98 protein-coding genes and 1 riboswitch (1 of these 99 running past the window's edge) are annotated in these 115,343 nt (G+C 44.7%); of the genes, 13 read left to right on the forward strand and 85 right to left on the reverse strand.

Translation table 11 applies throughout. From position 1 onward, the window contains the following. The first annotated feature begins 307 nt into the window (after positions 1 to 307). Complete coding sequence (locus tag AOQ32_RS02940; RefSeq protein WP_059393520.1) at positions 308 to 2,032, forward strand: glycosyltransferase family protein; 1,725 nt, start codon at positions 308 to 310, stop codon at positions 2,030 to 2,032. 89 nt (positions 2,033 to 2,121) lie between these two features. Continuing rightward, entirely contained in the window at positions 2,122 to 3,456 is a 1,335-nt protein-coding gene (locus AOQ32_RS02945; RefSeq protein WP_059393521.1) for a DUF6056 family protein, read from the forward strand. A gap of 37 nt (positions 3,457 to 3,493) precedes the next feature. Here the strand turns inward: AOQ32_RS02945 and AOQ32_RS02950 are convergent, their stop codons facing one another. From AOQ32_RS02950 to recX, 26 genes are all read right to left on the reverse strand, one after another. Further along, entirely contained in the window at positions 3,494 to 3,934 is a 441-nt protein-coding gene (locus AOQ32_RS02950) for a GtrA family protein (protein WP_242976711.1), read from the reverse strand. 83 nt (positions 3,935 to 4,017) lie between these two features. Then, positions 4,018 to 4,911, reverse strand: a complete 894-nt coding sequence (locus tag AOQ32_RS02955) for a glycosyltransferase family 2 protein (protein ID WP_059393522.1) — start codon at positions 4,909 to 4,911, stop codon at positions 4,018 to 4,020. Between the two features lie 148 nt (positions 4,912 to 5,059). Further along, on the reverse strand, positions 5,060 to 6,607 hold the full coding sequence (locus tag AOQ32_RS02960) for a glycosyltransferase family protein (protein ID WP_059393523.1): 1,548 nt from the start codon (positions 6,605 to 6,607) through the stop codon (positions 5,060 to 5,062). Between the two features lie 63 nt (positions 6,608 to 6,670). Then, entirely contained in the window at positions 6,671 to 8,779 is a 2,109-nt protein-coding gene (locus tag AOQ32_RS02965) for a hypothetical protein (protein WP_148666516.1), read from the reverse strand. Positions 8,780 to 8,793: 14 nt separating this feature from the next. Beyond that, a complete protein-coding gene (locus tag AOQ32_RS02970; protein WP_059393525.1) occupies positions 8,794 to 9,735 on the reverse strand; it encodes a glycosyltransferase family 2 protein in 942 nt (313 codons plus the stop codon). A gap of 58 nt (positions 9,736 to 9,793) precedes the next feature. Beyond that, positions 9,794 to 10,984, reverse strand: coding sequence for a UDP-galactopyranose mutase (glf, locus tag AOQ32_RS02975; protein WP_059393526.1), 1,191 nt, complete (start codon positions 10,982 to 10,984; stop codon positions 9,794 to 9,796). Then, positions 10,984 to 11,754: a DUF4422 domain-containing protein gene (locus AOQ32_RS02980; protein WP_059393527.1), complete on the reverse strand. Its 771-nt coding sequence runs from the start codon at positions 11,752 to 11,754 to the stop codon at positions 10,984 to 10,986. The genes glf and AOQ32_RS02980 overlap by 1 nt, the downstream gene beginning before the upstream one ends. After that, on the reverse strand, positions 11,751 to 13,070 hold the full coding sequence (locus tag AOQ32_RS02985) for an O-antigen ligase family protein (protein WP_242976712.1): 1,320 nt from the start codon (positions 13,068 to 13,070) through the stop codon (positions 11,751 to 11,753). The genes AOQ32_RS02980 and AOQ32_RS02985 overlap by 4 nt, the downstream gene beginning before the upstream one ends. Before the next feature lie 83 nt (positions 13,071 to 13,153). Then, positions 13,154 to 13,777 carry a YveK family protein gene (locus AOQ32_RS02990; protein ID WP_059393529.1) on the reverse strand — a complete coding sequence of 208 codons (624 nt, stop codon included), beginning with the start codon at positions 13,775 to 13,777 and terminating at the stop codon, positions 13,154 to 13,156. 34 nt (positions 13,778 to 13,811) lie between these two features. Then, positions 13,812 to 14,444: a sugar transferase gene (locus AOQ32_RS02995; RefSeq protein WP_059393530.1), complete on the reverse strand. Its 633-nt coding sequence runs from the start codon at positions 14,442 to 14,444 to the stop codon at positions 13,812 to 13,814. A 64-nt stretch (positions 14,445 to 14,508) separates the two neighbouring features. Beyond that, positions 14,509 to 15,951 (reverse strand): flippase, encoded by a 1,443-nt coding sequence (locus AOQ32_RS03000; protein ID WP_059393531.1) that lies wholly within the window; start codon positions 15,949 to 15,951, stop codon positions 14,509 to 14,511. Between the two features lie 33 nt (positions 15,952 to 15,984). Continuing rightward, positions 15,985 to 17,025 carry an acyltransferase gene (locus tag AOQ32_RS03005; RefSeq protein WP_059393532.1) on the reverse strand — a complete coding sequence of 347 codons (1,041 nt, stop codon included), beginning with the start codon at positions 17,023 to 17,025 and terminating at the stop codon, positions 15,985 to 15,987. Positions 17,026 to 17,200: 175 nt separating this feature from the next. Then, entirely contained in the window at positions 17,201 to 20,176 is a 2,976-nt protein-coding gene (locus AOQ32_RS03010; protein ID WP_059393533.1) for a GDSL-type esterase/lipase family protein, read from the reverse strand. Positions 20,177 to 20,270: 94 nt separating this feature from the next. Next, on the reverse strand, positions 20,271 to 21,905 hold the full coding sequence (locus tag AOQ32_RS03015) for a GH25 family lysozyme (protein ID WP_059393534.1): 1,635 nt from the start codon (positions 21,903 to 21,905) through the stop codon (positions 20,271 to 20,273). Between the two features lie 338 nt (positions 21,906 to 22,243). After that, positions 22,244 to 23,716 (reverse strand): GH25 family lysozyme, encoded by a 1,473-nt coding sequence (locus AOQ32_RS03020; RefSeq protein ID WP_059393535.1) that lies wholly within the window; start codon positions 23,714 to 23,716, stop codon positions 22,244 to 22,246. A 15-nt stretch (positions 23,717 to 23,731) separates the two neighbouring features. Beyond that, entirely contained in the window at positions 23,732 to 24,193 is a 462-nt protein-coding gene (locus tag AOQ32_RS03025; RefSeq protein ID WP_059393536.1) for a hypothetical protein, read from the reverse strand. A 188-nt stretch (positions 24,194 to 24,381) separates the two neighbouring features. Continuing rightward, positions 24,382 to 25,749, reverse strand: coding sequence for a magnesium transporter (mgtE, locus tag AOQ32_RS03030; RefSeq protein WP_059393537.1), 1,368 nt, complete (start codon positions 25,747 to 25,749; stop codon positions 24,382 to 24,384). Between the two features lie 82 nt (positions 25,750 to 25,831). Next, a complete protein-coding gene (locus AOQ32_RS03035) occupies positions 25,832 to 26,737 on the reverse strand; it encodes an RluA family pseudouridine synthase (protein WP_059393538.1) in 906 nt (301 codons plus the stop codon). Positions 26,738 to 26,826: 89 nt separating this feature from the next. Beyond that, complete coding sequence (locus AOQ32_RS03040) at positions 26,827 to 27,636, reverse strand: NAD kinase (protein ID WP_059393539.1); 810 nt, start codon at positions 27,634 to 27,636, stop codon at positions 26,827 to 26,829. A 62-nt stretch (positions 27,637 to 27,698) separates the two neighbouring features. Beyond that, complete coding sequence (locus tag AOQ32_RS03045; protein WP_059393540.1) at positions 27,699 to 28,274, reverse strand: GTP pyrophosphokinase; 576 nt, start codon at positions 28,272 to 28,274, stop codon at positions 27,699 to 27,701. A 140-nt stretch (positions 28,275 to 28,414) separates the two neighbouring features. Then, complete coding sequence (locus AOQ32_RS03050; RefSeq protein WP_047975120.1) at positions 28,415 to 29,395, reverse strand: ROK family glucokinase; 981 nt, start codon at positions 29,393 to 29,395, stop codon at positions 28,415 to 28,417. Between the two features lie 191 nt (positions 29,396 to 29,586). Then, on the reverse strand, positions 29,587 to 29,832 hold the full coding sequence (locus AOQ32_RS03055; RefSeq protein ID WP_047975119.1) for a YqgQ family protein: 246 nt from the start codon (positions 29,830 to 29,832) through the stop codon (positions 29,587 to 29,589). A 97-nt stretch (positions 29,833 to 29,929) separates the two neighbouring features. Further along, the gene (gene addA / locus AOQ32_RS03060) at positions 29,930 to 33,967 is read right to left on the reverse strand and encodes a helicase-exonuclease AddAB subunit AddA (RefSeq protein WP_158531860.1); all 4,038 of its coding nucleotides are present in this window, start codon (positions 33,965 to 33,967) and stop codon (positions 29,930 to 29,932) included. Continuing rightward, positions 33,960 to 37,547: a PD-(D/E)XK nuclease family protein gene (locus AOQ32_RS03065; RefSeq protein ID WP_059393542.1), complete on the reverse strand. Its 3,588-nt coding sequence runs from the start codon at positions 37,545 to 37,547 to the stop codon at positions 33,960 to 33,962. Before AOQ32_RS03065 ends, addA begins: the two co-directional genes overlap by 8 nt. A gap of 73 nt (positions 37,548 to 37,620) precedes the next feature. Further along, positions 37,621 to 38,190, reverse strand: a complete 570-nt coding sequence (ntdP, locus tag AOQ32_RS03070) for a nucleoside tri-diphosphate phosphatase (protein WP_047975116.1) — start codon at positions 38,188 to 38,190, stop codon at positions 37,621 to 37,623. 241 nt (positions 38,191 to 38,431) lie between these two features. Further along, entirely contained in the window at positions 38,432 to 39,232 is an 801-nt protein-coding gene (gene recX, locus AOQ32_RS03075; RefSeq protein ID WP_059393543.1) for a recombination regulator RecX, read from the reverse strand. 217 nt (positions 39,233 to 39,449) lie between these two features. On the opposite strand from recX, the gene AOQ32_RS03080 reads away from it, so the two are divergent. Continuing rightward, complete coding sequence (locus AOQ32_RS03080; RefSeq protein WP_059393544.1) at positions 39,450 to 40,409, forward strand: Dyp-type peroxidase; 960 nt, start codon at positions 39,450 to 39,452, stop codon at positions 40,407 to 40,409. Positions 40,410 to 40,462: 53 nt separating this feature from the next. On the opposite strand, the gene holA is transcribed toward AOQ32_RS03080, so the two are convergent. From holA to AOQ32_RS03125, 9 genes are all read right to left on the reverse strand, one after another. Then, positions 40,463 to 41,461: a DNA polymerase III subunit delta gene (gene holA / locus AOQ32_RS03085; protein ID WP_059393545.1), complete on the reverse strand. Its 999-nt coding sequence runs from the start codon at positions 41,459 to 41,461 to the stop codon at positions 40,463 to 40,465. Further along, a complete protein-coding gene (locus tag AOQ32_RS03090) occupies positions 41,430 to 43,766 on the reverse strand; it encodes a DNA internalization-related competence protein ComEC/Rec2 (RefSeq protein ID WP_059393546.1) in 2,337 nt (778 codons plus the stop codon). Before AOQ32_RS03090 ends, holA begins: the two co-directional genes overlap by 32 nt. Continuing rightward, on the reverse strand, positions 43,766 to 44,482 hold the full coding sequence (locus tag AOQ32_RS03095; protein ID WP_059393547.1) for a helix-hairpin-helix domain-containing protein: 717 nt from the start codon (positions 44,480 to 44,482) through the stop codon (positions 43,766 to 43,768). The genes AOQ32_RS03090 and AOQ32_RS03095 overlap by 1 nt, the downstream gene beginning before the upstream one ends. Positions 44,483 to 44,592: 110 nt before the next feature. Next, positions 44,593 to 45,069: a pantetheine-phosphate adenylyltransferase gene (coaD, locus tag AOQ32_RS03100; RefSeq protein ID WP_059393548.1), complete on the reverse strand. Its 477-nt coding sequence runs from the start codon at positions 45,067 to 45,069 to the stop codon at positions 44,593 to 44,595. 8 nt (positions 45,070 to 45,077) lie between these two features. Continuing rightward, positions 45,078 to 45,644, reverse strand: a complete 567-nt coding sequence (gene rsmD / locus AOQ32_RS03105; RefSeq protein ID WP_059393549.1) for a 16S rRNA (guanine(966)-N(2))-methyltransferase RsmD — start codon at positions 45,642 to 45,644, stop codon at positions 45,078 to 45,080. Continuing rightward, positions 45,644 to 46,150: a YlbG family protein gene (locus AOQ32_RS03110; protein ID WP_242976713.1), complete on the reverse strand. Its 507-nt coding sequence runs from the start codon at positions 46,148 to 46,150 to the stop codon at positions 45,644 to 45,646. Before AOQ32_RS03110 ends, rsmD begins: the two co-directional genes overlap by 1 nt. Before the next feature lie 10 nt (positions 46,151 to 46,160). Next, the gene (locus tag AOQ32_RS03115) at positions 46,161 to 47,345 is read right to left on the reverse strand and encodes an FtsW/RodA/SpoVE family cell cycle protein (RefSeq protein WP_059393550.1); all 1,185 of its coding nucleotides are present in this window, start codon (positions 47,343 to 47,345) and stop codon (positions 46,161 to 46,163) included. Next, positions 47,345 to 48,418 (reverse strand): glutamyl aminopeptidase, encoded by a 1,074-nt coding sequence (gene pepA, locus AOQ32_RS03120; protein ID WP_059393551.1) that lies wholly within the window; start codon positions 48,416 to 48,418, stop codon positions 47,345 to 47,347. Before pepA ends, AOQ32_RS03115 begins: the two co-directional genes overlap by 1 nt. Positions 48,419 to 48,595: 177 nt before the next feature. Further along, positions 48,596 to 49,987, reverse strand: a complete 1,392-nt coding sequence (locus tag AOQ32_RS03125) for a collagen binding domain-containing protein (RefSeq protein ID WP_059393552.1) — start codon at positions 49,985 to 49,987, stop codon at positions 48,596 to 48,598. Between the two features lie 275 nt (positions 49,988 to 50,262). On the opposite strand from AOQ32_RS03125, the gene AOQ32_RS03130 reads away from it, so the two are divergent. Together AOQ32_RS03130 and AOQ32_RS03135 are read left to right on the forward strand one after the other, a co-directional pair. Then, positions 50,263 to 50,784, forward strand: a complete 522-nt coding sequence (locus tag AOQ32_RS03130; RefSeq protein WP_059393553.1) for an HdeD family acid-resistance protein — start codon at positions 50,263 to 50,265, stop codon at positions 50,782 to 50,784. A 262-nt stretch (positions 50,785 to 51,046) separates the two neighbouring features. Then, the gene (locus tag AOQ32_RS03135) at positions 51,047 to 52,354 is read left to right on the forward strand and encodes an NCS2 family permease (RefSeq protein WP_059393554.1); all 1,308 of its coding nucleotides are present in this window, start codon (positions 51,047 to 51,049) and stop codon (positions 52,352 to 52,354) included. A 70-nt stretch (positions 52,355 to 52,424) separates the two neighbouring features. Here AOQ32_RS03135 and recN read toward each other — a convergent pair whose 3' ends face one another. Genes recN through xseA form a run of 5 tightly spaced genes read right to left on the reverse strand, consistent with a single transcriptional unit; the run spans position 52,425 to position 57,332 of the window. After that, entirely contained in the window at positions 52,425 to 54,107 is a 1,683-nt protein-coding gene (recN, locus tag AOQ32_RS03140; protein ID WP_059393555.1) for a DNA repair protein RecN, read from the reverse strand. Positions 54,108 to 54,132: 25 nt separating this feature from the next. Continuing rightward, positions 54,133 to 54,963 (reverse strand): TlyA family RNA methyltransferase, encoded by an 831-nt coding sequence (locus AOQ32_RS03145; RefSeq protein ID WP_059393556.1) that lies wholly within the window; start codon positions 54,961 to 54,963, stop codon positions 54,133 to 54,135. Continuing rightward, a complete protein-coding gene (locus AOQ32_RS03150; RefSeq protein ID WP_059393557.1) occupies positions 54,964 to 55,842 on the reverse strand; it encodes a polyprenyl synthetase family protein in 879 nt (292 codons plus the stop codon). After that, positions 55,835 to 56,062, reverse strand: a complete 228-nt coding sequence (locus tag AOQ32_RS03155; protein ID WP_047975268.1) for an exodeoxyribonuclease VII small subunit — start codon at positions 56,060 to 56,062, stop codon at positions 55,835 to 55,837. The genes AOQ32_RS03150 and AOQ32_RS03155 overlap by 8 nt, the downstream gene beginning before the upstream one ends. Position 56,063: 1 nt before the next feature. After that, positions 56,064 to 57,332, reverse strand: coding sequence for an exodeoxyribonuclease VII large subunit (gene xseA / locus AOQ32_RS03160; protein ID WP_059393558.1), 1,269 nt, complete (start codon positions 57,330 to 57,332; stop codon positions 56,064 to 56,066). 375 nt (positions 57,333 to 57,707) lie between these two features. On the opposite strand from xseA, the gene AOQ32_RS03165 reads away from it, so the two are divergent. Continuing rightward, complete coding sequence (locus AOQ32_RS03165; RefSeq protein WP_059393559.1) at positions 57,708 to 57,959, forward strand: hypothetical protein; 252 nt, start codon at positions 57,708 to 57,710, stop codon at positions 57,957 to 57,959. Between the two features lie 26 nt (positions 57,960 to 57,985). On the opposite strand, the gene AOQ32_RS03170 is transcribed toward AOQ32_RS03165, so the two are convergent. The 16 genes from AOQ32_RS03170 to AOQ32_RS03245 all read right to left on the reverse strand — a co-directional run bounded on the left by AOQ32_RS03170 (position 57,986) and on the right by AOQ32_RS03245 (position 70,135). Then, positions 57,986 to 58,174 carry a hypothetical protein gene (locus AOQ32_RS03170; protein ID WP_059393560.1) on the reverse strand — a complete coding sequence of 63 codons (189 nt, stop codon included), beginning with the start codon at positions 58,172 to 58,174 and terminating at the stop codon, positions 57,986 to 57,988. Further along, the gene (locus AOQ32_RS03175) at positions 58,171 to 58,689 is read right to left on the reverse strand and encodes a hypothetical protein (protein WP_059393561.1); all 519 of its coding nucleotides are present in this window, start codon (positions 58,687 to 58,689) and stop codon (positions 58,171 to 58,173) included. The genes AOQ32_RS03170 and AOQ32_RS03175 overlap by 4 nt, the downstream gene beginning before the upstream one ends. Positions 58,690 to 58,765: 76 nt before the next feature. Continuing rightward, entirely contained in the window at positions 58,766 to 60,109 is a 1,344-nt protein-coding gene (locus AOQ32_RS03180) for a dihydrolipoyl dehydrogenase family protein (RefSeq protein WP_059393562.1), read from the reverse strand. 27 nt (positions 60,110 to 60,136) lie between these two features. Next, positions 60,137 to 60,742: a YdhK family protein gene (locus tag AOQ32_RS03185; protein WP_242976714.1), complete on the reverse strand. Its 606-nt coding sequence runs from the start codon at positions 60,740 to 60,742 to the stop codon at positions 60,137 to 60,139. A 123-nt stretch (positions 60,743 to 60,865) separates the two neighbouring features. Further along, entirely contained in the window at positions 60,866 to 62,242 is a 1,377-nt protein-coding gene (gene glmU / locus AOQ32_RS03190; RefSeq protein WP_083994379.1) for a bifunctional UDP-N-acetylglucosamine diphosphorylase/glucosamine-1-phosphate N-acetyltransferase GlmU, read from the reverse strand. Between the two features lie 6 nt (positions 62,243 to 62,248). Continuing rightward, a complete protein-coding gene (purR, locus tag AOQ32_RS03195; protein ID WP_047975274.1) occupies positions 62,249 to 63,082 on the reverse strand; it encodes a pur operon repressor in 834 nt (277 codons plus the stop codon). Positions 63,083 to 63,237: 155 nt separating this feature from the next. After that, positions 63,238 to 64,023 carry a metal ABC transporter permease gene (locus AOQ32_RS03200; protein ID WP_059393563.1) on the reverse strand — a complete coding sequence of 262 codons (786 nt, stop codon included), beginning with the start codon at positions 64,021 to 64,023 and terminating at the stop codon, positions 63,238 to 63,240. Next, positions 64,016 to 64,738: a metal ABC transporter ATP-binding protein gene (locus AOQ32_RS03205; protein ID WP_059393564.1), complete on the reverse strand. Its 723-nt coding sequence runs from the start codon at positions 64,736 to 64,738 to the stop codon at positions 64,016 to 64,018. Before AOQ32_RS03205 ends, AOQ32_RS03200 begins: the two co-directional genes overlap by 8 nt. Positions 64,739 to 64,807: 69 nt before the next feature. Then, positions 64,808 to 65,038, reverse strand: a complete 231-nt coding sequence (locus AOQ32_RS03210; protein WP_047975277.1) for a Veg family protein — start codon at positions 65,036 to 65,038, stop codon at positions 64,808 to 64,810. 94 nt (positions 65,039 to 65,132) lie between these two features. Further along, positions 65,133 to 66,023, reverse strand: a complete 891-nt coding sequence (gene rsmA / locus AOQ32_RS03215) for a 16S rRNA (adenine(1518)-N(6)/adenine(1519)-N(6))-dimethyltransferase RsmA (protein WP_059393565.1) — start codon at positions 66,021 to 66,023, stop codon at positions 65,133 to 65,135. Next, positions 66,007 to 66,591: a ribonuclease M5 gene (rnmV, locus tag AOQ32_RS03220; RefSeq protein WP_059393566.1), complete on the reverse strand. Its 585-nt coding sequence runs from the start codon at positions 66,589 to 66,591 to the stop codon at positions 66,007 to 66,009. Before rnmV ends, rsmA begins: the two co-directional genes overlap by 17 nt. Further along, a complete protein-coding gene (locus tag AOQ32_RS03225; RefSeq protein WP_059393567.1) occupies positions 66,584 to 67,378 on the reverse strand; it encodes a TatD family hydrolase in 795 nt (264 codons plus the stop codon). The genes rnmV and AOQ32_RS03225 overlap by 8 nt, the downstream gene beginning before the upstream one ends. Before the next feature lie 194 nt (positions 67,379 to 67,572). After that, positions 67,573 to 67,986, reverse strand: coding sequence for a transcription antitermination factor NusB (nusB, locus tag AOQ32_RS03230; protein WP_047975281.1), 414 nt, complete (start codon positions 67,984 to 67,986; stop codon positions 67,573 to 67,575). Beyond that, positions 67,986 to 68,435 carry an Asp23/Gls24 family envelope stress response protein gene (locus AOQ32_RS03235; RefSeq protein ID WP_059393568.1) on the reverse strand — a complete coding sequence of 150 codons (450 nt, stop codon included), beginning with the start codon at positions 68,433 to 68,435 and terminating at the stop codon, positions 67,986 to 67,988. Before AOQ32_RS03235 ends, nusB begins: the two co-directional genes overlap by 1 nt. A 79-nt stretch (positions 68,436 to 68,514) precedes the next feature. Next, positions 68,515 to 69,075, reverse strand: a complete 561-nt coding sequence (gene efp / locus AOQ32_RS03240; RefSeq protein ID WP_047975283.1) for an elongation factor P — start codon at positions 69,073 to 69,075, stop codon at positions 68,515 to 68,517. A 175-nt stretch (positions 69,076 to 69,250) separates the two neighbouring features. Further along, positions 69,251 to 70,135, reverse strand: a complete 885-nt coding sequence (locus AOQ32_RS03245; protein ID WP_059393569.1) for a 3-hydroxyacyl-CoA dehydrogenase — start codon at positions 70,133 to 70,135, stop codon at positions 69,251 to 69,253. Positions 70,136 to 70,479: 344 nt separating this feature from the next. Here AOQ32_RS03245 and AOQ32_RS03250 point away from each other — a divergent pair, with 344 nt between their 5' ends. The 4 genes from AOQ32_RS03250 to AOQ32_RS03265 all read left to right on the forward strand — a co-directional run bounded on the left by AOQ32_RS03250 (position 70,480) and on the right by AOQ32_RS03265 (position 75,182). Further along, the gene (locus AOQ32_RS03250) at positions 70,480 to 70,695 is read left to right on the forward strand and encodes an RNA polymerase epsilon subunit (RefSeq protein ID WP_047975284.1); all 216 of its coding nucleotides are present in this window, start codon (positions 70,480 to 70,482) and stop codon (positions 70,693 to 70,695) included. Then, the gene (rnjA, locus tag AOQ32_RS03255; protein ID WP_047975285.1) at positions 70,695 to 72,377 is read left to right on the forward strand and encodes a ribonuclease J1; all 1,683 of its coding nucleotides are present in this window, start codon (positions 70,695 to 70,697) and stop codon (positions 72,375 to 72,377) included. The genes AOQ32_RS03250 and rnjA overlap by 1 nt, the downstream gene beginning before the upstream one ends. A 154-nt stretch (positions 72,378 to 72,531) precedes the next feature. Further along, a complete protein-coding gene (ppcA, locus tag AOQ32_RS03260) occupies positions 72,532 to 74,049 on the forward strand; it encodes a phosphoenolpyruvate carboxylase (RefSeq protein ID WP_059393570.1) in 1,518 nt (505 codons plus the stop codon). A gap of 239 nt (positions 74,050 to 74,288) precedes the next feature. Continuing rightward, positions 74,289 to 75,182, forward strand: a complete 894-nt coding sequence (locus tag AOQ32_RS03265; protein ID WP_059393571.1) for a hypothetical protein — start codon at positions 74,289 to 74,291, stop codon at positions 75,180 to 75,182. A gap of 98 nt (positions 75,183 to 75,280) precedes the next feature. Here the strand turns inward: AOQ32_RS03265 and metK are convergent, their stop codons facing one another. Next, on the reverse strand, positions 75,281 to 76,438 hold the full coding sequence (gene metK / locus AOQ32_RS03270) for a methionine adenosyltransferase (RefSeq protein WP_059393572.1): 1,158 nt from the start codon (positions 76,436 to 76,438) through the stop codon (positions 75,281 to 75,283). A gap of 80 nt (positions 76,439 to 76,518) precedes the next feature. Further along, positions 76,519 to 76,603, reverse strand: a riboswitch (SAM riboswitch). 64 nt (positions 76,604 to 76,667) lie between these two features. Between metK and AOQ32_RS03275 the strand changes: the two genes are divergently transcribed. Continuing rightward, positions 76,668 to 77,546: a hypothetical protein gene (locus AOQ32_RS03275; protein ID WP_114679974.1), complete on the forward strand. Its 879-nt coding sequence runs from the start codon at positions 76,668 to 76,670 to the stop codon at positions 77,544 to 77,546. A gap of 54 nt (positions 77,547 to 77,600) precedes the next feature. On the opposite strand, the gene AOQ32_RS03280 is transcribed toward AOQ32_RS03275, so the two are convergent. The 3 genes from AOQ32_RS03280 to pcrA form a co-directional block, all read right to left on the reverse strand. Next, entirely contained in the window at positions 77,601 to 78,746 is a 1,146-nt protein-coding gene (locus tag AOQ32_RS03280) for a CamS family sex pheromone protein (RefSeq protein WP_059393574.1), read from the reverse strand. A 78-nt stretch (positions 78,747 to 78,824) separates the two neighbouring features. Further along, a complete protein-coding gene (gene ligA / locus AOQ32_RS03285; protein WP_059393575.1) occupies positions 78,825 to 80,864 on the reverse strand; it encodes an NAD-dependent DNA ligase LigA in 2,040 nt (679 codons plus the stop codon). Between the two features lie 88 nt (positions 80,865 to 80,952). Next, the gene (gene pcrA, locus AOQ32_RS03290; protein WP_059393576.1) at positions 80,953 to 83,202 is read right to left on the reverse strand and encodes a DNA helicase PcrA; all 2,250 of its coding nucleotides are present in this window, start codon (positions 83,200 to 83,202) and stop codon (positions 80,953 to 80,955) included. Positions 83,203 to 83,402: 200 nt separating this feature from the next. On the opposite strand from pcrA, the gene AOQ32_RS03295 reads away from it, so the two are divergent. Then, positions 83,403 to 84,581: an ATP-binding protein gene (locus AOQ32_RS03295; protein ID WP_059393577.1), complete on the forward strand. Its 1,179-nt coding sequence runs from the start codon at positions 83,403 to 83,405 to the stop codon at positions 84,579 to 84,581. A gap of 99 nt (positions 84,582 to 84,680) precedes the next feature. Here the strand turns inward: AOQ32_RS03295 and AOQ32_RS03300 are convergent, their stop codons facing one another. The 16 genes from AOQ32_RS03300 to gnd form a co-directional block, all read right to left on the reverse strand. Next, on the reverse strand, positions 84,681 to 85,337 hold the full coding sequence (locus AOQ32_RS03300) for a glycoside hydrolase family 73 protein (protein ID WP_059393578.1): 657 nt from the start codon (positions 85,335 to 85,337) through the stop codon (positions 84,681 to 84,683). A gap of 161 nt (positions 85,338 to 85,498) precedes the next feature. Beyond that, positions 85,499 to 86,434, reverse strand: a complete 936-nt coding sequence (locus AOQ32_RS03305; protein ID WP_059393579.1) for a dihydroorotate oxidase — start codon at positions 86,432 to 86,434, stop codon at positions 85,499 to 85,501. A 3-nt stretch (positions 86,435 to 86,437) separates the two neighbouring features. After that, the gene (gene carB, locus AOQ32_RS03310; protein WP_059393580.1) at positions 86,438 to 89,608 is read right to left on the reverse strand and encodes a carbamoyl-phosphate synthase large subunit; all 3,171 of its coding nucleotides are present in this window, start codon (positions 89,606 to 89,608) and stop codon (positions 86,438 to 86,440) included. Position 89,609: 1 nt separating this feature from the next. Continuing rightward, positions 89,610 to 90,695, reverse strand: a complete 1,086-nt coding sequence (locus tag AOQ32_RS03315; protein WP_059393581.1) for a carbamoyl phosphate synthase small subunit — start codon at positions 90,693 to 90,695, stop codon at positions 89,610 to 89,612. Positions 90,696 to 90,699: 4 nt separating this feature from the next. Beyond that, the gene (locus AOQ32_RS03320) at positions 90,700 to 91,968 is read right to left on the reverse strand and encodes a dihydroorotase (RefSeq protein ID WP_059393582.1); all 1,269 of its coding nucleotides are present in this window, start codon (positions 91,966 to 91,968) and stop codon (positions 90,700 to 90,702) included. Continuing rightward, the gene (locus AOQ32_RS03325) at positions 91,965 to 92,897 is read right to left on the reverse strand and encodes an aspartate carbamoyltransferase catalytic subunit (RefSeq protein ID WP_059393583.1); all 933 of its coding nucleotides are present in this window, start codon (positions 92,895 to 92,897) and stop codon (positions 91,965 to 91,967) included. Before AOQ32_RS03325 ends, AOQ32_RS03320 begins: the two co-directional genes overlap by 4 nt. A gap of 440 nt (positions 92,898 to 93,337) precedes the next feature. Next, on the reverse strand, positions 93,338 to 93,637 hold the full coding sequence (locus AOQ32_RS03335) for a DUF1292 domain-containing protein (RefSeq protein ID WP_059393585.1): 300 nt from the start codon (positions 93,635 to 93,637) through the stop codon (positions 93,338 to 93,340). Between the two features lie 49 nt (positions 93,638 to 93,686). Then, positions 93,687 to 94,118 carry a Holliday junction resolvase RuvX gene (gene ruvX, locus AOQ32_RS03340; RefSeq protein ID WP_059393586.1) on the reverse strand — a complete coding sequence of 144 codons (432 nt, stop codon included), beginning with the start codon at positions 94,116 to 94,118 and terminating at the stop codon, positions 93,687 to 93,689. Further along, a complete protein-coding gene (locus AOQ32_RS03345; protein WP_059393587.1) occupies positions 94,118 to 94,369 on the reverse strand; it encodes an IreB family regulatory phosphoprotein in 252 nt (83 codons plus the stop codon). Before AOQ32_RS03345 ends, ruvX begins: the two co-directional genes overlap by 1 nt. 135 nt (positions 94,370 to 94,504) lie before the next feature. Next, positions 94,505 to 97,186, reverse strand: coding sequence for an alanine--tRNA ligase (alaS, locus tag AOQ32_RS03350; protein WP_059393588.1), 2,682 nt, complete (start codon positions 97,184 to 97,186; stop codon positions 94,505 to 94,507). A 276-nt stretch (positions 97,187 to 97,462) separates the two neighbouring features. Then, positions 97,463 to 98,797 carry an aspartate aminotransferase family protein gene (locus tag AOQ32_RS03355; protein ID WP_059393589.1) on the reverse strand — a complete coding sequence of 445 codons (1,335 nt, stop codon included), beginning with the start codon at positions 98,795 to 98,797 and terminating at the stop codon, positions 97,463 to 97,465. 99 nt (positions 98,798 to 98,896) lie between these two features. After that, on the reverse strand, positions 98,897 to 100,324 hold the full coding sequence (locus AOQ32_RS03360; RefSeq protein WP_059393590.1) for an APC family permease: 1,428 nt from the start codon (positions 100,322 to 100,324) through the stop codon (positions 98,897 to 98,899). A gap of 191 nt (positions 100,325 to 100,515) precedes the next feature. After that, the gene (locus AOQ32_RS03365) at positions 100,516 to 102,126 is read right to left on the reverse strand and encodes an APC family permease (RefSeq protein WP_059393591.1); all 1,611 of its coding nucleotides are present in this window, start codon (positions 102,124 to 102,126) and stop codon (positions 100,516 to 100,518) included. A 147-nt stretch (positions 102,127 to 102,273) separates the two neighbouring features. Further along, on the reverse strand, positions 102,274 to 103,656 hold the full coding sequence (locus AOQ32_RS03370) for a gluconate:H+ symporter (protein WP_059393592.1): 1,383 nt from the start codon (positions 103,654 to 103,656) through the stop codon (positions 102,274 to 102,276). 48 nt (positions 103,657 to 103,704) lie between these two features. After that, complete coding sequence (gene gntK, locus AOQ32_RS03375; RefSeq protein ID WP_059393593.1) at positions 103,705 to 105,243, reverse strand: gluconokinase; 1,539 nt, start codon at positions 105,241 to 105,243, stop codon at positions 103,705 to 103,707. Positions 105,244 to 105,396: 153 nt separating this feature from the next. Beyond that, positions 105,397 to 106,305 carry a phosphogluconate dehydrogenase (NAD(+)-dependent, decarboxylating) gene (gnd, locus tag AOQ32_RS03380; protein ID WP_059393594.1) on the reverse strand — a complete coding sequence of 303 codons (909 nt, stop codon included), beginning with the start codon at positions 106,303 to 106,305 and terminating at the stop codon, positions 105,397 to 105,399. A gap of 151 nt (positions 106,306 to 106,456) precedes the next feature. Between gnd and AOQ32_RS03385 the strand changes: the two genes are divergently transcribed. Then, positions 106,457 to 107,308, forward strand: a complete 852-nt coding sequence (locus tag AOQ32_RS03385; protein WP_059393595.1) for a MurR/RpiR family transcriptional regulator — start codon at positions 106,457 to 106,459, stop codon at positions 107,306 to 107,308. Between the two features lie 80 nt (positions 107,309 to 107,388). On the opposite strand, the gene udk is transcribed toward AOQ32_RS03385, so the two are convergent. The 9 genes from udk to AOQ32_RS03430 all read right to left on the reverse strand — a co-directional run. Next, positions 107,389 to 108,024, reverse strand: a complete 636-nt coding sequence (gene udk, locus AOQ32_RS03390; RefSeq protein WP_059393693.1) for a uridine kinase — start codon at positions 108,022 to 108,024, stop codon at positions 107,389 to 107,391. A gap of 181 nt (positions 108,025 to 108,205) precedes the next feature. Beyond that, a complete protein-coding gene (locus tag AOQ32_RS03395) occupies positions 108,206 to 109,549 on the reverse strand; it encodes an MFS transporter (RefSeq protein WP_059393596.1) in 1,344 nt (447 codons plus the stop codon). Positions 109,550 to 109,675: 126 nt separating this feature from the next. Next, positions 109,676 to 110,689, reverse strand: coding sequence for a substrate-binding domain-containing protein (locus AOQ32_RS03400; RefSeq protein ID WP_059393597.1), 1,014 nt, complete (start codon positions 110,687 to 110,689; stop codon positions 109,676 to 109,678). Between the two features lie 99 nt (positions 110,690 to 110,788). After that, a complete protein-coding gene (locus AOQ32_RS03405; protein ID WP_047975314.1) occupies positions 110,789 to 111,004 on the reverse strand; it encodes a hypothetical protein in 216 nt (71 codons plus the stop codon). 70 nt (positions 111,005 to 111,074) lie between these two features. Continuing rightward, positions 111,075 to 111,599, reverse strand: coding sequence for a SprT family protein (locus tag AOQ32_RS03410; RefSeq protein ID WP_242976715.1), 525 nt, complete (start codon positions 111,597 to 111,599; stop codon positions 111,075 to 111,077). A gap of 22 nt (positions 111,600 to 111,621) precedes the next feature. Continuing rightward, entirely contained in the window at positions 111,622 to 111,870 is a 249-nt protein-coding gene (gene acpP / locus AOQ32_RS03415) for an acyl carrier protein (RefSeq protein ID WP_047975315.1), read from the reverse strand. Positions 111,871 to 111,933: 63 nt separating this feature from the next. Further along, the gene (gene plsX, locus AOQ32_RS03420; RefSeq protein WP_059393694.1) at positions 111,934 to 112,962 is read right to left on the reverse strand and encodes a phosphate acyltransferase PlsX; all 1,029 of its coding nucleotides are present in this window, start codon (positions 112,960 to 112,962) and stop codon (positions 111,934 to 111,936) included. A 39-nt stretch (positions 112,963 to 113,001) separates the two neighbouring features. Further along, entirely contained in the window at positions 113,002 to 115,035 is a 2,034-nt protein-coding gene (gene recG, locus AOQ32_RS03425) for an ATP-dependent DNA helicase RecG (protein ID WP_059393598.1), read from the reverse strand. A 244-nt stretch (positions 115,036 to 115,279) separates the two neighbouring features. Further along, positions 115,280 to 115,343: the final stretch of a SemiSWEET family transporter gene (locus AOQ32_RS03430; RefSeq protein WP_059393695.1), read on the reverse strand. Its footprint extends 251 nt past the window's final position; 64 of the gene's 315 nt are visible here — the last part of the coding sequence; the start codon falls outside the window, past its right edge; it ends in the stop codon at positions 115,280 to 115,282.

Raw genomic sequence — 115,343 nt, forward strand, 5'->3', positions numbered from 1 at the left:
AAAATAATTAAAAAATAAAGATATCTATATCTTATATAAGTTTTATATATAATCACTAATTGATTGTTCTTTGCTTTTTTATAATTCAATTTCTCGTTTTAATTAATGTCACACTATGTTAAAACTGTACAAATATAACCTATTAAGTTTAAAAATTATTATTGGCAAAATGATATAATATTACTTTGAAAAAAGAAAAACTTTTAACCAAGAGTTATAGTTAAAAGGTTATTTATCAAATTTTATTGTTAGCCAACTTACTTAAAAAAATCAACTAATTTAACTCTAATATCGGAGAACCCTAACCATGCATTTTTTTAACAAAGCACTTTATCCAAAGACTCTTAAAAAGATTTACCAAGAAGTGACACCGTTTTTGATAATGTTCATTCTGGTTGTATTATTTTTGAACACCATTTTATTCAACCCGATTAAATTTCCTTTAGATAGTTATTATCATTTTTCTCGAATACACAACTTATCTGGAAATTTTTTGCAATTCCTTTATCCACAAAATTTCCTTTCATTAGGACAAATCGGTGTGGCAAGTAATGTATTTTATCCCTCACTTGGATTGCAGCTAATTGTCAATTTTTTCCCTTTTATCCATAACTCGCTTCTTTTATATAAGGTAGTCTTGCTAATGATTAACTTTTTATTAGCTGCCACCTTTTATAGCGTTCTACATTTCAAACTCCGCGCTCAACCAACCATTGCGGCCATTTTATCCTTACTATGGTCAGGATCTGTTTTTTCTCTTTTTAACATTGCGGAAGCCACTGCGGCCATCGGAATTCCCTTAATTGTTTATGGGTTATTTAATCACAACGAAAAAAACTCATACAAATACATTGCTATTGGCCTTTCAATATCATGGTCCTCACACATATTATTAAGTACGATTATTTCTTTATTTGTCTTTATCTACTTACTGATTTGCTTTATCACCAATAAGACATCGAAAAAATTTGTCTTCCTATCTTCATTCAAAGCAGTATTTTTTACTTTTCTACTGACGCTAGGAACCCTACTTCCCCTAATTTACATTAGCGCGACAAACAAAATTAAAATGCCAAACATGGGTTATTACCAATTCCAGACCTGGTATATTACCGTTCAATCTTTCTTCACTGAAACGAAATTAATTGTTACCTTTCTTGTCTTGCTTTTCATCATTGCAACCATCATCTTAATTCGAGATATTTTTCTGGGCCAAATTTTATCTCTGATACTAGCCGTTTTCGGAACTAGCGCCGTTACCTGGGAACCCTTTTTCAAACATACATCACTCATTAGCATTCAAATCCCTTACAGGCTCTTCTACTATTTTTTGATTATTTGTCTTGGTTTCACCATTGTTGTGTTTGCCACCTTCCGAAAAAGTTCAACGAATTCCTTTAAAAAAATACTAGCAACCTTTGCCTTCCTTGCCATGACAGTTATCAGCATGACTTTGCAGAAAGATAATTATGCCGATATTGATATCCCCGGTAATTTCGTTGTTGCTACGCCAAGCAAAATTCATCATCACTATATGACCGGTCAGGATGGTTATGGCCTTGACTCTCTCGGGGCTTTCGATCGCGCCTCTGTTCATTCATCCGACACCTGGTATCTAATGAATTATTCAGACTATGTCCCCCAACAGGCACTAGCAAATCAGAACTCCAGCTTTATGCTAAGTGATACTAAGGGTAAACACTTCATCAAACACCAGCTAAAGACAAGCACTGGCCAGTATATTGACACCCACTCGTTCAAAGCAAGCTATAACCAATTATCGTTTGTTTCAACTAAGGACATTGATAGCGATACCATTTATTTGCCTGTTTTAGGTTATCAGCATACGAATATTAGTGTCTTTATCAACCACACTCAAGTTTCATCTTCTATTGAAAATGGACAAATCGCCGTACATCAGCGAATCAACAGTGGTGATCAAATCACGATTAAGCAGTATATGCCTATATGGGAAATTTTGCCATTCATTGTTGTTTTAGCGACGTTGGTATTCCTCTTCTTGCTTCACTGAATTTAATCACTATATTCAGCATTATTAATGATTTTATTGCTATATTATAATAGCTACGTATTTAAACAGTTTTAGGAGAACTATTGCACATGACCAAAAAAAGTAAAATAATCAGTATTATCAGCCTTTCTTTACTGTTTATGTTCTTTTACCTACTGAATTTCCACACCCCTCTTTTTGATGACGATCTCTATATTGGGCAGCATCAAACTTTAATCACTTTGTGGAATCAAGCCTACGCGGATTATTTTCACTGGAACGGCCGAGCTATCGGGCAAACACTTTGGCGAATTTTGGTTTCAAGCAATATTTATATCACAAGCTTGATTATCTCTTTGGGGTCCATCACCACAATTTTCCTCTTAAATCACTTTGGGAAACTCAATCAAAGCTCATCTTACAGTCCCCTTCGCATCGTTTATAGCTTTTCCTTAGTATTACTTTTTGCACCCGTTATTGGTCAAACAATGTTTTGGCGAGCAGGTGCAGGAAACTACCTATTAACAACAACCCTGATTTTATTGTTTATTCTTCCCTATTATCAGTGGTTCCACCAAGGCCAACATCATTTGACCAAATTATCCGCCCTACTCCCTCTATTAGCATTTTTAGCTGGCTGGTCAAATGAAAACACATCAGGCGGTGGTTTATTAATTGTCCTAAGCTACCTATTAGCTGGTCGTTACTTCAAAAAATTATCCTGGTCAAAAATCCAAATTTCAAGCGTTATCACCTACCTCATTGGTTACCTATTTTTGATCTTAGCACCAGGAAATGCAATTCGTACCAAAGCGACCATGCCGCCTTCATGGTTTGAACAATCAACTTTCACGCATTTTAAAAATGGGTTTAAATTAGTAAGTAAAACGCTTTTCCACGATTATAAAATGCTTATTGCTTTAATTCTGATTTTTGCACTTGTGGTGATTTTCCAACGTCAGTTAGAAAATGCGATTGAAGGATTACTATGGTTTGCTGCCGGGCTAGCAGTCCTTTATGCCCTATCCATTTCACCACTAGGACAAGATGGTGGCCGCTCCTTCTTTGGTGGTATCATCTTTATGATTGTTGCCCTATTAAAGCTAAGCACAAGCGCAATCAACCATTATCAAAAGAAGACCCTGGCCTACCTCACAGGTGCAACGTTCCTAGTTTTGCTCACGATGCTTGGCCTATTAAAGGGAGCTATGGGAACACTTGATGCTATAAAAGCTAATCAAGCATTGCAAACACGTTATCAAGAACTTGAAAAGCATCAAGGCAGTGATAAATTAGTTAAAGTTAAGCCTTTAAGTTACTATCCTAAAAAGAGTTTTGCCATCAATTACGGTCTTGAAGAGCTTAGCAATTCGGATCCACACGCATTTCCAAATGAAGGTTACAATTGGCACTATAACCTTAAAAAAGGCATCATTATGAAGTAAAGAAAAAGCACAGCGATTTTCAATCACTGTGCTTTTTTTATTCTTCAATTTTCTTAAAAATATACAGCTTACTCAACACATAATTTGAAATAATCACAAAAATATTTTGAATCCCATTCCAAAGCAAATCATTTTGATGCAAGACCTGAACACCAAACGCTAAAATGAACCACCCGATAACGCCTGTCACAATTCGAGCCAGATAGAATTGCCAAATTTCACGAAACAACCCCTTAGCATCCGTCACCTTCGATTGAAATACCCAAATACGATTAGTGAGGTAAGCAAACAAAACTGCCAAAAACCATGATAAAACATACGATACTGTATATGTCCAATGTAGGTAAGCGGAAAAAATCGAATAGGTGACAACGGAAACTACGAATGTAGCGCCACCAAAGAACAAGTACAGAATAGATTCTCGATATCGATCAAAAATTTTTTTAAAATCAGTTAACACAGTCATTTCCTCAATCATTACTTTCTATTATTAAATCATCAAAAAATAAAGTTAATATAAAAGAACCGTCTAACAATAAAACGGTTCATTACGAATATCATTTATTTCTTATTAGCAAATTCAATGGTTGGGTTAAAGGTCTTACCGGCCTTCATTCCCTTTTTCATGATCGCCAACTTTTCAGCCTTACGCTCCGTGTGAGACAACTTAATCTGCCAATATTCGGCTAATGTACGCAACCGAGCGCGATTCTTTCGATACCAGTCACGCTTACGGATGTAATAGCCTTTATTGCGATACGAATAGAAATAACGTGGTGTCCGTGCCGGGCCATCATTTAATAAACTTGACCCAACATTGGCACCCATTTTATGAGTTACCTTTGCGGATGGTACAAAGTAACCAGGAGCAACACGACCTGCGCGTTCCGTATACTCGATATCATCACCCCAGATGAAGAAGTCAGTAATAGGCAAGCCAATTTCTGCAACAACTGCGCGACGTACCAGTAAAGAAACAAACGTTGCATTCTGCAATTGAACAGGTTCAACCTGGTCTTCTGGAATGACCTTCAAACGGTTCATTGGTGCTGGTTGGTTCATCTTGGCACGGTGACCATCAGTCCAACGAACATCTGAAGCCAAAAAGCCAAAATTAGGTTCTTGATCAGCAAAGGCCAATAAGTTTTGTAGTGTATCAGGGTGAACAACAGTATCGTCATCCATTACCCAAACAAAGTCATCATCCGTCTTTTCCATAAAATGACGAATACCGCGATTAAAACCACCGGCACCACCAAGGTTTTCCTCTAGACGAACATAATCAATTTGATCACCTAATGATTCCAAATATTCCTTTGTATCATTTTCACTAGCATTATCAACAATGATAATGTGGCTTACGGGAACAATTTGTTTTTGTAAACTATCAATTACTTCTTTCAACAATGCAAGTCGGTTGTAAGTAACAACGACTGCTGAAACATTTTGAGCCATGATTTTTCCTTAGTACAATAGATTTCCATTAAAAATTATATCATAGCTAGTTCTCGTGATGAATTAAATTTCACTAAGAGGCTACCTATAACGCTAAAAACAGTTTTCAAATTAATTTTAATTAGAGCATCAATTGAACCTATCGATACTAGCCTTGCTTATTCCTTCGAATCTGGGCAACATAGTTTATTCCCCTTTGCATCCCTAAACTAGCTAGTAGGAATAGAACAGGCAAAAATTGAATTAAGTATCGTGTTCGACCGCCCTCAAAAATTAGCCAAAAGGCAAAGAAGCCAACTGCACTGATTTTAAGGAACAGTCCCCAGAGTGATTGATCAAAAATACTGCCCAATATCAAAACAAGGGCTATAATCCAAAAAATTTGTTGAACGGTCCTAAAATCGAACTTTCCTTCCGTTGCAATGCCATTCTTTTCCAAGAAATAATGCCTTGGGAAAGTTTTTTCTAGTTGCTCATTGTTTGGATGAAATGCCTTTAAGTAATACACTTCATGACCCCATGCCATTGAGCCGTCAGCAGAATTTTTAATTTGCTTATGAATTAAAAACTTTTCATAGCCAAGAATGCCACCCTGGTTAATAAAACGTTCCTTAATCAATCGCAATGAAGCTTTGTTTCGTGCTTCTGGATCCTTAATATTAGCTGAATTAAACATGTCGGTGACATTATAATCACCATCACCAGTAATCCCCATCGCCGCGAAATGCGACATTGGCAGTGCTTGCCGTGTATCAACCTTAACAATGCCATTATGGTGATACAAATACTCTTTCATCAAAACAGAGCCAATACCTAAAAAGGCAATTGAAATCGCAAGCATTATACCGGCAGATTTAAGTTTGATTTGCCCATTCCTTGTTACTATTAAAAGGACAACAACGAATAAAATGGCAATCAACAGAACCATTAATGATGGCTTTAGTAAATATGACAGTAGTAACTCAAAGCCCAATAAAAGTCCAAAGAGATAGAATCGCTTCTTTTGCTGAAATTCAATTGCCCGAACTACGGTATACAGTATGCCAGCTGTTAAGAAAAACGATAAAGTATCAGAATACGGAATAACAAAAAAAGGAACACACGTAAACAACACAAGTGTAAGCACGAAAGTTAGCTTTGCCACCAGTGGGCTGGTAAATTTTTTAGCTAATTTCCAAATTAAATACGTACCAAAATCGACAATAGCAACGTTAGCGATATTCAGTGCATACATAAAATATTCAAACGATGGGCGCCCTAATAAGTGGAAATAAATACTTTCGAGCTTAAGCAACATCGTGTTATTGGGATTAACCGACAAGTAATTTGGCCAGGGCCATCCTAATTTGGCCGTTGTCGCACGTTGAACTAAAAACATCCAATCCCAGGTACTGGTCCCTGACAATAGGAACACACATACTAATTGCCACAATAGGACGAGCGCAATAATGACGACCCAAGTTATTTTATGTGAAAATATTGCCTTACAGAAATTGACACTTTTTTGCCAAGCATTATAGAAAAAATGACGCAAAATCAGTAGCAAAACTAGCAGTAGGATTAAGAAATTAACCGCCTTTACAAAGCTTAAACTAACCCCATTAATATTTTCAGGTAATAGCGCGATTGCGCCTACCAAGCTAATAGTAATTAAAACGGAAAAAATGATATTGATAAATGTTTTTGTTATTTTCATAATTTAATTATATATTACTAATAAAAACCGTGTTGAAAAATTCACAACACGGTTTTTAAAATGTTAATGAATTTGTTGACGTCGCTTGATTGCTAGCGCAATCAAAAGCAAAGCAACAAAAATTAAGTGTAAGAAGGTATAAACGTATCGATTAATCCAAGTAGTATCATGATGATCGGTAAAGCTAAAGATTGCATTTAATCCCTTAACATTTTTCTGATTCATTTTGACATTTGGTCCCTGTAAATTAGTCGTTTTCAAATTTTGAAGGACATCTGTTTTAACCGGATAAGTGCTAATATTTTCAATTTTCAAACGATAGTCACCAACTGGATATTGACCAGGATAACTACTCCAAGACTGCTTTAAGTTTAAGGTCCATGATTGGTGCTTATCAGTTCGAATCAGTGTAACTTTCAATTGGTCAAGTTGTTCTTTACTCAACTTTGAAAAATCGATATTCAAATTATTAGATGGACTCTTTAAACTAAAGGTTTCTGTCTCAACAGTTGTTTTTCCAGGAATCGTAACAAGTTCATCACCATTTTCCGTATATAGAGAAAATCCGGAATTATAAACAAAACCATCACGACTAACCCTATCATTGGCACGCGAGAATGAAACCAAGAAACTTGCCATGAGCAAGACCAGACTTAATAATACGAATTTATTAGTAACCCGTTGAACGGTTTCCTGCCGCTTTTTAAGCAATCCAAACAGCAATTGCATGCCGATTGCTGCTAATAACAAAAGGAATGGCAACATTGGTAAAGCATAACGGTCGCGGACTTCCCATAGCAAAATATGGAAAGTAAAAATACCAACAATGCTAAATGCAGAAAAAATCGTTAAATTCAAAATTCTTGGATCAATTGTTTTTCTGTTTTTCAAAACATTGATAACGGCCAACATTGCTAAAGCTAATAACAAGATATAAATTGGTTGGAATAAATTACCGATAAACTCTAAAAATGGTGTTGATTCCCACTCATATTGCAACAATGGTCGATTTATCTGTAATCCGCCCATATCTTCATTTGAATAGGCCAATGAGAACATAAATGCAATTTTTTTGATTGCATGCTTTGGTACTCCCAAAACACCCAATTCTTTAATACGATGCTTTAATTCATCTGTGATGAGTTTTGCACGTTCCTTTTTAGGGAAATTACTATACAAGAATGAATCAGGGCCGTCAATTTGACCTGCCGTATGTGGATTCCACGACATGTTCACGTAGCGAACAGAAGGCGTGACCATTGTTGGCTTCGATTGAAAACCTTCAACCTTTTGAAAATGATGAAACGATACTGTTCCCAAAAGTGAAAAGAACACACCCAGAATGATTAAGCCACTTTTTAATTTAAAATTGAATTGCTTACTAAATAAAATCGTCAATAATAACGCAATTAAAATAATGACCGAATTTTGCCGGATAGTCACTGCTATCCCAAGCATCAACATCAAGGCGGTGCCGTGAAGCCACTTTGATTTAGCGGACTCATTCGATAGCAATCGAATCAAACTGCCAATAACACCCATCATTAATGCGATTGCCACAACATCATTATAGGGAAAGACCGCATACATGAACCACGGAATATAAAATAGTGCAATAAACATAAAAATTGTGCTTAATACACGATTTACTAATCTAAGTGAACGACTTAGATAGATAATTCCTAAGTCAAGCATTAACATCTGAATCCATGGCAATATTGGCGCATAATGCGTAACACCAAGCCAGTGGAACGGTGTTAACAAATAGCTCCACCACAACGTAACGTTGACATTATTCGGATAGGTATAAAAGTAGTTATACCATTGATGGTTGCCTTCAATTAAGCGGGCAGCCATTGTCGTAACATAGCCTGTGTCCGTATAAACTGGACGTACAAATGTCAATAAAAAGACCAATTGGGCTAGTATGGCCAAGACCAAGAAAAGAATATAATAAATTTTTCTTTGCTTAACACTAACCTTTCGAGCTACATAAAAGCCAAAAAACAAAATAGCTAAGCTCGCTCCGAGACGATAAAACCCGCTTAAAAAACCACCGGTACTACCATCTACTAAATTGAGTGGATATAGAAAAATTGCACTCGCTGTAATTAGTGTAATCGCAATTAATGCAAACGATAGTATAAGATTATGAACGCTTAACTTACGCATAGTTACCCTTAAATTTATTTTTCTTCTTTGGCAATATAAATTGGCCGGTTCTTTGTTTCCATAAAGATAGCTGCAATATAACGGCCGATAATACCAAGGCTCAACATTTGAATACCGCCGATGAAGAGGATAATAGTTACCATCGATGGCCAGCCAGCAACAGAGCTATTTGAAATCAAAGCTCGAATGACAATAAAGATTCCTGCTACGATTGAAGCACCAAAGGACAGTAAACCTAGGAAGGTCACGATTGTCAATGGCATCGTTGAAAAAGAAACAATTCCTTCGATAGCATATTTTGTTAGCTTCCAAAATGACCAAGAAGTTGTTCCAGCAACACGCTCTCGATTTTCATATGGAATATACTTTGTTTTAAAGCCAACCCAGGTAAAAATTCCCTTTGAAAAACGCTGATTTTCAGACAGCGACAGGATGGCATTGACCATTTGTCTGGTCATTACCCGATAATCACGGGCACCATCAACCAAATGAGTCTGTGATACTTTGTTCATCCACTTATAAAACTGTGCGGAGAACCATGACCGCAGCTTAGCCTCTCCCTTACGATCAGCACGCCGAGTACCGACGGCATCATATTCTCCACTTTGAACTTCTGCTAACATCTGTGGCAACAACTCAGGCGGATCCTGAAGGTCAACATCCATTACCGCGACATAGTCCCCCTTTGCTTGTTGCAAACCAGCGTAAAGTCCCGCCTCTTTGCCAAAATTACGCGAAAAAGAAACATAGTGAACATTGCTATCCTGGTTGGCTAAATCGCGCAAGATTGGCAATGTTTTATCGGTTGAACCATCGTCAATAAAATGAAAATCAATCGTTGCTTCAACTTCTGGCTTAATTTTTTGAATGGCATCGTAAAAAATTTGAATTGTATCTTCTTCGTTATGAACCGGCACAATAAGTGATAATACCGTTGGTTGGTCCTTGATGTCCATCGTGCTCTCCCTTTTAAAACAAATATGTATGGTTGCCAAAACTAAGGCAACCTCTTTTTTACTTTACTTCGTCGTGCGCAAAGTTAAAGTCATCTGCCACACCAAATTCTTGACGAACAGTGTTAAAGGCATCATTGAAGACCTGGTCCATATCAAAGTAACGATACTTACCCAAACGACCACCAAAGAGTACTTCAGGTGCTTCTTCACGAGCAGCCTTCACGTATTGCTTGTACAATTCAGTGTTCTTATCATCGTTAACTGGGTAGTAAGCTTCCTTCGTGCGATCCCAGTCTTGTGGGTATTCACGCGTAATAATCGTCTTACCTTCGTCTGCCAAACCATCAAAGTGACGCCATTCCATTTGACGCGTATATGGTGTTTCAGCATCCGTATAGTTAATAACGGCATTGCCTTGATAGTTATCAGAGTCAATTGTTTCGCTTTCAAAGCGCAATGAACGGTATTCCAATTCACCAAACTTGTAATTGAAGAACTGATCAATCATTCCCGTGTAAAGAACACGTGGGAATTCTGCCATAAATTCATCCTTGTGATCGAAGAAATCAGTATCAGTCAAAACATCAATCAAGCCGTTTGAACGTTCAACCATGTTCTCAAAAATTTGAGTATAACCACCAACAGGAATTCCTTGGTAACGGTGGTTAAAGTAGTTGTTATCGTAAATAAAGCGAACTGGCAAACGCTTGATAATGAACGCTGGTAATTCGGTTGCCTTACGACCCCACTGCTTTTCGGTATAACCCTTAATCAAAGCTTGGTAAATGTCTGTTCCAATCAATGAAATAGCTTGTTCTTCCAAGTTACGTGGTTGACGATCGCCCAATTCCTTCAAAGCAGCAGACTTTTGTTCTTCAATCTTAGCCTTCGCTTCGTCAGGTGTCTTTGTTCCCCACATCTGGTAGAAAGTATTCATGTTAAATGGCAAGTTAAAGAGCTTACCATTATAATTGGCAACAACTTGGTTTTGGAAGTTGTTAAATTCCGCGAAGTTCTGCACGTAATCCCAAACTTCCTTGTTATCAGTGTGGAAGATATGAGCGCCAAAATCGTGAACAGTGATGCCGTTTTCAACGTGTGTATGTGTGTTTCCACCAATAAATGAACGCTTTTCAACAACTAAAGAGCGCTTACCACGCTTTGCCGCTTCGTAAGCGAAAGTCATCCCGAAGGGACCAGCACCAACGATTAAATAATCATAATTCTTTGTATTAAACTTATTTGCCATTAGAAATGTACCTTTTTCTTAGAATTTGGAAGAAACTTCCGTTTCAAAAACTGCGTGCCCTTATCAAGCCAATTTGTCTTTTCAAGACTAATCACAGGAACTTCCGTAAAGGAATAGTTCCGAGTATTCAGCCAAGTATCCATTAGCCGTTCTGACAAGAAACCAAAAACGCGGGCATCTTGACCATGTAATGTGGATAAGTTCACTTTTTCTTGCACTTTTCCCAAAACACCGAAAACAAACTTTGCATAATCGTCAAAAGCTTCTTTTTTCATGATAAACATGTTAAATAGATGAGCCTTTGTCGATTGCTCCATCCGTTGGAAGCCAGGATAGAAGTCTGCGTAATCCTCTTGAATGACCTTTTCCATTATCTCATAAGGCTCGTGTGCATGGGCGTGAAGATAATGATTACGCTGATTTTCAATGTAGTAATTTCGCTCTTTGGGTAAAATCACATCATGTTGGCGCAACAAGTCTTCAATATCATGTTGATTTAGTCGTTTAGCGTAGTCATGTCCACCTTTTTGTCCCAAATAACGGCGGTAGTGAACCAAGCCAACTGCATCTTCTTCAGAATTTTTCCACATCCAATAAATACCAGTTAATTCATTGAAATTTGGGTTTTTAGTCGAAATGTTTTCGCCTTGATCATCACGTTGATAACCAGTGGGAATTTCTTCTCTCAAAGATGAACCAACCATCAAAGGTTGATAAAGGCTATCCTGAGGCATTTCATATGGTTTATGTGTTGCAATATAGACTTTCATTGCTGGAGTTCCTCCTCCAAGCGCATAATATGTTTCCGATAAAAGAAGAACATAAGCAAATATGGCCACAGAAAGACCTGAATAACGAAAATAGATGAAAAAGCTGCCAAAACAACCATGGTGATGAACGAAATAATCAAGCCACGGTGCCAGGCCATCTGTTCTTCATTCAAATTCAGCCGTGGTAGTCGATACTTCACCAAAAAAGTTCGAGCTAACAAGCGGAACAACAGCCAGATGGCCGGAACCATAATAATGAGTCCAAAAGAAGCAAACCATCCCAGAAAATCAGAAAGATTTGGGTAACCAAACTGTGAATAAACATGTTGGAACTCGAAATTATCTGTCGTCGACAATGGGACATTTTGAAGTATGAAGTATGAAGTAAATCCATAACCAACTCCAAAAATTGGATGCGTTAAGAATGTTAATGCCAAAGCAATCGTACCGCCCAGTCGATTATCCGTTCCCTGCTTAGCAAAGAGGAACTGATTTAGCGTATTGTGTATGACACCAACCTTTAAATAGGCCACTGCTAGCAAAATAACGCCAATCGCTGCTAACCAGACTAAAGTCCAACGCAGCCTCTTGTTTGCCCAAAATGCCCACAAAAGGTAAGCAATCCCCGCAGTTAAAATTCCAGTGGTTGTCTTCGCTAAAAAGAGAATCATAATGATAACAAAGGCAAAGACAACATTTAAAAATTGATCCGTCCCTTTTTTCTTTGTCCAAGACCAAAACTTTTGACCCGTTGCTGTTAATCCAATCAAAATTGGTAAGTAGACAACACCAAGTAGGTTAGCCAAGAAGGCTGCTTCCGGTTCAAAACCGTTTACTCGGCCTTCCGTCGTAACGTAAGAGCCGTTGGCATAGAAGTTATAACCAGCATGGGTCCGCCAATGCCGCTCAAAAAGATGAGCAATTTCATTAACGTAATGATGAAAAAAGGAAATATTGAAAGTTACGGTAATTTGTGGAAGAACAGTTAGTAATAAATAAAAAATCAAACCAATTAAGCCTGATTTTAAAAATGCTCGTTCATCTTGTTCCGTGATAATCGTTAACTGAATGATGGCCCAAGCAACATAGACCGTTACCGTCCAACCTGCGAGGATAATACCCGAATGAATGATTCCAGTTGTTAGAATTGTTTCACCAGTTGTACCATACGACCAGGCCATCACAAGTAACTGAACTATCCAAAAAAAGCCAGTTAAGTAGATTGCCGTTTTTGAAGGAACAATTGACTTTAACCGGTTTGGATACCGATATAGCTGCAACAGAATCATTACCAGAAAGACTGGAAAGGCCACCATAGCAACTGTTTCAGCTAACGCATTCGTATAATTTTTAGAAAAAAATGTAATTGGTAAGAGAAAATTAACCATAATTCCTCAAATTATCCTTGTTTCTTTGCTTCATGATAATTCTTACGAATACCTGATACCATAATTGCAAATACAGAAAGTACCAGTCCAAAGACGGCACCGAAAACAGTTAACTTCTTTGCATTCTTCAAAGAAGAACGGGTTACATCTGATCCAGTCGCCTTTGACAGTGTGTCAGGCTTTCCCATATCCGGGTACAACGTTGGTCCGACCTCTGCAAATGTTTCTGCATAGACGTTTGCTAATGTCTTTGCCCGATACGTTGTCGATCCAGAAGCTTGGAATGACAACGTCAGAGTATCTGTTGGGTTCTGAACTTTAACAGCTTCGTTGATATCGTCCTTACTCATTTGAAACGGCAATGCCTTTTGTACGGCAGAAACCACTGCATCATCTTGAGCGATTTTTTCATAAGTAGGCACCAGCGCCTTATCAGCTAGGAATCGAGCGTTGGGGTCACGTACATCCGTATTATTCTTAGCAATCAAAACCGTACGGCTAGCAGAATAATTTGTAATAACCTTGCCAGACTTGGCATACACAAAGCCTGCACCAGCAAAAAGCACGACACACAAGACAATTAACCAAGCAAAATGCCAAAAGCGTTTAGCTAAATCAGTTAATGAAAATTCCATTTTAATTTCTCCTCGTTGGAAAATATTGTTTTATTTAAAAGGCTCCATCGCCCTTGAAAATCGCAACCACTGTTAAAAACATAATTTTAAAGTCCAACCCTAAATTAGCACGGTCAACATAATCGAGCTCAATTTCAGCTCGTTCTGGGTAACCAATATTTGACCGTCCGGAAGCTTGCCAAAGGCCAAAAACACCCGGCTTTACAGACAAAAATTTTTGAATCCGTTGTTCGTCGCCGTATTCAACTAATTCACTTTCAACCACAGGCCGTGGACCAATGATTGACATATTCCCAATTAAAGTATTCCAGAATTGTGGCAATTCATCAAGTGATGTTTTACGCAAAACCGCCCCGATTTTTGTAATCCGAGGATCCTCTTTAGTTGGCAATTTATAACCATTATCAACAAATTTTTGATATAACTGGCTATCTGATTTAAGAATTTGATCAGCATTGTCAACCATGGATTGAAACTTATAAATTTTAAAATGCTTACCACCCTGACCGACACGGTCTTGAGCATAAAAAACATGACTGGTTCCCTTGCTAAGCTTAATAATCACTGCAATTACCAAAAAAATCGGTGAAAACACAATTAAAGCCACAAAGGAAACAACAATATCTAAAATTCGTTTGGGAAGGCGATAAAACAGGAACTGTTTCAAAACCCCATCCTCCAATATTTATAATTTAGTGCACAACAATATTCATTATACCAGAATCGCCCTATTAGCGGAAGGAACGCCAATTCAATAACCGCTTCAAAATAGGTGCTCGAAGAATAATGAGTACTAGCAAGTAGACAAAGCCACCAATAACCGCTTCAATTAATGTGCTTTTGATGCCAATACCGTGATGGTCAACAAAGTATAGCACTGCAAAATACATCGCCAATCCGGCCAACAGATAGCGCCAGAGTCCAACAAAATGAGCCCGGACCTTCATATCGTTTCTTGTCACAAATAACTGATAGGCAATAACGGCGAATTCCGAAATAGCTGTCGCTAATGCCGCCCCTTCAACACCCCAAATAAAAATCAAAAAGAAATTCAGAAAAACGTTTAAAACAGCGCCGAAAGTTACTGACCAAGTATAATCACTCAGGCGTTTCGTAGGAATTAAAAATTGATTACCGATAACATTCGACCAACCAATGAAAACGATGATTGGTGTCAGTAAAACAAGAGCAGAGCCAACATCACCCCATGACTTTCCTAAAAACCAAAGCATTGCTGTTGGTCCAACTGCCGCAATTCCAAAGGCAAGTGGCACGGCAATCGCTGAAACGAAATCCATCGAAGCATGAATCGCCTTTTTCATTTTGGCGTGTTCTCCCGCTGCATAGTGTGCCGACATGCGAGGCAACATCACCATACCAACGGAAGTAACAAGGGCTAAGCAGACCTTAATAATTTTATCGGCATTATCATAAATTCCAGACGATGCCGTTGCGCCAGTGATAAATGGCAACATCGTCTTATTCAACTGCAAATAAATTTGGGTAGCAATCGTTGGCAAGAACATCATAAAGACTGGATGCCAGTGCGATTTTAGGTCCAGATCTTTCAATTTTGGCCAACGGAACTTTCCAATCAAATAGAACCACATCGAAAGATTGCCAAAAACCTGTGACAATGCTAACAACAGAATATAAGCGCCAATATCAGTTGGTTTTTTGACCAAAACAAAAATCAAAACAGTCATCGCCAACTTGATCATCATGTTTCGTAAAACAGTTTTTTTGAAATCCTCCAGGCCAATAAAATACCAAGAAATATCAAAAATACCGGAGAAAATCACCCAAATTTGATACCAGAGAAATAACCCATTTTGGTGAATTCGATGATTAAAAGCACCACCCGCATAAATAAAAGCCACATAGAGGACTAGTGCAATGATACCAGCGATAAAATGGATAGTTTGAATTTCCCAGAATTTCTTTTGTCTGAGTGATTCATTTTCATGAACATAAGCAATTTCACGCGAACCATAAGTAACAATACCCAAACTAGCAATCAATAAAAAGTATGTGACCAATGAATTTGTCCATGAAGCGATTCCGACCCCATTTTTACCAAGCACACGGGCCAAGTACGGCAAAGTAATGATTGGGGCAATAATATTTAGCAACTGGTAGGCCGCATTATAGAGATAATTTTTTGCAACTTGCATAAGCTAAGAAACTCGCTTTCAGAACTGACCGTCTTAAACAGTTCGACGGAGATATGGGATTTTTTGAATAGCCTTCACTAAAAGTGTAACTACTAACCAAACGACAATAGGCATTACTAACAAATGCCAAAAGGAATCTTGTGCTAAATGAAATTGTACTTCAAGTGTTTCAACGAAAAAATAATGAAGAACATAGACTCCTAACGAAGCTGATGAACCAGCTCGTAACCATCTTTGAACTTTTGGACTAGGGTTCCACTGGCTGAAATGATGTTGAAAAAAAACAAAGACCGTAGCAGACCAGGTCATTCCAAAAATCCCCCAAATACTGTATGTTTGTCGCTGAAACTCACCAAAATGTTTCGACAACACCAAAGCCAATCCAATCATGATTAAAACAGATAGCATTCCTGCCAAATATAGCAAATGCCGTTGTCGATCAGCTAAGGGATAATGTTGGAGGTACCAGCCTAAAACAAAGAGACCGATAGATCCGGCAACACCTACACTAATTCCACCCGAAAAAGAGGAATCATCCTGATTTCGCAACTGGTAATAGTAACCAATTAACCCAACCACAATAATATTTAAAACCAACAGGTACTGTACTAAAGCCTTCTGGTTGACAGTTACAATTTTAGTCAAAAGTGGCGCTGATAGATAGAAACCAATAATAATGTAAAAGTACCAAAAGATGGGCTGAACGGTACCATGCATAAAGCCATTTAACAAACGTGCATATGTGTTAACATTCAACCACGAATAGTGGTTATATTGAACATTATTATAGATAAACCAAATAACTGTCCAAAAAACAAATGGAATAGCTACACGCCTGAAACGTTTTTTAAAAAAAGTACGTGTATCTTCCCGGTTGCGATAGTCTAAAATGTTTGTACCAGAAATCATAAAAAAAAGCGGTACAGCGAAAATAAAGAAAACTTGAATAAATACACTTAAATACCAACGGTCACCGCCATTATTTGTAAACGCAAAAGATGATCCATGTAACATTACCACCGCAAAAGTAGCTAAAATGTTTAACAAGTCCATATAAAAATAACGTCTTTTCATTAGTCAATCCTTACCATACTACATTATTCAAAGCCAATATTAAGTTAAATCTAAAATTCACCAATACTACCATTTTACCTCATTTCACCATAAAGCAAAGAAAAAGCTCTTCGAAAAATGAATTTCAAAGAACTTTTTCATCATTTTGTTATGGATGTCATGAGAATCACTCAATTTATCCGCGTAAGAAATATGTGCCGTCATTGCCGAAGTTATAACTGTGACCATCAATGATTTGCAGGCCTTGAACCGCACGTCCATTAGCGTCCGTCCAGTACTTATAGCCCCATGCACTTCGCCAACCTTCATTTTGGCGCACACCATCAACAAACCAATAATAGGTTCCCATGTAGTAGCGGAATCCGGTATAAAGTTGACCATTTTCATACCAACGATAACCACCATTATAGGATGAAGCATCATAAACATAGCCAGACCATGGTTGCAAAATTCCATCACCATTGGCCTTATACTCTTGATTCCCTAGCATAACCATTTGGTTTTCACGAGCATAGTACGTCCCGTCGTCACCAAAATAATATTGCTTTCCATCAATGATCTGCAAGCCTTGAACCGCACGTCCATTAGTGTCCGTCCAATACTTGTAACCCCAGGCAGTCCGCCAACCTTCATTTTGGCGCACGCCATCAACAAACCAATAGTACGTACCCATATAAAAACGGAAACCTGTATACAGTTGACCATTGTCATACCAGCGATAACCACCATTGTACTCTGAGCCATCGTACAGATAACCAGTTCCAGTCATTACAACCTTCACAATTCCTCGATCATCGGCGAAATAATTTAACCCATTCACGGAGAACGCCTTATCCATTCTTAAGGTAAATGAGCCGTCATTACCGAAATAATAAAGATTACCATCGATTGTTTGGAAACCTTGAACTGATCGACCATCACCACCTACGTAGTAAGTATTTCCCCACGCTTGATGCCAAGAATTCGCATCACGAACCCCATTGTTAAACCAATAATAGGCACCATAGTACTTTTGGAAACCAGTGTAAACCTGGCCATTTTCTAGCCACTCATACCCTGCCAAAGTATTATAATAGCCGCTCACAGTTCCTAAGGAATAGTTTTGATAGTTGGCCTGATATGTGTTGTTTGGATTAGCCTGCATGGCTTGAGCAATTTTAGTCCCAATTGCTTGGTAAGTTGCGTTCGTTGGGTGAACACCATCTGGTAATGTGGTCGCATGATTTTCATCTGTAACGACCCCAGCGTTAATGACAGTAATACCTAAATTATTACCAACTTGCGTTAAAGCAGCACGAAGTTGATTCATCGAAAAACCACCGGGTCCAATCGTATCGTTATTTTTACCATTTAAATAGTCCCCTTGAGGAAGCAAAATATAAATACGAATATTAGGATTAGCCTCGTGCAAACGACGAATACTGTCTTGATAAATTTGAATAATAGTATTCAGAGGACTCGTTCCACCATAATTAATGTCATTAACACCCATACCAATGACAATATCAGTGGCTGTACTATAAGAAGCTGATTTAATCGCTTCATCTACCATCCATGACATATCATTACCGATTTGCGTTCCAGAATGAGCAGACGTATTTAAGTACAACTTATCTAAATCTTGGGCTGCATAACTATCATAAGATTGACTCCCATCATTGTATGAGTTCCAACCTACGGTTGTTGAATCACCAAATCCCCAAATAACCCCATTCTTCGGAGTTAACCGACCGCTCTTATCTGCATGATAAGTAACATTGTTAATTTTCATATCAAAGCTAACCTGTAACTGGTAACTTTGATTATCACCAAAGAAATACTGACTACCATTAATACTTTGCAACCCAGAAACTGCTTGACTATCCGAACCAAAATAGTATGTGCTTCCTTGGTTAACAACCCAAGTATTTTTTTGCAAAAGACCATTTTGATAATCAATCAAACCTTCAGCATTAGTAAAGACACCATTTTTTAATGACAAAGAGCCATCACTAGCTGAAGTATAGGTCGTATCAGCAAAAGTGATATCCATGTTTTTACGAACCGTGTAAGTCTGATCATCGCCGAAGTAATATTGCTTGCCACCAATGGTTTGCAAACCGGATACAGCTTGGCCATCCACACCAAAATAATAGGTATTCGTTTGGTCCCAGGCATTCGTTTGCTTAACACCGTTCACATAATCAACATAGCCATTTTGGTTCTTTTCCAAACCATTTTTGGCAGTTAAAATACCATTTGGATCAGCAGTATAAGTTTGATTATTAACTGTTACTTCTGTATTCTTACGAACCGTGTAGGTCTGATCATCGCCGAAGTAATATTGCTTGCCACCAATGGTTTGCAAACCGGATACAGCTTGGCCATCCACACCAAAATAATAGGTATTCGTTTGGTCCCAGGCATTCGTTTGCTTAACACCGTTCACATAATCAACATAGCCATTTTGGTTCTTTTCCAAACCATTTTTGGCAGTTAAAACACCATTTTGATCGGCAGTATAGGTTTGATTATTAACCGTGACTTCAATGCTCTTGCGTACTGTGTAAGTCTGATCATCGCCGAAGTAATATTGCTTGCCTCCAATGGTTTGCAAACCGGATACAGCTTGACCATCTGCGCCAAAATAATAAGTGTTGGTTTGGTCCCAAGCATTCGTTTGCTTAACACCGTTGACGTAATCAATATAGCCATTTTGATTCTTTTCCAAACCATTTTTGGCAGTTAAAATACCATTTTGATCGGCAGTATAGGTTTGATTGTTGACCGTGACTTCTGTGTTCTTACGAACCTTGTAAGTTTGGTCATCGCCAAAATAGTACTGCTTACCATTAATTGTTTGCAAACCAGATACAGCTTGACCATCTGCGCCAAAATAATAAGTGTTGGTTTGGTCCCAAGCATTCGTCTGCTTTGTGCCATCCACATAATTCACAAATCCTTGGTCATTTTTTGTAATCCCATTGGCAACTGTCGAGGGGTTATCCGCAACAACTGAAGCACTTGGGCTAGAACTAACCAAAGAACTGCCTGAGCCATTATCATCAGCTGATACATTGTTCGATTGAACAGCCAGCGCACCAAATAAGCCAGCAGTCAATAAGGAACCGACTGCCCAGTACTTACCACTCTTGTACATTTTAAATCGCATTGTGAACTCTCTATCTATTTAACGTTGTAATAAAACATTTCTACTGTTACATTCTAACACAAAAAGACTATTTATTTAGTGATTATTTTAACTATTAACGCAAATAATATGTTCCATTATTACCAAAATAATAGTTTTTCCCATCAATTGTTTGCCATCCCTGCACGGCACGACCATCACTATCTGTCCAGTAAGTCAAACCCCAAGCGTTACGCCAACCCTGATTTTGGCGAACACCGTTAATAAACCAATAATAAGTCCCCATATAATAGCGGAAGCCTGTGTATAGCTGACCGTCTTCGTACCAACGATAGCCACCATTCTGGGTTGACCCGTCATACGCATAACCGTTAATAGGCGTTAATATTCCTGCAGCGTCAGCCTCATACTGAGCATTGTCAATAGACACTGTTTGATTTTGGCGAACATAATAACTCCCATCATTACCGAAATAATACTGCTTACCATTAATCATTTGCAATCCTTGAACTGCGCGGCCACTCGTATCAGTCCAATAAGTCATTCCCCAAGCAGACCGCCAGCCTGCGTTTTGACGAACACCATCGATAAACCAGTAATACGTACCCATATAGTAACGGAAACCTGTGTATAGTTGACCATTCTCATACCAACGGAAACCACCATTTTGATTAGATCCATCATAAAGATAACCTTGGCATGGCTGTAAAACACCATCCTTATCCGCTTGATACATTTGATTATCATCAGCGACTGCTTGATTTTCGCGAAGATTGAAAGTATTATCATCGCCAAAATAATATCGTTTCCCAGCAATCGTCTGTAATCCTTGAACAGCACGTCCATCATTGCCAGTGTAATATCGCTTTCCCCAGGCATCATGCCACGCATTATCTGAGCGGTAACCATTATCAAAGTAATAATAAGTCCCCATATAATAACGGAAGCCTGTATACGGCTGTCCATTTTCTAGCCACCGATAGGTTTTAACAGAAGAATCCCAAACATATCCTGTCGACGATGTCGCCATTCCAACATAGTCCATGGAAACGTCAAAAGTGCCACTAATCCCATTAAAACCTGCATTTGAAGACCACTGCCACATGCCATATTGTGTATTCCAAAGATCATTAGCAGATGGCGTATACGGATATTGGGCCATCCAAATCCGATTATTCCCAAGAAATGATGTGTTAAGATTCATACTTTTTTTATAGTAGGCATAGGTATATAAAGCCCCATTAGCAAAGCCTCGGCTTTTCAATTGATCATTGAAGGCTTGACTATTATTTGATACGCCACTATTTTGTGTCGAAGTATCTTCTAAATCATTTACCAATAAATCACTACTAGTAAAACCTAGTTGCGTTGCATAATCAGCAAAATAATTTGCCTCAGCCCGTGCACTATTCTGATCAACATAAGTAGAATAATGATAAGCAGAAACCTTTAAACCAACTGATTTCGCATTAGCAATTTGACTACTGGCGTACGGGTTATGATAGTAAGTTCCTTCGGTCAATTTAACGATAATTCCTTGAACGCCATTATTTTTCATGGTTTGAAAATCACTCGTTGAAAGATAGCCATTGTTTGATGAAATATCAACGACATCCATCCGAGGTATCCCACTCTGTCCACCCGTCACGCGGTCAATATCATCAGCATGAACCGTTAAATGATTTTGATTAGCAACGACTCCAAGCGCTGTAATAGCCGTTAACGCTAGCCACGTTTTTTTTAATTTCATTATTCTTAAACTCCTATTCAAAATGTCTCACTAAAATTATACGTACCAACCAGCTACTTTCCTCATTATCATATTAAAATAAATAATTATTTAGAATTTTTCTTTACTATTTCTTCTAACGTTACTTTCCATTTATTTTTAATCATTCTTATTTTTCTCGTCAAAATTAATTTTACAACATTAACTATTTATTGTCATACATCATTTCAATTTGTTATTTAATTCCACTTTAAGTGCATTCTTAATTGCTTTTTCAAGAGGATAATGCACTAATAGTGATAATCATTTTGTTCAATAAAAAAAGACAAAATTCTAATAAATTTTGTCTTTTTATTATATTATCGAAGGTAATACGTTCCATTACTGCCGAAGTAGTAGCTTTTACCATCAATTGTTTGCCAACCCTGAACGGCACGACCATCGTTATCCGTCCAATAGGTCAAGCCCCAAGCTGAACGCCAACCCTGGTTTTGGCGAACACCATTAACGAACCAATAGTAAGTCCCCATATAATACCGGAAACCAGTGTATAGCTGACCATTTTCATACCAACGATAACCACCATTTTGATCAGAGCCATCATAAGCATAACCCGTAATTGGTGTTAAAACACCATTTGCATCTGCCTGAAACTGAGCATTGTCAATAGACACTGTTTGATTAGTTCGGACAAAATACGTATCGTCATTTCCAAAATAGTATTGCTTACCATTAATTGTTTGTACACCTTGAACAGCGCGGCCATTGCTATCTGTCCAATACGTCATTCCCCAGGCCGATCGCCAGTCATCATTTTGACGTACGCCATTAACAAACCAGTAATAAGTCCCCATGTAATAACGGAAGCCTGTGTATGGTTGGCCGTTTTCATACCATCGGAAGCCACCATTTTGATCTGTACCATCGTAAAGGTAGCCTGAAGTCTTAGCAGCTTGGATTGCCTTCACTAATTTATCAGAAGCTGACTCGGTATCGGTTGTTGGTGTCGTTGTATTAGTTGATTGGTTACTACCTGTATTTGTTGATTGACTATTATTCGTTGTACTACTGGTTTGAGTACCACTAGCCGCTCCATTTGTCGCCATTCCCGTATAATCCATGGAAACGTCAAACTTACCACTTATGCCATTAAAAGAAGCATTAGATGACCATTGCCACATGCCAAACCCAGTGTTCCAAACATCACTACCAGATGGATTATAAGGATACTGTGCAATCCAGACCTTACTGTCGCCACCAAAAATTGAAGTATCAAGATTGTTGGTCTTCTTATACGATGCATAGGTATACAAGGTTGTATTAGTAAAACCACGAGCATGTAATTGATCATTAAAGGCCCGAGCGTTATCCGAAACGTTTCCACCAACCGTACTACTATCTTCCAAGTCGTCAACTAACAAATCAGTACTCTTAAAACCAAGTTGTGTTGCAAAATCTGCAAAGTAATTCGCCTCTGCGCGACCGCCATCTGGGGTATTAAAATCAGAATAGTGGTAGGCAGAAACAGTCAATCCAGCAGCGCGTGCATTATTAACTTGGTCTTGGGCATACGGATTTTTATAAGTAGTTCCTTCAGTCAACTTGACGATAATGCCCTTAACACCATTATTGCGCATCGTTACATAGTCTTGGGCCGTCAAATAGCCTTGATAAGATGACACATCAACGACATCCATACGCGGTAACCCCGTTTGACCGGCAGTGACAGCCGCAACACTATCAGCCTGAGCAACTAGGTGATGGCTAACATCTACAACGGCACCAAAAGCGGTTGCTGCTGCTAACGTTAGAAAAGTATTTTTTACATTCATGGTTTCTTTTAATCCTTACTGGTGAAAATTCTGCTTGGCATAAGTCACAGGCGATACCCCCTGTTGTGATGCTTGCGTGATAATTTGCTTAATATCGCTCGGTGCCCACTGATCAGCAGGCAAACCAGCAGCCTTCAATTGAGCCGTCACCTGTTGAATCATTGATGAATCAACTGTTTGACCGTTCAATGTTTTATTAGGGTCATAGCTAGCTGATGTTTGTGGGTTAGCACCCTTTTGACTCGTGGTACTTGTTGCAGACGATGTTGATGATGGTGCCATCGAACTACTTGAATTTGAACTAGTACTGTCACTGCTAATACTTTTAGTCGTTGACGACACGGCCGAAGAGGTTGAAACCGAACTTGATGAAGTCATCGACTCTTTTGAGGTGTGATTAGTGCCAATAGCATAACCACCACCGGCAACAACCGCTGCCACCACAACGACCCCGATAATTGTCCCAATTTTTTTCACAAAAATTCTCCTTGATTAATCATTCTCTCAACGGTGACCTGCGAAACTTGGCCAAGCCTATCATTGTTCATTTTACACTATCTGACCTACTTTTGCAGGCCCCAAGTCAAGGTTACTTTTGATTTCATCAGACAAAAGCGATTCAAAATGAAAAAGCAATGCCATTAAATAATGACATCGCTTATACGCTATTTTCCAATAAATTCATTCAACATGCCCGTGGCAATCCCAAAGTAAATCAGGATAGCCGCCCAATCGACCACTGTCTGCACCAATAGCCCATTCACCAATGCTGGATTCAAATTCACTTTACTCAATACCGCCGGCACCAAGTATGCCAGCAATGATGAAAGCAGAATCGCAACGATTGCAGACAAAGCAACTGCCAAGGCCAGGCCTTCATTATCTTGCCAAAGGGAAACAACGGCAAAAAGAACCACGCCCGCTAAGATGGCTAGCACAAAGGAAGACAGCAACTCAGAAATCAGATTTTTCCAAAAAGACCGGTCCGTGCTGGATCCAAAGTGCCGAACGGCCAGGGCCAAGGATTGTGTGCCGGCATTTCCGGCAACGCCGGCAATAACCGTAATAAAGGCAGCCAAAATCGGTGTCTGACGAATGGTATGCTCAAAGCTAGCGACTAAGGCGACGGAAACGAGGCCCAACACTAGCAGAGCCAAGAACCAAGGCATCCGCTTCAGTGCGGAATGCCAGGGACTGTCATCGGTATCAGAAACATCGACGGCAGCCAAACCAGAGTACTCCTCGACCGCTTCTTCATCAATTACGTCAACAATATCATCGACTGTAATGATTCCCAACAAATGTTGATCATCATCGGTAACCGGAATGGCAAAAAAGTTGTAATCGGCAACGACTTGGGCGACTTCTTTTTGGTCATCCCCCGCCTTCACCGAAATAACCCGGGTATTGGTAATTGACTCAATCGTCATCTCATCCGGATGGGTCAGCAAGTCCCGCAAGGAAACAATCCCCACCAGGCGATGGTTTTCATCAACCACATAGACATAGATAATTGATTCGGCTTCTTCGGCCTGTTTCTTCACTTGGGCTAGAACGTCCTTCACTACTGAGCCTGCAGCTACTGCCAAGTATTCCGTGGCCATCAAAGCCCCGGCCGTCTGGTCCTCGTACTTAATCAAATTTCTGATTTCTTGAGCTTCTCGATGAGGCATCAATGCCAAATAAGTTGAAGCTAACCGGGCTGGCATTGCCTGGAATAAATCAGCCTCGTTATCAGCAAACATTTCAACCAGGATATTGGCCCCTTTTTGTGGTGGCATCTCCTGCAAAAGGTCAACGACCTCTTCGGCATCGATTTCCAAGTTATCAAAAACTGTCGCGAGCGTTTCATCATCCATGACCCGCCAGGCAACCTCTCGAATGTTCTTCGAAAAGCTGGCGTAAACCTGCCCCTTTTCAAAATCGTGTAGGTTGGTGAATTCGGTCATAAAGTCATCGTCTTGTCCGTTCTCGAGCAAGTCCGTTAAGGCATGGACAGCTTGTCGGACTTGCTGCTCATTGTCTAATTCCATGAAAGGATTCCTTTCCACTTCGTTTATCTTTCTTGAAAATACTACAAAATCAGCTTGGCTTCAACCGCAGTCGTAAACGTTTTTACCCTTGAATGTCCTTTAACGCCTGCAAATCAGCCGGCAAATCCGTTTGCAAGTGGCGATATTCTTCAATAAAAGGATCATAGAAGGTCATCTGGTAGGCGTGCAAGGCCTGTCGCTTCAATCCATACCACAATGGTCCACCGTACAGATCATCCCCCACCAACGGAAAACCGATGTGGGCAAAATGAACGCGGATTTGATGTGTCCGGCCAGTATGTAACTGGACCTTCACTCGGGTCATCGGCTGATTTTCATCATTAGTGTACCGGTGTTCCACCCAATATTCTGTCTTGGATAGTTTGCCATCAGGCGTCACCGTCCGCTTGATAAAGTCACCCGGCAAGCGGCCAATTGGTTCTTCAATCATGCCATGGTCATCTGGCAAGTGACCAGAAACGTAGGCCGTATAGAACTTTTCCACCGAATGATCCTGCAATTGTTGGTCCAACACGGCATGGGCAAAGCGATGCTTGGCCAACAAGACAATCCCGGAAGTATCCCGGTCAAGACGGGTCACAACGTGGGGCACCAAATCTTCGGCCCCCTCATCGAGCAAGTGCCCCTTGACCTGGTTCACCAGCGTGTGCAATCGATCGGCATGGCCTGGGACGGTGGTGACTCCGTATGGCTTATCAACAGCCAAAAAGTGCTCGTCTTCATAAATCACGTCCAATGGGGTGAAATCAGGAACGACCAAGTCGTTCCCCGTTTCAACCGGCATCACAATGGTGACCAAGTCGCCATCCTTAATATAATCGGAGGTGTACACCTGTTGGTCATTGACCAAAATAGCGCCCCCGTTATGCTTCATTTGGGAGAACATCCGGTGCGAAACACCGTGACTTTGTAAGAAAGAACGGACCTTCCGCTCTTCTGTTCCCTGATATGTCCAAGAAAATTTCATACTGGTTTATCTGTGCCGGCTGAATGACCGGCTCCTTTCAATTCCATGCAAAAGCGGTGCCTTTGTTCGACCAGACACCGCCCTGCCACTTATTCAACGTCTTCTTCACTGCTGTCAGCGATAAAGGCCTGCTTCACCCGACTCCAAAAGTCTAAATGACGGAAGGAGGCAAAATGAACTTCCTTTTCGGCCACTTCAAATTCAACGGCCTCAATGCCCTCGGCCAATATCTCTAACTGGTCGCAGGTCAACAAAAAGGCCTTGGTTTTTGGCCGAATGGTAATCTTCTGCCCGGCTGGAACAACTAATGGCGAGCCCAACGTTCGAAAGACCCGGTTATTAATCGACGCAATTTCAGACATTTGAATTGCCTTTAATGACGGGTGTAAGACCGCCCCGCCATTAGCCTTATTATAGGCAGTCGATCCGGTTGGCGTGGCAATCGCCACACCGTCACCCCGAAAGCCTTCAAAGCGCCGGCCACTTAAACAAATATCGGCGACCATTGTGCCAACCGGCTGCTTAATCGTTCCCTCATTCAAGGCCAAGTACTCCTGCCTAGCGCCATCAGAAGTGACAGTCGTCATCTTCAGCAAAGGGTACGAAACGCGCTGACCTTTGTCATGAACTAGACTGTTCACCAGTTCCTTGACCTCGCTGCCCAGCCAGTCGGTATAAAAGCCCAAATGGCCGGTATGTAAACCAACGAAACGCAAATCATCATTACCATCGATATATTCATGAAAGGCTCCCAAAAGAGTGCCATCACCACCAACGGAAATCACTAGGTCGGGATTTTCCCGGTCCAAAGCAATTCCCTGAGCTTTCAATTCTTTCTTCAGGTCGGCCACAATGGCAAGCGACTGGGCCTGATCATTATTGTATAAGGCGACTTTCATGCCTACTCCTCTAAGATCTTTTTCTGCTTGCTAATCAAAAGGCCGGCCTAAGCCGGCACTTCTTAATCCTTTGCCTTAATCTCTGAAAATTCTTGTTCCAGTGAAAAGGTCTGATTGGAAATTTCCGTTAATTCTTCAGCCATCTCCGGTGAAATTTCACCATGCTTATAGCGCAAATCGTGTTCGATTGTTGCCCAGAAGTTCATGGCCAAAGTCCTGATTTGAATTTCTGCTAAGACCTTGTGTTCCCCATCCAATAAGGAAACGGGGTACTCAATCACCATGTGGTATGATCGGTAGCCCGAAGGCTTAGCGTTCATTACATAATCACGTTCTTCCAAAATGGTAAAATCAGTCCGCTTGCGTAAGAGTTCCACAACCGCATAAATATCTTCAATATATTTGGTCATAATTCGCAAACCAGCAATATCTTGCAAATCGAGGGCCAGACGGTCTTCATGCAAGTGCCGACGCACAATTTTTTCTTCAATTGACGCCTGGGACTTTACCCGGCCCGTAACATATTCAACCGGCGTTGGCTCCCCGGCCTTTTGGTACTGTGCGCTGAGATAATTCAACTTCACTTTTAGCTCTGCGACGGCCTGGGTGTATGGTTCAAAAAAACTTTCCCACTCCACTACTCGGTCCTCCTTGAAACGTTGGCAATTTACTTGCCAAGATCACTTCCTATTCTACCATAAGTTTCACGGACCCTTGAGATAATAAAAAACAAACAACCGGTCAGTTGTTTGTTTTCTGTTGGATATTTAATCATTAATTAAAGCAAAACATCTTGTCTGTTCTTGTTAGCCAATGAAGCAGCACCAATCACACCAGCATCATTACCCAATTCAGCCAACTTCACAACAGTTGAAGTTCGAACAGTTGGGAAGGCAAACTTTGTCCAGTTCTTTTCAACACGTTCGCGCAAGAATTCACCTGCAGCGGCGACACCACCACCGATAACGATGGCTGATGGGTTCAAGATGTTTGAAATTGTAGCGGCTGCGTAGCCCAAGTAGTAAGCCAACTTATCAACCGTTTCGTTAGCCAAATAGTCACCTTCTTTGGCCAAGTCAAAGATAATCTTTGAAGTAACTTCTTCACCGTTGTCAATCATGCGGTTCAACTTTGATTCACCAGCATATTGTTCAGCAAAGTCCTGTGCTAAATGAACAACACCAGTTGCAGAAGCATATTGCTCCAAGCAACCATGGTTACCGCAAGTACACAAGTAACCATTTGGTTCAACGATGATGTGGCCAACTTCACCACCAGCACCGGCAATCCCATGAATCAATTCATGGTTAGCAACCAAGCCACCACCAACACCAGTTCCCAAAGTAATGAAGGAAACATCGGCATCGTTGTTACCAGCACCCTTCCAAGCTTCACCTAAGGCAGCAACGTTAGCATCGTTATCAATTGTTAAGTCAAAACCAGTTCCAGCTTGGATTGGGTCCTTAACAGCTTGCTCTTGCGCCCAGTTCAAGTTGTAGGCACCCTTAACAGTTCCTTCTTCACGGTTAACTGTTCCAGGAGTTCCCATACCAATCCCAATCACGCGACTCTTGTCCAATTGGTACAAGTCCAAGTGATGGTTAATTGATTCAATAATATCAGGGACGATATGCTTACCGTCTTCCAAAATGTTGGTCTGAATGGACCACTTTTGTTGGACTTCACCTTCGTCAGTCAAAATCGCAAACTTAATAGTAGTTCCACCGAGGTCAACCCCGATTAATTTATCTTTTGCCATGATTTACTGTAGCTCTGCCGCAGTGGCCTGACAGAACATTCCTCCTGTGTCTTAGATTACTCAGTTATTTTAACAAAGGTTGTCTACTTTATGCAAGCGTTTACAAAAAAACAGCATAAGTTATTTTTTAAACAATATTATTCTGATTGTCCAATCAATCCAACTAAGAAAAAATTAGACGGGTCCAAAGCTTATTGCACACTACTTGCGGCTAAAAAGTCCGGACCGGAATAATCACCGGTCAACTTTGCCTCTTGGTCATGCTCCTTAGCCAAGATGACTTTCATTTTTTTATAGTCCTCTTTTGAAATCACATCGGCCTTGTAGAGGTTATCAACTTCCAAAGCGGCCATTTCAATGTCCCAAAGGCGCTTCCCTAAATGAATAAAGACGTCATAAGTTTTTAAGTACTGTAAAATATCGTAAAAATTTTTCATCAAAATTCCCCGTTTCATGCAGACCTGACTTTTGGCCCTAACAAACAGTCGGCGAAACCCACCTGACTTGCCTGCCATTATACGCTGGCAAAGCCGATTACGAAAGTCCCGCCGGCCGACTAGCCGAAATTTCAAGCGTTCTATGACCAGCCAAAAGAATCAAAAGTCCATTTTGTACCTGGTAGCCCGGATATTCCTGCTGCAAAGCCGTCTGGTAGAGACGAATTTGCCCGGTATACTGGTGACGAATTTTGGCCAACCCCTCATTTTGCTTTGGTCCTGGCGTCTTCGCCACATAATCCGTCTTGTAATCAAAGAGCGTAATCGTTTTTTGCTGGTCATCAATAAAGTAACCGTCAATAATTCCGTGAATTAAAATTGGTTCCGTCTCGGTTAAATCAGGATAGACCTGGTTGGCGGGCACCAGCATTGAAAACGGATTTTCCCGGTGCAATGTCTTAGAATGGTGGGCAATCGTTTGCGCCATGTCTGTTTGTAAGAAATCTAAAATCTGGTCCAGGTCAACCAGGGTCGCCACTTGGTCCAAAACCTTTCCATCGGCCACCAAGCTAGCCAAGAGGTCTTCCAGGTCAGCCAACGTATACGGCTGATTAAAGTCAATCAACTGTAAAATCAGGTGAGTCGCCGTCCCAACAGCAGTTGGTGCCGGCTTGGCTTGACCGTCTTCCTCAAAGGCTGGTACCGGCAAGGTATCGGTCGTGAGCACATGAGCCGTCGGGTCCAGGACACGCTGGTCAGGACGGTGGCTGGCGCTAGCCTTGGTTGCTGGGTGAGCCGAGGAGTATGACTTGCCCTGACTGCTGTTATTGTTCGAGCCAGCACCGTCTTGAGCTTGTAGTCTACTATCAGCAGCCGGCTGGTGCGAATCTTCTCTACCTTCAGTTTCAACAGAATGACCCGACCACGACATTTGATGGCCAGCCTGGTCCAAGGTCAGTTTCGCCAATTGGCTTTGGTCCGGATCCTCAAAGAGACTCTTAATTTCAGATACCGATTGATAGGCAGCCGTTTGGGTCGCCGGCCAGTTTGGATATTGATAATTCAAGCGGGCACGCAGTCGGTCGGTGTCAATTGACTGCTTTGGCGTGACGGCGCCGGCCACTGGTTCTACAACTGGTGCTCCAGCTGATTTCACCGTCAAAGGGCCAACTTCCTCTTCTGGGATAATGGCGACTTGAATCACACCAGTCTGTGGCGTCTGAGTCGAGGGCACCCGCGGTGTCTGGACCTCGCCTAGCCACTCAGTCAGCGCCGGCACCTTCAATCGCGCCAGAGTAATCAACGTCCAATCCAAGTATGACTTAGACCGAAGACGCAAGTCGCGTCCCAAGAACTGGCCCGTCGTTGACCGCGCCTCAAGATAAAGCGCCCGTGGCCGAGCACTTTCATCCTCTTGCTTAGCAACGGTACCGACCAGATAGAGTTGCTGCTTGGCTCGGGTCAAGGCCACGTAGTAAAGGCGCATTTCTTCTGACCAAGCCTGCCGCTGCAAGGCTTCCTTGACGGCATACTTTGCCATCGTCGCGACCTTGACTTTAGCATTTGGCTCCAAGTAATCAACACCGACGCCGGCGTCCTTTTGCACTAAGAAGTCGCCCTGCATATCGCGGGCATTCAAATCTTTTTCCAACTCCGGCAAGATGACGATTGGAAATTCCAGCCCCTTGGAAGCGTGGATGGTCATCAAGGCCACGCTTTCCTCGGCTGATTCCTGGGCCACCTCGCCAACTTCCTGACCATTCTTCTGAATCTCTTCGATGTATTGGATAAAGGCGTAGAGCCCTGATTGACCATTTTCCTGAAAGGCACCGGCTTTCTCATACAGGGCATGCAAATTAGCCTGCCGCTGGTTGCCGCCAGGCAGGCCGCCAACATAATCCAGCCAACCCGTATCCTGGTAAATCGCCAAAACTAAGCCAACCAAATCATTTTGACGGGCCAACGATTGCCAGGCGCCAAGCATTTCTAAGAACCTTTGGCTACGGGCATGTTCCTTGGAATCCGCCACCACGGCGGTATAGAAATCATGACGACGATCGGCCAAGCGGATTTCCGCCAAATCATTTTCATCAAAGGCAAAAATCGGTGACCGCAAGACGGCGGCAAGCGGAATATCCTGATGGGGATTGTCGACAATTCGCAAGAGGTCAAGGACTAAGTACACTTCCATGACCTGGTAGTAGTTTCCGACCCCATCCGATTGGACCGGGATGCCGGCCTGATTGAGCGTTCGGAGCAATTCGACATAACCCGTCTTAGACCGGGTGAGAATCGCAATATCGGAAAACTTGATTGGACGCATCAGACCAGCCTTTTGATCGTAGACCTCTCCCTTTTGAATCAGCCCCTGAATTTTTTGTGCTAAGTAGCGGTACTGGCTTGCCCGCTTTTCGCTATTATCGGCTTCTGCCCCCGCCTGATTTTCACCACTTTCATCAGTCGCAAAGGCTGCCGTTTCCTTATCCGCCTGTTCGATAATATCGAGATGAAAGACCGCTGGCACCATCTCCGGATAGGACGCCGCCGCAATCAACTTGGCGGAATCCTGGTAAGGAATATCCCCCAGTTCCTCATCCATCAATTGGGTAAAAATCTGGTTAATCACCGTCGTCACGTTATTTTCTGACCGGAAATTTTCAGCCAATTCAATTCGTTCATCAGGGCTGTCCTCCCTGGCAAAGTCAAAGTACTTGCCGGTAAAGAGCGACGGGTCGGCCTGACGGAAACCGTAAATGCTCTGCTTGACATCCCCCACCATGTACATATTTTCGCCGTTTGATAGGCTTTTCAAAAAAGTTTCCTGGAGACGGTTAATATCCTGATATTCATCGACCAGAATTTCTTGAAATTGGCTTTGCACCAAATTCAACACGTCCTCCTGCTGCAAAATCAGCAAGGACAACTGCTCGGCATCCGAAAAGTCCAACAGGTTTTCTTCCCGCTTCTTGCCTGCGAAAGCATCCAAGAAAGCCTGCGTCACGGTAACCAGCGTGCCTACCAACTGGTTCCCGGCCGCATTGACCTGCTGCCACTGGTCCTCCGTCAAAGCAAAAATGGTTTGGTTCAAGTTGACGACCGCTCCAACCCGACCGGACTTGGCAAAGAAAGTGCTAAAGCCAGCCCGAGCGGCATCTAAGAGCGCCGCCAAATCCGGGTCTTCCTTAAAAACCTTGGCCGTCTTCGCCTGTGGGATTTTACCCCAGTCGGAGGCAATCAAACCCCGCAAGGTATCAAAAGATTGGTGGTCGGTTAGCGCCTGCTGGACTTGATGGACTTTTTCCAAAGTTTCCTGGACAAAGTTGGCCGTCTTGTTTAACTCACTAATCCCCTCGATATCTTGTAGAATGCCGGTGAAAACCTGGTCCGCCTGGTTAAAGGTGGCCAAAATTTTTGGTGCTAAAAACTTTTGAAAAAGATTCTGGTCAACTAGGGCTAGTGTAGTCATCAATTTTGAGTCTGTGTCAGTCGTGGAGGCTGGCGCTTGTTCAGCCAAATCACTGCTATCAACATCACCCGCCAACGAAGCCAACCATTCCGGACCATCAGGTCGCGCTAAGGCAAAGTCAGCCAGCTTTAAGACTTTTTCCTTCAGGTTTTGGTCCTGATTTGGATTAGCAAAGTTATTGACTAAGGCAAGAAAATCCTCATGGTCGGGATGATTTTGATCATAAAAGTCAGCAAAGACCGCCTCAATCACCCGGTCCTTTAGTAGGTTTAGTTCCGCCTGGTCGGCTAGCAACCGGTAACTAGGATCAAGGCCAATTTTATAGTAGTACGTATCAATTAGCTTCAGCGCAAAGGAGTCAATGGTCGAGACGTTCGCAACGGGCAAGAGTGCCAACTGGTCCAGCAAGAAGCGTTTTTGCTTGTCATCTGTCACCTGGCCAATTTGCTCCGTAATTGCCACTTCCAGCCGTTCCTTCATTTCTGCAGCAGCGGCGTTGGTAAAGGTCACGATTAAAAATTCATCGACACTGGCACCAGCTAAAATTTTACGGACCAAGCGTTCAATCAGGACCGTCGTTTTCCCAGAACCAGCCGAAGCCGCTACTAGAATATTATGACCGCTATGGCTAATCGCCTTTTTTTGATTTTCGGTGTACTGTCTAGCCATTTTCACCATCCTCTTCTGCTTGTAACTGTTTGATGACTTCTTTCTTTCGGCCGGTATACTTTGGCACCTGGTAACGGTCGCCTAAGACCTTGTCAAAGCGCATGATGTCCTTATAGGCGGAATATTGCAAAGCACTTTCAACTGGTCGAATTGGGAACTGCCCGGCCTGAATCTTTTCGGCCGCTTCCTGCAGTAGCTCCTGATTTTTCTTGGCCAAGAGGGCAAAATCAGCATCGGTAATCGTTTCCGACGTTGCCGTTGGTTGCCCATCCTTTGACATCGTTAGCTGGTAATAGCGCGCCTTTTCCTTTGGTGCCAGTCGTTCCAACTCATCTAGGTAATCGGGATTATCCAGGGCCAATCCCCGGTACTGAAAGCTCTGACTAGTGGCTTTACCAGCCAATAACTCATCCACGTCACCGCGGAATTTAGCCAGTGGAATCACTTCTTGCTGGATTGGGGCAAAGAAGGCTCCACCAACGCTTTGCACTCCCAACTGCTTGGCGTTTTCCTGAACAGCCTGCCAGTAGGTCAGCAACTGAAGTTGCAGGCCATTGGCCGCATCGCGATAACTAAAGCTTTTTCCGGAGGTCTTGTAATCAACTAGCGTGGCAAAGTCCCCCGCTGGGTCCTGCCGGTCTAACCGATCAATCTTCCCACGGACGATGACCTCCCGGTCACCCTCGCCCAAACTCAAGGCCATCAGGTCTCCCTGCGGAAAGCCAAAGAGGGTTTCAACCCGTTCTGGGGCAGACTGGTTCGTTTGAGCCGCCTGCGCTAGGTGTTTGAGCAATTCCTGGGCAACCTGGTCCAAATACTGGGCCACTGTCTTGCCTTGGCCGTCCTCATTTAATTCAGCAAATTGTGGTTCCTGGACCAACCGAGCCAATTCGTCTTGAACAACGGTCTTAATCTCTGCTGGCGTGAGGTCGCGAAGGGTTTCCTTCTTTTCAATCAGGTTACCAACCGCCTTTTCAAAGAGGTCATGATAAATAATTCCCGTCGAGGCGGCATCCAACTCGGCACTTGGCCGCTCCTGTAGGCGCAATCCGTACTTCAGGAAGTACTCATAGGGATTTCGATAGAAAGCTTCAATTTGTGAAATTGAGACCCGCAGTGGCCGCTGGAATAACTCCTTAGCCAAAGCAGGAGTCAAAATCCGGGCCTGATTTTGGTAGTGGCGGCTCGATAGCACTCGGTCCACCTGGCCGTCTAAGCCGGCATCCGCCAAAGCATCTCGGACCTCTTGAAAATCAGTTTCCTGACCAGCTAAGTCGGCCATTTTAGCCAATTGCGATAGCGTTGCCGCCGGCGTTCCCAAGTAATGCGCTGTTAAATCAGCCAAGTTTTTGGCCTGTCCTGCCACCGGTTGAACCGGTACCAAGAAGAAATTCAACAAGCGGCTGTAGTAAGACGACATCTCGTTTTGCTTGCCTTCCTGATTTAACAGTGGATAGGACAAAACAACCTTTGATGAAGCAGCCTGCAAAGCCCCGTAAAAGACCAAGTTTTCTTCAGCCATTTGGGCCGCAGCGGTTTGCCGCAAATAGCGTGGTGTGTCCTGCTCGGCCAATGCCGGCTGCACGAGCAGGCGGTCTTGGTCCGTCAAAACGGTCTTATTCTTAACCTGCGCTGGCAAGGCCGACCGGGTTCCCCCGATAAAGTACAAAACTCGGTACTTTTGGCTCTGTACGATTCCAGCTTCTGAAATGGTTAACTGGTCCAACTGGTTAGGGATACCCGTAAACTTACCTCCGGAAAACCCTGATTGCAGGGCCGCCAAAAAGACCTGGCGGTCAAAGTCTTGATCACCGGCCACTTGGACCACTTGGTCCAAAATATTAATAAAGAGCTGCCAAACTTCCATGACCTGTTGTGCCTTCACCAGGTCGCCAGCTTCCACCAGAGCATCCCGGTGGTTGATAATCGCCTTTTTAACCTGAAATTTGTCAAGGTAAGCCATCAAAAACCGGGCACCGTCGCTTAACGTTTTCGCTTGCTTTAACCCCTGGTTCATGGCATCAAGGGCTTCCACCACAAAACCCTTCAGAAGGTTCAGGTGGCGGTTAACCCGCTGATCTTGGTCAAAGCCAGGACGGTCTGGTTCACCGTTATCCTCAAACAGAATAAACTGCGTCTGCCGGTCATGCCATTTTCGTGCAGAAGGGCGGTGGCCGGCCAAGTAATTATCAAGGTAGGCCACGGTTTCAAAATAAATATTATCATTAATCAACTGGCCGTCTTGGTTAGGGCGTAAGAATCCAGTTTTCAAAATTGTCAGGATATTTTCCGGGTAAAAGGCCTGATTAGCAGGACCAAGCAGCTTCGTTACCAACTCCACCAAGGGATGGTTGCCCATCTTAATGTCATTATCCAAGAAATAAGCCAGGTCAAACTGGTTCATCACCGCCGGTAAGTGCTTACTATAAGGACCAAGGTCACGGGCTAAGACCAAGATGTCCCGTAGATGAAGGTCGGGTTGGTCCTGTAAATCCTGGCGAATCCGCCGAGCTACCTCTTCTAATTCCGTCACGGTATTATCCGCCACAAAGGCTTGTAAATCAGGTTCGACCTGTTGGCCTTTTGGCTCTTGGTAAGAACCTAATTTGGCCCAGGCCGGTAATAGAATTTCCTTTGTGGTTTTATTTTGTTGTTTTAAATCAGTAGCAGGCTCATTTTTGTCAGCCGGCGCACTAATGGTCTCGAACGGGTGATCTTGTCGGCCGTCCAAAACAGTAACATCAGTTTCCTTGTATCGGGCCCGTTTGATAATGGTTAAGGCCGTTGTCAACGGTTTAGCGTAAACATCCCCCGATTCAAAAGTGGTCAACTGGTCTTTGTCACCCAAGATAGCCAAGGTCAAATCAGTTTTTTCAATCAAAAAGTTCACGACCGACCATTCACCAGCCGTAAAGCCTGTAAACCCTTCAAGGTAGATGACAGTATTACTTAAGTCCAAGTTCTCGCTTTGCTCAACAAAATAAGGCAGGGCTTCTTGGGCCAACAAATAGCGTTCCGCCAAGGCCTCATTGAAGGCATCCGCTACGACTGCCAAATCCCGGAGCTTCTGACTTAAAGTCTTGGTCTGCAGGGGATTTTTTTGCCCACTTTCCTGAACCTGGTCCAAGATAGCCAACAAGTCCTGGGGGCTGATTTCTGCGCCGCGCAACTCAGCTAACTGACTAACCAAATTTTGTACAAAGCCTTTCTTAGCCTGCATTCGGGCAAAGGTTGGCAAGAGACTGGCATTTTCTTTTAAGATTTGGGAAACCAGCACAAAGAGGCCGGCCTCTCCCAACACAGGTGGCTGAACCTTTCCTTCGGCCTGCAAGAAACGCCAGGCTAACCGGGTCAACGAGTAAACCTGAACCTGTGATTGCGCAAAAACTTGGTCCGCCGAATAGCCCTGAGCCAGAGCCAACCGTTTTAAGACGTCGACTTCCGCATCAAACTTCACGTGATTAGGCACCACGTAGTAAATATCACGCCGGTCCTCATGGACCAGCTGGTTGTGAATTTGTTCAACCAGTTGTTGCCGGCTGTCTACTTCACCCGGTGTTAATAAAATCGTAACCGCCATGTCATCCCCTAGTCTTTTTTAGTTATGTTTATTATACAAAAAAAGAACACGTTTCCGTGTCCTTCTAACTTAGTCAACGACGATCTTTTAACCGCTGTTGCATCAAATATTGGTAACGAGAATACCAAACATCAACGTACCCCTGCGAAAAAGGTCCTTTTTCGTTATTAATCCAGTCAACCAAAATCTTAACGTGTGCCTTTAAAATTTGATCAACTTCTTTAGGGTAATGCCATTGTTTACTGTGGGCCGCATACTCATCCGCATCTAAGAGATGTTTTTCCCCATCCGGGAAAACCTTAACGTCCAAATCATAATCGATATACTTGAGCGCTTCTTTATCCAAAGTGTATGGTGAGGCTAAGTTACAGTAGTAAGATATCCCGTTATCGCGAATCATCGCGACGATGTTAAACCAGTACTTCTTATGGAAGTACAAGATAGCCGGTTCGCGAGTCACCCAGCGCCGACCGTTATCTTCTGTCACCAAAGTATGGTCGTTTAGACCAATAATGGCATTCTCACTGGTTTTCAACACCATCGTGTCACGCCAGGTTCGATGCAGCGAGCCGTCATGCTTATAGCTTTTGATCGTGATGACATCCCCTTCGCGCGGTCCGCGACTTGGCTTATCAACAATCATGCTCGTCCCACTTTTCTGACAAAAATTCCTTTTCAATTATACCATAATTTTAAAATCAGTTGGCTAATATGGTCAATTTTCTCTAGGAAGCGTGGTCAAAAAAGGATGCGGTTGCCTCGTGATGACACTTCAAATATCACTCGAAGGGTATGCAACTAGCCTAACATTTCACTTCAAAGATTTATTAAAACTTAGGACAGCTGGTTCTCCTCAAATCAATCAAAAGCACACAGCTGGCCAGTTATTCCTCGTCAAAATCAATTGTTTCTAAGGCCTGGTCAATGACCTCACCACGGTACCCCTTAGCATAGAGACCTTGTTTTACCTTATAAAATCGGTCTTTGGCAGCCAGACGCTGATGATGACGCGCAAGTTTTTCTGCCTGCTTGTTAGCATTCTCTTGCTCATCGTCTTCATCATTTGCGATATCTAGGTCATTGATGACCTGGCTGGCCAGGTCATAGGAAAAGCCCTTTTGCACCAAAGCTTGTGCGACCTTTTGTTGGCGAATCACCGTTGAATCCCGGCTATGAGTCCGCGCTAATTTTTCCGCCATTTTTGTGGCAACTAAGACCTGGTCATTTTCTGCAAAGCCTAAAATAGCAGTTTCGATGATTTCTTCTTGGACACCGGCCTGCTTCAAGTCCTGCGCAATCCCCCGAGGTCCCTTGGGATTAAAAACTTGTTTTGTGGCAACATAGTGTTTAGCATAAACAGCATCATCTAACAGGCCCTGCTGGCGCAAATGGTTGATGACTTGGTCAATAACCCCCTCTTCCACCTTCTTTTGCTTCAGGCGGTCTTTGACCTGGCGAACGGTGCGTAAGGCGGGGCTTAAATAGTTCAGCGCAATTTTGAGACCCTGATCAACCTTCTCCGCCTGCTTTAGTTCTTCAATCATGGCGTCATCAAGTTGGCGGCCTTTTAATAGACCAAACTTTGCCAAAACGTTTTCGGACAATCCAAAAGCAAAGTGCCCGTCCAATTCGATATTATAGCGGCCATCCCGCTTTTGTGTCGCAATTTTCGTAATTGTTTTCATAGGCCTATTTTACGAATTTTCAACTAAAAACGCCAGTTGTGTAAAACCAACTACCACCTACTTTAATATGAATAATAACAGCACAATGCCAAGTATTTTTAGCTGATTTTTTATTAGAAAATATTCAAATAAATTAGAATGAATCTTATTTATAGCATTTCAAGAAAAAGAGCGGTACAATGAAAAAAGTAAAATTAGGAAATGAGGAATTACGACAATGCCAATTAATCCGAAAGTCGCTCAAGATGTCTGGAAGGACATCGGACAAAGCGTTCAGTTTACCGTATTAAAATTTAAGGATCTGCCACAATCTGACCTGCATGATGCCATCGTTGATTTTGCGGACCGGTCACAAGCCATCATTCGTTCGCTACGAATTCGCGATGGTCAAAATGATGGTTCTCCTTCAACTTTGAAGGTTGCCATTGGTTTCTCTAACCACGCCTGGGAACTTCTTTTCCCAAAATCTGCTAAGCCAAAGGAACTTGAAACTTTTGCCGGCATGAAGGGGCCTAAGTATGGCATGCCCGCCACTGAAGGCGACATTTTCTTCCATATTCGTGCTAACAACCAGGCCATTGTCGTTGAAGCTCAAACCCAATTCATGAAGTTCTTAAAGGACTTTACCGAAGTTGTTGACTCAACTCAGGGCTTCCGCTACTTCGAAGGTCGTGCTATTATTGGCTTCATCGACGGCACCGAAGCACCCGCACCAGAAGATTCAGCCGACTACGCCCTGATTGGTGATGAGGATGCTGCTTTTGAAAATGGTTCATACGCCTTTGCACAAAAGTGGCGCCACAACATGGACTTCTGGAACAAAATGAAGACCGAGCACCAGGAAAAGGCTGTTGGTCGCGAAAAGTTTTCTGATTTGGAATTGGAAGACGACGAGAAGTATGAAAATGCCCATAACGTTGCTTCTAAGTATGAGCCAAATGGCGTTGAACAAAAAATTATTCGCATGAACGTGCCATACTCTGACCCTGCTACTGGAAACACCGGCACCTACTTCATGGGTTACGCCCGTCATTGGGAAGTCACCAAGGGCATGTTACAAAACATGGTTGATAAATCCGACTTCCTGTTGACCTTCTCTGAACTTTTGTCCGGTCAACTTTTCTTCATCCCATCCCGCGATACATTAGCACAAATTGCCGATGGCGACTTTGACTAAAAAATAGCAATAATAAATCAGGCCCAACACCACAATGGTGTCGGGCCTTTTTATTAGCGAAAATTAACCATAAAGTTTTCAAACAGGAAGAGTGGGTCAACCGTTTCGGACTTCATCTTAATTTCCATTTGTAAAATTTGCAAGAATCCGGCCCGTACCTGTCCCAACCGGTAGTGACGTAATGATTGTCGTGCCAGCTTTACCCGATAAGGATGAACTTTCAAAGCAGTTCCAACGGACTGATCTGTTCCATTCGAACCAGCCACCTGTAACAACAAGCGGAACTGGCCGAGCAAAAGGGCATTCAGCCGTAATGGCGCTTCGCCGTTTTTAACGAGGTCATGGTACAAATGTAAGGCCTCAGCTTTTTTCTGCTTCAAAACTAAATCAGCCAAATCAAAGGCTTGCGCCGTTGATTCCTTTGGAACCAAACCGGTTACCCCAGTCAAATCAATCGTTTTCGTTTGACTAGCATAAGCCAAGAGCTTGGGTAATTCAGCCAAGACCTTCGAGTAAGAGGCCTGGGTTCTCAGAAGTAACTCAGCCTCTGCTTCTTGGCTGATTTCTACCCGCCGCTGGTCTAAGAACTGGTGCAGGGCCTGGCGTGTCTGGCGTTCATCCAATGCCGGTAAGTCGAGAAGCTCTGCTTGACTCAAAACAGACTTGGTGACCTTCTTACGTTTGTCCAAAGAAGCCTCATTAGCAAACAAAACCAAGAGGTTTCCTGGCACTGGATGGTCCAATGCTTCTTGCAAAGCCTTTTCCTGATTAGCCGTTAACTTCGATCCGGTCGTTAAGAAGGTCGGATTTTCAACCAAAACTAAGCGGTGATCGCCGAAAAAAGGAGCACTCAAATAATCGTCCAGGATTGGGTCCAGGCCAACCTCGGCGAAATCATATGTCGACTGGTTCATTTCTTGCTCGGCCGGGTCAATAATCGACGCAAATAATCGGTGAGCTTTTTGAACTAAAGCGGGTTCGTTACCGGTCACCAGGTACAGGCTTGGCAACGCACCCTGATCAATTTGTTGTTTTACTGTTTGTAAGGTCATTGGTGCTTTTTACCTGGAAATGTCCTTTTTTGTAATTTTCATATACATATCTTAGCATACCTTGACGCCTCGTATCGTAGACAATCATTTTCTGCTTAGCAGCAACCTCTAGCACCTCCTGATTTGGGTGGCCGTAGCGATTTTTTCGACCAGCAGAAATCAGACCATAGGTCGGCTGCCACTCCGCCATCACCGCTGGATTTGTCGCTGTCTTAGACAAATGATGGCCAAACTTAACCAAATCTGGACGAAAATTTGGATACCTGGCCAAAACTTTTTTCTCCCCAGCTTGGTCCAAGTCACCAGCGGTAAACAAGACCAGGGGGCCAACCCGACCACCAAGAGCAATTGAGTCTTCATTTTCCCCAATACCAGGTTGAAACGGGTGTAAAACACGCAATGGCAAGTTAGCTGGTTGCACCCGGTCGGTCACCGAAACAACCTTTGCCTTTCCGAGGTAAGGCTGGATTTTTTTCAAAAATGCTGGTTGATTGGTCATCCCAGCTGGCAACAAAACTTGGTCAACTTGAAACGTTGTTAAAATCACTCGAGCATCGCCAAGATGGTCTTGGTCCTGGTGAGATAACGATAACGTATTAATTCGACTAATTCCATGCGCATGTAGGTAGGGCACAATCACCGACCGTGCCTGCCCTTCCTGATTTTTCGGCCAACTCTGTTTTTCATAGGGTTTGTTTTTAGTTGCTTCCTGGTCAGAAAAGCCTGATTTTTGAAAGGAAACCTTACCACCTGTATCAATTAAGGTGATTGTCTTATTGTATGGTTCACGAAGTAAAGCGGCATCGCCCTGACCAATATCAAAGGTTGTAAACTCGCCCGTTCTTGGAAAATGGACTAAAAAGAAACCAATTATCAAGGCGAGCAGCCACGTACCGACCCCCCACCGACGACCGGCCTTCTCGGCTCCCAATAAAAACCAGGGCGCAAACCCCAGTACTAATAAAATTGGCCAAGGCAGTGCGCCAATAACAATTTGTCCCGGCAGGTTGCCTAACCAATAGACAGATTGGTCAAACATCGTTACCAGCCAATTCGCTACCGTAGCCAAACCCGGCACCACCTGACCGAAAAATGCAACCAACACAACGGGTAAAATCACCAGCGAAAAGACTGGGATAGCAATCAAATTGGCAAAACTTTGCCAAATATTCCAGGTGTACTGCTGGGCCACGATTAGTGGAAAGGTCAAAACTGATAAAAAGAGGCCCTTTTGCCAAGTCGACCAATCTTCGGGTAAAAGTGCTAAGGCCAAGGTTAAGAAAAATGACAGCTGCCCACCCAGGGTCAATAAAATCTGTGGGTGAACAATCAAGGTCAACAATAACGACCATGACCAAATTTGAATCGAAGAAAACCGATGGTTAAATGCTTGTGCCAAAACCCTGCTTTCACCGGCAATAACAGCACGAACTAAAATTGGTGGGCAAGCCGTCAGCCAATAAAAGCTAATTAAGCAAAGCGCCATGATTGCCAAAGTGATCTCCTGGTAAAGGCCAATTAATCGCCCAATCCTACGGACGACAGCGAGTAAAAAAGCGACGTGGAAGCCTGATAACGAAAAGAGATGAATCAACCCTAATTCCTGAATTTTAGGGTTATCGTCATACAAAGTCTTATCCTTCGATCCCAATAGAAGTGCTAGCGCATAGTTGCCCACTGGATTGGGAAGCGCCTTCGCATAGTCCGACAAAGCCGCATGCCAATGGTGAAATTGAGCATTCATTCGGTCAAACCAACTAGCCGTATGGTTCGACCGCAAGTCCACTTCCTGCAAACGCACTTGGTGTGTGATTCTCTTGGTTTTAGCAAATTCTTTAAAATCAAATTGGTAAAAATTAGTGGCCGGCATAATCGGCGTCAAATCACCTCGGCCAGTTATTAAAGTGGGGCCAGCCGATGACCGCAATCGAGCCAAATCTTCCGGAGTCTTTACCTGGTAATAGTAATAAACGCGGTCACCTGAACTTTTTAAGCGACCAATGCCAGCAACGCGGCCATCAGTATTAATCGTCCGTTCGTCTGGATAGGCGAGTATTGTATAGAGCCGACCTTTTTCTTCAGGCAGATTTGCCTGACGGTCCAATGTTTTTTGGTCAACTAAAAAATACAACAAAAACGCCAGCGACAAGGCAAGCACGACAAACAAGTCCCTACCACGTGTCGTTAAAAAGGCAAGAAAACTAAAAAATAATGCCAAACAGATAGTCAACGAATTCGGCCGGTAAACCGCCAATGATAAGGCGCCCACCAGCCAGGCTGCCTTCAATGTTGCTTGCAGACCCATTAAACCGTCACCTGATTTTTTAATTGTTCAAAACGCTTGGGGCCAATCCCGCCGACTTCTTTCAAGTCCTCAACTGACTGAAAGCGGTGTTTTTCCTCCCGAAAAACCACAATTTGCTCCGCTTTTTTGGGGCCAATACCATCCAGTGCCTCCAACTCCTTGGCGCTAGCCGTGTTTAAATTAACGAGCGTTCCCCCGCCACTTCGTCCAGATCCTGAAGTTGCGCCTGATCGAGCGCCACCAACATTACCAGCGCCACTAGAAACGCCAACCGTTTGGTTAGGCCCCTCTTCGCCAACTTTTTCAATATAAAGCGCCTGACCATCCACCAATAATTGAGCTAAATTAATACGATTGCGATCGGCTTGATCTGTTAGGCCACCAGCCTGTTGAATTGCATCTTGGAGGCGACTACCCGTTGGTAGGTCGACCACTCCCTGGCGGTTAACCGCCCCCTTGAGATCAATCACCACTCGGCCACTAGCATCCGGCTTTCCCTTTGCACCCTTATCCGCTACCTTTTCCTGCTTTTCATTTAAGGCAGAGGATAGCCTCGGCACGGGGGCATCTTGTTTCGCTCCCTGCTCAGTACCCAGGGGGTTCAATCGCCAAAACACAATAATTGCCACTAGCAAACCTAGGCCAGCCACAACCCAATAACGCCAGTATTCAATCAAATGTTCCTTCATCCAAGTCAATAATTTTTTGTACGTCATCTGCTCAACCTCCTGGCAAATCAGACGAAGTGCAAACAAAAAGCCAACATACTTTTTGGTACGAATATCCCGATTTTTGGATACGTACCAACGATCTGTCGGCTATATTTTTATTGAAAATGTTTTTGTAAGGCGGTTACCACCACCGCTGGGACGAAAGCGTCGAGCTTGTCGGCACCAAATTTAGCAATTTCTTTGACCATCGATGATGAAACATTCTGATTTTCCGGTTTGGCCAAGAGCAAGACCGTTTCAACACCAGCCAAGACAGAATTGACTTCCGCAATATCGCGTTCGTACTCGAAATCCTTGGCATTCCGTAGACCACGGACCAAGTATTTCGCACCAATTTCGTTCATATAGTCAACGGTCAAGCCACCGACTTGTCCAACCTGAACATTTGGTAAATCAGCTACGGCTTCTTCCACCAACTCCAGTCGTTCGGCCGGTGTGAACAATCCTTTTTTATTCGTATTAATTCCCACAGCCACAACAACTTCATCAAAAATTTCAGAAGCGCGTTGAATAATATCCAAGTGGCCGTTGGTCAACGGGTCAAAAGACCCTGGAAAGACTGCTTTTTTCATTTTCCCACTCACTTTTCCTGTTGAGGTTCGTACCTATAAAGGCTCACTCGCGTAATGCCGTAGTCCTTTTGCTTCAATAAATTTAAGTTAGGACCTGGCTCCGGTAAATCAGCGACCTGGTCGGATTCAATCATGATAATGGCGTCCGTTGCTAGCAGTCCGCCCTCTTCCATTGCCGTTAAATCAGCCTTTAGCTTTTCCTTGGCATACGGTGGATCCAGCAAAATCAAATCAAAGGACCTCCCCTGACTAGATAAACGGGTTAGCGCAGCACTAGCAGGAACCTTCAAAATCGTAAAGGCCTCTTCAGCGTGGGTTTTTTCAATATTTTTTTCAATGACTGCAATGGCAGCCTTCTGTCGGTCGACTAAGACCGCCTGATCCATCCCCCGCGAAACCGCCTCGATACCCAGGCCACCCGTTCCAGCATACAAATCTAGAACCTGGCCACCATTGATATAAGGCATCAACATTGAAAAAATAGCTTCCTTAATTTTATCCGTTGTCGGCCGCGTTTCACGTCCCTTGACGGCATCCAAGCGAAGACCACCAAATCTTCCTGCAATCACACGCATTAGGACTTTCCTCCCTTTTCAGCCAGCACGTGGGCCTTATCATCAGTTTGCAAGTCTTGCTGTCCATCATCCTGGCGATTATTCTTTTTCGTCGGCTGATTTTGGCCCTGATCAGTTGGTTCTGCTAATTTCGCTTCAGATTGCCCTTTTCCTTGGCCAGTTTGCTTAGCTAATTTTACCCGGGACTGTCCCTTTAGATCAGCTGATTTTTCGTCAGACCGGTCCTTTTCAACATCTTCTTGTGCCTGATCGTAGGCCTCAAAGAAGACATCATCATGGACGTCATCCAAATCAGGATCAATATCTGGCCGAGGCGAAACCTTGACCGTCTTCACAAACCGGTACTGGTTCAGCTTATCAACTGTTTTTTCAACATCATCTTCATTCAGATAAAGTTCGACATAGCCCATTCTCTTAGAAATATAGCTAATATCACCGAATTTCTTTAATTGTTCAACGTGCTTCAAACCGCGTAAGAAAACATACACGGCTCGGCGTTCTTTCATGGTAAACATCTTAACGTTTTAATTCCCTTCGTGCCGCATAATCTTGCGGGTTTGGTTGGATTAGTTCCTTGTCCTTGGCCGAAACGTTCAGGGCAATTCCGATAGCTGCCGAGAAAAAGACGAAGGATGAACCACCACCTGAGATAAAGGGGAAAACAACCCCAGTAATTGGCAGCAAGCCCAAGACACCGCCCAAATTAACAAAGGACTGCATCAATAAAAGACTAGCCAGCCCGTACAAAAAGAGGCGGTTATACTGTCCCTTTTGCTTGATTCCTAAGTAGACCAAGCGACCAATTAACATCAACACCATCAACAAAACAAGGCAGATGGCCACGGCGCCTAATTCTTCTGCTGCAACAGCCATAATAAAATCAGTGTTTGATTCTGGCAGGTAAGGTTTCAGCAATGAATTTCCTAGTCCAACGCCAAACAAGCCACCATGCGAAATCGCGTAGTAAGAATACAATAGCTGCCGACTTTGATCAACATTATGCCAAGGATTGACGAAGTTCGTCAATCGTCTGATGGCGTAAGACGACGAGTTTCCTAAATGGAAAAAACCAATAATATCTGGTAAAAAGACCAAAACGATGAAGAACAAAAGCAACCAAAAGGCGCAAGCCCGAGATGACATCCCCGACGCCATCATCATCATTAATAAGATCGCCAGGGTGATAAACATGTTTCCCAAATCGGGCATCAAAAGGTTCATCGACAACATCACAGCAGGTAAAAAGAGTTTTTGCAACATACCCGGCGCTGTCCATTGACGAATTTGGCGCCTGAGGCCTGCTCGAGGTAACCAGGGCTTTTTATCGAACCAGTGGGCAAAATACAAAATCAGCACGATTTTTGATAGTTCAACCGGTTGTAAAGTCACCGGCCCCAGGTTAATCCACCCGTGAGCACCGTTAATGGCCGGCGCTAAGCGAGCGACAATCAGTAAACCGGTGGTCCCAACCATTAAAAAATTGAGCACACTTTGTGATCGCAAAATGGAGCGATTCAATCGGAAGGCAACAAAGGCAACCGTCCAACCAACAATCACAAAAATAGCCTGCTTTGAAAAGGACATAATGGGTGATAAATAAGCATTTTGGGTCGCCGAAAAGACCATCACAATCCCGATGGCCGATAGCACAGCATAAGGCACCGCAATCCAGTAATCCAAACGTTCCAGCTTCTTAAACATTACCGCTCCAAAATATCTTGATAAACGCTTTCATCCAAGGACTTCGCAATCGCTACTACAAGGGCCTGTGCCGCTTCAAAATCAGGAATTGACCAAACCGTTTCATGGGTATGAATGTAGCGGGATGCCACACCCAAGGCGACAGCAGGAAGTCCAAATTCTTGGCCTTGAACGCCACCAGCATCAGTGCCACCCTTTGAAACAAAGTATTGATAAGGAATGTGATTATCCTCTGCTGTTTGCAAAATGAATTCCTTTAGACGAGGTGATGTGACAACCGTTGGATCAAAGACGCGAATCAACGTTCCCTGGTCCATGACTCCCTGACGACCAACTGTGCCATCAACATCATTTGCTGCCGAAGAATCAACCGCAAAGAAAACATCTGGCTTCAATTGGTTAACAGCAGGCTTAGATCCGCGGAGACCGACTTCTTCTTGAACGTTTGCCCCAGCAATCAAAGTGTTTGGCGTTTCTACTCCTTGCAATTCTTCCAGAGCAGACAAAATCGTCACCACCCCAAAGCGGTTGTCGTAGGCCTTGGAAACTGCTCGATTAGGGTTAGCAAGACGGGCTGTCTTGGCTGCTGGCACAATAAAGTCCCCTGGACGAACACCAAAAGTCTGAGCCTGGTCAGCCGATTCAAAGCCAGCGTCAAAAAGAATATCATCAATGGTCAACTGGCTTTGACCACCGGTCTTACCACGCAACAGGTGTGGTGAAACAGAAGATGATACAACCGGATACTGCCCATCTTTTGTAAAGAGTGTAAAACGGTGGGCAGAAACGGTCATGGGATTCCAACCTCCCAAGGCAACCACTTGTAAGGCCCCCGTTGGCAAAATACCAGAAACCATGAAGCCAACTTCATCCATGTGAGCTGCAAACATCACACGGGGACCATTTGACTGCTGATTTTTCACACCAAAAACACCACCAAGGTTGTTTTGGTAAACTTCGTCAACTAAGGGCGTTAAGTCCTGTTTGAATGCTTGACGCACCTGATTTTCCTGCCCAGATGTCCCCTGCAATTCCGTATATTTGACGAGTTGTTCCCAAGTATGTTGATCCATAACGCCCTCCTCAAGGTTTTTAATATAAAAGTTACTTTATTATAGCCTAGTTGAGGGGGACTGGCAAAGTCTTCAGGCTCGTTGGAAAAGCTGACATCTACTTGGCAGATCACTTTTTCAAGGGCACTCAAAAATCCCCGATAAGAGCCTTATCGAGGATTCATACAATTAACAAAATTATGAACGCTTCTTATTCTTCAAAATCAGCGTAAAACCGACCAAAAGAACAGCAATGGCAGTCAAAATGAGAACTTGCCAGTGACTGGATACAAAGCGAGCAGTCTTTGGCAATGCAACCTCGGCAACCGGTTGCGCCGCAATTTCAGCTGGTGCAAAAGCAGGTACAGTTGTATTTGCTTTCGATTCGCTTGGTTGAGCTGTTGCTGCCGGTTGCGCCATTTTGACTACTGGAGTAGGAGCCACTGTTTTAGTGCTTGGTGTTGTACTTGGAGTACTTGGCTTTGACGGCGTGCTTGGCGTTGTACTTGGGGTACTTGGCTTTGACGGCGTGCTTGGCGTTGTACTTGGGGTACTTGGCTTTGACGGCGTACTTGGCGTTGTACTTGGGATGCTTGGCGTCGTACTTGGTCCAACAGAAGCATTACCACCACCATCAATCTTTTCAACCATCATGGTCTTAGATTGTGTTGATAAATTATCACCAGTCAAATTAACGGCATTGCCATACGAACTGGCCTGAGATCCAGATTTCAAACGGCTCTCGTACGTCAATACATAGGTTTGATTGATATCTCCAAAATCAATGTGGAACTTAGAATCAGAATCCATCGTTAACTTAGACAAGTCAACGGGCACCGCCTCGCCATCAGATGAGTCAATCGTCGAACCAAAGCTGTCCGGAACAAAGGTTGAGTTGCCATCCAACTGATCAACAACCACCGCGTTTTGAATGTTTTGCTTGCGATAGTTAATTCGGACTTTCCAATGTAGCAATGTTGGATCTTTCAAATCAAACCAACCAAATTTTGATAGAACTTCAGTTTTATCAGGCGCATTTCCCTGATTAATGTAAACATCGGTGCTAGCTCCGGGAATGATACTGTGGTCCAATTGCCAGTTAATCGTATTTTTCGTATTAAAGGAAATCTTAGACAAATCCCAGTTAGAGTTAATTTCGAAATAGCCAGATAAAGCACGGTTAACATCAGTGGCAGCACTATCACTGGTAAAATGGACCGTAATTTCTCGGGTATTTTTATCCAGATGAGCATTAGCAATCACATCACCATTTTGCTCATGAATTTGAAAATCAAGCGAATTCGGTACCTGAAAAACATCGGGAACCACTACCGTAATTGGTTGATCGACCGCAATACCAGCACCCTTAGGAATTGCGAAATTCCATCGAACCGTCAAATCATCATAAGGGTCAAAATTATCTGTTTGATGATTACTGGTTTTATAAACAGAAGCACTGGTAATGTAGGCCGAAGAAACATCTCCAGCGGAAACTTTCGACATTGCTGTCCCAGCTCCAATTCCTAGCATTAACAAGAAACTGGCAAAAAAGACTAGCAACGGCCGATTTTTAAAATCAATCGTTTTCATAGTTCTCCTCATTTCAGTTATCTCATGACTTATTTGTCATATAAGCAACAACAATCAACGATATTGTAACACTTTGACCTTAAATATGATACTTTCAATCCAAATAAGTTTGTTTTCGGAATTAAAAATTGATTTTAATATTTTATACTAAATACCCATTGTCATCATTTTTATCCTAGAACCAGCTTTTTTTACTAACAAACTTTTTCTGATTTCAAATACTACACAATAACGTTATAATAGTCATATAAGAAACAGAAAAAGAGGAGGAAATTATGTCGAGTCATTCATTGCGCTATTTTATGGGGATTGATGGTCTTCTAGCCATCGTCTTTGGTCTTTTGGTTGTGATTCTACCCACCGACACGGCAGCCATTGCCGCGGCTATCATTGGTGTCATGATGGTTGCTTCTGGTTTATTTAAGATTGTTCATGCCATCAAAAACACCGCACTAACTGGTTGGAACAGGACAGGTGCTAGCTTGCTGGGCTTTATTTATATTTTGGCTGGTTTAATCATCTTTATTAATATGCACATTGCCTCAGTTTCGCTCTTTATGGTTGTTGGTTTAATGGTAGGAATTGCCTGGTTGTTTGAGGGGGTTATCCAACTTTCGGTCGTTAGCCGTCTCGCTGATCACCAAGCTTGGCTAACCTTTTCAGCTGTCCTGCATATTGTTGCCGGCATTTTGTTGATGGCTAGTCCCCTCTTTGGTGGGGCCTTACTTTGGATGTGGTTAGGAGTTAGTCTTATCGTTCTTGGTGTCTACCGCCTCTTAATGTTTTTCCGTTTTTAAATCTTTTACTGCATCACCAGGTGCAATGAAAAATCAGCTTGGATTTCGCTTTAAAAAAGAAAGTGCCATATATAAGCGATGTGCTACATTTTCTGAGATTTAAATGATTATCATTAAAATTTAAAATTATAAAAAGTGAACAATTAGTTTTACTTTTATTTAATGTTCGTCTTTATTAAGGAATTTTGTGCATTTCACTCAGACAAAGCAAACATTTCTTGCTAAAATATTCAGGTAGGAAAAATATTATAAGGAGTCACTTATGTCCTTTCTCTCATCATACTTCCAGTTTGAAAAACTGGGCACTTCTTTTCGAAAAGAAGTCGTTGCCGGCTTGACTACTTTCGTAGCCATGTCATACATCTTGTTCTTGAATCCAACTGTCCTTGGTGACGCTGGCATGAACAAGGGGGCCGTCTTTACGGCCACTGCCTTGGCCTCTGGAATCGCCACAATCTTCATGGGTCTGGTTGCCCGTTACCCAATCGCGATTGCCCCAGGTTTGGGTGTCAACGCCTTCTTCGCCTATTCCGTTGTTATCGGTATGGGTGTCAAGTGGCAAACTGCAATGGCCGGTATCTTAGTTGCCGCCGTTATCTTTTTGCTCTTAACAATGTTTAAGATTCGTGAAAAAATCATCGATGCGATTCCTTCTGACTTAAAGATTGCTATCGCCGCTGGAATTGGCCTTTTCATCGCCTTCATTGGTTTGCACAACGCCGGTTTGGTTGTCGCAAACAAGGATACAATGGTTGCCATGGGCTCATTGACAAACGCCAACACACTCTTAGCTATTTTCGGAATCGTCTTGACTTTGGTTTTGTTGGCCGTGAACACACCAGCTGCCATCTTCGTTGGAATGATTGGCACAACAATCGTTGGCTTCATCTTCGGCTTGATTAAGATGCCAAGCTCAATCATCGGTTCTGTTCCTTCTTTGAAGCCAACCTTTGGAGAATCAATCAATTATCTTGGCCACATCGACACCTTCCAAATGTGGGTTGTCGTCTTGACCTTCTTGATTGTTACTTTCTTCGATACGGCTGGTACTTTGATTGGTTTGGCCGAACAAGCTGGCTTCATGGAAAACAACAAGATGCCTCGTGCCGGTAAGGCCTTGATGGCCGATGCCGTTGGAATGACTGCCGGAGCCGTTTTGGGAACTTCACCAACTTCAGCTTACGTTGAATCATCATCAGGAATCGCCGTTGGTGGCCGTTCTGGTTTGACTTCTGTTGTGACTGGTTTGCTCTTCTTCGCTGCCTTGATCTTCTCACCATTGTTGTCAGTGGTTACGGATGCCGTGACTGCCCCTGCCTTGGTGATTGTTGGAATCATGATGGCCAAAAACTTGCAGAAGATTAAGTGGGACGACTTGGCTGTTGCTGCCCCTGCCTTCTTGGTTGTTGTTGGTATGCCATTAACTTATTCAATCTCAGACGGTATCGCCCTTGGCTTTATCGTTTACCCAATCACAATGATTGCTACAAAGCGTGCAAAGGAAGTTAACTGGTTGATGTACCTCTTGGCCGTTATCTTCGTCTTGTTCTTGTACTCAACCCATAGCTAAATCAGCTTAATGATTACTACACAAAAAGCGTTGGAAATTTAAATTTCCAACGCTTTTTTAGTGTTTATTTTTATCCCTGTGCCTTTGCCCGCAAATCCTTGGCGTTTGCCAAAGCGGCATCGGTTACCTGATTGCCAGAAAGCATCATCGCAATCGCTTCATCACGCTGATTTTCTGGTAGGTCCTTAACCTGCGTCACCGTTCGATCATTTTGATTGAACTTCTCAATCAAGAAATGGTGGGTGGCCGCAGCAGCAACTTGAGGCAAGTGGGTAATGGCCATGACCTGGGTCTTCTCAGCAATGGTTTGCATCTTCTTGGCAATAGCGGAACCAACCCGACCGGAAACGCCAGTATCAATTTCGTCAAAGACAACCGTTGGTAGACCATGTTGGGCAATAAAAATTGTTTTCAAGGCCAACATCAATCGGGAGGCCTCCCCACCAGATGCGGCCTTTTCTAGGGGCTTAGTGCCCTCACCCTGGTTGGTTTGAACAAAGAAGGCAACCTTATCCGCCCCACTAGGCAAAAAGCCCGTCACGGGCGTAAATTGGACCTCAAAGTAGGCCTGTTCCATCAGCAAGTCCGCCAATTCGCGGTTAACCGCCTTCTCCAACTTCTTAGCCACCTTTTGTCGGCTTTTTGTCAGCGCTTGGGCAGCAGCCACAATCTTCCCCTTGATGGTTTCTTTTTCCTTCGTCAGTGATTCCAAATCGAAGGAACCGCCGTCCAAGTCGGCCAATTCACGATCAACCTTTTGCTGGAAGGCTAAAATTTCATCAACGGAGTCGCCGTACTTTCGCTTCAGGTTATGAATCACCTGCAAGCGGTCGTCGATTTCAACGAGGGCTCCTTCGTCAAATGTCAAATCAGAAACCGCCTCGTCTAAATCGCGACCTGCGTCCTGAGCGGCGTAATAGGCCTCCGACAACGATTGAGTCAAGTTTTCAAAGTCTGAGTCATAAGCAGCGGCCTGGGTCATCGCTTGATGAGCGGCAGCCAAAAGATCGATCGCGCCGCCATCCAATCCTGGATTCAAGGCCTGCTGCGCCTGGTCCAAAGCATCCGCAATCTTTTTATGATTTGCTAGCTTGCTCCGATCAGCCAACAGCTGGTCTTCTTCTCCTGGCTGTAAATTGGCCTCCTTCAGCTCCTCTTGCTGAAAGGAAAGCAGGTCCAGTCGCTGGTTAATATCCTGCCGCCGATTTTTCAATTGATCAATCTGGCGGGTAATATCACGGTAGCGGTAAAAAAGCTGCTGATACTCGTTCTTAGCCTGGCTTAAATCAGCCTCGGCAAACTGGTCCAACAAGTCTAAATGGTGGTCCTGATTTAACAGCAAGGAGGTATCATGCTGGCCCTGAATTTCAACCAGCTGCGACCCGAATTCGGACAGCACCTTGAGGGGCACGATTACGCCGTTAATGCGGACGATTGACCGGCCCTTGTGGTTAAACTCGCGGTAAATAACCACCTGATCATCACTAAGTTCAATTCCAGCAGCACTCAATTGTTCCCGCAAGCCGGCAGCTCGGTCACCCACAAGGGAAAAAACAGCCTGCAAAACAGCCTTGTCGGCTCCCTTACGAATCATTTCCGTACTGGCCCGTCCACCGGTGACCATGGCCAAAGCATCAATAATGATTGATTTTCCGGCACCAGTCTCACCTGTTAAAACGGTTAATTGGTCGTCAAATGACAAGTCCACTTGGTCAATAATCGCAAAATTTTGTATGGTTAATTGTTCAAGCATCCTGCATCCTTTCTACCAGTCAGTTTTAGTTGCCAGCCTGGTCTAACTGACCGTGTGCCGCATCAACCACTTCGTCAATTGCGACACTTGGATCAATTTGGGCCTCATCAGACCGCTTAAGCCAGGCCAAAAATTCAATATTTCCCTGCCCACCCTTAATTGGTGAGTAGGTTAAGCCAGCCACGGTAAAACCATTTTCCACCATCATTGGCAAAGTTGCAGCCAAGACCTGGCGATGAACAGCCGGGTCTTTGATGATGCCGTGCTTACCAACAGCTTCCCGACCCGCCTCAAATTGAGGCTTGATCAATGCTGCTACTTCCCCGCCCTGGGCAATAATGTCCTTTAAGGTTGGTAAAATCAGCGACAGTGAGATAAAGGAAACATCAATGGTTGCCCGAGTTGGCTGGCCTTCCATAAAGTCGGCCAACTTGGCATAGCGGAAATTAGTGTTTTCCATCACCGTCACGCGGTCATCAATCCGCAGTTTCCAGGCTAACTGGTTGGTCCCAACATCCAATGCATAGACGTGGGCAGCACCATTTTGCAGTGACACATCCGTAAAGCCACCCGTGGAAGAACCGATGTCTAAGACAATCTGGTCGGCCATGGCTAGGCCAAAGGTTTCGATGGCCTTTACCAATTTATAACCGCCACGCGAGACAAAGGGCAGTGGTTCACCCTTAAAGTGTAATTCAGTTGTGACAGGAATTTTTTCACCAGCCTTATCCAGACGCTGCTCATTTTCGCCAAGAATTTGCCCGGCCATAATGGCTCGCTTTGCCTGTTCTCGAGAGGTAAAGAGTCCCTGTTGGACGAGTAAGACGTCCACACGTTCTTTTGCTACTGCCACGATTTACGCTCCAATTTTAGCCAAAAGGCTCGTTAATAATTCTGAATCAAAGTTTTTATTTTCCTGGGTCAAATCAGCAAGAGCCTGATTTGCCCGCTTCGTCAACTGCACAACCAAGTCATGCGCCTGGTCTAATCCAACCAAGTGAACCAATGAGACAACGCCTTCTTCTTGATCTTGGTCATAGTCATCCAAGTCATCTTGGATTTGGAAGAGCAGGCCAAAAGCACCGGCAAAATCAGCCAAACGGTCTAAGTCTTTATCTGCAAGGTTGGCATAATGGCCACCAATCAAAGCAGCCGCCTGCAACAAATCAGCCGTCTTCTTTTGGTAGACCTGGTCTAAAACGGCCGCGAGCGCCACCTGGTCCTCATTGATATCATGATTTTGCATGTCTAAGACCTGCCCCAAAACCATGCCATTGGCACCGGCCTTTTCGGCCAACGTTGCGACCATGGCGACCTTTTGCTCGGCATTAACGCCCGTCAAAGCAGCCAAGAGAGAAAAGGCGCCCGCCTGCAGTGCATCCCCAACCAAAACAGCACTCGCTGGGCCATAAAGCGCATGGACAGATAACTGTCCCCGACGGTAAGCATCGTTATCCATTTCCGGCAAGTCATCGTGGACCAAGGAATAGGCATGAACCCATTCGAGAGCCGTAGCGGCTTGAATGGCATCGGCCGTGATTTCTTGACCAAAGGAATCAACAACGGCCAAAGCTAACAGCGGCCGCAGGCGCTTGCCAGGCGTTAGGAGCGCATAGGTCAGCATCTGCCCCCAGTCACTAGAGGACTGATTAGAGACCTGCTGAGCCACCTCGGCTTTTAAAGCCGCGTTAACTTGTGGCTGATATTTTTCTGAAAAATCGTTAAATTTAGTCATTGTTGGTTAATTCCAAATCCGTCAAATTGCCATCATCATCCATGACCTTAGCCAAGGTTTTTTCGGCATCCTGCAAGGTCTTCTGCAAATCCTTAGCTAGTGCGACCCCCGTCTGAAAGTCCGTTAAAGCCGTTTCCAAGGGACGGTCGCCCTTTTCCAAAGCCGACACGATGACTTCGAGTTGTTTTAACTTGTCTTCAAATGATACTTTTTCAGCCATTTTATTCTCCTGTAATTTGAGCGGGCACTTCGCCGTCCGCAAAGGTTAAGTGAACTTGGTCTCCAACTTGTAAATCAGTTTTTTGCTTGATGACCTGATTTTTTGGTCCCTTCACAATCGTGTAACCAGCCGATAAAATTTTCAGTGGTGACACTAAGTCCAACTTCGTGCTGGCCAAAGCGAGGGCCTCCTGGTAAGGTCGTAGCAATTGCTGTTGTTCCTTGACTAGGCTATTTTTGGCCTGTTGGAAGCGGTATTGTTTTTGTTCGAGCTGACGACTAAAGCCGCGACCAAGCCGACTCGTCAACTGATCAACTTCCTGCTGATAAGCGGCGTATAGCCGGTCTGGTTGCTGCATAATTGGTCGATTAACAATTTGATCTAAAACCTGCTGGCGTTGGGCAACAGTTTGCCGGCCAGCAACCACCAAGCGTGCCTTCAATTCAAACAAGCGATCAAGAATATTTTGCCGAGTAACCGGTGTTGCGAGTTCAGCGGCAGCCGTTGGTGTCGCCGCTCGGCGATCGGCCACCAAGTCGACCAATGTATTGTCCGTTTCATGACCAACCGAAGCAATCACCGGCGTCTTTAAAGCTGCCACCTTGCGCACAAGGGCTTCATCGTTAAAGGCCCAGAGGTCCTCAATCGACCCACCACCTCGACCAATAATGACCGTGTCAAAGCCAAGGTCGTCGATTCGGTTCAGTTGTTTCAGTAACGACGGTACTGCGCCCTCACCCTGGACAACGGCCGGTAACAAGATTACCTGAGCATCCGGCAAGCGCCGCTCAACCGTCTTGGCAACGTCTTCCACGACGGCCCCCGTTGGTGAAGTAATCACGGCAATCTTTTTGGGGAGGAGTGGCAAAGCCTTCTTTTCTTGGGCAAAGAGTCCCTCTTGGCTGAGCTTTTCCTTTAACTGATTTAAAGCTAAGAAGAGGTCCCCAATCCCATCGGGTGTCATTTGGTCTAAAATAATCGAGTACGAACCGGATGGTTCATAAACCTGCACGCGGCCAATGGCGAGGACCTTCATTCCCTCCTTGGGTTCAAACTTCAGTCGTGATGCATAGGAAAACATCGTTGCGCGGATGACTGATTTACCATCTGGATCCTTCAAAGAAAAATATAAGTGACGGCCCTTTCGATTACCTAAGTTCGAAATTTCCCCCGTTAGATAGACCTTTGCCAAGTATGGATCACGGTCAAATTTTGCTTTCAAATAGCCGGTTAACGCACCGACTGTCAGGTACTGTGACGAATCTGCCATTAAGGCCTCCTAGAACGCATTCTTAGTACATATTATACCAGAGAAATCAGCCAATAAAAAAACAGCTAACCGAAGTTAGCTGCTTAGTTTGGCATGCCAGATACGCTCTGACGGGCGACTTGAACAAAGTCCAAGTAAGTCTACGTCACCTCAGTCAAATACTGATAGTCATGGTGAGATAATGGAATTCCACAATACCATTACCACCTACGCCAAATCCGTGGCTAGTAATTTAATACAGTAGGCCGCGTGTGCGTTCTAAAAACGCATTCGACTCATCGCATGCCTTTATTATGCCAGATTTCCCAGCAAAAAGCAAGCATGCCTCATGGAACCAGTCTTTACACCCAAACTACCAGACCGTATAATAGGCACATGATTATCATTGAACAGATTAAAACAAAAGAACTGGTCCAAATGGGCCCAGCAAAAGACCGTGACTGGGAGGACCTGGCCCTACCCGACATGGGGCAAAGTCCAAAAGAACTAGTAAAGGCTGTCATTGAGGCTTATGACCTCGGCGAGCTCATCGCTCAAGCCCATACCGCCAACCCAAAGGTCTTAAAGGCTACGGTGGAAAAAGACCATACTTCCTACCACTTGTCAGCTAAAATCAAATTTGACTAAAAAAGCAGCCATGCTCGGCTGCTTTTTTACTGACGCTTTTTACCCTTTTCAAGATACGTAAAGAGTGCCTTTAAAGCTTGCATTTCCACAATCAATACCACAATCAATACTATCTGCAGCGGTAATGACGTCCAGTGCAGTATTTGAAATGTTAACACAATTACCACCCAAATCAAACCATTAATGGCCGCTTTGGCTGGTTTTGGTAACGTCATTTTTTCTCCTCTGCAGCTTGCTCTTCATCAGCCTTTTGGGCAGCTTCAGCAGCCTCCTGTTCGGCTTGCTGCTGATTTTCCAAGATAACCTGCAACTGGTCATCGAACCAAGCAGCAGCCTTAGCAAAGACCCCATCACTGTCATCTAGCAGGGCCGCTAATGAAGACAATTTAGCAATCTTTAACCGTGACTTGGAGACATTGAGGTTATCAACGATTGTATAAACCTGCAGCTCATAGTCCTGATCGGCATAAACCAATTTTTTCTCCTGATTGGCATAGCGCAACGGTAAGTTAATCACGTTGACTTCCAAAGAAAAGGTTGTGCCCCCTTCTTCGATGCCACCGTCGATATCCGCCTTGGCCAATGCCAGGTTTTCCTTTTGGGCTAAAGGCAAAAAGGCTGAAAAAAGGGCATCCAAATCAATGCTCTGGCCATCCTTGACTGCTAAGGTTTCTTGAGCATAATTTTGTTCTTCAATTTGATCGATAATGGCTTGGCCATTGATTGACATAGTCTGTCACTCCCCTTGTTTCTAATAAAAAAAGTATAGCATAATCCGCTATACTCATTAAACACTTTTATCAAAATCAGACGAGTGGCAACCGCCGTTGCAAAGTGTACTCGATTGATGGGAAAACATAAACTAAGTCGTTCAACTGTTCCTTGGTCATCTTCATTTGGATGTAAGGCACAATCGTGTTAATGGTATTGTCAGCATTATTCGACTTTTCTGCTGCACCAACCAAGGCCTTGCTGTTCTTATCAAAAATCAGTGAGAGCTTAGCCCCCTGCTCATTTTCAACCTGACGATACCAGTCACCATCATAAGAGGCCTCCGTGACTTCATAACGGTCAGGTTCTGCCAAGGCCTGGTCAAGGTGTACCCCAACCTGGGCAATTCGTGGCGACGTGAAGACCACTTCCGAAATAGCTGGATAGACGATTGGGCCATCATTATCACCCTTAAATCGAGCAGTCAAATAACGGGATTCAAAGGCTGCGGTTGGTGTCAACTTTGGCACCTGCTTGTCGATGGCGTCACCGGCTGCATAAATGTTTTCAACGGATGTTTGTAGGTATTCGTTAACCACAATCCCACGCTGGTTAGCTTCAATCCCGATGGCCTCCAGGTTCAACTGGTCATGGTTTGGCACACGGCCGGTCGCATCCAAGACATAATCGGTTGTCAATTGGAATTCATGGTCACCGGTCAAGGCAATTTGGCCAGCCGCAGTCTTTTCAGCGCTCTTGATGTTCATATCAGGAATAAAGCGAACGCCACGGGCCTTCAAATCAGCCTGGACTTCTGCCACATACTGAGCTGGGAACTGACGCAACAGACGATTTGAGCGAGTAATCACATCAACCTGGGCCCCGACGGCGTTAGCAATTGTCGCAAATTCAATGGCAACGAAACCGCCACCCAAAATCGTCACATGCTTGGGCATGTGTGGCAATGAAAGAAAATCGGTCGAATTTTCAAAAAGTTCATGACCCGGAACGTCCAGAACGTGAGGACGCAAGCCGGTCGCAATCACAATCTTATCAGCCGTATAAGTCTTGCCGTCGACAGCCACCGTATGGGTATCAACAAACTCAGCATGGCCGGTGATAGTTGTAATGCCAACATTATCCAACCGTTCCTTGCCGTGGGCATCCTGTGGCACAATTAATTCGTGCTTGTGGGCCATCAAGTCTTCCCAGTTAACAGTTGGGACACCATCAATGCCCCGTCCCTGGAGGTCTTTAACTCGGTTTATCAATTCCAAAGGCTTATCCAAGATAATCTTGGCATTGCAACCCTTATTTGAGCAAACACCACCGTATTGGCTTTCTTCAATCACGGCCACCTTAGCGCCAGACTTAGCCAATGGGACAGCCCCATTCCAACTTGCCTGACCGCTACCAATGTATAGTACTGAAAAATCCATCGCGTTCCATCCTTTCATTTCTCTCCGTTATCGAGACTTGATTTCACTTTCAACCAAGTACTTGTGATTCATGACCATCTTACCACCATTGGTTGGCTGATAGCTAACCGCATAAGCAGGACCATTGACTACCTTCGTAATGGTTGCTTTTGCTCCCTTCATCCCGGCCATATGAGTGCTTGTCAACGTGACCGTATCACCTTCTTGGTGGTCCATCATATCAGAAAAGTCTTCCTTGGTTAACCATTTGTGGCCGCTAACCTTTTTACCACCATTAGTTGGCTGGTAATCGACCTCATATAGTTTGACGTCGTAAGCGGCCGCAACCGTTCCCTTGGCGCCCTTCATTCCGGTCATATGATCAGCCTCTAAGGTAATCTTTGAGCCAACCGGATACTTTGGTTGAGTAGCCTTTGGTAAATCAGTTGGTAAGCTTTCATCCATATCCATGCCAGACATCGAAGACGACATGGCCATCGATGATGAGGACGAAGATATCTGCATCTGACTACTGGACATGGTCATCTTCTTGGAATGATGCTTATCCTGATCCTTTAATCCCAAAACCAGTACCACACCCAAGATGAATACTAGTAAAAGGGCCAGTATCCAACCGATTGATTTCTTCTTCATTTTCTTCTCCTTCTCTAATTTTTATATTGGTATAGTTTAAATAACCATATTTTTATTATAAACAAAGTCGATTAGATAGGCAAGTTATCTCTTTTTGGCCAAAATAAAAAAGAATAGGTTTCCCTATCCTTTTTTATGGGGCATTCTGTCCCAAAAATCATCTTTATTTGTTTGACGACTACGAGCGATGCCCATTTGATGAAAGTCAACATCATCCGTAATCGTTGACCCCGCTGCCGTGATGCTTTCATCGGCCAAAGTTACGGGGGCGATAATCTTCGTATTCGAACCGATAAAGACCCGGTCACCAACCGTCGTATCAAACTTGTTCACGCCGTCATAGTTGACGAAAATTGTTCCGGCCCCGACGTTCACATCCGCCCCTAATGTGGCATTACCAACATAAGAAAGGTGACCAACCTTAGAACCAAGGCCAACCGTTGCCTTCTTGACTTCCACAAAGTTACCGAGGTGCGCCTGGTCTTTGATTTCAGCCAATGGTCGTAGATGGGCATAAGGACCAATCGTTGTTTGGTTCTCAACTAGCGCTTCTTCAAGGTGTGAAGAAGTGATCACGTTTTCATCTCCAATAGTTGAGTCCTCAATTCGAGTACCGGCTGTCAAAACGTTGTCTTGACCAATCACCGTCTTCCCCTTCAACGTCACGTTGCCTTCAATCACCGTATCTTTGCCAATTTGAACACCAGCATCAATATAGGTATTATCGGGGTCAATTAATTCAACACCATTTTGCATGTGCCCGCGGTTAATTCGCGTCCGCATAATCTTGTTGGCCGCAGCCAGAGCAACACGATCGTTAACCCCCATTGACTCAGAAAAGTCCATCGTCTGGTAGGCACCAATCTGTTGCCCCATCTCCCGCAAAATATCGAGCGTATCAGGCAGGTAATATTCAGCTTGCACGTTATCGTTACCGACCTGTGAAAGAGCCTCAAACAAGAGCTGGTTATCAAAAATGTACACACCAGTATTGATTTCTTGGATCCGGCGTTCCGTAACGGACGCATCCTTTTCCTCAACAATCTTCAAGACCATTTCATCCTCACCACGGACAATTCGGCCATAACCCGTTGGGTTTTCGGCAAAGGCTGTCAAAACCGTGACAGCATTCTTTGTCCGAGCGTGCTCATCCAAAAGAGCTTGAAGCGTTTCCGTTGTAAAGAGTGGCGTATCCCCTGATAAAATCAGCGTCGCACCCTCATTATCAGCTAATGCCTCCTTGGTCTGCAAGACAGCGTGACCTGTTCCTAATTGCTGTTCCTGAACAACGAAGTCGGACTTCCCAGCTAAGTGGTCTTGAACCTGCTTAGCCCCAACACCGGTAACCGTTAAAATTTTATTTGGCTTCAATGGCGCCACGGCGGCAACCACCCAATCAACCATTGCCCGACCGGCAACTTGGTGTAAGACCTTTGGTAGGTCTGATTTCATCCGCGAACCGTTCCCGGCCGCCAAAATGACAACGTTTGTGGCTTGCATCGTTTCTTATTCCTTACCTTGATAAATTTCTTCAAAATAGTTTCCTGGCTGCACATTAATAGACTGGCCAGAGTCTAAGTTTGTTTCAACGTGCAACAAGGAAGTATAGTCCTCTAACAAACGGACATTTGACCGACCTTCAGCAAAGACAGCAGTCCCAACAACAGTACCACCGAATTCACGAACCAGCGTTTGCATTCCCTGAATGGTTCCGCCAGCCTTCATAAAGTCATCGACAATCAAGACGCGGGCGCCGGCCTTCAAAGACCGCTTTGACAAGGCCATCTTTTCAACGCGCTTTGACGATCCAGTTAAGTAATTAACCGAAATCATTGAACCTTCCGTCACCTTTGCATCATCACGAACGATCACAAAAGGCACATTTAATTGATCAGCAACTGCTTGGGCCAAGGGAATCCCCTTGGTTGCGGCAGTCATCACGGCATCAATTTCTTCTCCAACGTACTGAGTCGTAATCAACCGTCCGGTTTGGCGTAGGACATTTGGCTGTCCTAACAAATCAGATAAGTAAACATAGCCGCCAGGCAAAACGCGGGATTCATCGTTCACAATTTGGCAAATGCCATCCACAAAGTCTTTAGCCTCACCAGCCGCCATCAATGGCGTGTAATAAACCCCACCGGCTGCACCTGGATAGGTTTTCACTTCACCCGTACCACGGGCTTTATAGGTCCGACGAATGATTGACAAATCTTCGGAAATTGACGATTTTGCCGCTTCATAGCGATCGGCAAAAAAGTTTAGTGAAATCAGTTGGCGCGGGTGGTCCAATAGATAGTGCGACATATCGACCAAACGGTCAGCTCGACGTGTTTTCATAGGTATTTTTGTGGGCAAAAATACTGCCCTTTCCTCCTCAGAATAATAATTTCCATCCCGACTATTATAGCATAAAACCGGAGTTAAAAACGAACATTCGTTTTTAACTCCGGCGTTTTTTAACATTTGTTACAAAAAGGCTGACCTAATGCACTTTATTCCTTAGCTAACCATATTGATAGCAGATAAATCAGCACTTCAATGCCAGCAATAAAGGCAGAGGTTGGCAGATTCGTGACATAAGCCAAAGCCAATCCTGTCCAAGTTCCGAACAAAGCGAAGAAGACCGATAGAGTCATCAAACGGCCAACAGAACCCTGATAATAGCGGGCAGATGCTGCCGGCAAAGTGACCAAGACAAAGATTAACAAGGAGCCAACTAGTTGTGATGAAATGGCCACGGACAGTGCCATCACCACCAAGAAAAGGATTTTCAACCAGGTCTTTTTCCCTCGTGAAAGTAATAGTCCCGCCTCATCAAAAGCCAGTAAGCGTAATGGCTTGTAAAACAAGAAAATCACGATGAAGACACCCAGGGCCATCCCCGCCAAGATTAACAAATCAGTATGTGAAATCCCAAGAACGGAACCGAATAAAATGCCGGTTGCTGCCGAATTGGCAGTGTGCCCCAGCGCCAAGAAAAGAATTCCTAAGGCAATGGCAAAGGCTGATACGGCAGAAGTCACGTTATCCTGGCGAACCTTGGCATTCTCCAATCCTCCAATTGACAACGCAGCTAAAATGGTAAAAATCACCATCCCCAAAAGTGGTGGCCAGCCAATAAAGAAACCAAAGGCCGCCCCAGCAAAAGCAATTTCACTTAAAGAATGGCTCAAGAAGTTATATGAGCGAGCGACCACAAAAGTTCCCACTATTCCAGCAACAATTGAAATCACTGTGCCAGCAATAAAAGCGTTTTGCATAAAAACTTGATCAAACATGGTTTACCTCCTGGCGGTGTTGTGAAGCAGCCGCATCTGGCAAATCAGCTGCTTGACCACCCTGAATCTGGCCATCATGTAGCCAAAGGTAACCATCAGCATACTCCTTAACCCAAGAAGTATCATGCGAAATCCACAAAACACCAATTTGCCGACTTTGTTGGAGAGCGCGGACGCTCTTAACGAGTGCCAAAGCGTGATTAGCATCCAAAGCAGCCGTTGGTTCATCTAGAATCAGCAAATCGGGTTCTTGGACAAGAGCTTGGGCAATATAAGCCCGTTGCTTCTGCCCACCAGAGGCATCCGATAGCCGTAAATCAGCTAAATCAGCTAAGTCAACTTGCTTCAAGGCCTGGTCGATAGCTGATTTTTCATGGGTATTCAGCCAGGGACGCAAGCCCGACTTCAACCCTAAAGCAATAAAGGACCGAATCGTCAGCGGGTAATCGTCTCCCAGGTCACGAAACTGTGGTACGTAGGCCAAGCTCTTACTGTTGACCTCAATCGTCCCCTTCTGTTTCTTGTTTTCATGGCCAGGATGTTTTTGACCAATGACCTCTTGGATTAAGGCCTTAATTAAAGTTGTCTTGCCGGTCCCATTTTCACCAACAATGACGGTAAAGCGGTGTTCATCGATTTTAAAGGAAACGTCCTTTAAAATCACGCGATCACCAAAGGCAGCGGTAAAGTTTTTAACAACAATCTGCGCACTCATGGCATTCTCCTCTTTCATTTTAAAACCAGGCCAACAAAAAAAGCCCGTCAGGGCTTTTTATGTATTTCCTTAATCGGCAAACGTGATGTCCACGTTATTCGTTAAGACGTCTGTGTAACTGTATGAAGCACGCTCAAAATCAGCTTCTTCATCCAGTTCAACCACAAACAGTGATGGGAAAGTAGAACGCAAGATTCCGGAACGCTCCGTAAACTTCTTACGACCTGCCTGAGAAACTACAGTGACTGTTTCGCCTATGTGCGCGTCCAAGCGCGACTTAATATCTTCCAAAGTTGACATTTTCGACCGCCTTTCTCATTAAACAAGAACTATTATAACACATTAGTAACAAAAGTTCAATATTAGCAAAAAATGCAGTTTTCAGCGTTAACAGTTAACTTGCGTAGAATCCCTGTTCCATCAAGGCTAAATACAAGTCCGTTAATTGATTGAGGGTTAGTTTTTCAGCTCGAACCCCCGGTTGAATATTCGATTGGTCTAGAGCTTTTGTTAACCGCTCCTTGGTTTCTTCCTCTTTGCCGAAACGTTGCAAGAGGTTATTCCAAAGCGACTTCCGTCGATGGGCAAAGGTTGCCTTAACCAGTGAGAACAGCTGATCAGGGTGATCAACCGGTTGGTCAGGTTCTCTTGGTGTGAGAGAAACAACGGCCGAATCCACATTTGGTGCTGGGTTAAAGGCAGTCCGTGGCACTTTCAACGCAGTTTGAACATTAGCGTAGTAAGACAGGGTAATCGACAAAACACCATATTCCTTCGTCCCTGGTTCAGCCGTTAAGCGGTCAGCAACTTCCTTTTGCATCATCACCACTAATTGAGACCAGTTAATCTGTGCCTGCAATAAGCCTAAAAGAATTGGTGTCGTGATGTAATATGGCAAATTAGCGACCACCTTGACTGACCGGTCAGCTCCAAAATGTTCAGCTAACGTTTTCTTTAGATTAACCTCTAAGACATCATCGTTTTGAACCGTGACATTATCATACGGCGCCAAGGTTTCACTTAAGACCTTGACCATATCCCGGTCAATTTCAAAGGCTAAGACTTCACCGGCAGCCAGGGCCAGGTATTCGGTTAAGCCACCAATCCCGGGGCCAATCTCGACCACGGCGTCCTCTTTACCCAACTCTGCCGCATCCACAATCCCAGTCAGAATGTTTTGATCAGTCAGAAAATTTTGACCAAACTTTTTTTTGGCCCGCAGGCCATACTGATTTAAAATTGCTTGAGTCCGCATTGGATTAGCAATTTTAATTGACTTTTCCATTAATGTTTCCTTTCAAGGCCGCCATAACCTGCTCTTGCATGATGCCATAGGCTAAAAGACGGTGATACAGTTGTTTCCCATTGGCATAACCAATTTGTAGGCTTTGACCGAGCAAAATCCGTTTCTCCTTGGCGGTTGGTCCACCAATTAAGCCCAAATCCACCAAAAATTCCCGATCAATGTCTGAATCCGGTCGCGATTGACCAACTTGCTGATCAGCTTCAACGAGGCAAGCGGCCAATACATCTAATGGCGCGTGCTCCACCCCCAAGGATTTGTGCGGATTGTCCTTTTGCGCCCGGCCTTGGTCCTGGCTAATTGTTGCCTGGGCAACTGCTGGGACTGCTTCTGTAATTAAACGCCGGAGCCGGTTCCCGTTAAAATCAGGGTCCGTTAAAACGATGGCCCCCCGCTTCGCGGCTGCCTTTTGAATACGCAGAATGACTTCTTCACCCAGAGCTGAGCCCCTGGTTTCAATCGTGTCACAGTCAACCGCTTGGCTCAGGCGTTTTGTGTCCGACCAGCCTTCCACCACGACCATCGCCTTAATTTTTGGTCGGTCACTCATGGTTCAAAAAAGCCCGTTCAGCGTTTTGCTTGGTTTGTGTTGCGAGGTCATCAGCTGACATTGAGAGCGTCTTGGCCAAATCATCGATGACGAACTTGGTCCAACCGGGTTCGTTGCGCTTACCACGGTTTGGACTGGGTGCCAAGTATGGGGCATCCGTTTCCACCAAAATTTGGTCCAATGGCACAACCTTGGCTGCTTCGCGAACTTCTTCCGCTTTTTTGAAGGTCACGACGCCAGAGAAGGAAATATAATAGCCTAAGTCAGCGAAGGCCTTGGCTTGTTCTGGAGTGCCAGAAAAGGAATGAATCACCGCCTTGGTGACATTCTGTTCCTTCAAAACCCGGTAAACATCATCAAAGGCTTCGCGGTTATGAATCACAACCGGTAAATCCTTTTCCTTGGCCAAACTGATTTGCGCCAAAAAGGCCTGCATTTGAACATTCTTATCGGTGTCATAGTGATAATCCAAACCAGTTTCACCAACGGCAACCACCTTATCTTGGTCCAATTGCTTGGTCAGCGTTGTCAGAGCCGCTTCATCAAAATCAGGTGTATCTTCAGGCTGGTAGCCTAAGATGGCGTAAACCCCGTCATTTTCTTGGGCAATTTCTAAGGCTCGCTGGTTGCCAACGGCATTATAGCCGACAATATTCATTTCAACTACTTGAAATTCATGTGCTCTTGCTAAATATGCCGGCACGTCAAAGTAAAGTTCATCGTCATTCAAATGCGTATGACTGTCGTATGATGGTGCTGGTTGTTCATTTGGATGGTAAATCGCCATGATGGCCTCCTTTTTTACTTCCTCTATTCTAGCACAGGACGGCATTTTCTTTTGAACTCGTGAGAAAATAGACAAACATTATTGCAAAAAAACGATGCCCGCGTGTCCATCATAACGGTGTACCTGTTGATAAAAAAAGACTACTCAGCAACTTATCCCCCAAAGGTGGGTTTTTAAGCTGAGCAGTCCTCTCTTTATTGAGCATCGACTGGTGCGTAGTTCTTCAAGACACCGTTAACAAATTGCGCATCTTGTTGACTAGCAAATTCTTTGGCAAGTTCTACCGCTTCATCCACTACAACCTTGTAGGGTGCGGGTTCTGGCATCTGCAATTCATAAACTGCAATGCGCAAAATTACGAGGTTAACCCGTGCAATTCGGTCAACCTTCCAGCCTAAGGCCAAGTGCTTTGCGATATCAGCATCCAATTGCGCTTTTCTTGCTAAAACACCGTTAACCAGTTGGGGCAAAAAGGCATGGTAGTCTTGATCACCGACAACTAGGTCATAGACCAAATCCATTTCAGCTTCATCTGGCGTCTTGTTGGCGCAAGCAAAGAGAATCTGGACGGCCGCTTGCCGTTCTTCATGTCGTGATAATTGAGTCATTAGCTGGGCTCCTTTGCCAGGTCATGATCAAACAAATGGTCAGGGTCCAGGGTATCGTTTGTATCATCAGGGACCAAACCGGCAATGTTGACGTTCACTTCCGTAACCGTCAAACCAGTCAAATCAGCCAAGTTTTTCTTGATTGATTGTTGGATAGCAAAAGCCACCTTTGGTACGACAACACCGTAATGCAAAACAACAGAGACGTCAAAATTCAGACCATCTTCGTCGTTTTCCAATAAAACACCCTTCGTTTTGGCGATATTGGTCAAAGATTTTGGAAAATGATCGTAAACATTTGTTTGCATGGCTGCTACACCATCAACCTCGAGGGTTGCTGCCTGGGCAATCAATTCCAAGGCATGCCGGGCAACCATTGTTTGCCCGTCTTCCATTTTTTCAGCGGACAGTAAAAAGTTCTTATTCGCTAAGCTGGCTTGCTTGACCATTGTTTCCTCCAATCAACCGATAAAATCGGTACCAATAAATACAAAAGACTGCTTCATCAAGAAAGCAGCCTAAGCAACCTTAGGCCCGACCCTTGTAGGACCCATCTTCAGTATTAACAATGATGGTTTCACCTTCGTTAACAAAATCTGGCACTGTAATTGTAGCACCAGTTTCAACAGTAGCAGGCTTACCTGAACCAGTAGCCGTTGCCCCCTTGATACCAGGTTGCGTCTCCGTTACCTTCAAAGTAACAGTTGATGGCAATTCTGCTCCCAAGACTTCTGAACCATACATCGTAATCTTAACTTCCATTCCTTCAAGCATGAACTTCAAGGCTTCTTGCAAGTTATCATCTGAGATGTTGATTTGTTCGTAAGTTTCAGTGTCCATGAAGACACGACCATCGTTTTCGGCGTACAAGTATGACATTGGGCGCGTTGTAATTTCGGCCTGTTCAAACTTATCACCAGGACGGAAGGTTACTTCGTTAACCGCACCCGTCCGCAAGTTCTTCAACTTAGAGCGCACAAAGGCAGCTCCCTTTCCAGGCTTCACGTGTTGGAATTCCAATACACGCCAGATTGAGTTTGAGTATTCAATCGTCAAACCTGTCTTCAAATCATTCATGCCAATTGCCATGAGTCTATCCCTCGTTCGTTAAGTAATTGTATTTTATTATAACAAATTTTTGGTCAATACGCACTCTTCTTTCACAAAAGCCAAGGCTTGATCTTAGGATTGAACTGATTTATCAATTGATTTCCTTTAATATTTCCCCAACAAACGCGCACCACACTACTCAACTCAGGCTTTCTTACTTCAAAAAATCTGGGTTTTGATATGCTGGCTTGGGGTACTCATAGAAGCCCTTCTGCGTGGCCAAGCCCATTTCATTTTGGTCAATTCGTTCCTTTAATAAAGCAGCAATTTTTTCTTCAATTGGGTTATCTTTTGCCTGCGCCAAAGCCAAATTGTACGGTGTGTTTAATCCAATAACATCCAAAATGGCAAAAGGTCCCATTGGCGCACCCGTCGCAATCATCCATGCCTTATCAATGGTTTGTGGGTCAGCAACCTCATCAGCCCACAACTTTTGGCCGGCTTCCAAAAACGGTACCAACAAAGAATTCAACAAATAGCCGTGTTGTTCCTTGTTCAAACGGAATGGCACCATACGGATATCCTTGGCAAACTGGACAAGGTCGTCCATATATTGAGCATTTGTACCAGCATGGCCCATAATTTCCGCTGTGTTGTTAGCCCAAATTTGGTTAGCAAAGTGAATAGCTAGCAGGCGCTCGGGTTGACTCACATAGTCAACAAATTGAGAAGGAATAAAGGTTGACGAGTTTGTGGCAAAAATTGTTTTTGCCGGTGCAACTGAAGAGAGTGTCCGATAAAAGCTTTCCTTAGCGGCCAAACTTTCCGGAATTGCTTCAATGACCAAATCAGCATCCTTCACCGCTTTTTCCAAATCAGCCGTAAAACGAATCTTTTCAATAACCGAATCAGCTTTTTGACCATCATCGTAAAAATCATTGTAAATGGCCACGTAGGGCTGCAAGCGTTCCTTGGCCCGCTTTAGTGAATCTTCTGATCGGCCGTAAACCGTCACATTAAAATCTGTAAAAGCACTTTGAAAGGCAATTTGTGAGCCGAGCACGCCGCCTCCGGCAACTACTACGTTTTTGATTGTCATGGTTATTCTCCAGGTCTATATTTGTGATTTTTTTATTATTATGGCAATTATTATAACAATTACTCTGCTCAATGTGAATGTTTTTACAAAACGTTTCAGTAACTTTTATATCGAATATATCGGCATTTTATCGTTTATTCCTGATTTTATAACTAGGCTATTTCGGCTCTAATTTAAATAGCGAAAACAATAACTTTATTGTAAATTCAGATTGGCCTATTTACTAGTAGTCCTTATCAGCAACTAGCCGATAGAAAAGCCCCCAATCCCCTGCCAGCTGTGGTAAAATAGAAGTTAAGGTTTTCGTTCGTGATCAATTAAAAATTAAACTTGGAGGAACAAACATGGTTTACAAAGTTTACTATCAAAGTCATTTCGACCGCAATCCAAAGCGGGAAAACACTCAGGCCTTTTACATCGAGGCCGAATCAAAGCCAGCCGCATTAGCAGCTGCGCAAGCAAATACAGAATTTAACATCGAAGATGTTGAAGAATTATCCGATGCAGCACTGGTGTACGAACAGGCTAATCCGGAATTTAAGTTAACAACCTTCGCCTAATGTCAGCAGTTGATATTAAAGAAAACGAAGTTGGCGTTTACGCCCTTGGTGGACTTGGCGAAATTGGAAAAAACACGTATGGAATCCAATACCAGGACGAAATTATCGTCGTGGATGCCGGAATTAAGTTTCCGGAGGATTCCCTTTTAGGAATTGACTATGTCATTCCAGACTATTCGTACTTAGTCGAAAACATTGACAAAGTAAAAGCTCTGGTGATCACCCACGGACACGAAGACCACATCGGGGCGATTGCTTACTTTTTACAAGCTGTCAATGTACCAGTTTATGCCGGACCACTGGCAATGGCCTTAATTCGGAACAAGTTGGAAGAAAAGCAGCTTTTAAACCGCGCTGAACTCCACGAAATTACGGATGGGTCAGTCATTGAATTCGACCAAATGTCAGTTGAATTTATTCGTACCACCCACTCAATCCCAGACGTTTTTGCCGTTTCAGTCAAAACGCCCGTTGGAACAATTGTGGAAACCGGTGACTTCAAATTTGATTTGACACCAACCACCAAGCAAAAGCCAAACCTTTGGTCAATGGCTCGCACTGGTGAAGAAGGCGTCTTATTGTTGATGTCGGATTCAACCAACGCTGAGCGTCCCGAGTGGACAAAATCAGAAGCCTGGGTCGAAAAGACTGTTCAAAAGCTTTTTGAACAACTAAAGCATGGCCGAATTATCTTTGCTACTTTCGCTTCGAACATGAATCGAATCAAAATGGCCACGGATGCTGCCATTGCTCACGGCCGTAAGATTGCCGTCTTCGGTCGGTCAATGGAATCAGCCATGACCAACGGTCGGGCCCTTGGATACTTAAACATCCCAGATGACGCCCTGATTGAGCAGTCACAGATTAAAAATATCCCAGATGACGAACTTTTGATTCTTTCAACCGGATCACAGGGAGAGTCAATGGCCGCTTTGGCGCGGATTGCTAATGGCACTCACAAGCAGGTTCGCTTGAAGCCAAACGATAATGTTATCTTCTCTTCTTCCCCAATTCCTGGGAACACAGCCTCTGTTAACGCTGTGATTAACAAATTAGAAGAAGGTGGCGCCAACGTCATTCATGGTAAGTTAAACAACATTCACACTTCTGGTCACGGTGGCCAAGAAGAACAAAAGTTGATGTTGTCATTAATGAAGCCTGAATACTTTATGCCTGTCCACGGTGAATACCGGATGCTCAAAGTTCATGCTGGCTTAGCCGAAGAACTTGATATTCCAAAAGACCATACCTTTATCCTGGAAAACGGTGATGTCCTCGCTCTTGACGGTGTTAACCCACCACGAATTGCTGGGCACTTCCCTGCCGAAGATACTTATATCGATGGTTCAGGAATTGGCGATATCGGTTCGATTGTCTTGCATGATCGTTTGAAATTGTCACAAGATGGATTGGTGATTGTGACGGCCACGATCGACTTAAAGAAAAAGGAAATCCTTTCTGGACCCGATATCTTATCCCGTGGTTTTGTTTACATGCGTGAATCTGGTGACCTCATTAATGACGGTCGTCATGTCATTTTCAATACGATTCGTAAGGCAATGTCTGCAAAGAATGCCAGTGAATCTGATATTCGTCAGGCCATCATTGATGATTTGGCCAAGTATTTGCATAAAGAAACGGCTCGTAAGCCAATGATTTTGCCGATGCTGATTATGATTTAAGAAAAATAGAAAACGTCTAAATGATTTTATCGTTTAGACGTTTTTTTCATACTAAAATCTGCTATTATTAAAGGGTATCGTTAACATTTTATTTATGCTTTTACTTGTTTAACGATTGATTATCCGTTTCTATCCCAAAAAGGAGCTTTAAGAGATGACAGAACGCAAGATTCCGGCGATTATGGGCACACAACACCCTGATAACGCCAACGCCCCCTTCTGGGACACCGCGCAACAACCTTTCATCAGTGCTTATCGTGAAACTGATGAAGCCTTTCAAAACTACCAGGCCCTCGATGTTGATGAATACATGTGGGACTGGGAAGGAAAGCACGCCGATGCGGCCGTCATTGACCGCCTTTTTTCAACCCACTATGAATACTTTAAGGAACACCAACTTGGTCGTGACAAGTTTTTGACCTTCCGTTTCCCAAACATCTGGGAAGAAAAGGGCTACAACTTAATGCAAGCCATGACCGCCTTTTTGAGTTCAGAAGACTTTGCCAACGATCTTGGCTTTGACCAACGTCCTTTGTTTGAAGCTATCTTGCCAATGGCTCAGCGTGCCGATCAAATCATTGAAATGCAGCTTTTGTTTGAAAAGCTCGCCCAATTCAAGGATGCGACCTTCACACCAACGGAAGACAACAAGGCCTACATCGAGATGATTCCACTCTTTGAAGACTTTGAAACGCAATACCATGCACCAGAAATCTTGAAGGAATACTTGAACCTTCATGAAGAACACTTCGGTTTCCGACCAAAGTACTTACGTGTCTTCTTGGCTGGGTCTGATTCTGCCCTTTCAGCCGGCTTTATGTCCTCCATTATTGGAAACAAGTTGGCCTTAGCTCGCTTGCACCAATTTGCCGAGGAAGAAGGCATCGCCATCTACCCAATTTCTGGAACTGGGTCTGCCATCTTCCGTGGTGGCCTCTCACCTCGTCGTGTTAAGCGCTATGTCCGTGAGTTCCCTGGTGTGCGCACGGCAACTGTTCAGTCAGCATTTCGTTATGACTTTTCGATTGACGAAACAAAGGCCGGTATCAAGTACTTGAAGGAAGAATTACCAAAGGCCAAGCCATTGGTCATTAGCGATGAAGACGAAGCGATTCTTTCAGATATCGCTCAAAAATCAGCAACCTTCTACCAGGAAACACTTGAGCAATTGGTTCCTGATGTTCAACCAATCTTCAAGGCCTTTCCAAAGCGCCGTGATCGTCGTCAGCACGTTGGGGTCCTAGGTTACTCCCGTTCAGTTGATAACATCGAATTGCCTCGGGCTATCAACTTTACTGGTGCCTTCTACTCAATTGGTGTGCCACCTGAATTTATTGGCTTTGGTCGTGCATACGCGAGCCTCAACGAGGAGCAGTTGGCTGTCTTGAATCGCTATTACCCAAGCATGCGCGCTGATTTTGCGGAATTAGCCCACTATGTCAACTGGGATGCCCTCCAGGTTTTGAAGACACAAAGTCCAGCCTGGCAAGAAGTCGAAGAAGATATCGTCATCCTAAAGGATGCCTTTGACCTCCACGTTGGCCCAGAAACAATGGCTGAACAACAGCACGCCGAAATCGCCCTCCAAGTCGTTGAATTCAAGGAAGGCGCTTCCGTTGCCATCACTGCTTTGATTAACCGCATGGCCCAATTGCGTCATTTCTTGGGTTAATCCAAACGATTAAAAACTAATCATCAAAAAGATGAACCTAAGTTCGTCTTTTTTATTTGCTCGTCATTTTGTCGTGCCAGAAGACGTGGCGCCAAACAAATGTCAAGAAAAAATCGTCACCATCCCTGATTTTCTGCTATAATCGACGTATTCTGATAAATTTGAAATGATGCCCATCATTTGGGTATCCGGCATGCACTGGCATGCCTTTTTTAACGACATAGCAAAGACTTAAGATTATGACATCAGCACACTTTATTATCGATACAACCCTGATTCGCCAAAAGGATCTGGGTTCCTTGGATCAAATTCAAGGGCAATTAACAGCCGCCCAGGCGGTGACAAGCTTTCAAAAGGCATCAACGCAAAACCCAGTCTATAGCCTCGCCCGTAAGGTCGCTAAGACCTTGCAAACAGAAGAAGTCCTGCCAATCGTCGTCATTGGTAATCCAGCTTCCTTGAATGCAACTTTGGCCGCAATTCTAGACTTTGACGAAAGCCTGCGCTGGCCACTCTTGCTCATCAATTGGAGCGATAAAAGCCACTCAACAAATCATCTTGTGAACCAAATTTTAACTTCCTTAAACAACCAAGCCATCCAGCAGGCTCCTCTTGGGCTTGTAACGGGTTCTGTTCCAAAGCAAGGCAAGCAATACTTCTTGGATAGCTTCCAGGTCGGTCCTGATTTTTCAGCTATTTTACCTAAATTCAATCAAAAATTTGCTTGGAAGCACGCCTTTCATCAAATGTTTTCTTTTTGGGGCCAGGCCTCACGCAACCAAAATAAAATCAGCTTCTCCTGGACCCTTCGTTTTGGCCATACCTACCAAAACCATTCCAAGACGCTCGGTTTACAAATTGTTCTGGGCCAAGATGGTGTTGCGGCCGAAATCCGTCTGGTGAACCAACTTCCCTGGCCACAAATCATGCTGACCTATCTGCGTGGTAAAAAAGGCGTGGAAAACCCTAGTCGAAAGGGCTTTACCACCATCCCACTCACGATTCCTGCCGATTTTCATATCCAAGATATTCAGTCGGTCAAAACCGATGGTCGCCTCCTTCAATCTGGGGCCTATTCCTTCACCATGACCATTGCTGGGACCTACCCCATCATGGCAGTCACCGAAAACTAATCAACACAAATGAAAAAGACCTGGATACGCCCTTCGACGGCATTCAGGTCTTTTTTAACTTAGATGATAGGTCTGATTTTTCCTCAAAGAAAATTGGCTTACAATTCCGCCTTGATTTTCTCAACCTGGTCCAACTTTTCCCATGGCAAGTCCAAATCGGGACGGCCAAAGTGGCCGTAAGCAGCTGTTTGCTTGTAGATTGGACGACGAAGGTCAAGGCTGTTAATGATTGACAAAGGACGGAAGTCAAAGAGCTTCTCAACAATCGCTTCGATCTTGTCCTCTGCAACCTTAGCGGTTCCAAAGGTTTCGATATTCAATGAAACTGGCTTTGCGACCCCGATTGCATAAGCAACCTGAAGTTCAATCTTGTCGGCCAAACCAGCAGCAACCAAGTTCTTCGCCACGTATCGAGCATAGTAAGCAGCTGACCGGTCAACCTTAGTCGCATCCTTTCCAGAGAAAGCACCACCACCGTGGTGGGCTGCCCCGCCATAAGTATCGACGATAATCTTACGACCAGTCAAACCAGAATCGGCTTGAGGCCCTCCCAAGACAAAGCGGCCAGATGGGTTGATGTAATACTTCGTTTGATCATCAACCAAATTAGCAGGCAAAACAGGATCAATCACGAACTTTTTAACATCAGCGCGCAATTGTTCCAATGTCACTTCCGCATCATGCTGAGTTGACAAGACAACGGCTGCAATACGCTTGACCTGGCCATCATCCGTCAATTCCAACGTCACTTCGCCCTTGGCATCTGGACGGAGATAAGTCAGTTCTTGGTCATTGCGAACCTGACGGATCTTGCGCATTAACTGGTGAGACAAATCCAAGGCCAATGGCAAGTAATCAGCCGTTTCATTGGTTGCATAACCAAAGACCATTCCTTGGTCACCGGCACCTAATTGGTCTGGATCGTCTTCCGCTGCATCAACGGCTTGGGCGATATCCGGTGATTGTTCCACAATCTTGTTGGAAACATTGATGGAATCGGCTGAAAAGCCAAATTCCGGTTTGTCATAGCCGATTGCCTTGATTGTATCAACGGCAATTTGACGGACGTTCACATAGGCAGTCGTTGACAACTCACCAAAGATAGAAACATCCCCCGTTGATGTCGTCACTTCAATGGCGGCTCGAGCCTTTGGGTCTTCTATCAACACGGCATCCAAGATGGCATCGGCAATTTGGTCCGCCACCTTATCTGGGTGTCCATTGGCTACTGATTCAGCAGTAAAAAATTTTGTCATTTTCTTTTTCTCCTTTAAATTAACTAACAATTAAGAGACAAAATAAAAGCGCCTTGGACAACCCAAAGCGCTTTGCAAGTTGCCTATCTTACAGAATTACCACCGTGCGAATGCCGGTTGGTGCAGGTTCACCGTGCTGTATCACTTCCCTGCTCTTGATAGTTATGTAATTTATAATTTATATTCTACATGATAGAATAAGAAATAGCAATTGACTTTCGAGGTTCTGATGACAAAAGAAAATGAAACAACCAATCCTGACCAACAAACCAGCACGCCACTCGATGGCGCAACTGACGAACCAATCCAGGAAAAAACAGCCGACTTCTTCTCTCGGTCACAACGACGACAAGAGCAACAGCACCAGCAGCAACAAGCCAGCCAGGCTCAAGTGGCTGCTCTGCCAACACCCCATCGCTATACGGTTCCAGCGATTGCAGTTGGTTTGAACATTATCTGGTGGCAACAGCCTCTCATCTACCACCAGGTTTGGCAAAACGCCGGTAACTGGCAAATTTGGTCTTTAGTCGCCTATTCAATCTTTTCTGCGGTTGCCTTGGGTTTCCTCGTTAAAACCCGATTTGCCAGGCCCGACTGGCGTGTTTGGGCTTCCTTAGCTGCTTCTCTAATCGTGATTTTTAACTCACAACTACGGTCACGTTTTGAAGTCTTAGCTCTCCTCTTGCTCTTCATCTGCTTCTTGCTGATTTTACCCTTCCGGGCCTTTCAGTTGAAGAACCCGCTTGGCTTAGCCGGCTTAAGTATCTTGCTGACCTTTTCGGTACCAATTTGCATCAACTACCTGGCTAACAACTATGTCGAACCTGATTTTTTGAAGCAGTCATGGCTGTTAGTCTTTGCCACCGCCTTTTACTTCACGCCCCTCTTCCTGCCAACAGCTAAGGGTCGAAAATTAGGACTCATAACCGGGCCACTCTTTATCCTGGCTACTCTCATCTTAGAAGGCTTCTCACCGATTGCCTTTCTCACCATCGCTGTCGCCTTGGCCGCCTACTGTTTAACCTTTATCCGGCCATTAACCTATCAAATTCAGCCCTTAATAGCCATTTTCGGACTGATTGTCACCGTGATGGTCTACTATCATTAAGAAACAAAAAAACGCTTAGAATCGCTTCTAAGCGTTTTTAATTTGCAATCAAACTTATTGATCCAATTTTGTAATCGTATAGGACTTGTCGTCGGCCTTACGAACAAGCAAAGCTTGAATCTCGTTGGCCGTTTGAATTTTGATTTGTACAGGAGCTGATGAAGGTAAGAACTTCATAGCAGATGTGGCCACATAGTTGGAGAAGGCTTCAATCTCGGTTGGTGAATAGAACTGCGTTGTCACCGTAACATTCATGGAAGACAACTTATTATTCGTAAACTTAGCAGAAGCTGTTGCCCCAGCAATGTTTGGGAAGAAATTCGAAATATCCGTCTTGAAGTTATTGAAGCCGGTATTTTCATCAGACCCAAGGCTCGAAGTATCATCGGATTCCTTTGGCAGAACGATCGACTTTTCGTTGATATCTGACCAATCGCCAATATCAGTACCTGATTTTGAGGTCGCTTCAGCATAGAAAGAACCAGGAGCCAATGAATCCTGAGAAGCAGTATCATACATGGCCAACACGATTGGAATGTTCTTGCCAACACCCTGTTGCTCACGAATCGTCTTGATCAACTTCGGAGCAATCTTTTGGCCGTAGGCAATCCGATCCTTATCCGAAATCGTCTGGTAATAGGTCGTGCCATACTGTTCCTTTTGGTAGGCATCCTGACTATTCATCGCCACACCAACAACCATTCCAGCTAATTGTAGGTTATTGCCACTCTTAGTCATGAAATCTTGTTCCGTTAACGTCTGAACGTAAATCGGATTTCTTGAACTATCCGTCTTACCATTGTCCTTTGGATTCAAACCAGTCGAATTGCTGTCCGTCTGACGAGCCAAGAGACCATTAACCGTATCAGAATCAAGGTACTGGCCTTCATGGAAGATATAGCGACCAGTCTTAAAGTGTGACTTCGACAAATTTAACAGCGAAGTTTCGAAATCTTGAACATCCAAAGAATTGTTCAAGGACGTTGCGGTAATGCCACGAGCGGCTGAAGTCAAATAATGACCATCCTTAATGACCGTTTGATAATCTCCCGCAGAACTTTGCGTCAGCTGAACACCCTTTGTTTTGGAAACACTTGGTGTAACCGAAGCGATATTAATAAAGTAAAAAAAGGCTCCTAAAATAATCAGAAGCACGAGGCCGATTAGGATATAGCCCCGCTTTGAAATCCGTTTTAACATTGTTCTTCCTCTTTGACAGCTTGGCTAAATACGCCAAGTACAACCACCGGCAAGTTTTTCTTGCCGCAACCGACTGCTTTAGCCGGCCTCATTTTGCTGGGCTGACAAGAATTCTTGTTCATTCCAGACAGTGATTCCGAGATCGTTTGCTTTTGTCAGTTTTGAGCCTGCATCAATACCGGCAATCACTAAATCAGTCTTCTTTGAAACTGATCCCGTAACGCTGGCACCATGGGCTTCTAACCAGGCAGCAATTTCACTCCGTGAACTCTGCTCTAGTTTACCAGTCAAAACGATCTTTTTACCATAGAAAAATGAATTTTCATCAATTGGGCCCGTTTCGGACAAGTATTCTAGATTCACGCCAGCATTAGCCAATTCGGCCAAAAGGGCTTGGGACTGGGGTTCATCGAAGTATTTGACAACGGAATCCGCAATCGCTTGGCCAATGCCATCAATCGCCACAATTTGGTCAACACTCGCTTGTCCTAAGCTTGGTAAGTCTTGGAAATTCGCCATGATAGTCTTCGCCGCTTTCGCCCCAACCAAACGGATGCCCAAACCAAAGAGCAAGCGGTCGGCAGAATTGGCTTTGGAAGACTGGATGGCCGCCACCAAGTTATTGGCTGATTTTTCCTGGAACTTATCCAAGGATAGCAATTGTTCAACCGTGAGAGAATAAATGGAAGCCACATCGGTCACCAATTTCTTATCCAACAGTTGGCTAACAATCTGTGGGCCAAGGCCATCAATATTCATCGCATTCCGAGAAGCAAAGTGGGTCAGCCCCTCCTGCAACTGTGCCGGACAGGCTGGGTTAATGCAGCGCAACACCACTTCACCCTCAACATGGACCAAATCAGCACCACAGGAAGGACAAGTCGTTGGAATTTGATACTTTTTGGCATCGGCTGGGCGTTTATCCAGGATTACCTGGCCAATTTCTGGAATAATATCGCCAGCTTTGTGCAAGGTCACCGTGTCGCCGACGCGGACATCCTTTTCTTCGAGGTAGTCTGGATTATGCAGGGAAGCCCGTTGTACCGTTGTCCCAGCCAAGAAAACCGGATCCATGGCCGCCGTTGGTGTTACTGCACCCGTTCGACCGACCGTCCACTCGATATCACGGACAATCGTTTGTTCCTCTTCCGGTGGAAACTTATAGGCGATGGACCAGCGTGGCACCTTAACCGTGTTCCCCAGGTCAATTTCGGAATCGATATCATCAACTTTGACAACAACGCCATCAATCCCGTAAGGCAATCCGTCACGTTTTTCGGTATATTCGGCAATATAGGGTGCAATGTCTTGCATCTGGCCAATCACGCGGTTGTCCTTGTTGGTTGGCAAACCAAGTTCGGCAAAGCGGCGCAAAACTTCTGATTGCTTGGTCACACCTAAGGTATCGGCCTCGGCCGTATAGTAAATAAAGGCAGACAGCTTGCGCTTCTTGGTTTCGCGAGCATCTAATTGGCGCAACGACCCCGCCGCCGCATTCCGTGGATTGGCAAAGGGTTCTTGACCCTGATTTTCCCGTTCTTCATTCAAATGCGCAAAGGAGGCCTTGGGCATATAAATTTCACCACGAACCTCGATGGTTAGAGGCTCTTTTAATTCTTGGGGCACATCTGCGATGGTCTTGACGTTAGCCGTAACATCTTCACCAATCAAACCGTTACCTCGAGTTGAAGCCTGAATTAAGCGGCCATTTTCATACTTTAAGGAAACGGCCAGACCATCAATTTTTAATTCCAAGTTGTAGGATGGTTGTTGGCCCAATGCCTTCACCGTCCGGTTTTCCCACTCTTGCAGTTCTTCTAAAGAAAAGACATCCCCCAAAGAAAGCATTGGCACCGGATGTTGGACCTTTTCCAAGCCGGACTTGGTTTGGGCACCACCAACATTTTGTGTTGGTGAATCCGGTGTTACAAATTGTGGAAAGGCCTGTTCCAAGGCCACCAACCGGGCATACTTTTCATCATAAACGTGGTCTTCAACCTTGGGCGCATCCTGCTCATAGTAGGCAATCCCGTAATCGGTCAGCTCGTCTTGCAACTGACTGATTTCGACTTGCGCATCCTTTGTCGACATATTTGTTGGTTGTGGATTACTTGCCATAAAAAATCCTTTCTACACGGTCGTTTAGTCAGCGACCGCCATGGCTGTGATTGCACCAAGGGGAAAGCCTCCGTGCCTTCCTGCCCGCTTAATCAACCCGTGTGATTGGTGCAAAGGCAGCCAAGAGTTGCTTAATGCCATCTTCTGGGAAGGCGACTTTGAGTTCTTGGTCAGCCTGATCACCGGTGACCGAAACAACCGTTCCAATACCCCACTTCTTGTGAGAAACCTTATCACCGGCTTGCCATGTCACGCCTTCAGCACCAGTGGTTCCGGCTGATTTCTTTTGAACCGGACTAGCCTTAGCGGCCCCTTGATAAGTGGTGCTCGTTGCTCGAAGTAACTTCGAAGACAAACCAGCAGAAACGCCAGATCCACCTGCTGGATAAGCCTGCTCAATTAATTCAGGCGAAATCTCATCAATAAAGCGGGAAGGTTGGTTCGCCTGTGTCCGACCGTATAGTAAGCGGGAAAAGGCGTTGGTCAAATAGAGCTTTTGCTCAGCTCGCGTAATCCCGACATAGGCCAGGCGCCGTTCTTCCTCTAACTGGTCCTCGTCTTGTGCGGCTCGGCCCAATGGGAACAATCCTTCTTCAAGGCCAATCAAGAAGACCGTTGGGAATTCAAGTCCCTTGGCGGCGTGCAAGGTCATCAACGTGACTACCCCACTATCTTCCTCGACATTGTCCAGATCAGCCATTAGGGCCGTTGACCCTAAGAAATCAGTCAACGGGTTGACTGCATCTTCCGCCTGGGCATCGTACTTGTCGTCAAATTCCTTCGTTACAGACAAAAATTCATCTAGGTTTTCTAATCGTGATTGCGACTCGGGGTCTGATTTTGCCTGCAACTCCTGACGATAGCCGGACTGATCTAAAATCAAGTCCGTTAGCTCAGAAACCGTTAAGAACTCAGCCTGTTGGCGGAAGTTATGCACCATTTCGGCAAAGGAAAGCAACTTTGTCACCGCGGCTGGGCGGATATCCTGGGCCATTTCAACTTGGTCGATAGCCGCCAACATGGGTAAGTTCACTTGGTTGGCAAAGGTAAAGAGCCGGTCAACTGTTGACTGGCCGATGGCACGCTTGGGAACATTGATAATCCGCTCTAGGGCCGCATTGTCAGCTGGGTTAGCAACCAACGAGAGATAGGCCATAATGTCCAAAATTTCCTTACGGTCGTAGAACTTATGCCCACCGACAATCGTGTAAGGAATATTGGCCTTAACCAAAGACTCTTCCATGGCACGGGACTGGGCATTGGTCCGGTAAAGAATGGCAAAGTCGGACAAGGACTTATGGTCTTCGCGTTGTCCCTTTTGGATTTGGCCCAACACATAATAGGCCTCGTCTTGAGCAGACTGGGCCCGGTAATAGGTAATCTTGTCCCCAACACCGTTTTCGGTCCAGAGTTTCTTTGGCACTCGCTCGTTGTTGTGATTAATCACATCATTGGCAGCATCCAAAATCGATTGAGTTGACCGATAATTTTGTTCCAAGAAGACTGATTTTGCCTCGGGCCAATCCTTTTCAAAGTTCAAAATATTTTGCATGTTGGCACCACGCCAACCATAAATTGACTGATCGGCATCCCCAACAACGGCCAAGTTCTTCGAACCCTGCGCCAGCATGTTGACAATCTTGTACTGAGCATCGTTGGTGTCCTGGTACTCATCGACGTGGAGGTACCGGAACTGGTCCTGGTAGCGTTGCAAAACATCAGGAGCCTTTTCAAAGAGTTCAATCGTCAACATAATTAAGTCATCAAAGTCGACCGACTGCGCCTGACGCAAAGCCTTCTGGTAAGAAGAATAAACTTCCGCCACTCGCTCTTCATAAAAATTAGCGGCCTGTTCTTGGTAATCCTTGGCCGTTAATAAATCATTCTTGGCATTGGAAATAGTGCCCAAAATGGTTCGCGGATCATACTGGTTTGAATCCAGGTTCAAATCGTTAATCACCCGCTTCACCAGCGTCTTTTGGGCAGAACTATCCAAAATTGTAAAGTTCTTACCCAAGCCAATACGTTCACCGTCTCGACGTAAAATCCGGACAGCCAGGGCGTGGAAGGTTGAAACCCAAACGGATTGGGCCAGCTGTTCATCCACTAATTTACCAATTCGTTCCCGCATTTCACGGGCAGCCTTATTCGTAAAGGTGATGGCCAAAATCCGCCAAGGCGCCACATCTAAGTCTTCAATCAAATGCGCAACACGGTGCGTCAAAACCCTGGTCTTCCCAGAGCCGGCACCAGCCATAATTAAAAGCGGTCCCTCTGTCGTTCTGACCGCCTCTGCTTGCTTGCTATTCATACCCTTGGTTAGTTCTTCAACAGTCATTTTGCCATCCTAAATCGTTTTTGTTCACTGCTCTTATTTTATCATAATTCAAGGAAAATCAGGCCAAGACAAAAAACAGTCCTGGTTTCGCTTGCTCGCTTGAAAAATACCCGGCAACCAAGCCTCAGCCACCAGTAATTAACCATTTACAGCCTGTCTGATTTTTTGGTAAGGTAACTATAATTAAAGGTGGAAAAATCATGCAAACTAGCGAACACTTACTCACTTTAGGCCAGACTGGCTGGTTCAAAACCAAGTACCAACCGACGGCCACGACGCTTTTCGCCCCACACCTGCTTTTGGTTGGGCAAACTGGGTCCGGCAAATCAACGACCCTCAAACAAATTAGCCGGCAACTACAGGAAAATCGACTTGGACAAATTATTTTCGACCCAACCGGTGAATTTAGCCGGGCAAACAACCAGCAGGTGTCCTATAACATTGGCAAAAACGTCTACTTTGATCTCAGCCAGCTGGCAGCAGAGGACTTGCTAACTGCCCTTGACCTAACCTGGCCAACCAAGTGGCAACTTCTACTTGGGCAAGCTCAAGCAGCCCTGCGCATCAACTACTACCTTAACCAGCAACAAAAGGACATTTTAAATACTCAGTCCTTAACCACCGATGCCTTTTATGAGCAAAAAAGTCAGCTATATAAAAGCCAATGGACCTTTTCATTAAGCCTCCTCGCGCCCCAATTGCGGTTGCTGGCTCGTCAAGGATTTGCAGATCATGAAGAAAGCCTTGCCGACACCGATCCTGATTTGATGACGGCCATCGACCAACTAGCCGACCGCCTGGCAGATCCGCGCCTAAAGGCAATTGCTCCAAACACCCAGGTGAAAACGACCAAGTACGACTTGCTTTACCTACTCAAATTAGCAACGGCCAAGGCCGACTTCGGTGCTAAAATCAGTATCAATCTCGCCCAACTGAAAGACCTCGGTGCCCTCCAAGCCACTATCATGTCTACCGTTTGGCGCCAACTTCTCAGCTTTCAGGCTCAGAGCACGCATAAGGCGACGGTTTACCTCTTAATCGACGAGGGTCACCGTTTCCTCCTGAAAAACAGCCAAGCTGACCAAGACAAGGACAGTGGCTTAGCACAAATTCTTCGTGAAGGGCGCAAGGAGGGCCTCCTGGTGGCCTTTGCTTCTCAGTCGCCGCTCGACTTGCCGACCGCTCTACTAGGGCAATTTTCGGCCACAATCGCCCATCGACTCACGAACCAAAACGAATGGCAAGCCCTGCCCCTCTTAGCCAACTCGGCTAAAACTGGCAAGAAGTTAGGTCAGCTACAAACCGGCCAAGCAATCGTCAAAATCGGCCAGAAACCGAGTCGAACTGTCAAGATTTTCGCATCAAAGACCAACCAATAAATCAAACAAAAAGAGAACCGTACTTACATCATTAACGCGACGAATTCGGTTCTCCTTTTAATTGAAACGATTCTAATAATTTTCCTCAATCAATCCATTTTAGGAAGTAACATCCCCCATCTTCACCGCCAAATCAAAGCGCTTTAAATTCCAGGTTTCAATGACCGCCACTAATTTGGCCGCATAGGTTGGATCCGTCGCATACCCATCTTGAACAAGGGCTTGCGCTGCTGCTTGGTAATTTTTGGCTGCCAGCACATGCTCATATTGGTTAGGATTCCAGTGGGTCCCCTTTGAAATAAGCTGGGCATGCGCCTCCATCGATTCCTGCCAGGTCTTGTAGGAAGCAAACTTTTGATCGACTGTAATCCAATGACCGTCCTCATACTCCTTGGTAGGAACGACCACACCAGCCTGGCTAGCCGATGCTTTAATGCCGTACAAGTTGTTATAGTCCTTTGACAGACTCGACTGGTTCCAATCAGATTCCAAGATTGCCTGTGCCAGTGAGATGGAAGCAAAAATTCGGTACTTATATTGCATCTTTTGTGCAAAGGGCGCCCAAATTTTGAGCTGTTTTTGCTTGGCTTCGTCTTGATAGATAATTTGATCCTTTTTGGTTGTCATCGATTGGTTCATCGCCACGGTCAAAGCAATCAAAGTTAGAAAAACGAGCAAGAGCATAAAGTAAATTCGCCGCTTTTTTTTCGCCTTTGGCAGGAAAAACCATTTTTTCTTTTTCCGCTTTTTAGCCACCAGGGCACCTCCATTTTATTAGAATCATTGTTGTCTGAAATTGAATATAGCCAGTATACGCCTTTCTAATTTATTTGCCAAAAAAAGAAAAAACCAACATCACTGTTGGTTTAATCATTTTACCAGCCAAAACGCTGACTGATTTTTTAGCCAAAACTGTCTTACAGTTCCTTTAACTTCCCGCGGAAGTCGGCCAGCGTTTGGTAACCCTTTTCAGCCATAATGGCTTTTAATTCTTCGGCTAGACGGTCGTAAACGCCCAAGCCTTCCTTCATCACTTGAGTACCGACGGATACCAAATCAGCCCCACAAAGGATGTGTGCAAAAACATCTGCCCCGGAAGTCACACCACCGGTTCCCAAGACCTTAATGTTGTCATTCAAACGTTGACGAAGGGCCCGAACATTGGCCAAAGCAGTTGGCAAGACCATTGTTCCCCCAAGGCCACCAAAGCCGCCCTTGGCCTTCGTGACAACCTGTTCTTGCTTGATATCAACCCACAGGCCGTTACCAATCGAATTAATCGTGTTCACGTGAGTCAATGGGTACTTGTTCAAGACTGCAGCAATCTTATCGAAGTGCACTAAATCAAAGTATGGTGGCAACTTTACACCCAAAGGCTTCGTGTAAAAGCTGAAAACTTCGCTTAAGACCCGGTCGGTGGCCTCAAAGTCGTAAGCCAATTGAGGTTCCCCAACAATGTTTGGGCAAGACAAGTTCAATTCAGTTGGTCCCTGATAGTCAGAAGCCTGCAAGTCCTTTAAAAGAGTAATCGCATCGGCCGCTGACAAAGCAGCAACTGACAAGATTGTGGGCTTTGTCTGCTCTTGCAAAACGTAATCAAGGTAAAAATCATAACCCAAGTTTGGCAGCCCCATCGAGTTAATCGAACCATTTTCAAGGTCATAGTAACGTGGGTTTGGGTTTCCTTCACGAGCTTGCAGCGTTGCTGATTTTGTCACCATCGCACCCAAGTTACTCGTATTTGCCAAGTCATTCAGTTCTTCTTTGGTCTGGCAGTGGACCCCAGAAGCGTTGAGCAATGGGCTCGTTAAAGTTTGACCAAAGAGGTCAGCGCTTAAATCAATTTCCGTCATGAATCATTCTCCCAATGCTTTTACAAAGTGTGTTTCTTCTGGTAATTCCAAAACCGTCAAGTAAGCAGCGACGGTATCCAAGGCCGTAAACAAGGCCACCTCGTTGACAATGGCTGCCGCTCGAACAGAGCTCTCTCCCGCCAAAGCCTGATCAGCCTGGTCGAGTGTGTTGACCATGATTTGGAATTCTTCTTTCGCCATCGCCATTGGCAAATCAGCTGGCGCTGCTTTAGCTGCAACACCGTTTTCCTGCAAGAAGGCCAAATTGCTACCAGTAGCAGCCAATTCAAAGCCAAGGGCTGCAAAGCGCTTAGCCAGGGCCAAGCCCTCTTGCTGGTCTGCTTCGGCCAAATCCCAAAGGATCCGACCCTGGTGCAAAATTGGCAAGCCAGCACCAACCATCGCCTTAGCGAGTGCTTGATCATAGTTGTCAGCGGTTCCCATGACTTCACCAGTTGACTTCATTTCTGGTCCAACCGTTGAATTCAAGCCAGCTAATTTGGCAAACGAGAAGACCGGTGCCTTCACGTGAACTTCTGCTGGTTCAGGAACCAAACCAGATTGGTAACCCAAGTCCTTCAAAGACTTGCCCAACATGATTTGTGTAGCGACCTGAGCCATTGGAATCTCTGTGACCTTTGACAAGAATGGCAACGTCCGCGAGGCCCGTGGGTTAACTTCAATCACGTAGGCAATTTCATCATGAATCACGTACTGGATATTCATCAAACCAATTACGTTCAATTCCTTGGCCAACTTTTGAGCAGATTCAACGATTTGAGCCTTCACATTAGCAGACATCTGCTGCGTTGGATAAACTGCAAAGGAATCACCTGAGTGAATCCCAGAGCGTTCAATATGCTCCATCACTCCTGGAATCAACACGTCCGTACCATCTGAAATCAGGTCAACTTCGGCTTCTTGACCAGTGAGGTAGTCATCAATCAGAACTGGGTGATCGTTTGAAACCTTCACCGCCTGTTCCATATAGGTCTTCAGGTCGTCATCGGAATCGATGATGGCCATTGACCGACCACCAATCACATAAGATGGTCGAATCAAAACGGGGTAACCAAGGTCATTGGCTGCTTTCAAGGCACCCTCTTTGGTCGTAGCTGTTTCCCCCTTTGGCTTTGGCAAGCCAAGCTTATCAATCACCTTAGCAAATTCGTCTCGGTCTTCCCCACGGTCCAAATCAGCCACCGTTGTTCCCAAGACCTTCACACCAGCTTTTTCCAAACCAGCAGCCAAGTTAATGGCCGTTTGACCACCAAATTGCACCACTACACCCAAAGGTTGCTCGAGGTCAATCACGTTCAAAACATCTTCTAGGGTTAATGGTTCAAAATAAAGCTTGTCGGAAATGGCAAAATCAGTGGAAACCGTTTCGGGGTTTGAGTTTTGAATAATGGCTTCATAACCCGCCTGTTGGATGGCCTTCACGGCGTGAACAGTGGCGTAGTCAAATTCAACTCCCTGCCCAATTCGGATTGGACCAGAACCAAGAACCAAAACGGAAGGTCGGTCCGTGACAATTGACTCATTTTCGTCTTCATAAGTGCCATAGTAGTAAGGCGTCTTTGACTCAAATTCACCGGCAACTGTATCAACCATCTTGAAGGTTGGTAACAAGCCCTGTGCCTTGCGCCAAGCACGGAAATCAGCTTCTGTCTTACCAGTCAACTTTGCTAACCAAGCATCGGAGAAGCCATATTTCTTGGCTGTTTTAATTTCCTCGAAGTTGTCGGGTTCAGCCTGAACCGTTCTTTCGATTTCAATAATGTGCAGAATCTTGTCCAAGAAGAACAAATCCATCTGGGTAATATCATGAATTTCTTCAATCGTCACCCCGCGGTGAATCAATTCAGCGATGGCGAAGAGGCGGTCATCCTTGGCCGGCATCAATTGGGCCTTCAAGTCTTCTGTTGAAACACCGTCAAAGTAACCAGCACTCAGGTCCTTTTCATCGACTTCAAGTGATCGAACAGCCTTCAACAATGATTCTTCCAGCGTCCGCCCGATGGCCATGACTTCACCAGTCGCCTTCATTTGTGTCCCCAACGTGCGGTTAGCATGTTCAAACTTATCAAATGGGAAACGTGGAATCTTGGTCACAACATAATCAAGGGCTGGTTCAAAGGCAGCCCAAGTCGTCTGAGTCACGGGATTCTTAATTTCGTTCAAATGCAAACCAACGGCAATCTTGGCCGCCATCTTAGCAATTGGATAACCAGTTGCCTTGGAGGCCAAGGCTGATGAACGAGAAACACGGGGGTTCACTTCGATAATGTAGTACTGGAAGGACTCTGGGTCCAAAGCCATTTGGATGTTGACACCACCCTCAATTTTCAAGGCTCGGATAATCTTCAAAGCGGAATCCCGCATCATTTGATAGTCACGGTCCGAGAGGGTCTGCGTTGGCGAAACAACGATGGAGTCACCTGTGTGCACCCCAACTGGATCGATGTTTTCCATCCCCGCCACAATCAAAGCGTTATCAGCAGCATCACGCATGACTTCAAACTCGATTTCCTTGTAGCCGGCAATCGACTTTTCAATCAACACCTGGGTTACTGGTGACAATTCCAAACCGTGGGCAGTGATTTCTTCTAATTCAGCCAAATTATTGGCAAAACCACCGCCGGTTCCACCAAGCGTATAAGCAGGACGGACAACAACTGGATAACCAATCTTCTCGGCAAAATCAGCTGCTTCTTCGACTGTTGTGGCAATTTGTGATTCCGGTACTGGTTCGTTCAATTCTTCCATCAAATCCTTGAACAATTCACGGTCTTCAGCCTGTTCGATGGCTGGCAACTTTGTTCCAAGCAATTCAATGTTTAATTCCTGCAAGATACCAGAATCAGCTAAATCTTTCGCCATGTTTAGGCCAGTTTGGCCTCCTAAGGTTGGCAAAATGGCATCCGGCTTTTCTCGGTACAAGACCTCCTTGACGAAATCCAAGGTAATTGGTTCCAAGTACACCTTATCGGCAATTTCTTGGTCCGTCATGATGGTAGCAGGGTTGGAGTTAATCAACACCACCTGGTAGCCCTCTTCTTTTAATGAGAGGCAGGCCTGTGAACCGGAATAGTCAAATTCGGCCGCTTGACCGATAATAATTGGTCCCGAACCAATTACCAAAATTTTATGAATGTCATTTCGCTTGGGCATCTTAGGCTCCCTTCTTTTCCGTCAACTTGTTAATGAAGTTGTCAAAGATATATTCGGCGTCGTGTGGTCCTGGCGAAGCATCCGGATGGAATTGGACTGAAAATGCTTCCTTATCCTTCAACCGAACGCCTTCAACAGTTTCAGCATTAATTTCTTCGTGGGTTACTTCCAAATTCGTACCGGCCAATGAAGCCCGATCAACGGCATAACCATGGTTTTGTGAGGTGAAGTACTTCCGCTTGTGGTCCACATCCGTCACGGCGTGGTTAAAGCCACGGTAACCAAACTTCATCTTGTAAGTCTTGGCACCGTTGGCAATGGCAAAGAGCTGGTGTCCCAAGCAAATCCCCATGATTGGGTACTTATTTTGCAATTCAAGGATGGTCTTCGTTGCATAACCGTACTGAGTTGGGTCGCCAGGTCCGTTTGATAGCAAAACACCGTCAGGGTTGCTGGCTTCAATTACGGATGCTGGCGTCTTCCCAGGGAAAACCGTTACCGTTGCGCCACGCTTTTGCAAGGCCTTGACGATTGAGCCCTTCAAACCAAAGTCCAACAAAGCAATCTTTGGACCGTCAGCTTCACCAACGAAGGTCTCGATTTCTTCCTCCTTCTTTGCCCGGGCCAACAACAATGATGGGTAGTCCTGAGCAAAGAGGGCATCAATCTTTTCCTGATTTAATTCAGAGACCAAGACGGCAGGCATGGAACCATGGTCGCGGATTTCCTTGGCTAATTTCCGTGTATCAACGCCAGTCAATCCTGGCAAGTCTTCTTCCTTGGCAAAATCAGCAAGGGTCATCACAGAACGGAAGTTAGCAGGACGGCGGGCCAGGTCTTTAACGATAATGGCATCAACGGCAGGCTTGCTACCAGCCCCTTCGTTATCGTCCAAGTTAATGCCGTAATTACCAATCAAAGGGTAAGTGAAGACCATTGTTTGGCCAAAATATGAGGGATCAGTCATCGTTTCTTGGTAACCAGTCATCCCGGTTGAAAAGACAACTTCTGTTAACAAATCTTTTTCGGATCCAAAACGCTCACCGGCGTAAACTGATCCATTTTTCAATACTAAGTATCCTTGCATTGCCTTACTCCTTCTTTGCTTGATAGACCAAGTGGCCGTCGACCAAGGTCTTTAAGACCTTGCCGTAAACCTCTTGACCGGTAAATGGGGTATTCTTCCCCTTTGATTCAAATTCTTCTGGGTTAATCTTGTATGGATGGATGAAATCAACCAGAGCGATGTCGGCTGCGTCGCCAACTCGTAGTTCACCTGCAGATGCGAGGTTAAAGACCTGCTTTGGGCGGCGAACCATCCAATCAAGGACAGTATCCAAGTCGACCAAGCCGCTTTTAACAAAGTGGGTATAAACCAGTGGCAAAGCCGTTTCCAATCCCACAATGCCAAATGAGCAATCGTGCATAGAACCTGATTTTTCCTCTTCGCTGTGTGGTGCATGGTCGGTGGCAATCATGTCAATCGTCCCATCCAAAAGCCCAGCGATTAGGGCTAGTCGATCTTCTCTTGACCGCAATGGTGGGTTCATTTTGAACATTGGGTCATCGGTTTCAATCATGCTATCATCCAAGAACAAGTGGTGTGGTGAAACTTCCGCTGTCACTGACAGGCCCATCTGCTTGGCCAAGCGAACCTGGGCAACAGATTCCTTGGTTGAGATATGGGCGATGTGGTACTTAACGCCGGTTGCCTGCGCCATTACCAGGTCGCGAGCTAACTGAGTTGATTCGGACAACCCTGTCATCCCGGGCAAGCCCAAGCGCTCAGCCTCCGGTCCAGCATTCATTACCCCACCTTGGATTAAGGAATCATCTTCCAAGTGAGCTGAAATCACGCGGTCGGCCTGCTTAGCCGCCTTCATGGCTTCCAACATCGTCTGCGCGTCTTGGACACCGTGGCCATCGTTTGAGAAGGCCATGGCACCGGCATCAGCCATTGCCTGTAAATCAGCTGCGCCCACGCCAACCAAATCAGCGGATAAAGCGCCAAACTGGGCAATCTTCACCAGGCTATTTTTCTGATTTAACAAAACCTGTTGACGAACCTTCTCGGCAGTGTCAACAACTGGCTTGACGTTTGGCATGGTCATCACTGTTGTGAAGCCTCCATGAGCGGCTGCGTGAGAGCCTGTCTCGATGGTTTCCTTATAAGTTAAGCCTGGCTCACGGAAATGCACGTGGACATCAATCAAACCGGGAATGGCTGCTGCACCATGAGCATTAATTTCTTCGTCGGCTGGGACTTCAATTCCCCTGGCAATTTTTTCAATCTTGCCATCCACAATTAAGATATCCTGGCAGCGCTTGTTAATTGCTGCATGCTTAATCAATACTCTCATTTGTCAGCCTCCATTAAGCCGCGTGCCTGTAGGACCTTGGTAATCATCGCCATCCGGGCGAAAACCCCGTTGCCCATCTGGGTGAAAATCCGTGATTTGTCGCCATCCACCAATTCGCTTGCAATTTCAACATTGCGATTAACTGGGGCTGGGTGCATGATAATGCTGTGTTCTGGTAACAGCTTGGCTCTCTCTTGTGTTAAACCAAACTGTTGATAATAATCAACGGCCGTGAAGGCGTCGCGATTGGCTTCATCGAAGCGCTCCAATTGCACCCGGAGCATCATGACAACATCTAATTCCGGTAAAATTTCTTCCAGCGTGCCAAACGTCCCCAAATCATCAAAGTCATGACTGTACCAGGAATCAGGTCCGCCAAAGTAAAGCGTTGCACCTAATGACTTTAAAATTTTGGCATCTGATTTTGCCACTCGTGAGTGAGCCAAATCACCGATAATACCAACCTTAAGGCCGTCAATTCGACCAAATTCATTTTCAATTGTTAATAAATCTAAAAGCGTTTGTGATGGGTGAACACCAGCGCCATCGCCTGCGTTGAACAAGCCCATTGTTACGTAAGGATTCTCAACCAGTTCTTGGTACCAACCTGTTTGACCGTGGCGAATAACGGCAAAGTCAACGCCGATTGCTTCCAAGGTTCGCAGCGTGTCCGACAGTGTTTCGCCTTTTTGAACGGAAGAAGTCGCTGGATTAACATCAATTAGGTCAATCCCTAATTTCTTCTCTGCCATCTGAAAGGATGACTTGGTTCGCGTTGAATTCTCAAAGAAGAGGTTCACGCCGTAAACCGGACGTTTCAAGGCTGGTGCCTGTTTCCCAGCCTGGTAGTCTTGGGCTAAGTCCAAGACTTCTTGTAATTGCGTTGTTGATAAATCTGCTAGGTCTAGGCAGTTGTTCCAATTCGTCATCTCAATGCCCCTTGATTTTCCCGCTGCAATTTTTCCAATAAAAAACGCCCTAATCCTAAGATCAGAGCGTCAGTGGCAGTTGACTGGACCCGTTTAGCTTGCACTTCGTCCATTTTTGTCAGCCTTTTTGTCAAGGTTAGCCAGGGTCTCGCCCAGGGGTCAGGAACTTCTTCCAACCATTACCTTGCTGCTTGTCCACCTTAGCGACTCTCCGGTCGGCTTTAAAGGATTGCAACTTTTGTTTGCTTGTTAGTATTTTAGCACCTGTAAATGCCTTTGGCAAGCTTTTCTGACATAAAAAAGTGCGATGGTCAACTATTGTCTCTTGTTAGAAAAACTAACACTGATCACTGCTGATTTTTGCTCCAAACAATCCCTTTTTCATCACCAATTTGAGTCAAAAAAAGTCACCACAACAGTGTGGTGACTAATCATCATGCTTAGTTAAAGTTTGAATCATCATCCAAGAAAGTGTTCAACACTTCTTCGACCATGTTCCATTCTGCATCATCTTCAATTGGCAACAAATCTTCTTCCGTTGCTTCGCCATCTTCGGCTGGGTTGAAAATGTATGCTTGTACATCAACCTCTTCATCTTCTTCGACACCGTCTGGGACGAGCAAGATATATGAACGGTCAAATTCCTCTGAATGGAAAGTAAACAAAACTTCGTATAAAGTTTCGTCGCCGTTGTCATCAATCAGAGTAATCTTGTCAATTTCTGGGTTTTGCTTAGCCATAAAAAAATCCTTTGTTATTGTTACGATTGCGCCAAAGTAAAAAACAGATTTACTTAGTCAACTTACCGTTAGCGTCCAAATAATTTTGCAAAATGAATTCTGCGGCAATCTTGTCGATAACCTTCTTACGCTTCTTCCGGGAAACATCCGCCTCTTCGATTAGCATCCGTTCCGCCTGAACCGTTGTTAATCGTTCATCTTGAAAATCAGTGGGCAAGCTAAAACGATCTTCCACCATTTTAGCGTACGCTCGCGCCGCTTCGGCACGAGGGCCTTCGGTATTGTTCATGTTCTTAGGCAGACCTAAAACGACACCCTTTGCGCCTGTTTCTTGGATAATTTCACCCAAGCGGTCTAAGCCAAAGACTTTTTCGCCCTCGTTGATGCGGATGATTTCCACCCCTTGTGCCGTCCAACCCATTGGGTCGGAAACGGCTACACCAACTGTTTTTGAGCCTACATCAAGTCCTAGTATCCGCATTACTTATTTAAATAGGCGTGTACGAGCTCCTCGATGATTTCATCGCGCTCGTGACGCTTAATTAAATTACGCGCGTCATGGAGTCGGGGAATATAAGCTGGGTCGCCAGACATTAAATACCCAACGATCTGATTGATTGGATTGTAACCCTTTTCTTCCAAAGCGGCATAAACCAATACCATCGTTTCATGGATATCCTTTGGTGCCTGGTTACCGAAGTCAAAAATCGCAGTCTTATCGTTCACACTCATCGTACACACTCCTTTCTTCATAATTTTCACTTTTACGTGTCTTTAGTTTAACACGTTTCCAAGCAAAAAGCCGACTAAATTCCAAGCTGACCAATTTGCCAGTTGTCCTCCGTCGACCTTCTATCAAAGAATGTATTAAGCTTGACCAATGATTTTTTCGGCTTGGTCGAGGGCTTCAGCAATCTTGCTTTGGTCCTTTCCACCGGCTTGGGCCAAATCAGGTCGGCCACCGCCACCGCCACCGACAGTTGGGGCAATGGCCTTAACCACATCCCCCGCCTTAATGCCGGCCGCGTTGGCCGTCTTATCAGCACCAACCAACAAGTTAACCTTGTCGCCAATGGCAGCAGCCAAAACCAAGATGTTTGACGCTCCCTTATCGCGCCAAACATCTGCCATTTGGCGCAAGCCACCGGCGTTATCGACCTTGACTTGAGCAACCACGGCCGTTAATTGACCAATTTGCTTTGGACTATTGAAGAGTTCGCCAGCCTGCAAGGCAGCTAATTGTGCCTGCATCGCTTCGATCTGCTGATTAGCAGCCTTTAAATCAGCTTGAACCTCTTCAACCTTGTCCTTCACGGCCAAAAGGTTTGGTACCTTCAAGCTCTTGGCAATGGCAGCAAGTGTCTGTTCCTCTGCCTCAAAGCGCGTTAAGGCCGGAATTGAAGTCAATGCCTCAATTCGACGAACACCCGCCCCGATACCGGATTCAGAAACAATCGTAAAGAGTCCCAACTCAGCCGTTGACTGGGCGTGAGTTCCACCATCAAATTCTTGGTTATAGTCGCCAATGGAAACCACTCGAACCGTGTCACCGTACTTGTCATCAAAGACCGCCACGGCGCCAACCTTCTTGGCATCCTCAAGGGACATTTCTTCCCAAGTAACCGGCAAGTTTTTGGCGATTTGCTCGTTAACTTGGTCTTGAATCTGATTTAACGTTGCTTGGTCAACTGGACCTTCATGATTAAAGTCAAAGCGCAAGTACTCAGGTTCCACCAAAGAACCAGCCTGGTGGACATCCCCACCAATGACATTCCGCAATGCCTGATCCAACATGTGAGTGGCCGTGTGGTTCAATGAGACGGCACGGTTGCGGTCCAAATCGATGGCCAAATCAACCACCTGGTCGACCTTCACATCGGCCATAATTTGCGCCGTATGGATGTGCTGACCATTTGGTCCGTTTTGAACATCCGTCACTTCGGCCAAGATGTTATCATTTTCATCCTTAACCGTTCCAAAATCAGCAACTTGGCCACCCATTTCAGCGTAGAATGGTGTCTTATCAAAGACCAACCAAGCCGTTTGGCCAGCATGAGCTTCTGTTGCCACTTGGGCCACGCCGTTTTCATCGTGAACCAAAACAGCGACAACCTTGGCACCAAGAACAGCCTTATCAGTCCAACCAACATAAGTTGATGGTACCTTCAAGTCTGTTAAGGCAGCGTTTTGAACGCCCATGGCATTGTCGGTTGAACGAGCGGCACGCGCACGGTCACGCTGCTCTTGCAATGCTTCCTGATAGCCAGCCATGTCAACTGACAAACCAGCGTCCTCAGCCTGTTCTTCCGTTAATTCAACTGGGAAGCCATAGGTATCAGACAACTTAAAGGCATCTGCACCAGAGATTTCCTTTTGGCCATTCTTCTTGGCCTCAGCAATCACTTCGTCCAAGAGTGACAAACCGGCCTTCAAAGTCTTGTTAAAGCGCTTCTCTTCAGCCAAGATTGTCTTTTCAATTTCAGCTTGGTTGGCCTTCAATTCTGGATAATAAGAATCCAATGTACTAATCACGGCTGGTACCAGCTTTGTCAGGAATTCACCCTGAATGCCCAACTTTTGGCCATGCAAAACAGCTCGACGAAGCAAGCGGCGGATAACGTAGCCACGACCTTCGTTACTTGGCTTAGCACCGTCAGCGATGGCAAAGGAAATTGCTCGAATGTGGTCAGCAATTACCTTAAAGGAAACGTTTTCGGGCGTATCCTTGGTTTCATCGTACTTGGCACCGTTAGCTAATTTTTCAGTTTCATGAATAATTGGCAAGAACAAGTCCGTATCAAAGTTTGTCCGACCATTTTGGAAAACGGAAACCAATCGTTCGAGTCCCATTCCCGTATCAATGTTTTTATGTGGCAATTCTGGGTACGTACTGTTGTCCGTTAATCCAGGCAAGTGGTTAAACTGTGAGAAGACGATGTTCCAGATTTCCAAGTAGCGTTCGTTTTCACCCCCTGGATACATTTCGGGATCATCCGCTGGCAAATCAGCAAAGGCCTCACCACGGTCATAGAAAATTTCAGAATCGGGACCTGAAGGGCCTTCACCGATATCCCAAAAGTTATCTTCGACTTCATAAACGTGACCTGCTGGCAAATCAGTCTTTTCTTCCCAGATTTTACATGACTCTTGGTCCTTTGGATAAACCGTGACGTACAGCTTTTCCTTGTCCAAGCCGTACCATTCTGGTGAAGTCAAGAGTTCCCAAGCCCAAGGAATTACTTCTTCCTTAAAGTAATCCCCAATTGAGAAGTTTCCCATCATTTCAAAAAGCGTATGGTGGCGGGCAGTCTTACCAACGTTTTCAATATCGTTTGTTCGAATGGCCTTTTGCGCGTTAGTCAATCGAGGCTTTGGTGGCACAACAGAGCCATCAAAGTACTTCTTTAAAGTAGCCACCCCAGAGTTAATCCACAATAGAGATGGGTCGTTTTCTGGAATCAATGACTTGGCCGGTACCACCAAGTGGTCCTTACTGGCAAAAAAATCTAAGAACATTTGCCGAATTTCGGCTGATGATAATTCTTTCATGAGTTCTCCTTTGGTTTTCGGTTAAATAAAAAAGACCAAAACAAAGAGCGGACGCGTGACCGTGGTACCACCGCTGTTTGTAATGATCTTTCAAATCTTTACCTTTAAGTCCTGATAACGCTAGGATGCGGCCGATTTCGGCATTTATCCTGGGAGCACGAGCTTATGTTCCTAGTGTTTTCCATCAACCAACACCTTGCTAAAAGGAAGCTATAAGACCGCATATCCAGTTACTATGGATAATTATAGCACAATTTTTTCTTGGCGAAAGTCTCTTTACCAGCCAATTGCGCGGTCTTTTGGCAATGGCTTCAGAGTGCCATCGTCAGCCTCCGTAAAGACTTGGTCAAACATTGCAAAGACCTGGTCAAGCTGTTCCTCTGTAATCACCAAAGGTGGCTGGAAACGCAAAATAAAGCCCCGAAGCGTAATCATAACGGCCCCTAAATCAAAGAGCCTGAAAATGATTTGGCTCGCTAATTGGGCATCAGGCTGGCCATCCTTGTCAACGATATCAATGCCACCATCAAGACCGTAAATGCGTACATCACCGAGGCAGGTATAACGGAGTTTAGCATGATCAAAGTATTCTTGCACTCGCTTGCCCAAGCGCTTTGACCGACCAACCAAGTCCTCTTCCTCTAAGACGTCCAAACCAGCCAAGGCAGCTGCGGCCGCCACTGGGTTACCCCCAGTCGTAAAGAGATGGCCCGGTGCGGGCAAGGCATCCATGATTTCAGCCTTCCCAACGACGGCTGACAATGGTAAACCAGAGGCAATCGATTTTCCAATGGCTAGCAAATCAGGCACAATCCCGAAATGATCAATTGACCACATCGTGCCAGACCGGCCCAAGCCCTGGTTGACTTCATCCACTGCAAAAACAATACCGTTTTCCCTAGTGAATTGATAAATCAAATCCATGTATTCTTGCGGCGCCTTGACGATGCCGCCATCCCCCTGGATTGGTTCAATTAAGACCAGCGCCGTCTCGTCCGCCGGCACATAACTCTCAAAAAGCTGCTTAAATTCAGCAAATTTACGCAAGGAGAAGTCATGCTCATTTTCTCCTGGTAGTCGGTCATGGCTGTCCGGGAACGGTGCCTTATAAAAGCCGGGCATCAATGGGCCAATTTTGCGGACCTGATTTAATGAAATGGCTGAAGCAATCGAGGCTGCATAGGTCGACCCGTGCATTGCGCCGGTAAAAGTCACCACATTTGGCCGCCCAGTATAAGCTCTGGCAAACTTAATCATCGCCTCGTTGGCATCTGAACCCGAATTTCCTAAAGCAACCTTCTTATCAAAGTCGCCTGGCGTTAATTGGGACAGCCGGTCCAAAAGCTTCGCCGTAGTCGTATTCGCAAAATAAGCTGGCGTATACAAAATCAGCTGTTCAGCCTGATCCTTAATGGCCTGAACCACTTTTGGATGGCAATGCCCAAAGTTAATGGCAGAAGCAGAGGCCAACAAATCAATATAGGTCTTCCCATCAGCATCCGTCACTGTCGCCCCAGACCCAGACTGCACCACTAAGTCAAAATACTTAATCCGGGCCGCCTCATTTCGGTTTTGATCCTCTTCGGCTAAAATATCTAAGTTTCTACTCATACCCAACCTCATTTTCTCATTTGTTTTTAATCATTATACAATAAAAGCCCGGAAATTTCCGGGCTTTCATGAAAAAATATTGAGTTAAGTCATTCTGATTTACTTGTGCAAACGTGAATGGCGTGAACCATAGAACATATAAACCAGCAAGCCTAAGACGAACCAGAAGCCAGCATAAATACGGGCCTGGATGTCCAATGACCAGAAGATATAGAAAGCACCCAAGGCGCCCAAAGCAGGCAAAACTGGGTAAAGTGGCATCTTGAAGCCAGGTACTGGCAAATCCTTTCCTTCACGTGGACGCAAGGCGTAAACCCCAACCGAAACCATGATAAAGGCAATCAACGTTCCGGCTGAAATCAAACCGGCCAATTCGTTGAATGAGAAGACAGAACCAACCAAAACGGCAATGACGGTCAAGACCAGCAAAGCGTTGTTTGGCAAACCTTTACCGTTAACGTCTCCCAAGAACTTTGGCAACAAACCATCGCGGCCGAAGGCATAAAGCAAACGAGAACCAGCCAACATCATTCCGATAATGGCCGTAAACATACCAGCCAAGGCAACAACAGACAAAACATTTGACACAAGTGGGTGTCCAGCCTTTTCCAAGGCCCAAGCAGCTGGCGCAGCGTTGTTAGCATACTGGGTATAGTGGAACATTCCAACCATGACCAAGGCAACCGTCACGAACAAGACCGTGGCGATAATCAAAGAACCAATGATACCACGAGGCATCGTCTTCTGTGGGTTCTTGGCTTCAGCAGAGTTGGCAGCAATTGAGTCAAAGCCAATATAAGCCAAGAAAATTTGTGAAGCACCCGCTGAAATTCCTTGCCAACCACCAAAAGTCGTCCCTGGCTTATGAGCTGGAATAAAGTTGGCATAGTTTGAAGGATGGATAGCAGTGGCACCCACAACGATAAAGAGCAAGATAACCAAGACCTTCAAGACAACCAAGGTATTTTCAACCTTGGCAGTCGTGTTCGTTCCCTTCCAAAGCAAAGTGGCCACAATCAAAACGGCCAAAAGTGAGAAGAGGTCAATCACTCCACCGTTTCCGGCAGCAAAGGAACCGTTTAAGGCCTTTGGCAATGACAAGCCAAAATTAGCTAGGAATTGGTGGAAGTTGGCTGACCAACCAGAAGCAACGAAAGCAACGGCGATAAAGTATTCAGCCAACAAGGCCCAACCGGCAATCCAACCGAAAACTTCACCAAAGACAACGTTGGCCCAAGAATAAACGGAACCGGCAAATGGCAAAACAGAAGCAAACTCCGCATAAGCAAAGGCTGTCAAACCAGAAACGACTGCGGCAACCACGAAGGACAAAGTAACGGCTGCCCCCGCGTGGTTCGCTGCCACGATTCCTGGCAAGGTAAAGATGGCCGTTGAAACAATTGTTCCAACTCCCAAGGCCAACATTTCCTTCACACCCAGTGTCTTTTTCAGATGGGCATCACTTTGTTCGAACGCTGATGGATCAGCTCTCCTAAACCAAGAGCCCATCCCGCTTTTATCTACCATAAGCATTTCCTACTTTCTTAATTTATAAACTATCAAAAATATTAGCATTTTCTAATTTAAATGTCAAATACTTTATTAATACTAGCTTTGTTAATTTTATAGTTTCTCATTTATCGCCTTGTAATCTGAAGGATTCCTTGCTGAATTAAAAAAAGAACCGGATTAACCGATTCTTTTTGTTTAAATCAATATTAAAGTTCAGGTTCTTCAACTTCAACCGTATCATTAATCTTCTTGGCGCGACGGAAATGCTTGGTAACCAAGCGTGAGCCCGTTCCCCAGAAGTAGAAGGCCAAAGCAACGACAATAATCATCACGAAGTCCAATGGATACTTCACAAGGCCGATTCCATTAAATTCGTGTGAACCAATATATGATTCAATTGACAAGGCAACCAAGTACCAAAGTAACCAGGAAGATCCCTTGATTTGCTGCTTAGCACGGTCCATTGACCAGCCCTGCTTCCACTCGTAGAAGAAGTAGAATGGCAATCCCAAGACAATAATCAAGATAACTTCAATCGTAGTTGGCCACATTGCCCAATAAGTGGCTAATGAAGCCAATACAAAGGCCAAAGGAGCCATGTACTTCATGCTCTTCGACTTAAATGGTCGATTGAAATCAGGTGCCATCTTTCGCAGTGACATAACCGTAACTGGTCCCGTCAAATACGCAATCAAGGTAGCAGTTGAAATAACGGCCGCCAAGGTTCCCCATGACCGGAAAACCGTGACCATAATCATTGATAGGATGGCATCCGTGACCATGGCCATTCGTGGAATACCGTACTTTTCGTTAATCTTACCCAAGTATTGTGGGATGTGCTTATCGGAAGCCATCGCTGCCAAGACACGACCAGTTGAGGCCGCAAAGGAAACACCTGTTCCAAATGGTGAAACAAAGGCATCCGTATACAGCAAGATTGACAACCAGTTCAAGCCAAGTAAGATGGCCAAATCAGCAAATGGTGACTGGAAATCGATTCCGTGCCAACCAAATTTAGCAATTTCAGATGGTTCAATCGCCGTAATAAAGGTTGATTGAATCAAGATGTACAAAACTGCTGCGATTCCTAAGGAAATCACGATTCCCCGAGAAATATCCTTTGTAGGGTCCTTAACTTCTGAACCGAAGTTAATGATTGTTTGAAAGGCATTAAAAGAGAAGATAATACCAGAAACAGTCGTTGCAGCAAAGATTGGTGCTGTTCCATAAGGCATGAACTGATGAACAGTTGAGCCATAGTTTCCTGGGTGGAAGCTTGAAATGGTCAACATCAAAATCGTTAACAACGGTACCCCAATTTTTAAGAATGAGATTGCCGATGTAAAGCGAGTCAGCAAAGTCACCGACCAGTAGTTCAGCAGCGTGAAAATGGCAATGAAGCCAAAGACAACGAGCAGACCTGGTGTCGTGATTTGACCATTACTTAAGAAATGATGCGTCCAGTTTGCCCATTTCCAAGGCCAAGTTGACATATATTGAACGGCCGCCACCGCTTCGATTGGAATCAAAGTAATCAGTGACACCCAGTTCGCCCATGAAGCAATAAAACCTAAGAGTGAACCGTGGGTATACTGGGCAAACTTTGACATTCCACCCGACTGCGGAAACATCGTTCCCAATTCAATATAGGTGTAGGCAATCACGCCAATCACGACCGCTCCAATCACCCATGAGATAATGGCGGCCGGCCCAGCAACACGAGTTGCCTCCCAAGAACCAAACAGCCAACCAGAACCAATCAATGATCCTAGTCCCAAAAGAACAAGTTGTAGTAAACCAATTTTATGAGATTTCATAATATCCTTCCATCACATTTATCGAAGTGACCACTTACATGTGAATCACCAATGGTCACTATTGTACCAGAACGATTACAAATTGCAACTCTATTATACAAAAAAACTGTTGGTTGTTAATACCAACAGTTCTTTTTTTGCACTGATTTAAACAAAAAGTGCCGTAATAATTAAGATAACAATCAAACCAGTTACAGAAATAACTGTTTCCAAAACCGTCCAGATTTGGAAAGTTTGCTTAACCGTCAAGTCGAAGTATTCCTTAAAGATCCAGAATCCAGCATCGTTAACGTGAGAAGCAATCAATGAACCTGCACCAATGGCCAAGGCAACCAAGACGAGCAACAAGTCACCGTGTGGGTTAGCAGCTAAGATACCGTTCACGACACCAACAGCCGTGATACCAGCAACCGTGGCTGAACCAACGGCAATTCGAAGCAATGAGGCCACTGCCCAAGCAAACAAAACAATCGTGATAGGAGACATTGAACCTGATGATTGGAACAAGTGGGCGATTTGGTTTGACATACCTGATGTCACCAAAACACCACGCAAGGCACCACCACCACCAACAATCAACAAGATGCCGGCAACTGAGTTCAAGCCTTCAGTCAATGAAGCTTCAACATCCTTCATTGAGCGCTTTTGACCAGGTCCCATTGCAAAGATAGCAAAGATCAAAGAAATGGTCATCGCAACGGCTGGGTTGGCCAAGAAATCGATTACTCGGTAAACCATGTCGGGATTAGCTGGAGCCTTTCCGCCTGAAACCACCAACTTATAAATAGTGGCGATGATCATAAAGATCAATGGAAAGACAGAAGTCAAGACTGACAAACCAAAGCTTGGTGACTTATCTAAGTCATATTCCTTCACTTCACCAACCGCTTCGATATGTTCCTTGAATTGGAAGGCATCAGGAGCAAACTTCTGTGCCAACTTTGTATAAACAGGACCGGCAACAACGGCCGTGATGATTGAAACAATCAAACCAACAATCAACATCAAACCAACGTTTGCGCCCAATTGTGAGGCAACAGCAGTTGGAGCTGGTTGTGGTGGCAAGAAACCTTGTGCAGATGACAAGGCAGCCGTCATTGAGATTCCCAAGTAAAGCAATGGGACACCCGCTTCAATGGCAACGGCAAAGACGATTGGAATCAACAAAACCATGCCGACTCCGAAAATCATTGAAATTCCAATGATAAAGGAAGCTAACAAAACGGCCCATTGCAAACGCTTCAAACCGAACCAAGCAATCAAGGTCTTAGCGATTCGATAAGAACCACCAGCATCAGCAACCAAACGACCAATCATTCCACCAAAGATGAAGATAACAGCGTTTGATCCCAAGATGTTTCCCATTCCCTGGGCGCCCAAAACGGCATCCGGGATCTTTGATGGGTTCATGCCCAACAAGAGGGCCAAAACGAAGGCCGTAATGACCAACGATACGAAGGTGTTCAACTTAAACTTGGTGATTAAAACCAGCAAGAGTAAGATGGACACGAATAACATAACAAATTCCATTTATCCATACGAAAGCCGCTTGGCTTTCTCTCCTATTATCTCTGCGCCTTACTTCATGTGCTTACGCTGGAAGTCGGCAATGTTATCATATTCAGTTTGCAATTGGCGTGACAAGCGAATAAAGATTGGTGCCAATTCCCGATAAGCTTCGAAGTTTTCTGGATCTGGTTGGTAAGTGTTTGACTCACCAACATACTTTGAGATTTCATACAAATCATCAATTTGACCCAAGGCCTTTTGAGCAACAACAACAGCGGCCAATGCACCTGATTCAAAGGCTTGTGGCACTGTCACTGGTTGTTCAAAGATATCCGCAAACATTTGTCGCCACAAAGGTGAGCGAGCAAAACCACCAGTTGCTTGGATGGACTTCAATGAACCAACAACTTCTTCCAAGGCCAATGAGACCATGTAGACGTTAAAGGTAATTCCTTCCAGAACGGCACGAATCATGTTTGCACGAGTGTGTGAATGGTTCAAACCAAAGAATGAGCCACGAGCGTTTGCATCCCAAATTGGTGCTCGTTCTCCGCCCAAGTATGGGTGGAAGAGCAAACCATCTGATCCAGCAGGAATCTTTGATGCCACTTCAGTCATCAAGTCATAAGCGTCTTGCCCAAGCAATGCGGCTGTTGACTTCTCGGCATCAAAGAGGTTATCGCGGGCCCAACGGAAGACATCGCCACCGTTGTTAACGGGTCCACCAACAACCCAGTGATCCTTGTCCAAGGCATAAGTAAATGTCCGGCCCTTTGGATCGATAACAGGCTTATCAGAAACGACACGGATGGCACCAGAAGTTCCAATCGTAATCGCTGCGACACCAGGTTGAACGGCATCAACACCAAGGTTTGACAATGGACCATCACCGGCTCCATAAACAAATGGTGTATCAGCAGGCAAGCCAAGAACCGTTGCGTAGTCGCTCTTCATCTTGGTTTCGTATTCATATGGTGAGACAGGTTCGGGCAATTGATCCTTTGACAAACCAGTTACTGACAAAGCTTGCTCATCCCAATCCAAGTTAAAGATGTTGAACAAACCAGTTCCTGAGGCAATTGAAATATCCATTTTGTTTGCACCGAACAAACGGAAGAACAAATATTCCTTAATGCCCAAGTAATGAGCAGCATTGTTGTAGATATCTGGCTGATCATTCTTCAACCAAAGCAACTTTGACAAAGGTGCCATTGGGTGAATTGGTGTTCCAGTCTTTTGGTAGATTTCCATCCCCTGACCAGATGCCTTTAATTCATCAGCATACTTAACGGCACGAGTGTCCGCCCAAGTAATAACACGCGTCAGTGGCTTCCAATCCTTATCAAAAGCAATCAATGAGTGCATTGCTGATGAGAATGAAACGGCTGCAATCTTATTCCCTTCGCTCAACTTTGCCTTACGAACAACAGCAGCGAGGGCATTGGTGAAGGCGACAAAGATTTCTTCTAAGTCTTCTTCCGCCATATCCGTTTGGTCCCGGTATAAGGGATAACCAACGTTCGATTGGGCCACCACTTGGTTTTGATCATCGAACAAAACGGCCTTGGTTGAGGTCGTTCCTAAGTCGATACCAATCATATAATCCATGATTATTTCTCCATCACAATTCCAGAAAAAAGGCCACTCGGCCTTCTTTCTGATAAATCAGCTTAATCTAGAATAGCAAGGTGCTTGATAGAATAAGCTTTTCAAAGAAAAAGCCCCCAAGTAACGGGAGCAAGTTTCAAAACAAATCTTAAATTACTTAGCAGCGTCCATTGCGTGTCCACCAAAGCCGTTACGCAATGCTGAAACAACCTTTCCAGTGAACGTGTCTTCTTGCAATGAACGGTAACGCATTGCAAGTGACAAGTAGATAACTGGTGCTGGAACTTCCAAGTCAAGTGATTCTTCAACTGTCCACTTTCCTTCACCAGATGAATGCATCCGTCCAGAAATCTTTGACAACTTTGGATCCTTAGCAAATTGTTCTTCGGCCAATTCCATCAACCATGAACGAACAACTGAACCGTGGTTCCACAACTTTGCGACTGCTTCGTAGTCGTAATCGAATTGTGAAGCTTCCAATACTTCGAAACCTTCGGCGATGGCTTGCATCATACCGTATTCGATTCCGTTGTGAACCATCTTCAAGTAGTGACCTGATCCCAAACGACCAGTGTACAAGTAACCATCTTCCAAAGCGATTGAAGCAAACAATGGTTCGATTGTCTTCCATGCTTCGGCGTCATCGCCACCAATCATGAAGTTTCCACCGTTACGAGCACCTGACATTCCACCAGAAGTACCAGCATCGAAGAACTTCAAACCAGCTGCAGTGGTGCGCTTGTTTTGTTCCAAGTTATCCTTGTAGTTTGAGTTTCCACCATCAATGATGATGTCGCCCTTATCCATCTTTTCAATCAAAGTATCGATTGTTGAGTTTGTTGGAACACCGGCTGGTACCATTACCCAAACAACCTTTGGTGATGGCAACTTAGCCAACATGTCATCGATTGAGCTTGCGCCTTCAACCTTGTCTGAATAAGCATCTGCTTCTGCAACAAAATCCTTGTTCAAGTCGAATGCAACAACTTCGTGACCATTGTCAACGGCGTTCTTAACCAAGTTAAGACCCATCTTACCAAGGCCGATCATGGCAAACTTCATGTGTATTACCTCTTTTTTGAATTCTTCTATTAAACTACAAGTCCTATTATATGAAAATTATTTACACGATGCAAGTGATAATTGAAAATAAATTTCAATTTAGGTATAGTATTTATATTCTTAGGTTCTTCAATAATAAAGAGAGACAATTATGCCAAATTCAATTTTTGCTAAACTCGGACAAAATCCGGCCGGTTATAATCAGACCGAAAGTAAACTGATTACTTATATTAAGGCCAAACCAGCCGAAGCTGCAACCGGCACTATCCGTGAAATGGCTGAAGAGACTGGCGTATCGACCGCTTCCATCTCACGTTTTGTTAAAAAAATCGGTTTTGCCTCCTACCGCGACTTTTCGGTGGCTTTAGCTTCTTATAATCAACGAAAGCCGCCCGTTGACTTGTTTGGGGAAATTGAGGATGCCGATGACACCGCCGCCATTACAAAGAAAGTTTTTGCCGGTGCCCAAAATGCTCTTTCAATGACCATCGATAACTTGAATGCCGAAAAATTAGACCAAGCGGTAAAATGGCTGACTTCGGCGAAGCGAGTTGGGTTCTTTGGCATTGGTGGTTCTTCGATTGCCGCCTTTGACGCCTACCACAAATTCTTACGCACCCCAATTGATGTGATTTCTCACCCTGATTACGACATTCAATTAATGCAGGCCGTCAAGTTAACGCCGCAGGATACTGCGGTCGTGATCTCCCACTCCGGTCGCAACGAAGATACCCTCTTTGTTGCCCAAAAGCTAAAGGACAATCAAGTGCCCTTTATCGCCATTACTTCCTTCGCCGATTCTCCTTTGGCCAAGATGGCTGACTTAGTCTTCTTGTCCTTAGCAGAAGAAATTAACTTCCGGTCAGAATCAATGTCCTCTTTGGTCGCCCAGTTAACCATCATCGACACGCTTTTCACCCTTGCAGGCTCAAAGCTGCCAACCCAAACGCAACATGTCGTCGATACCATGCGTGACGTGATTGAGAGCACCCGACTTCATTAACCACCGTTTCGTATCTTTGCTTAAAAATCAGTATTAGTCAACAAAAAACGCACTGTTAATCAACAGTGCGTTTTTACGTGCTATTCTTGTTCTTCTTTTTCAACCATGGCAATTGCCTGGTTCATCAACATATCGATGGCCACAAAGTTTTCTCCACCTTCTGGTACGATAATGTCTGCATAACGCTTTGTGGGTTCAACGAATTGATTGTGCATTGGCTTAACGGTTGCCAAGTATTGCTCAATCACGCCTTCAACCGTCCGGCCACGCTCATGCGTGTCACGTTGGAGACGACGGATAAAGCGAATATCATCATCCGTATCAACAAACACCTTCAAATCAAGCAAGTGGCGAACACGCGCATCGTTGAAAAGCAAAACCCCATCAACAATGATCACATCGGCCGGCTCAATATGAACCGTTTCGCTTGATCGCGTATGTTGTGCATAATCATAAACCGGAATATCAATTGCCTGGTAGTCAATCAACTTTTCCAAATCAGCGACGAATCGATCCGTTTCAATCGAATCCGGATGATCATAGTTCGTCTTAACCCGCTCAGTCATTGGCTTGTCCGACTGGTCCTTGTAATAAACGTCTTGCTGCAACAAGACTGGCTGGTTTGCACTTAAACGAGTGATTAACGCCTTGGAAACGGTGGTCTTACCAGAACCAGACCCACCTGTAATACCAATTAGTAACGGTTTCTTTGCCAAAATTGCCTCCAAGGGGCCAAAAAGCCCACTCAATCATTTTTCTTATCCAACCTATTTTACGTGATAACGGCCCTAAAAGCTAGTATCATTTTGTTTCAAAAAGGAAAATCGCGACATAAAAAGCCCGAAATTTGTCTGTCAAATTTCGAACTTCAAAGCAAAGCAATTTCTTTTCTGATTTTTAATCTTGCTTTTGGACGCGAATTCGACTGGCCAATAAGTATCCAGATAACGGAATCAAGATAAACCAAGCAGCCGTGTGGTTCAAAGCAGCCCCATAGGAGGTCGACTTGATAAACACACCAATCAAGATACTGGCAACCAAAATCGATGTCGCCCCAATCACCTGGCGCATGGTCGTAATGATGGCTGTACCGTGGGAAACTAAGTGCTTAGGCAAAGCATTGTTGGCAGCCGTAACTGCTGGCATCATGATGAAGGCATTCCCACCTTCCAGAAGCATGGCACCAATGATGGCCAGTAACAGGTACTTTGTTCCAAAGACAGCTAAGTCTAAGTAACCCAAAACCATCATGGTTGAGCCAAGCAAGACTAAGGGACGCAGACCAATTTTTTCCAGCAGCCGACCGGCACGTGGGTTCATGGAAGACAAGAAGACGGCTGCCGGAATCATCAACAGACCTGAAAGAATTGGCACCAGATGATAAACCTTTTGGAAGTACAATGGCATCAAAACTGTCGCGGTAATTAAGCCAGAATAAGACATTCCCGTTAACAGCATGGCAGGCAAGTAACCCTGATACTTGAAAACTCGTAAGTCCAAGAATGGCGTTTCTTCCTTCAGCTGGCGAACGACAAAGGTCAACAAGAAAATAACGGAAAGCAGCAAAATCAGCCCCAGTGGCCAATTCCAACCAGTAGCGGGTAAGACTGAAATCGTATAAAGAATACCGGCAAAGCCAATCAGAAGAAAAGCAGACAAAAAGTCAAAGTTACGTGGCTCTAATTTGTGCGTATTTTCAATCTTGGATTGCATTGTCGTAATCAAAACTAGCAAGACGATAAAGAATAGGCCGAACAAAATCCGCCATGATCCCCATTGCAGAACAATCCCGGAAACGATTGGGCCAACAGCCAGTGCCGAACCCATGACCAGACCGACGGTCCCCATTGCCACACCACGGTCATCCTTTGGTGTATTTTCTAAAATTACCGCCTGGTAAGTTGGAAAAAGTGCTCCAACGGCAACTCCCTCAAGTAAACGACCAATCACAACACCAAGAAAATTTGGCGTAACCATCGCATACAACGTTCCAACAAGAAAGACATCGACAATCAAATTCAATAACTTTTTCAATGGAATGTTGTCTAGTAACCAGGGTGACAAAGGCATCACTAAGGTCATAGCAACCATAAAGCCAGAGGTTACCCACTGCACATTAGCAGCGTTAATCCCAAACTGCTTCATTAAAATTGGATAGGCTGTCGTCATCGTGGACTGAGAGATTGACATCGTAAAGGACGTAAATAACAAGACCAACGAAAATGGCGATAAGCGCTTCATATTTTTCAAGGAAATCTCCCCCTTTGTTGATTATCCCTTTATTCTATAGAAAAAATTCAAAAATGGCAAGTTATTTATAATGATTCTAAATTAAAAGGAAACCCTAGAATGGATTTCCTGGTTTAATTATTCAGTTCTTGTCGATCCGCGACTAATCAAAGTGTATGGCAACTTAATTTGTGTTTCCGTCAATTTTTCACCATTCATCAGCTTCGTCAACATCCGCATGGCAACGGCCCCAATATCGTACTTAGGCTGGTTAATTGATGAAAGCTCTGGTCGGGAAACAATCGAAAAATTCGTGTTGTTTGATGTCACAATTTCCAAGTCTTCCGGTACCTTGTACCCATGGTCCTGATAATAGTTCAAGATGGAAACGGCAATTTCATCATCGTAAGCAACAACGGCCGTCACATCCTGGGCCATTAAATCAGCAGCCTGTAGTTGGCCAGCCTCATAGGTCCGTGCTTTTGCAAAGACTAGCTGGTCATCGTAATCGATGCCCGCTTCTTGCAAAGCACGTTGGTAACCAACTAAACGAAAATCCTGATCAATTGCTCGGTCTCTTGAACCAAGAACCAAAGCGATTCGTTGGTGACCGCGGGCGAGCAACTTAGTAGTGACCGTTTCAAAAGCAGTCACATAATCGATATTGACGGATGGCAAAGCTTCATTCTCGGCCACCGATCCGGCCAAAACAATCGGAACGCCGGCAGATTGAATCATGGCCATCACTGGCTCCGAGAGCTTAGTCCCCATATAAATGATACCATCCACCTGCTTCGTCAGCAGGTTTTTGATAGCTGTCACTGCCCGATCCTGTTCATCATCGGTATTGGTTAGCAAAGCATCGTATTGATACATTTGAGCGATGTCATCAACGCCGCGAGTCAATTCAGAATAGAAAATATTCGTCACATCAGGCATGACCACGCCAATGGTGGTAGTCTTCTTGGAGGCTAAGCCCCGGGCTACCGCATTGGGCTGGTAGCCTAGCTCGTCAATTGCCTTCAATACTTTGTCTCTGGTTGACTGGCGCACATTATCATTGCCATTAACAACTCGGGAAACAGTGGCCAGTGAAACTCCGACCTTTTCGGCGACATCATAAATTGTTGCATTTTTCTTTTGCTCTGCCATCGCCATAACTCCTTATATAAAGCCTCTTCTAAAGTTCAATCATAGCAAAAAAAGGCCGTTTGTGCAAACGCTTACACGGCCTTTTCATTTGCATTTAAATTACAAGACATTTTCATCTTGGTGCGTGTCAAGCAATTCTTGTTGACGATAACGCCAATAGGCAATGCCCATGAAACCGAAGCTACCGACAAGCATTAAGAAGAAAGCGGCAACAAGGGTTAACCAGGTTGGCCAGCCATGGTTGGCTGCCCATAAAAATACAATTGGGTAGGCTAGTAAAATTAGAAAACTCCAGCCAACTTTAAATAAAGTCATGATTCCTTTCCTTTAATTCATAAAAAATAATGGTTTGCTTGGCCAAGAAATTTTTCAAGAACTACCGCATTTACTCAACCAAGGTCAATTGTGTTCGACACTGACCACAGCGATATTTTTTCGTGTCCACTCGTCGTTTTCGATAAAAATCGTGGCCGTTTTGGCAACGATAATGCCATTTCACGCTCTGCTGCTTTCTTGGCTCTAGAGCCGGTGCATAGCGCAATCCACCGACTTGCTGCAAGAGTTTCTTAAAATCGGCATCTTTATGCTGATAGCCTCGGTGCGCCAGATGGAGGTGATAATGGGTTAGTTCGTGCTTGACAATACCGATAAAATCAGCCCGATGGGCCATCTTCGGATTGAAATCAATATGATGGTCAGCTAGGTGGTAGCGACCACCCGTTGTTTGCAAGCGGTTATTATAGATTGCTTGATGCGTAAAAGGGCGCCCAAAGAAATCTAAAGAAACTTTTTCAACAAAGGCCTGTAAATCGGCTTGCCTGAGTTCAGCCGATTCAAAGCCACGTCCAACTTCGCCACGAGTGGGTGATGCTGATTTTTTATGCGTGGATGTCGTCCGTGGCGTTTTCACCCCTGGGCTAACTCGCCGACGATTATGCCTGGTGAACATAGACGTAATCAACGACCTTTTGCAGCGTCGTTAAGGAATCCAACTCTTCGTCTGGAATTTCCATATTATACTCATCTTCAACTTCTAAAACCAATTCAACCACATCAATTGAATCAGCCGATGTATCCTTAGCAAAGTTCAGATCGGGGCTAACCTTCTCAGCCTTTAATGAAAACCGTTGTGCGGCTTCCTTTGCTAACCGGTCATAAATCTGTTCTTTTGTAAACGCCATTTGTTACTCCTTCAGCGATTAACGGCTCGTGAGCAATATCATTCACGACCGTCAGGCTGATTTTTATTTTTCAATTTTCTTTGCCTTCAAAGCGTCGGCATTTTCTTTAATAAAGGCCGTTGTCTTTTCGACCAAGTTTTCCTGAACCATCGTTTGAATCTGGCCCATCGTGTTGGCAACAGCATTGGCCTTGGCAGAACCGTGCGTCTTAACGACAGGTGCCTTCACACCCAAGACCACAGCACCACCCTGTTCGTTAAAGTCCATCTTATGCTTCAAAGAGCGTAATGCTGGCTTCATCAAGAGGGCACCTAACATGCCACGGAATCCAGCTGATTTGATCGAATCCTTCAACTGATCCATCATCGTCAAAGCCGTTCCTTCCATAGCCTTCAATGCGGCATTACCAGAGAAACCATCGGCAACGACAACGTCGGCAGTGCCTTCCAAGATTTCACGGGCCTCAACATTGCCTAGGAAATTAAAGGCGGTTGCCTGCTTCATCAACTGGTGGGCTGCCTTGTGGGTTTCATCCCCCTTGTCTTCTTCGCCCCCATTATTTAATAGACGAACACGGGGGTTTTGAATGCCCATAACAGATTGAGCATAGAAGCTACCCAAAATCCCATATTGGTAAAGGTGCGCTGGCTTATTTTCGGCATTTGCTCCCAAGTCCATGAAAACAAATGAATCGTTAGGGCCACCAAATGATGGAATCGCAGAAGCCAAGGCTGGACGGTCGACACCCTTAATCCGGCCAACAATAAAGATGGCAGAAGAAAGGATGGCACCAGTATTGCCGGCAGAGAACAAAGCATCCGCTGTCCCTTCCTTCACGGCTGTTGCAGCGCGCACCAAAGAAGAGTCTGGCTTATTTTTCATTGCCTTGACAGGTTCTTCACCCATCTCGATTTCTTCTGTCGTTGGAATCAATGTAATTCGGTCATTATTTTGAATCAATGGGCGGACCTTAGCTTCGGTTCCAAACAATTGGAATTCCAAGCCTGCGTAACGGTCACGGGCCATTTCAACTCCCTTGACAATTTCATCTGGGGCAAAGTCCCCACCCATCGCATCAATGGCAATCTTAATCACAATTTTTCTCCTAAAATTATCGCTTTTTTACATTCATTAATCAAAATGGCGGAATTGCGCCATGGTTTTGGATAAGTAAGTTACTAGGGGCTGATTTTCCACCTGGTTGTCCCAATCTGACTCACGCACGAGACTCAAGGCCTCCTGCTGGGCAATGGTCAGCATCGTCAAATCCTTAACCGGATCACCCACCTGAAATTCAGGCATTCCCGACTGCTTCGTTCCTAAGATATCACCTGCGCCCCGTAATTCCAAGTCGCGTTGGGCTAATTCAAAGCCATCGGTCGTATCAACCAAGGCCTTGAGTCGTTCCTTACCATAGTCGGTCTTAGGGTCGGCCACCAAAACCGTATAAGACTGGCGGTCGCCTCGGCCAACCCGGCCCCGCAATTGATGGAGCTGAGCCAGGCCAAAACGGTCGGCATCTAATATTAACATAATGGAAGCATTCGGCACATCGACCCCAACTTCAACGACGGTCGTCGCAACCAAAACTTGGACCTGGTTGTCCTTGAAGCCTTGCATCAAGGTATCCTTATCGTCCTTTTTCAAGCGCCCGTGTAGGAGGCCAACCGTATAGTCTGGCAAGGCTGCCTGCAAGGTCTGGTAGACTTCGGTAACATTCCGGACGTCCAGCGTCTCGGATTCTTCAATCAAGGGAGTCACGACATACGCCTGCGCTCCTTTGGCCAATTCTGCCTTCATTAAAGCAAGCGCTTGGTCAAACTGTCTTTGAGAAAGCTGGCTCGTAATGATCTGCTTCCGTCCTGCTGGTAATTCGTCAATCACGGAAACTTCCATTTCGCCATAGGCTGTGATGGACAAGGTTCTTGGAATTGGCGTTGCCGTCATGGCCAGGATATCAGGGTTCATCCCCCCCTCGCGCAGCTTTGACCGCTGCTTCACACCAAAGCGGTGCTGCTCATCAATGACCGCTAGGCCAAGATGATGGAAGTAAACGTCGTCTTGCACCAAGGCATGGGTGCCGACAACAATGTCAATGTCACCATTGGTTAAATCAGTTAAGATTTGGCGGCGCTGCGCAGCCTTCAATCCGGAAGTCAACAGTTCCACCCGTAGATCAATCCCGGCCTGATCAAAGAGCTTTGCCAGGCTCTTAGCGTGTTGTTGCGCCAGGATTTCGGTTGGTGCCATTAAGGCCGCCTGACAGCCGGCGGTCACCGTTGCATACATAGCGATGGCTGCCACCACCGTCTTTCCGGAACCAACATCTCCTTGTAGTAAGCGGTTCATATGCCGTGCATCGTGTTGGTCGGCCAAGATTTCGCCAACCACTCGTTTTTGGGCAGCGGTTAAGTCATAAGGAAGGCGGTCAATCAATGTGGCAACCGCCTTTTTGTCATAATTAAGTGGCTGACCACCAAAGGACTGGTCCGCCTGTTTGATCAATTGTAGGCGCATTTGAAAGATAAAGAACTCTTCGAAGGCCGCCGACCGCCGACCGGCCTTGGCTTCCGCTGAGTCCTTTGGAAAATGAGCCCACTCGATTTGCTGATTTTTATCAAGGAGGTGGTACTTATCACGCAAGTGTTGTGGCACCAGGTTGGGCATCTGTCCACGCAGTTGCCCCCAGGCTTGCTCGACCAAATCAGCAATCGTCTTGGCCTTAACGCCCTTGGAAGCCGGATAAATTGGATCAAGGGCATCGGTCGTGGCTGGAACTAATTTGATAGCGGATAGGGCCGCCTTGGCTGCATTATAGGTACCATAAACGGCGACCTCCTGGCCGACCTCGATGTTTTTAGCAACCCAGGGCTGGTTAAAGAAGGTTACCCGGATATTTTCACGATCAATCAACAATCCTAAAACCGTCTGCGACCGCTTGCCAAAGCGCCGAACCACGGCGGGTGTGGAAACAATCCCTTTAAACGTTACCTTTTCCCCATCAAGCGTTTCCGATGGCCGCCTTGCGCCCAAGTCCTCGTAGCGGAAGGGATAATAAGTCAACAAGTCTTCAATTGTAAAAATACCCAAGTCGCGTAGCGCAGCTTGTCTCTTTTCCCCGACACCGGACAGTGCTGAAACCGGGTCTTCTAAAGCCAATGACATGAGTGTATCCCCTCTTTTTGATAAGCAATATTTTACCATTTTCAAGAACGAAATGAAATATCGACCACGCCAGCAAGCCTGTCAGCACCACCTTTGCAACAATTTTGTCACGTTCGCCACCAAAATCAGAAGTCAACCAGCCCAACATTCTTTTGACATGGATTTTTCATCCATGCCCGTCATCGAAGCACTGATTTCTCATTTTTTAACCATAAAAAAAGACGCCAATGGCGACTTTTGTTTTTTAATGAATAAATACTGTGATGAAAGTAATCGCTCCAAAGAAAATTCCAGGAACGTTGGAAATG

The organism is Fructobacillus tropaeoli, assembly GCF_001047135.2.
GTDB classification, from domain to species: domain Bacteria; phylum Bacillota; class Bacilli; order Lactobacillales; family Lactobacillaceae; genus Fructobacillus; species Fructobacillus tropaeoli.

Excerpts from the sequence above, each read along its gene's own strand:
- AOQ32_RS02940 (WP_059393520.1), top strand. The coding sequence starts at position 308 with ATGCATTTTTTTAACAAAGCACTTTATCCAAAGACTCTTAAAAAGATT.
- AOQ32_RS02945 (WP_059393521.1), top strand. The coding sequence starts at position 2,122 with ATGACCAAAAAAAGTAAAATAATCAGTATTATCAGCCTTTCTTTACTG.
- AOQ32_RS02950 (WP_242976711.1), bottom strand. The coding sequence starts at position 3,934 with ATGATTGAGGAAATGACTGTGTTAACTGATTTTAAAAAAATTTTTGAT.
- AOQ32_RS02955 (WP_059393522.1), bottom strand. The coding sequence starts at position 4,911 with ATGGCTCAAAATGTTTCAGCAGTCGTTGTTACTTACAACCGACTTGCA.
- AOQ32_RS02960 (WP_059393523.1), bottom strand. The coding sequence starts at position 6,607 with ATGAAAATAACAAAAACATTTATCAATATCATTTTTTCCGTTTTAATT.
- AOQ32_RS02965 (WP_148666516.1), bottom strand. The coding sequence starts at position 8,779 with ATGCGTAAGTTAAGCGTTCATAATCTTATACTATCGTTTGCATTAATT.
- AOQ32_RS02970 (WP_059393525.1), bottom strand. The coding sequence starts at position 9,735 with ATGGACATCAAGGACCAACCAACGGTATTATCACTTATTGTGCCGGTT.
- glf (WP_059393526.1), bottom strand. The coding sequence starts at position 10,984 with ATGGCAAATAAGTTTAATACAAAGAATTATGATTATTTAATCGTTGGT.
- AOQ32_RS02980 (WP_059393527.1), bottom strand. The coding sequence starts at position 11,754 with ATGAAAGTCTATATTGCAACACATAAACCATATGAAATGCCTCAGGAT.
- AOQ32_RS02985 (WP_242976712.1), bottom strand. The coding sequence starts at position 13,070 with ATGGTGGCCTTTCCAGTCTTTCTGGTAATGATTCTGTTGCAGCTATAT.
- AOQ32_RS02990 (WP_059393529.1), bottom strand. The coding sequence starts at position 13,777 with ATGGAATTTTCATTAACTGATTTAGCTAAACGCTTTTGGCATTTTGCT.
- AOQ32_RS03000 (WP_059393531.1), bottom strand. The coding sequence starts at position 15,951 with ATGCAAGTTGCAAAAAATTATCTCTATAATGCGGCCTACCAGTTGCTA.
- AOQ32_RS03005 (WP_059393532.1), bottom strand. The coding sequence starts at position 17,025 with ATGAAAAGACGTTATTTTTATATGGACTTGTTAAACATTTTAGCTACT.
- AOQ32_RS03010 (WP_059393533.1), bottom strand. The coding sequence starts at position 20,176 with ATGCGATTTAAAATGTACAAGAGTGGTAAGTACTGGGCAGTCGGTTCC.
- AOQ32_RS03015 (WP_059393534.1), bottom strand. The coding sequence starts at position 21,905 with ATGAAATTAAAAAAAACGTGGCTAGCGTTAACGGCTATTACAGCGCTT.
- AOQ32_RS03020 (WP_059393535.1), bottom strand. The coding sequence starts at position 23,716 with ATGAATGTAAAAAATACTTTTCTAACGTTAGCAGCAGCAACCGCTTTT.
- mgtE (WP_059393537.1), bottom strand. The coding sequence starts at position 25,749 with ATGGAATTAGACAATGAGCAGCAAGTCCGACAAGCTGTCCATGCCTTA.
- AOQ32_RS03035 (WP_059393538.1), bottom strand. The coding sequence starts at position 26,737 with ATGAAATTTTCTTGGACATATCAGGGAACAGAAGAGCGGAAGGTCCGT.
- AOQ32_RS03040 (WP_059393539.1), bottom strand. The coding sequence starts at position 27,636 with ATGAAAGTCGCCTTATACAATAATGATCAGGCCCAGTCGCTTGCCATT.
- AOQ32_RS03050 (WP_047975120.1), bottom strand. The coding sequence starts at position 29,395 with ATGGCAAAAGATAAATTAATCGGGGTTGACCTCGGTGGAACTACTATT.
- AOQ32_RS03055 (WP_047975119.1), bottom strand. The coding sequence starts at position 29,832 with ATGAAAAATTTTTACGATATTTTACAGTACTTAAAAACTTATGACGTC.
- addA (WP_158531860.1), bottom strand. The coding sequence starts at position 33,967 with ATGGCTAGACAGTACACCGAAAATCAAAAAAAGGCGATTAGCCATAGC.
- AOQ32_RS03065 (WP_059393542.1), bottom strand. The coding sequence starts at position 37,547 with ATGGCGGTTACGATTTTATTAACACCGGGTGAAGTAGACAGCCGGCAA.
- ntdP (WP_047975116.1), bottom strand. The coding sequence starts at position 38,190 with ATGATTGTTGATAAGCCAAGTCGCGGACCGCGCGAAGGGGATGTCATC.
- recX (WP_059393543.1), bottom strand. The coding sequence starts at position 39,232 with ATGAAAACAATTACGAAAATTGCGACACAAAAGCGGGATGGCCGCTAT.
- AOQ32_RS03080 (WP_059393544.1), top strand. The coding sequence starts at position 39,450 with ATGCCAATTAATCCGAAAGTCGCTCAAGATGTCTGGAAGGACATCGGA.
- holA (WP_059393545.1), bottom strand. The coding sequence starts at position 41,461 with ATGACCTTACAAACAGTAAAACAACAAATTGATCAGGGTGCGTTGCCA.
- AOQ32_RS03090 (WP_059393546.1), bottom strand. The coding sequence starts at position 43,766 with ATGGGTCTGCAAGCAACATTGAAGGCAGCCTGGCTGGTGGGCGCCTTA.
- AOQ32_RS03095 (WP_059393547.1), bottom strand. The coding sequence starts at position 44,482 with ATGACGTACAAAAAATTATTGACTTGGATGAAGGAACATTTGATTGAA.
- coaD (WP_059393548.1), bottom strand. The coding sequence starts at position 45,069 with ATGAAAAAAGCAGTCTTTCCAGGGTCTTTTGACCCGTTGACCAACGGC.
- rsmD (WP_059393549.1), bottom strand. The coding sequence starts at position 45,644 with ATGCGTGTGATTGCAGGAAGATTTGGTGGTCTTCGCTTGGATGCCGTC.
- AOQ32_RS03110 (WP_242976713.1), bottom strand. The coding sequence starts at position 46,150 with ATGAAAGAACGCCGAGCCGTGTATGTTTTCTTACGCGGTTTGAAGCAC.
- AOQ32_RS03115 (WP_059393550.1), bottom strand. The coding sequence starts at position 47,345 with ATGTTTAAGAAGCTGGAACGTTTGGATTACTGGATTGCGGTGCCTTAT.
- pepA (WP_059393551.1), bottom strand. The coding sequence starts at position 48,418 with ATGGATCAACATACTTGGGAACAACTCGTCAAATATACGGAATTGCAG.
- AOQ32_RS03125 (WP_059393552.1), bottom strand. The coding sequence starts at position 49,987 with ATGAAAACGATTGATTTTAAAAATCGGCCGTTGCTAGTCTTTTTTGCC.
- AOQ32_RS03130 (WP_059393553.1), top strand. The coding sequence starts at position 50,263 with ATGTCGAGTCATTCATTGCGCTATTTTATGGGGATTGATGGTCTTCTA.
- AOQ32_RS03135 (WP_059393554.1), top strand. The coding sequence starts at position 51,047 with ATGTCCTTTCTCTCATCATACTTCCAGTTTGAAAAACTGGGCACTTCT.
- recN (WP_059393555.1), bottom strand. The coding sequence starts at position 54,107 with ATGCTTGAACAATTAACCATACAAAATTTTGCGATTATTGACCAAGTG.
- AOQ32_RS03150 (WP_059393557.1), bottom strand. The coding sequence starts at position 55,842 with ATGACTAAATTTAACGATTTTTCAGAAAAATATCAGCCACAAGTTAAC.
- AOQ32_RS03155 (WP_047975268.1), bottom strand. The coding sequence starts at position 56,062 with ATGGCTGAAAAAGTATCATTTGAAGACAAGTTAAAACAACTCGAAGTC.
- xseA (WP_059393558.1), bottom strand. The coding sequence starts at position 57,332 with ATGGCAGATTCGTCACAGTACCTGACAGTCGGTGCGTTAACCGGCTAT.
- AOQ32_RS03165 (WP_059393559.1), top strand. The coding sequence starts at position 57,708 with ATGATTATCATTGAACAGATTAAAACAAAAGAACTGGTCCAAATGGGC.
- AOQ32_RS03170 (WP_059393560.1), bottom strand. The coding sequence starts at position 58,174 with ATGACGTTACCAAAACCAGCCAAAGCGGCCATTAATGGTTTGATTTGG.
- AOQ32_RS03175 (WP_059393561.1), bottom strand. The coding sequence starts at position 58,689 with ATGTCAATCAATGGCCAAGCCATTATCGATCAAATTGAAGAACAAAAT.
- AOQ32_RS03180 (WP_059393562.1), bottom strand. The coding sequence starts at position 60,109 with ATGGATTTTTCAGTACTATACATTGGTAGCGGTCAGGCAAGTTGGAAT.
- AOQ32_RS03185 (WP_242976714.1), bottom strand. The coding sequence starts at position 60,742 with ATGAAGAAGAAATCAATCGGTTGGATACTGGCCCTTTTACTAGTATTC.
- glmU (WP_083994379.1), bottom strand. The coding sequence starts at position 62,242 with ATGCAAGCCACAAACGTTGTCATTTTGGCGGCCGGGAACGGTTCGCGG.
- purR (WP_047975274.1), bottom strand. The coding sequence starts at position 63,082 with ATGAAAACACGTCGAGCTGACCGTTTGGTCGATATGTCGCACTATCTA.
- AOQ32_RS03200 (WP_059393563.1), bottom strand. The coding sequence starts at position 64,023 with ATGTTTGATCAAGTTTTTATGCAAAACGCTTTTATTGCTGGCACAGTG.
- AOQ32_RS03205 (WP_059393564.1), bottom strand. The coding sequence starts at position 64,738 with ATGAGTGCGCAGATTGTTGTTAAAAACTTTACCGCTGCCTTTGGTGAT.
- AOQ32_RS03210 (WP_047975277.1), bottom strand. The coding sequence starts at position 65,038 with ATGTCAACTTTGGAAGATATTAAGTCGCGCTTGGACGCGCACATAGGC.
- rsmA (WP_059393565.1), bottom strand. The coding sequence starts at position 66,023 with ATGGAAAAGTCAATTAAAATTGCTAATCCAATGCGGACTCAAGCAATT.
- rnmV (WP_059393566.1), bottom strand. The coding sequence starts at position 66,591 with ATGAGTGACCGACCAAAAATTAAGGCGATGGTCGTGGTGGAAGGCTGG.
- AOQ32_RS03225 (WP_059393567.1), bottom strand. The coding sequence starts at position 67,378 with ATGGCGATTTACCATCCAAATGAACAACCAGCACCATCATACGACAGT.
- nusB (WP_047975281.1), bottom strand. The coding sequence starts at position 67,986 with ATGACTCAATTATCACGACATGAAGAACGGCAAGCGGCCGTCCAGATT.
- AOQ32_RS03235 (WP_059393568.1), bottom strand. The coding sequence starts at position 68,435 with ATGGTCAAGCAAGCCAGCTTAGCGAATAAGAACTTTTTACTGTCCGCT.
- efp (WP_047975283.1), bottom strand. The coding sequence starts at position 69,075 with ATGGCAATTGGCATGAATGATTTGAAGACAGGTTTGACGATTGAATAC.
- AOQ32_RS03245 (WP_059393569.1), bottom strand. The coding sequence starts at position 70,135 with ATGACAATCAAAAACGTAGTAGTTGCCGGAGGCGGCGTGCTCGGCTCA.
- AOQ32_RS03250 (WP_047975284.1), top strand. The coding sequence starts at position 70,480 with ATGGTTTACAAAGTTTACTATCAAAGTCATTTCGACCGCAATCCAAAG.
- rnjA (WP_047975285.1), top strand. The coding sequence starts at position 70,695 with ATGTCAGCAGTTGATATTAAAGAAAACGAAGTTGGCGTTTACGCCCTT.
- ppcA (WP_059393570.1), top strand. The coding sequence starts at position 72,532 with ATGACAGAACGCAAGATTCCGGCGATTATGGGCACACAACACCCTGAT.
- AOQ32_RS03265 (WP_059393571.1), top strand. The coding sequence starts at position 74,289 with ATGACATCAGCACACTTTATTATCGATACAACCCTGATTCGCCAAAAG.
- metK (WP_059393572.1), bottom strand. The coding sequence starts at position 76,438 with ATGACAAAATTTTTTACTGCTGAATCAGTAGCCAATGGACACCCAGAT.
- AOQ32_RS03275 (WP_114679974.1), top strand. The coding sequence starts at position 76,668 with ATGACAAAAGAAAATGAAACAACCAATCCTGACCAACAAACCAGCACG.
- AOQ32_RS03280 (WP_059393574.1), bottom strand. The coding sequence starts at position 78,746 with ATGTTAAAACGGATTTCAAAGCGGGGCTATATCCTAATCGGCCTCGTG.
- ligA (WP_059393575.1), bottom strand. The coding sequence starts at position 80,864 with ATGGCAAGTAATCCACAACCAACAAATATGTCGACAAAGGATGCGCAA.
- pcrA (WP_059393576.1), bottom strand. The coding sequence starts at position 83,202 with ATGACTGTTGAAGAACTAACCAAGGGTATGAATAGCAAGCAAGCAGAG.
- AOQ32_RS03295 (WP_059393577.1), top strand. The coding sequence starts at position 83,403 with ATGCAAACTAGCGAACACTTACTCACTTTAGGCCAGACTGGCTGGTTC.
- AOQ32_RS03305 (WP_059393579.1), bottom strand. The coding sequence starts at position 86,434 with ATGACGGAAATTGATTTAAGCGCTGACCTCTTTGGTCAAACTTTAACG.
- carB (WP_059393580.1), bottom strand. The coding sequence starts at position 89,608 with ATGCCCAAGCGAAATGACATTCATAAAATTTTGGTAATTGGTTCGGGA.
- AOQ32_RS03315 (WP_059393581.1), bottom strand. The coding sequence starts at position 90,695 with ATGCAAGGATACTTAGTATTGAAAAATGGATCAGTTTACGCCGGTGAG.
- AOQ32_RS03320 (WP_059393582.1), bottom strand. The coding sequence starts at position 91,968 with ATGAGAGTATTGATTAAGCATGCAGCAATTAACAAGCGCTGCCAGGAT.
- AOQ32_RS03325 (WP_059393583.1), bottom strand. The coding sequence starts at position 92,897 with ATGACGAATTGGAACAACTGCCTAGACCTAGCAGATTTATCAACAACG.
- AOQ32_RS03335 (WP_059393585.1), bottom strand. The coding sequence starts at position 93,637 with ATGGCTAAGCAAAACCCAGAAATTGACAAGATTACTCTGATTGATGAC.
- ruvX (WP_059393586.1), bottom strand. The coding sequence starts at position 94,118 with ATGCGGATACTAGGACTTGATGTAGGCTCAAAAACAGTTGGTGTAGCC.
- AOQ32_RS03345 (WP_059393587.1), bottom strand. The coding sequence starts at position 94,369 with ATGAGTGTGAACGATAAGACTGCGATTTTTGACTTCGGTAACCAGGCA.
- alaS (WP_059393588.1), bottom strand. The coding sequence starts at position 97,186 with ATGAAAGAATTATCATCAGCCGAAATTCGGCAAATGTTCTTAGATTTT.
- AOQ32_RS03355 (WP_059393589.1), bottom strand. The coding sequence starts at position 98,797 with ATGAGTAGAAACTTAGATATTTTAGCCGAAGAGGATCAAAACCGAAAT.
- AOQ32_RS03360 (WP_059393590.1), bottom strand. The coding sequence starts at position 100,324 with ATGGTAGATAAAAGCGGGATGGGCTCTTGGTTTAGGAGAGCTGATCCA.
- AOQ32_RS03365 (WP_059393591.1), bottom strand. The coding sequence starts at position 102,126 with ATGAAATCTCATAAAATTGGTTTACTACAACTTGTTCTTTTGGGACTA.
- AOQ32_RS03370 (WP_059393592.1), bottom strand. The coding sequence starts at position 103,656 with ATGGAATTTGTTATGTTATTCGTGTCCATCTTACTCTTGCTGGTTTTA.
- gntK (WP_059393593.1), bottom strand. The coding sequence starts at position 105,243 with ATGGATTATATGATTGGTATCGACTTAGGAACGACCTCAACCAAGGCC.
- gnd (WP_059393594.1), bottom strand. The coding sequence starts at position 106,305 with ATGAAGTTTGCCATGATCGGCCTTGGTAAGATGGGTCTTAACTTGGTT.
- AOQ32_RS03385 (WP_059393595.1), top strand. The coding sequence starts at position 106,457 with ATGCCAAATTCAATTTTTGCTAAACTCGGACAAAATCCGGCCGGTTAT.
- AOQ32_RS03395 (WP_059393596.1), bottom strand. The coding sequence starts at position 109,549 with ATGAAGCGCTTATCGCCATTTTCGTTGGTCTTGTTATTTACGTCCTTT.
- AOQ32_RS03400 (WP_059393597.1), bottom strand. The coding sequence starts at position 110,689 with ATGGCAGAGCAAAAGAAAAATGCAACAATTTATGATGTCGCCGAAAAG.
- AOQ32_RS03405 (WP_047975314.1), bottom strand. The coding sequence starts at position 111,004 with ATGACTTTATTTAAAGTTGGCTGGAGTTTTCTAATTTTACTAGCCTAC.
- acpP (WP_047975315.1), bottom strand. The coding sequence starts at position 111,870 with ATGGCGTTTACAAAAGAACAGATTTATGACCGGTTAGCAAAGGAAGCC.
- recG (WP_059393598.1), bottom strand. The coding sequence starts at position 115,035 with ATGTCATTGGCTTTAGAAGACCCGGTTTCAGCACTGTCCGGTGTCGGG.